Raw genomic sequence first — 97,526 nt, forward strand, 5'->3', positions numbered from 1 at the left:
CGGCTGCCGGACAGGCTGCGGATCACTGGCGCGCCGGCATTCGGCCCGAAGGCGCTGCTTTGCACGCCCGAGACCTGTTCCAGCATGTCGCCCAATGTCCTGTTCCGGGCCTGCTTGTTCTCTACAACCACGACGCTGTCGATGCCTGATGGCCGCTCGGCCTGGATATTGATGGTCTGCAGGATGGTCTCATCTGCGGCATAAGCGTATGGAAAAGTGGACAGGATGGCAGCTGCAAGGGCGTGATGGCGCATTGATTACTCTGAAAAGTGGGAGAGGAGGGAGACTTAAACGCAAGTAATTTGCATTTAAAAAGCAATGATAATCGACGTGCAATATTATTGCAAGGCAATTGCATTTGGCCGAATGGCTGCAGAGAGGGGAAAGGTGTGGCAAGCCGCGGACGCGGCCTGCCGAGTGGAGTTTTTTACCGCCTTACGCGGGTTTCAACAGCTTTTTGGCCTGCAGCCGGCGCGAGCGCCGCTTGCGTTCCCAGATAACGATGCCGGTGACCGACAGCATGGCCACCATCACGCCCATGAAGGACATCAGAATGCGTCCCGGCATGCCGAGGATGCGGCCCGAGTGCAGCGGGAATTGCAGCTGCACGAAAACGTCCGCGGCCGTGCCTTCCCAAGGCTTGTGCTGGCCGATAATGCTGCCGTTCATGCCGTCCACATACAAGTTGGACAAGCCCATGCCAGCGGCGCCGAATTCGTCGGCCGCATCAAAGAACGAGACGTTATAGAAGGAATAGTCGCCGCCATAATAAATGCCGCCGATCGGCGAGGTGATGCCGCGCCGGACCGCTTCCTTGCTGGCGATGGCGACCGCCTGCTCGAAGCCGATCACCGGTTTCACATAGGTGCCGAACGGCGCCGGCGTCTGGGTTTCATACGGGCCTGGCGTGGTTTTCGAGACCAGCGACATTACCGGATAAAACACTTCGCGGTACAGGTTCAGCGAGAACGAGGTAAACGCCACCACGATAATGATGGCCCACACCCACAGGCCGCCAGCGCGGTGCAGGTCGAAATTGAGCTTGTAGCCGCCGGCGGCCCAGCGCAGCAGCCACGATGGTTTCCAGCGCTGCCACCAGGTGGCGGGGCTGCGGTGCGGCGGCGCTTCGTCGGGCGCGCGGGCGCGCAGGCGGCGCGGCGTGGTCAGATAAAACGCCACCACGCTGTCGAGCAGCCAGACCAGCGCGACGGTGCCCATCAGCCAGTAGCCCCAGCGGTCCGTGCCCCAGAAGGCCGGCACGTGCAGGCTGTAGTGCAGGTGGCGCAAAAAGGGCATCAGGCTGCGGCGCGACAGCGAGATGGCCGTCGAGTCGCGCGTGCCGGTGATCTGCGCCGTGACCGGGTCCACGTAGACGGTGTTGTAGTCGAGCACATGGGGCTTGCCGGTGGCCGGATCGGTCAACGGCCGCACCAGGAACTGCGCTGCATGGCCTTCTTCCAGGCCCAGAGTAATGTAATTGACTTCCACGCGCGGATCGGCCGCAGCCACTTTTTGCGCCAGTACGAAGGGCTGCTGCAGCGGGCCGCGGCCTGGCGTTTCCATGATGTCGGCGTTCAGCCATTCGTCGAGTTCATGGTCCCAGGAAGTGATGGCGCCCGTCAGGCCTGCAACGATCAGAAAAAGGGCGACAGTGAGGCCGGCCCAGCGGTGTACAACGGTCCAGAAAGCGCGCATGCGGTAACAGTCTTTAGAAACACGGGCGCGTCGGTGGCAGTGCACGCAACGCAGGTGATTGGATTGATTGAAATTTAATTAATGGGAATCGTTCTCATTATCCGCTGCGGGGTCCGGTTTGGCAAGCAACCTGCCGTGCCCCATGTTAAGATGCCGCCGAGGGCCAGGGCCATTCTTTACAGTCAATATAAGGCGAGACCGGCATGCGTATCGAGCAGCGCAACAATATCCGCATCAACCAACCCACAACTCTGGCAGAAGGAGCGAACACTGCCACCATCGTCTTCGCGCATGGCTTTGGCTGCGACCAGACCATGTGGCGCTACCTTGAGCCGATGTTCCGCGACCGCTACCGCACGGTGTTGTTCGACCTGGTCGGCAGCGGCGGTTCCGATTTGACTGCCTATGATTTCGACAGTTATTCCAGCCTGCACGCGCATGCGGACGATTTGCTGCAGGTGGTCAAGGCGGTAAGCGACGGGCCGGTGATCTGCATCGGCCACTCGGTCAGTTCCATGACAGCCATGCTGGCCTCGATCGCCGAACCGCAATATTTTGCCGCACAGATCATGCTGGCGCCGTCGCCATGCTATATCGACGATCCCGACACTAATTACCATGGCGGCTTCTCGCGTGCCGATATCGACGACCTGCTGGGTGCCATGGACAGCAACTACCTGGGCTGGGCCAGCACCATGGCGCCGACCATCATGGGCACGCCCGAACAGCCCGCGCTGGGCCAGGAGCTGGCGCAAAGCTTTTGCCGCACCGACCCGGCCATCGCCCTGCATTTTGCGCGCGCCACGTTTTTGTCCGATCACCGCGCCGACCTGGCACAGAACACCACGCCGGCCCTGATCGTGCAGTGCGATGACGACTTTATCGCGCCCATGCCGGTCGGCGACTACCTGCGCGCCAACCTGCCGCACAGTACCTTGCAAGTGATCGAGAACATGGGTCATTGCCCGCACATGAGCGCGCCGCAAGCCTGCCATGCGCCGATCCGCGCCTTTCTCGACGGCCTGCGTCTCTGAAGCGACGCCGCAACGTGACGTTCCTGCCCGATGCCGAGACCCTGTTCCAGCACGCCGCCTGCGGCCTGCTGCTGTGCGCCCCCGACGGCACCATACTCAGGGCAAACGCCACTTTCTGCGGCTGGCTCGGTTATGCCGAGCACGAACTGGTCAGCGCAAAGAAACTGCAGGACCTGCTGAGCATCGGCGGGCGCGTGTTTCACCAGACCCACTGGCGCCCGCTGATGCAGGTGCAGGGCAGCGTGGCCGAAGTGCTGCTCGACGTGCGCCAGTGCCAGGGCGAGAAGCTGCCGATGCTGTTCAACGCGGTGCGGCGCAAGCATGGCGAGGTGCAGTATGACGAGATCGCCGTGTTCGTGGCCACCGACCGCCGCAAGTACGAGCAGCACCTGCAACTGGCGCGCAGCGACGCCAGCGCCCTGAACGCGCAGTTGGCGCAAGCCGACCGGCGCAAGGACGAATTTCTCGCCACCCTGGCGCACGAACTGCGCAATCCACTGGCACCGATCCGCAATGTGCTTGAAGTGCTGAACCTGGTGCAGCTCGACGACCCACAGCTGCGCTGGGCGCGCGAAGTGCTGGGGCGGCAGGTCAGCCACATGACGCATCTGGTCGACGATCTGATGGAGGTATCGCGCATCACCCAGGGGCGGCTGGAATTGCGCCGCCAGAGCGTGGAACTGGCGCCGGTGCTGGAGCTGGCGCTGCACAGCGTGGCGGCGATGGCGGACAAGGCCGGCCACACGCTGCAGGTGGAGCAGCCCGACGATGCCATCTGGCTCGATGCGGACGCCACGCGGCTGTCGCAGATGATCGCCAATTTGCTGACCAATGCCGTCAAGTACACGCCGGCCGGCGGGCGCATCTGGCTGAGCGTGGCGCGCAGCGGCGGCGAAGTCGTGATCACCGTGCGCGACTCGGGCATCGGCATCGCGCCCGAGCATCTGCTGACGGTCTTCGACATGTTCTCGCAGCTGGAGCCGGCCCTGTCGCGCGCCCAGGGTGGCCTGGGCATCGGCCTGTCGCTGGTGCGCGGCCTGGCGCAGCTGCATGGCGGCAGCGTCAGCGCGCGCAGTGCCGGCGTGGGGCAGGGCAGCGAATTCACCTTGCGCCTGCCGTTGCCGGCCGCGCCGCCAGTCGCCGCCGCGGCGCCGGCCAGCCACCAGCTGCAGGCCGGCCCGCGCGTTGGCAAGGTGCTGGTGATCGACGACAACGCCGACGCCGCCGACACCCTGGCGATGGCGCTCGAACTGCTGGGCTATGAAGTGGGCACGGTCTATGATGGCCCGTCCGGCATCACGATGGCCGCCGCGTTCGCGCCCGATGTGGTGCTGCTCGATATCGGCCTGCCGCACATGAACGGCTATGAAGTGGCGCGCCATCTGCGCGGCCAGCCTGGCGGATGCGGCACCATCCTGGTGGCCGTCACCGGCTGGGGGCAGGACAAGGACCGCAAGCTGGCTTCGGACGCCGGCTTTGACCTGCACCTGACCAAGCCGGTCGACTTTGTCGAGCTCGATGCGGTACTGCAAAAGATGCTGGCCGCCAGGCCGGCATGAATCACCTTTCAAGAATATGCCGATAGAAAAAACGCCTTTGCAGCAACGCTTGCCGCCGCGCAGCGCCATTCCCACGACCGCTGAAGAAATACTCGCCAAGAAACAATCGCGCGAACAGAAAGACGCACAAGTGCGTGGCGTGGCGTCCATCGACGCCATGCGCGTAGCCATCAAGCGCGTCGCGCGCAGCCTGCCGGTTATCACCGAAGTGCCCCGCGTGGGGCCGCTGGACGCGACCCGTTTCCGCGCGCTGGCCGCGCAAGGCTTGCCGTTCCTGATGGCGGGCGCGGTAAAGCGCTGGCCCTTGTGCCAGCTGACGCCGCTGGCCTTGCGCGAGCGCTACAGCCACCTGCCCGTGCGGGCGCGCGTGGGCGACTATATCAATACGGCGTTCGCGCCCGACCGGGCGATGCAGGACATGTCGATGCTGGACTACCTGGACCTGGTGGCGCAGGGCGTGCACGACTTGCCGCCGTACCTGGGCAACCTGGAACTGCGCGAACTGAACAGCCTGTGCCACTGGCCGGCGTATTTCGACAAGATCGGCCCGCCGCGCTACTGGCTGGGGCCGGCCGGCACGGTCACGCCGCTGCACTGCGACTACGACGACAATCTGTTCGCGCAGGTATGGGGCAGCAAGCGCATCATTTTGTCGCCGCCGCATCACGACGAATTCTTGTATCCGCGCGAAGCGAACGCGATCCTGTTCGGCTCGCCGTTCGACCCGGAAGCGCCCGACTACGAACGCTTTCCGCTGGCGCGCCAGGCCAGCATGATCGAGTGCCTGGTCGAACCGGGCGACATGCTGTATGTGCCGGCCGGCTGGTACCATCAGGTAAGGTCGCTGGCGTTTTCGCTGTCGTCGAACCGCTGGGCCAGGGCGGTGCCGTTTGCCCTGCGCGGCGACGCCGCATTCGACATCGGTTAGACTGGCAGCTCGCCATTTTCCGGGAGCACTCAACGATGACGCGTCGTCTTTCCATCCTGGCCAGCCTGCTGCTGGCCACCACCTTCTCGCCGGCCCATGCTGCCGCCACCTATGGCCCCGAGCTCGAGGGGTTCAGCTATCCGCATCCGGTCCGGCATTACAGGTTTACCTCGCAGGGCGAGCAGTTGCAGATGGCCTATATGGACGTGGCACCGACCGGAAAAGCCAATGGCAGGACAGCGGTGCTGATGCACGGCAAAAATTTCTGCGGCGCCACCTGGGACAGCCAGATCACCGCTCTGAGCAGCGCCGGCTACCGCGTGATCGCGCCGGACCAGATCGGCTTTTGCGCGTCGAGCAAGCCGGCGCACTATCAATACACCTTCCAGCAACTGGCCGCCAATACGGCCGGCCTGCTGAAACAGGCGGGCGTGGAGCGCGCCGTGCTGGTGGCCCATTCGACGGGCGGCATGCTGGCCACGCGCTACGCGCTGATGTACCCGCAAGCGGTGTCGCAGCTGGTAATGGTCAACCCGATCGGCCTGGAAGACTGGAAGGCGCTGGGCGTGCCATTTCGCACCGTCGATCAGTGGAACGAACGTGAACTGAAAATGACGGCCGACAGCGTGCGCGCCTATGAAAAAGCGACCTACTATGGCGGGCGCTGGAAACCCGAATACGAGCGTTGGGTCGACATGCTGGCCGGCATGAACCAGGGACCGGGCAAGAAAGTGGTGGCGTGGAATTCGGCGCTGATCTACGACATGATTTTTACCCAGCCAGTGATCTACGAGTTCCCCAAGCTGACGGTGCCAACCGTGCTGATGATCGGCGACGCCGACACCACGGCGATTGGCAGCGATATCGCGCCGCCCGAGGTGAAGGCAAAACTGGGCAACTATGCGGTGCTGGGCAAGCAGGCCGCCGCCCTGATTCCCGGTAGCCGCCTGATCGTGTTCCCGGGCATGGGCCATGCGCCGCAGATGGAGGAGCCGGCAGAGTTCAACCGGCAGCTGGTAGAGGCGATGGCCGCCGCCGCGCCCTGAATCGGCGGCGCGCAGGCAACAGTGCTTTCATGCCGGCTTTATCGCCAGGGCCGTTCGACCGGCAGCCTGGCTCTGGCCTCATCGAAGCGCTGTTGCTGAACCAGTGCGTGTATTTCGTGCGCCAATGGCGTCACGTCGCTGATGCCGCATATCCATTGATTGACATAGCGTGCAACGGCCTCCTTGCCGAGGCCGATCTGTATCGCGCGGTGCGCTTGCGGCTGCAGCAGCAAATCGCGTTCCCGATCCCACTGGATGCGCACCGGTGACGCTTCCTTCTTCGCTGCCCATGCTTCTTCTGGCGGATGGGAATTTCTGGATACTGTTCTTGCATGCTGATGACATACCCTTCGTGATTGCTGAAAAAGCCGGAAGCAGTGGGTCTGGCGGGCGCATCCAGGGATTGTTTCCTCACCAAACCATATGTGATTATATATACTGTTCATTCTGATAATAGCCGCGCAGCATGAAAAATGGGCCTGACATGAACGAATATTCTGTAGAAGAAATTCCCCTCAAACCCTCGATCTGGCAGGCAGCGGTGCTCGGCTGGCTGGTGCAACTGGTGCTGAAAACCGTGCTGCCCTTGGGCGTGCTGGCGACGGGTATCGGCAATGGCGGCCCTTCCGTCTGGTACGCGCAGCAGGCCGCGATTTTTCTTGGTTCGCTGCTTGCCGGAGCGATCGCCGCCAGGATCGCCAGGGGCAGGCCGCTGACGCTGGCCCTGGCACTGCTTGGCCTGAGCCTGGCAACTACTTTCTTCGAGCAATTTCCTGCCACGCTGACGCCATGGGTAGCACTGGTCTGGGCTGGTGGCCCATGCCTGGGATTGCTGCTGGGGATAGGCCTAGCACGGTGCTTCGCAGGCAAGGCCTGAATGACGCGCAAACTGCTGATTTTTGATCTTGACGAAACGCTGATGCATGCCAGCGCGGTGCAACTTGCGCAAGCTGCGGATTTTATATGCGGCCAGTATTTTGTCTACCAGCGCCCGTATCTGCAGGCATTATTGACGGCCACGCAGTCATTGTATGATTTCGGGGTGTGGTCGTCTTCTTCACGCGCGTATGTCGATGCGGTGGTGGCGCAGGTTTTCGGCAGCGAATTCGAATTGAAATTTGCCTGGGCCGTGGAACGCTGCGTGCAGCGCGTCGACGTGCGCTCGAATGGCTATGTGTACCTCAAGGACTTGCGCAACGTGCGGGGCCAGGGGTATGCGGTGGAAGACATCACGATACTGGACGACTCGCCCGAGAAAATCGCGCGCCAGCCGCGCAATCATTTCAGAGTGAAACCTTACTTGGGGCAACTTGACGATCGGGAGTTGCTGCTGATTGCGGTACAACTGCTGTACCGAGTTACCTGAGGCTACGGACAGGCGTGAGATTATGTGGATTTTCCCGATACGCAACATGTTATGCTGCGCACCGCTGGCCAGTATCTGATTTTGTCAGTGACTTTAATCATTGGTGCAGGGAGTTACACAAAGCATTCGTAGTTAAGTAACCCCCCCAATAAATTCCTGTGATTTTTTGACTTTCATAACCGGCGCTTTGCTGTGTTGCCAACTGCTAGCATTGCTTGCACTTCGTAGCATCCGGTTCTGTTCTTCATAACTTCACAATAATTTCATGACGATTACTTAGCAGAAAATTTTTCTGCCAGCGTCAATCCAATCACTAAAAATGGCAAACGGCTTTATAACCGCTACATTCAAATATTCATGAAGCCAAGAAAATCGATCTTTAAAGCAGGATTGGCATCTTTTGTCCTTGCCATGACCATGTCCTCTGCATTCGCTGATTTTGTGCCAGGACAAGCGTCACTGACCGCTGGAAATTATAAAAAAGCCATGAGCGAGTTTGGAAAAGGCGCGCGCGAAGGTGATTCTGAGTCTCAATATTCCTTGGCGACAATGTATGAAATTGGTTTAGGCATGCCTGCAAGTCTGGATGAGGCATATCGCTGGTATGCGGAAGCCGCCAACAATGGCCATCGCGATGCACAATATATTCTTGGCTGGATGTATGCAACAAGCTATTACGGCGAGACAGTGATAGTCAAACCTGACGAAAAAAAAGCGGACTTATGGGCAAACATGGCGGCTCGACAGGGACAAGTTGATGCTCAACGTTTCCTCGCACTTGCAAGGACGGTACCGGAATGGCTTGAGAGAGTGGCGGCAGCAGGAGACAGAAATGCTCAGTTCAAGCTTGGGTATGAATACGCGCGCGGAGTAAATTATGCAGAGGATAAAGCGCTTGCATCAAAGTGGATTGAAAAGGCTGCAAAAAATGGCCATTACGTCTCTCAACGAGATATGGCGCATGCCAATCAGTATGGAGATGGTGTAGAAAAAAACCGGGAAAAGGCTCTATACTGGCGGAAGAAATTAACCGATCACGGCAAGAGCGAAGATATGGTGGAGTTGATTAAGCTTGAAATCGGAGATTCCATCACCCTTGAAAGCCTGGCCGAAAATGGTAATGCACTCGCGCAATATGCATTAGCGTACGATTATCTTCGGCTTGAAAAAAATCAATTGGGAATCGATTGGTTAAAAAAGTCTGCTCAACAGGGGCTGGCATATGCGCAACAAGAATTGGCGCTTTCGTATTGCTCAGGGCGAAGAGTGGTCAAAGATGATGCACTGTGTTTTGATTTGTCAAACAAGGCAGCCAAGCAGGGCTTGCCGGAAGCGCAAGAAAAGCTGGGATTTTTATATGCCATCGGTCGTGGTACAAAAAAGAATGCATCCGAGGCACTTTACTGGTATCTCATTGCTGCTGAAAATGGCTCTGCGCATGGGCTAAATGAGGTAGACAAGATTCTTGAAGGCGGTCAGTTCCTAGTGCCTGCATTGATGAAAGGAGATGCAAATGCAAAGTACTTATTGGGCTTTGTATATGAGCATGGATTAAGCACTGCGCAACGCAGCAATCTTGCGGCATTCTGGTATGGTCAAGCAGCGAAGCAAGGGCATGCGCGTGCGAAGGACAGATTGGCAAAGTTGAGATCTTCAACGATCAACTAACGGTAGTTTGTTGTGAACCTGCCGGTCCAACGACCGGGAGGTCTGGAATCATGTGCGCTCGTATTTTATGCCCTCCGGCTCCGGGGCCATTGAAACGCATTTGGAGCAATGTGCTCCGCGAGTTGTGCCTGTTTCGCAATGGCCCCAACAGGCCGGAGCAGGCGATCTGCGCGACATCGGGGCTTTTCATCTGCCCCCATGCCTATGCTTGCTTGACCGAGCGACTCATTGGATTGAGTCTCCCCAAAACTATTGTCAATGCGCTGGTCTGATGATGTTCTGACACATCAGCAGACCCGCCTGAAATCATCAAGCCGGCTGCACGCCCGCCACGTTGCGGCTGCGGTTTTCCACCAGCACCGAGATGCCCAGCACGACGATACCGCTGCAGGCCAGCAGGGCGCCGACCCAGCCGGTCGATTGCAGGCCTGCGCCCATGGCAATCGCGATGCCGCCGGCCCAGGCGCCCAGGGCGTTGGCGATATTGAAGGCCGAGTGGTTGAGGGCGGCGGCCACGGTTTGCGCGTCGCCAGCCACGTCCATCAGACGCGTCTGTACGGCTGGCGCCACGGCGATGCCGGCGCCGATGGCAAACAGGTTGATCGCCGTCAGCCAGACATTGGTGGTGGTGTAGCTGAAGGCGATCAGGGCCAGCACGTTCCACACCAGCATGCCGAAAATGGTCCACAGGCGCGAGCGGTCGGCCAGCCAGCCGCCGATCATATTGCCGATCGTCATGCCGACGCCGATTACGGCCAGCAGGACCGAGATCATCAGTGGCGTCGCCTTGGTGATTTCCGTCAAGGTTGGGGTAATGAAAGTATAGACGGCGAACATGCCGCCAAAGCCGACCGCCACCATCAGCAAGGTCAGCCATACTTGCAGGCGTCGGAACACGCCCAGTTCACGGCGCGGGCTCGAGTCGCCAGCGGCGACTTTCGGCACGAAAATACGCATCATCAGCATGGTCAGCAGGCCCAGCGCAGCAACCAGCAAGAAGGCCGGGCGCCAGCCCATGGTCTGGCCGATATAGGTGGCCAGCGGCACGCCGAAGATATTGGCGACTGTCAGGCCCATCAGCACGCGGGCAACGGCCTGGCCGCGCCGGTCCGGTTCGGCCATGGCTGCGGCCACCAGCGCGGCCACGCCGAAAAAGGCGCCGTGCGGGATGCCGGCCACAAAACGGGCCACCACCAGCAAGCCGTAGTTGGGCGCGATCGCGCTCAGCAGGTTGCCGCCGGCGAACATCAGCATCAAACAGATCAGCATCAGCCGGCGCGGCATGCGCGCGAGAAAAATCGTGATCAGCGGGGCGCCGACCACCACCCCCAGTGCATAGGCGCTGATCATGTGACTCATTTCCGGCAGGGTCGTGCCCAGGTCGGCTGCCACCACGGGCAAAATGCTCATGGAGGCGAATTCGCCGGTGCCGATCGCCAGGCCGCCGATGGCCAGGGCCAGGTCGGCATAGCCAGCGCCAAAAGGCGCATTAACGCGCGGTATGAATGAGTCTGCAGAAGAGTGCATGTTCTAAGGTTCGGTAAGGGGTGGAGACGGGGTGGGGAAGCGCGCCCGGATACGGGTTGCCACAAGCGTTATTGTATTGGATACCGGCCAGCTCTGCAGGCGGCACGGTAAAAATGCTGCGCCGCACACCACAGCTGGCGGGTATCGATACGGCACCTGCCTGAAGCAGACAGGCGCCGTTTTGAGTTGGTTGACAAGTTTGTTGTCATAAAGTCTGCTGCGGTGCAAGCAGGCCGTTCGCTTTTGTCAGCCAGGCAGTGGCGCGTTAGTGGCCACCAGTTGTTCGGCGCGCATTTCCTGCCAGAAAGCGGCAGGAATCACGCTGTTCAGGGCGGCCATGTCTTCGGCCAGGCGGCCAGGACGGCTGGCGCCGGGGACCACGGCGGCCACGGCCGGGTTGGCCAGCGAGAACTGCAGGGCGGCGGCCTTGACGCTTACGCCATGGCGTGCGGCAATTGCCTTGATGCGCTCGACTTTGGCAATGATGGCGGGCGAGGCCTGCTGGTATTCGAAATGGCTGCCGCCGGCCAGGATGCCCGAGCTGTACGGGCCGCCGACGACGATATCGACATTTTGCTGCGCAGCTTCCGGCATCAGGCGCTGCAGCGCGCGCTCATGGTCGAGCAGGGTATAGCGGCCGGCCAGCAGGAAGCCGTCCGGCTGCGCCTCGGCCAGGCCCAGGGTCAGTTCCAGTGGCTCGACCTTGTTCACGCCGACGCCCCAGGCCTTGATCACGCCTTCTTCGCGCAAGCGGGTCAGTGCGCGGAAGGCGCCAGTACGGGCGATCTCGAATTGCGCCAGCCAGTTGTCGCCATGGAAGTCCTGCGCAATGTCATGCACCCAGACGATGTCGAGGCGGTCGGTGTCCAGGCGTTTCAAACTGTCTTCGATCGAGCGCAGGGTGGCGTCAAACGAGTAGTCGTCGACGATTTTGTTCGGGCGGCCGAACTCGAACAGCCCGCCTTTTTCACCGAGTTCCCGGCTGGCCGGGTCTTCCACTTCGTCAAGGATCAGGCGGCCGACCTTGGTGCTCAGCACGTAGTCGTCGCGGCGGTGTTTTTTCAGCGCCGCGCCCAGGCGCAACTCGGCCAAGCCGGCGCCATAGAAGGGGGCCGTATCGAAGTAGCGGATGCCGCTGTCCCAGGCCGCGTCAACCGTGGCCAGCGCTTCTTCTTCGGGGATATTGCGGAACATATTGCCCAGTGGCGCGGTGCCAAAGCCCAGTTTGCCGGTCAGCAGGTGTTTGATGCTCATGGTGTTTTCCTTGAAAGTGTTGGTGAGTGCAATCAGAATAGCTGGACAAGTTAAGCCTGTCCAAGACATAATTTGCGCAACTTAAGTCTTTGAAGGTCTGACGTGCTCGATATCCGCCAGTTGCAATACTTCGTCGCCGTGGCCGAAGAAGAACACGTGGGGCGCGCCGCCGAGCGTTTGCATATTTCGCAGTCTCCGCTGAGCCGGCAGATTGCACAACTCGAAGACAAACTGGGCTTGACCCTGTTCGAGCGCAATGCCCAGCGCATCCGCCTGACGCGCGACGGCCGCACGTTCCTGGCTGAAACGCAGGCGTTCCTGACGCACGGCAATCGGCTCGAAGCGCTGGCCAGGCGACTCGGCAGGGGCGACGAAGGCGGCCTGTGCATCGGCTATATCGAGAATGCCATGCACTCGGGCGTGCTGCCGGACGGCTTGCGGGCGCTGCGCCTGAGCCGGCCTGCCGTGCATGTTGCGCTCTACAATATGCACTCGGCCGAGCAGGTGGAGGGCTTGCGCCAGCGCAGCCTCGATATTGCGCTGCTGTGCGAGCCGCCGCTGCCGGGCGATCCTGATCTTGACTGCGTGCAAGTGCTGAGCGACCCGATGCTGCTGGCCATGCCGGAAACGCATGCGCTGGCCAGCAAGATCGAGTTGACGCCTGGCGACCTGGCCGGCCAGGAATGGATCGCCGTGCTGCACAAGGAAAGCGCGCTCAAGCATGATAATTTCGTCGCCGCCTGTGCCCGCGCCGGTTTTACGCCCGATATCCGCATGGAAGCGACCGAACCGCTGACGGCCCTGGGGCTGGTGGCGGCCGGGCTGGGCATGGCCATGATCCAGCACAGCCTGCGCCAGCATGCGCCCGCCGGCGTGGTGCTGCGCGCCTTGCCGTGGTTCGCTTACCGCACGCCGCTGTGGGCGGCCTGGCACAAGGTGAACCTGCGCCCGCTGGTGGGCATTTTCCGCGAGACCCTGCTGGCGCCAGCCGAGGTCAACGGTGCGACGGCAGAGCTTTGAATTGGCGTATAAATATGGCAAGCTTGTCTATGGAGGTATGCCATGTTCGAACTCGATGTGCCGTGGTGGGAATTGGTGTCGCGCGCCGCGCTGGTGTATATCGCGCTATTGCTGTTGATGCGCATGACGGGCAAGCGGACGGTGGGGCAGTTCACGCCGTTCGACCTGCTGGTGGTGATGCTGCTCAGCGAGGCGGTATCGAACTCGTTGTCGGGCGGCGACGATTCGATACCGGGCGGGCTGCTGCTGGCCTTGACCCTGCTGACTCTGAACATGCTGATTGCCTGGCTGACCTCGCGCAGCCGCAAGATTGCCGAGCTGATCGATGGCACGCCCGTGCTGCTGGGCCGCGATGGCAAGATTTTTGAAAAGGTCGTCAGGAAATGCCGGGTGGCGGCAGGCGACGTCGAACAGGCGTTGCGCGAAGCGGACTGCCCGCTGGCCGACATGAAATGCGCGTTCCTGGAGGCCGATGGCAAGATCACAATCTTGCAAAAGTAGCTTGCTTGCCTGGCGGCGTCATCGATTTTTTGAAATTACGCCCGTCATGTAGTCATTCAAATCGCGAAAATCCTTCACCTTCCAGGCGTATGGCGCGATCCTGACGCCATTCTCTTTCAGGATGCGTGGTATCAGGTCGCCATTGGGACGCAGTATCACCGATGAGACGATCACGCCCGGATAGTCCTTCAGCCGTTTCTTGAAGGCGGATGTCGTCAGGTCAGGGGTAGGCGGATTGCTTTTGTTCGCCAGGGGGCCCGTTCCCTTGATATCGGCGCCGTGGCACACGGCACATCGCTGTACATAAAGATTTTTCCCGTTGAGATTATCCGCGAACGATGATGATGTGTGAATCAGCGACAAGATTCCCAGGGTGGCGATGAAGACTGTTTTCATTGTTGTTAATTGATGAATAAATTCCGATGGCCGCCATCCTACTGCCGGGTGCCCTGGCTTGCAAGGGGTACTGGAGGCGCTTATTCTGCCTGCCCAAGAAATTGCGTCGGCGTCATCGCCGTGACCTGCCGGAAGGCGCTTGAAAACGCGGCCGTGCTGGAAAAGCCCAGCTGTGTGGCGACGCGGGCGATCGGCGTGTCCCTGCCCAGGCTGTCCATCGCCTGCACGATGCGCGCCCGCTGCCGCCAGGCCTTGAAGGTCAGCCCGGTTTCTTTCGGAAACAGCCGGCTGACGCTGCGCACCGAAGTCGCTGCGCGCGCAGTCAGTTCATGCAGACCCAGCAGCTGTTGCCGGTCCGCGAGCACAACTTCGGCCATGCGCCGCCCGACCGCGCTTGCCGGCAGCGGCAGGAAGGTCGGCGCATGGGTAGTTTCTGTGAGCTCGTGCAACATCAGCCTGACGATCAGTTCGGCCTTGGCCGCGCCGATACCGTCCGCCATCGCTGCCGTGAGCAGCGAGCGCAGCAGCGGCGTGACGCGCAGCGCGAACGGCCGGTCGACGGCGATCGGCGGCGCCCACGCGCCGACCATCGCCGGTTGCCATTGCACCATCCACAGGTGCGCATCGGACAGTACCTCCAGCCTGTGCGAGGTGCCGGCTGGTATCCAGACGGCCAGTTGCGAAGGCACCAGCCAGCGGCCTTGAGGCGTATGAATCTGCACCATGCCCGCTGCGGCATAGATCAGTTGCGCCTCGTCATGGCTGTGCATGGGCAGGCCCATGCCACGCTGCTTGCTGCCGCGATGAATGGTGAAAGCGGATTGCTGCATCGTGGCCTTTGTGCGATGTGGGCAGGCGTTACATCGTGTAGCGCCTGGTCTACCATTGTCTTGTATCCCGAACACAAGTCAAGGAAAAAACATGAAAGCAATCATCATCAACGAGTACGGCGACAACCACGTAGTGCAACTGGTGGACGCGGTCCGGCCCGAACCACGGGCAGGCGAGCTGCTGGTCAAGGTCCATGCGGCAGGCGTCAATCCGCTCGACTGGAAGATCCGCGATGGCGCAGGGCAGCGCATGGGCATGACCTTGCCGATCGGCCTGGGTAGCGAGATCGCCGGCACCGTCGAGCAACTGGGCGAGGGCGTCACTGGACTCAAGCTGGGTGACGCCGTGTTCGGCATTATCCGCGCGGGCGGTTTTGCCGACTACGCCATCGCCAGGGCCGGCGACATGGCGCTAAAGCCGGCCGGGCTGGACTTCATCGAGGCGGCGGCGGTGCCGCTCGGCGCCCTGACGACATGGCAGGCGCTGTTCGGACTGGCCGGTTTGAAGCCTGGCCAGCGCCTGTTCATCACCAACGGTTCGGGCGGCGTCGGCTCGCTGGCGGTGCAGATCGCCAAATCGATCGGCGCGCATGTCACCGCCATGGCGTCAAGTGCGAACGAAGCGTATGTGCGGGGACTGGGCGCGGACGAGTTCGTCAGTCACGACCGGCAGGTGTTTGAAAGCAGCGTGCGCGACATGGACGTGGTGTTCGATACGGTCGGTGGCGACATTTTCCAGCGCGCTTTTGCGACCATCAGGAAGGGCGGTTTCATGGTGACGGCGGTGGCGTTTCCCCAGGATGAAGCACGCCAGCATGGCGTCGGCGTGGCGCGCGTGCTGTGCAAGTCCGATGCGGCGCAGCTGGCGTCCATCCGCACCTTGGTGGCGACTGGCCAGCTCAAGGCCAAGGTCGCCACGTTGCTGCCGCTGGCGAACGTGCGCGAAGCGCTGGCGCTGGTCGAGGCGGGACGCACGCATGGCAAGATCGTGCTGCAGCTGGCAACATGAACGTCAGATGGTGGTGCGGTGCCGCAAATACATCGGCATCCACCACCACATCGCCATGATCAGCACGGCGATGATGGCGCAGGCGACGATGCCGGCCATATGGCCGAATACTTCCGAGATCACCAGGTTGGTGCCGAGGGTAAAGGCGAACGCCAGCGACAGGGCGCCCGCCATCATGATGCGGTCGGCCACGCGCTTGAAGCGTTCGCGGTCGTTCAAAGGGCGCATGATGCGGTGCTGGATGGCGGGCGCGCTCAACAGCACCAGGCTGGTCATCGACAGGAAGAAGGTAGCCAGGAAAACGATCTTTTCCGCCTGCACGATTTTCGCAAAGCCGCCGTTGAAGGGCAGGATGATCAGAAAGGCAGTCAGCATCTGCGCGCCGGGCAGCAGGATGCGCAGCTCGCTGAGCAGGTCGGACAGGTCGCCGCTGTCACTGGCATCCTGCTGTTCCTTCTGGTCCCGCTCGAGGTCGATATCATTTACCATGTTGCCATCATTTCGCTTTTGTAAAACGCCAGTCTAGCCGAGATCGGCGGCCTCGACTGTTTGCGGGCGCACCGTCAGAACCATTGTCGCCAGCGCTGCGGCGTGCGCAAGGCGTATTCGCGCAGGCGCTGCAAGGGCGTCGATACCATCGCTTGCGCGCTGCGCGTGGCGTCGTGGCCGCAATTGCCGCAGTAGTGGCGCAGGTGCGGTTCCAGCGCAAAGTCGCCCAGGTCCAGGTGCGGATGGCCGCAGCGGCTGCAGTCGCTGCAGCCCAGCGGCGCGTTTTGTTGCAGCGCCTGCACATAGGCATGCGCGGCCGGCGGCGTAATGTTGATCTGCACCACGGACGGGTGAAACAGGCCGGGCAAGGCGCGGCAATCGATCGCCAGCGCCATCGCGGTACGCACCAGCAGGGCGCCGCCATCGCCGGATCTGGCCTGCAAATGCAGCAGGCCGTCATCACCCAGGGTGAGGCTGCTGGCATGGTGGCTGGCCGGATCGAATACTTCCGGGTACAGCAGGTAGCCCATGGGGCTGTCATGCAGCTTGCAGCGCAAGAGTCCCGAGCTTGCCTGCGCGTCCAGGTCGGCATTGACGCCCCAGTAGCACTGGTGGGTGCGGCACCACTGGCGCGGCGCGCCGTTGCGAAATTTGCCGGCGTCGACCAGCTCGCATTGCACGATGGCGTCAAGGCCCGCTCCAGCCTTGAAGTGCCCGGTGATGTTCGGCCTGGTGATGGCGATATGGCCCACGGTTGCCTGCAGGGGCCAGCTGATGCCGGGCAGGGTTAGCGGAGGCATCGCCATCAGCGAACCTCCTTCGGCGGAAACCAGCCGTCCCAGGTTTCCTTGATGCTGGCCCTGACCATGGCAATGGAATCGGCGTCGCCCTTGAGCAGGGCCGAGAAAAAGGCGCCGGCCTGCTTGACGGTAATGTCCGGTGGCAACGGCGGCACGCTGGGGTCGGTTACCATTTCCAGCACGCAGGGACGATCCGACGCCAGCGCCTGCTCCCAGCCGCGCGCCACATCGTCGGGACTTTCCACATGGATGCCTTTCAGCCCGATCAGCTCGGCATAAGCGGCATACGAGAAATCGGGCAGGGCTTGCGAATCGACATAGCGCGGGTCGCCGCTCATGGCGCGCTGTTCCCACGTCACCTGGTTCAGGTCATTGTTTTTCAGCACCATGATGACCAGACCGGCGGGCATGCCTTCGGCGGTCCACTGCCGCCAGTATTTGGCGATCGTGATCAGTTCGTTGATGCCGTTCATCTGCATCGCGCCGTCGCCCACCAGCGCAATCACGGTGCGTTCGGGAAAGGCAAACTTGGCGGCAATGGCGTACGGCACGCCCGGGCCCATGCTGGCCAGGCCGCCCGACAGGCTGGCCTTCATGCCTCTGCGCAATTTGATATCGCGCGCATACCAGTTGGCGGCCGAACCCGAGTCGCAAGTGAGAATGGCGTTGTCGGGCAGGCGTGGCGACAGTTCCCAGAACACGCGTTGCGGATTGACGGGGCTGGCGTGGTTCATGGCACGCGCTTCCATCACGCGCCACCAGCGGGCCACGTTTTCTTCGATTTCTTCCTGCCAGCTGCGGTCCTGCTTGCGTTCCAGCAGGGGGATCAGCGCGCGCAGGGTGGCCCCGGCGTCGCCCACCAGACTGCACTCCATCGGATAACGCAAGCTGGTCATTTTCGCGTCGATATCGATCTGCACGCCGCGCGCCTGGCCTTCCTCGGGCAGGAATTCGGAATACGGAAAGCCCGAGCCGACCATCAGCAAGGTGTCGCAGCCGTTCATCATGTCGTGGCTGGGCTTGGTTCCCAACAGACCGATCGAGCCTGTGACAAACGGCAATTCATCGGGCACGGCGGCCTTGCCCAGCAGCGCTTTCGCCACGCCGGCACCCAATATGCCGGCGATCTCGATCAGCTCTTCGGTGGCTTGCAGCGCGCCGGCGCCGGCCAGGATGGCCACTTTCTTGCCCTGGTTCAAAATGTCGGCCGCCATGCGCAGGGTGGCCGCATCGGGCACCGTGCTGTGGCCCAGCGCGCCCATGCCCGAATGCACGGTGCCGTGTTCGCGTGGCGGCACCGGCACCGCCGGCAAGTCCTGCAGGTCGTTGGGGAAGATGATGCAGGTCACGCAGCGCTGCTCGCGCGCAATGCGCATGGCGCGGTCGATCAGGTGGCGCACCTGGGCCGGATCGGTGGCCATGTGCACGTATTCGTGGGCGACGTCCTTGAACAGCGACGCCAGGTCGACTTCCTGCTGGTAGTTGCCGCCCAAGGCCGCGCGGCGCTGCTGGCCGACGATGGCAACCACCGGTTGATGGTCGAGCTTGGCGTCATACAGGCCGTTGAGCAAATGGATTGCCCCCGGCCCGGAGGTAGCCAGGCAGACGCCCACCTCACCGGTAAACTTGGCGTGGCCGGAGGCCATGAAGGCCGACATTTCCTCGTGGCGCGACTGGATGAAGGCGATCTTGTCCTGCCGGCCAAATGCGCCGACGATGCCGTTGATGCCATCGCCGGGATAGCCAAAGACGCGTTCCACGCCCCATTCGTGCAGGCGCTGCAAGAGAAAGTCGGCGACGGTAGCGGCCATGGCGTGTCCTCCAATGAAGTCATGGTGAAAAAATCTATCATAGTATTTTCTCAAGTGGCATGGCGCACGCCGGACACAGTACAATCATGCGGGGGCAGGGGCGTTCCCTGCCGCACACATGGCTTATAGGGAGAAAATCATGGGACTGTTTGATCAACTGGCGGGACAGGCCATCGATATGCTGGGTAACAATAAAGAAGTAGCGGGCGCGGCGACTGGCCAGTCCGGCTTGCTGGCCAGCGTAATGGAGCTGATCAACCAGCATGGCGGCTTGCCGGGCCTGCTGCAGAAATTCCAGGAAAGCGGTTTGCAGGCCCAGGTGGCAAGCTGGATCGGCACCGGCGCGAACGCGTCGGTGTCGGGCGAACAGGTGCAGGGTGCCCTGGGCGCGGACACCATCAGCCAGATCGCCGCGAAACTGGGCCTGCAGCAGGATGCCGCCGCCGGTGGCCTGGCGGCGCTGCTGCCGCAACTGATCGATCATCTGACGCCGAACGGCCAGGTGCCGGAAGGTAACGATCTGATGGCGCAAGGTTTGAATTTGCTGAAGGGCAAGTTCTTCGGCTAAATGCTCAGGCCGCCGCCCGCAAGCCCAGGCGCTGGTCCGGATAGCCGTGCTCGCCGTTCAGGCCGGCCGTGCTGCCTTCGATCAGGCAGGAAACATATTGCCGGCGTTCGGCCGCAGCGGGCCGCCGTTCCATCAGTTGCACCAGCATGATGACTGCGTCGGCGGCCATTTTTTGCGTCGGCTGGCGCAAGGTCGTGACGTCATAGCTGAGCCAGCCCGACGCCTCCAGTGCATCGAAGCCCGCCACCGACATGTCCAACGGCACTTGTATGCCCAGCAAATGGCGCGCCGTATCGAGGCAGCCGATGGCCATGATGTCGTTGCCGCAGATTACGGCGTCCGGTACCCGTCCCAGCCGGTCGATAATCTTGCGCAGGCCCTGGCCGCCGCTGGCGTAGTCATAATTGCCGCTGACCACCACCGGCGTCGGCAAACCCAGTTCCAGCAAGCGCTCGACCATGCCGGACTTGCGTTCCTGGGCGGTGGCCGAGTCGCCGGGGCCGTCGATCATGGCGAACTGGCGGTGGCCGGCCTCGGCCAGGCGCGACACCAGCAGGCGCGCGGCTTCGGCCTGGTCGCACATCACGGCATGCACGGCATGGCCGCGCGGGCAGCGGTTGTACAGCACCAAAGGCACTTCGCGCCTGGAAAATTCCGCCATTTGCTCGTCGGACAGCCAGGCGGCCACGATGGCGCCATCGACCTGGTATTGCCATACATCGCACAAGACCTTGCCCACGTCCGCTTCGCGTTCCAGCGTAAACAGCAGCAAACGCTTGCCCTGGCGCGCGATCTGCTCGCTCAGGTCGGACAGTACTTGTGGGTAATACAGGTTGGCCATGCTGGAGACGATCACTGCCACCAGGTTGGAGCGGCGCGTCGACAGGCTGCGCGCGGCCGCGTTTGGAATATAGTCGAGCGCTCTGGCCGCTTGCATCACCTTGGCATGAGTGGCTGGCGAGACGCTGGCGCCCGGCTTGAAGCTGCGCGATACGGCCGATTGCGAGACGCCGGCCAGCAGGGCCACATCATACGAAGTAACGCGGCGCGCGGCGCCATCGATGGCGCGGCTGGCGGCAGGGCGTTCAACTACAGTCTTTTTTCGCATGGAATTCTGGCTCGCCACCGGTCTCGGGGTAGTCTTGCGGTCCTGGCGGCGCCAAACAGGGCGCAGCCAGGTCGGACGGTGAGCATAGCGCAGAAGATTGCTTCTTGGCAAGACTGTTTCTTTATCTCCCGTAAATATTACGTTGCTGGCAAGAGCATCTGCGCCATCGCCTATTGCGCACTGTCGCAAGCCTCCCTGCCGTACGGACTGGTCTGCCCAGGTGGCGGCACGCGGCGCACGCTGAAGTCGGTCGACAGGGTCGGCAAGGTCAGTTCGGTGGTCGACGCCGCCTCGGTGCCGGACACGCTGGCGCGCACGCTCAAGGCCAGCAGCACCCAGGAGCCGTAGTTGCGCGGATAGCTGATGGTGATGGTGGCCAGGCCCAGCGCATCGGTCTGGCCGCTGGCACTGACCGTCAAGGGGATGCCGGGGTCCAGCACGCCGTTGCCGTTGAGGTCATAGGCGGCGTCAAAGATGCCGTTGCGCAGCAAGTCTTCATTGGCGCAGCTGTAGCGCGGCAGCGCCAGGCGCCAGGCGCCCGTGTCGGGAAACTCCTGCTTGTCCGCTTCCCACACGTAATAGCCCTTGCCGTAGCGGCTGGGCCAGCCGGCCGCCGTAATGGCCACTCCAGGCACCGCATTGCCGGCGCTGTCGGAAACGAAGACGGCGATATCCTTTTGCAGCACGCTGGGCGAGTATTCGCGCACGTTGTTGCCGGTGCCAAACTTGATCGACAAGGCTTTTTTTGCCACCGTCAGGCGCACTTGCGCCGTGGCGGCGGCCTGGGCCGCACCATCGATGCGGGCCTGGATCAGAACGCCGTCGCGCCCGCTGTCGGCCGGGCCAGCCACATACACTGTGCTTGCCAGGCCGCTCGAGTCGGTCAAAACGCGGCCCGCCTGCCGCAGGTAGCCGCCGCTGGGGTCGCTCAGGATGGTAAATATGACCGGCGCATGCTTGACCAGGTTATTCGCGGCGCCGTCGCGCACCACGGCGCTGATGGTGGCGATATTATCGGTGGCGCCGGTGGCGTTGGCACCCAGCACGGCAGGGTCGGCCTGCACGCCGAGCTTGCTGGCCGCACTCAGCAGGGCGACAAATTCCAGCCGCGTTTGCGCCGTCGGTCCGCCGGCGACAAACGCCGTGATGGTGGCCACGCCGGCGTTGGCCGATTGCACATAGCTGCGCGGCAAGTTGCCATTGTTAAATGCCAGGCTGGACGGCAGGGTGGCGCTGCAGGCGCTGTCGGCATACAAGGCGCCGCGCGACGTCGACAGGCTGGCGCTGCCCGAGCGCGCCACGCCGCCCGATTCGTAGCGCACATCGATCGCCTGGCAGGCCATTGCCGGCACTTCCTGCAATCGTTCCGCGCCGCTGGCGTCCAGGCCCACGGCGGGCGTCAGGCGCAGCTCGCCGCCGGCCACCGTGTAGGCCTGCGACACGCTGGCGCCGAGGGCGCTGGCCGACACCGTATTATTGCCCAGGGCACCGGCGGTCAGGCGCAGCAGCAACTGGCCTTGCGCATTGCTGAGCGCCGCCGCGCCGTCCTTGACCGCCAGGCCGGTCGCGCCATTGCCGGCATAGCTGATGGCGGCGCCGCTGACGGGCTGGCGCGCCGAGTCGCGCACCGTCACCGTGTAGTCCGCCTGCTGGCCGGTGGTCAGCAAGCTGGGGCCTGCCAGCTCGACCGTGCTGCCGGTGACCGCCACCGTGCCGCCACCAGCCTGGCTGCCGACCGTGGCCGTGACCTTGATGCTGCGATTGTTCTTGTCACCGCCCGTGCCGAGCACGGCGCGCGCCTGGCCGTTCTTGTCGGTCACGGCGTCGACACTGCCGAGAATGCCCGAGTCGGCGGCAAACGCGATCTTGGCGCCAGGCAAGGCCAGGTTGGCGGCGTCCTTGACCAGCGCCGTGACGGCCACTTCGCTGCCGGCCAACCCGGCAGACGCCAGTTCGGTACTGGAAAACACCAGCCGCACGGAGCTGGCCAGGGTAGCCGGATTGGCCGGCGTGACCGGCGTGGTGACCGGTGGAATTGCCGGGTCGGGCACGGTGCCGCCGCAGCCGGCCGTGCTTTGCAACGTGCAGCCACTCGCCGGCTGGGCATCGGCGGAACCGCCGCCGCAAGCGGCCAGGCTGGCGGCCAGCAGTATCATCACGGACAGGGGCAAGGCGCTTCGGATCAATCGGCTAGTGGTCACGGCGGTCTCCAGGAACGGTCTAGTTGCTTGACATCAATTTCCTAAGAGTAGCTTTTACCGACGGGCATCCTTTGATGCAAAGCAAGCTTGCCCCGCAAGCGGGCAGCCGCGCTTATTTTTCTGGTGCAAGAGGCTGCTTTCTGGTAGCATGACGCCCCTTTATTCAGGGAAGGGTCGACATGGCCAATGCTTGCGGCGTCGATTTCGGTACGTCAAATTCCACGGTAGGCTGGGCGCGTCCCGGGCAGAGCACCATGCTCAGCCTGGAAGACGGCAAGCCTACGCTGCCGTCGGTGGTGTTCTTCAACGCGGAAGACGAAGAAGTGAGCTTTGGCCGCGCCGCCCTGGCCGGCTACCTGGCCGGCTACGAAGGCCGCCTGATGCGCTCGCTGAAAAGCCTGCTCGGCACCAGCCTGATCGATGGTCAGACGGAAGTGGGCGGCCGCGCGATTCCGTTCCGCCTGCTGCTGTCGCAATTTATCGGTGAAGTGAAAAAGCGCGCCGAGCAATCGGCTGGCCGCGAATTTACCTCGGCCGTGTTTGGCCGTCCCGTCTTCTTTATCGACGACAACGCCCAGGCCGACCAGCTGGCGCAAGATACCCTGGCCGAGGTGGCGCGTTCGGTCGGTTTCAAGGACGTGGCCTTCCAGTTCGAACCGATCGCCGCCGCGTTTGACTACGAGTCGCAAATCGACCGCGAAGAACTGGTGCTGATCGCCGACATCGGCGGTGGTACTTCCGACTTCTCGCTGGTGCGCCTGTCGCCCGAACGCGCCAAAAAGGCCGAGCGCCGCGACGACATCCTGGCTACCGGCGGCGTGCATATCGGCGGCACCGACTTCGACAAATACCTGAGCCTGTCGTCGGTAATGCCACTGCTGGGCTATGGCAGCCGCCTGAACAACAATAGCGAAGTGCCATCGAGCTATTATTTCAACCTGGCCACCTGGCATACCATCAACCTGGCCTACACCAAGAAGATCTGGGTGCAGCTGGCCGATGTGTGCCGTGATGCACGCGAGCAAGACAAGGTGAAACGCCTGCAAAAGCTGATCGACGAGCGCGCCGGCCACTGGCTGGCGATGAAGGTCGAGGAAGGCAAGATTGCGCTGTCCGACGCGCAGGAAGTGCAGCTGGAGCTGGATCGCCTGTCGCCGGCCCAAAGCCTGCTGCTCAAGCGTGCCCAGTTCGATGAAGCCATCGGCCACCTGTGCGGCAGCGTGGAAGACACCGTACTGCGTTTGCTGCGCGACGCCGGCGTGGCGCCGGAAGCGGTCGACACCGTGTTCTTTACGGGCGGATCGAGCGGCGTGCGCCTGCTGCGCGAAAAAATCGCGGCCCTGGTGCCGTCGGCGCGCAAGGTCGAAGGCGATCTGTTCGGCAGCATTGGCGCCGGTCTGGCGCTCGACGCGGTGCGCAAATTCGGTTAAAAATGCCCATGGCAGCGTTGCCGCGTCTTGCCTTACTATCGTACTGTCTGCGACGCGGCGCCTTGCCCTGAGCATTTTATTGATGTACCCACCGCCGCACCAGAGAAAGCCTGCCGCATGAACGTGTTCGAGCAACCGATCGTCATGATCGACTTTGAAACCACCGGTTTGTCGCCCGACATGGGCGACCGCATCACCGAAGTGGCGGCGCTGCGCATCGAAGGCGGGCAGATCACTGACCGCTTTGTGTCGCTGATCAACTGCAACGCGCGCATTCCGTCGTTCATCACGGGCTTGACCGGCATCACGCAGGCGATGGTGGACAAGGCGCCGCCGGTGGCCGAGGTGGTGCCGCAGTTGCTGGATTTTATCGGCAGCGATGCCTTGTCGGCCCATAACGCCAGCTTCGACGAAAAATTCCTGCGTGCCGAGAGCGCCCGGCTGGACCTGGCGCCTGCGCACCGCTCGCTGGTGTGCTCGTTGAAACTGTCGCGCCGCGTGTTTCCCGGCCTGTCCAGCTACAAGCTGGGCTTGCTGTCCGGCCAGTTGGGCATTGCCTTCAAGAGCGCCGCTCACAGGGCCGAGTCCGATGCGGAGGTCGCCGCGCAGGTGCTGATCCATATTGGCCGCCACTTGCGCAGCAATTATGGCATCGATGGCGTCGACGCCGACCTGCTGGTATCGCTCAACAAGCTGGCCGCCGCCAAGGTGCCGCAGTTCCTGCAAAAACATCCGCGCAAGCGCTGACTCAGGCGCTGACCCACGCAGCCCCCTTCAAAGCGGGCTCATCAAATCGATATAATTTTATTATTACGTTTGAGTTCGCTCAAACGTGCCGCTGCCCCCGAATTTTACAATTCACTGCATCTGCGATGGGGGCGCGCATGGACAAAAACCAACCTGCCAGGGACAGCCACCAGGCCTATATCTGGTTTCGCACGGCGGCCGAGCAAGGCAACGCCTATGCACAATTCAACCTGGGCTTGCTGTATAAAAAAGGCGAGGGCGTCCGGCAGGACGACTTGCGCGCCTTTATCTGGCTGCGCCTGGCCGCACTGCAGGGGCTGGCGTTTGCGCAAAATCACCTGGGCGCCATGTATTACCACGGCCGCGGCGTGGCGCAAAGCGACGAGGAAGCGGTGCAGTGGTTCCTGCGCGCGGCGGCCCAGGGCGACGCTTCGGCCCAGCAGAACCTGGGGCAGATGTACCGCAAGGGGCGCGGCGTGCTGCAAAGCGACGAACTGGCCCTGGCCTGGTTCTACCGTGCTTCCGAGCAGGGCGTGGCCAGTGCCCAGTCGATGCTGGGTGAAGCCTATGCCCGCGGCCTGGGGGCAAAACGCAACGACGCGCTGGCACTGGCCTGGTTCCGCAAGGCCGCGCTGCAGGGCGACGCCCAGGCCCAGCTGAACCTGGGGCTGGTCTACAAGCGCGGCCAGGGCGTGATGCAAAGCGATACCCAGGCGGTGGCCTGGTTCCGCCAGGCGGCCGCGCAAGGCCTGGCCGTGGCGCAGCGCCAGCTGGGCGTGGCCTATGCCGAAGGCGTGGGCGTGGCGCTGGACCAGTTGCGCGCCTACGCATGGCTGCTGCGCGCGGCCGAGCAGGACGATGCCGACGCCCAGTTCAACCTGGGCCTGATGCTGGCGCACGGCCAGGGCGTGGACCAGGACGAGGCACGCGCCGTGACCTGGTACCGCCGTGCCGCCCGGCAGGGCCACTGCACGGCGCAATACAATCTGGGCGGCATGCTGGCCGGCGGGCGCGGCGTGGCGCGCAACATGCGCGAGGCCGTGGCATGGTATGGCAAGGCGGCCGGCCAGGGCGCCGCGAACGCCCAGTTCAACCTGGGCGTGCTGTACGCCAATGGCCAGGGCGTACAGCAGGACCCGGCGCGCGCCGTGCGCTGGTACCGCAAGGCCGCCGACCAGGGCGACGCCAGCGCCCAGAACAATCTCGGCGTGATGTATGCGAACGGCCACGGCGTGCCGCAGGACGACGACATGGCCGTGCACTGGTATGCGCGCGCGGCCGAGCAGGGCCATGCGCTGGCCCAGTACAACCTGGGCGGCATGTACAACAGCGGGCGCGGCGTGCCGAAAGATCCGGTGCGCTCCTACATGTGGGTGGCGCTGGCGGCCGAGAGCGGCGACGCGACTGCCGGCGGCGCCGTCGCCGGCCATGCCCGCAAACTGTCGACCGACGACCTGGGCCGGGCCCGCGCGCTGACGCAGCAATGGAAGCGCAAGCGCGCACCGGCGCCCGACTGAGCGGCGTGTTTTACCTCGCCCATGCCATACTCTTTCCTGGCAAAAATATGGAAAGGGCTGCGCCATGGCAAGCGAGACCGGCGGCAACGCTGCACACACCTGTACTTTCGTCACCGACACCGCCACCATGTGCGTGTTCGACGTGGCCGGCATGCGCCACAGACTGGCCGACGACGCCGACTGGTGGAGCATCCCCAGCGCCGAACTGGCGGAAGTTAATGCGGGCCATGTGGTGTTCCTGAACCTGGGCAGCGATGGCGCGTATGCCGTCGAACTGACCGATGATCTTGCTGATCCTCAAGTGAGCGTTAACCTGAAGGTGGAGTCAGGCCGCGTGTTCATCGGCGCGGCAGAGGAAGTGACGGCCGACGGCCTGGAGCCGGAAGCAGTGTTCGGCGGCATGTTCGTGCAGCTGGCGCCTGGCAACTACCGCGTGCTGGCGCGCCGCAACGATGGCCGCATAGCGCTGGCATTCCTGCACGGTGATCGTGGCGACAACGGCTTTACCGGGCTGGTGCGGATTTAAGCAGCGTCCGGCCGTGGCGCCGGCGCCTGGCGCCGATCGAGGAACAGGCTGTTGCCGTGGATTTTCTTGGCTTGCCGCTTGGCTTCGGCCGCCTGCGTGGCAATCTGGTGGTGGGTGTAATACTGCTGCGCCGACACCTTGATCACGCCCAGCGACAGGCTGATCAACGAATAAAATACTTTTTTCCCCTGCCGGTCTTCGCTGATATAGCCGCCGCGTTCGCAGTCGTCCACGCTGTAGAAGGCCAGGATGGCGGCCGCGAAGTCGTCCAGCATGGCCTGGCAGCGCGTTTCCCAGTCTTCGCTCTGGAACAGGATCATGAAATCGTCGCCACCGATATGGCCGATGAAGTCGCGGTTCGGATCGCAATGGCTGCCGAGGATTTCGCCCGTCAGCTGTATCACGTCGTCGCCCTTGCGGTAGCCATAGACATCGTTGAAGGGCTTGAAATGGTCGAGGTCGCAATAGCAGACCCAGAAGCGCGTGGCGCTGTGCAGCAGGCGGTCGATATGCTCGTTGATCGGCACATTGCCGGGCAATTGCGTGAGCGGATTGGCGTAGCGGGCCGCATTGATCTGCATCTGCGTGATTTCGCGCATCAGGTCGTGGCCGGTGCCCATGCCCATGTAGCGACCGTGCTCGGTAATAATGAAACCGTTGTACAGATGGTGGGCGTCCGACTGCGCCATGATGTAGCTCAGTTCCTGCAAACTCGTTTCATGGTCGGCGATCAACGGCCTGGCGTCCATGAACACGCTGCACGATTTCTTGCCGTACAGTTCGCGCTGATACGGGCGGGCAAAATGGTCGATCATGTCGAAGCGGCTGATCAGGCCCAGCGGCACGCCGTCGTCCACCACCGGAATGATCATGAGCTTGGGTTCCTGCATGAAAATCTGGTAGACCTCGTTATTGTTTTTTGCGGTCGAGATCGATGACACCCGGTGCAGCAGCTTGCGGATGCTGGCGCCATTCTTTTCCAGGCTGCTGCGCTGCGGATACACGGCCACGCCGTTGCGTCCCAGCGCCTGCACCACTTCGGCCGGCAGCGCGCGCGCCGGCATGGCGTTGGGCCGGCCCAGGTGATAGCCCTGGCCGAACGCCACGCCCAGGTCGCGCAGGACCAGCAATTCAGTCTGCGCCTCGATGCCTTCGGCAATCACCAGGGTGCCCGACTTTTCGGCGATCTCCTGGATCGAGCGCACGAACTGCAGCTTCACCGGGTCATTATTGATGCCCTGGATAAAATGCATGTCGATCTTGACGTATTCCGGCCGCAGTTCCGACCATAAACGCAGGCTGGAAAAGCCTTCGCCCAGGTCATCGATGGCAATCTGGAAACCCATGTTACGGTAGTGCAGCACCGCTTCGCGCATCAGCTCGTAATCATAGGTGGGCTGGTTTTCCGTCAGCTCGATGATCACCCGTTCCGGATTGATGCCGATCTGCGCGATGTATTCCAGGGTTTCGCCGTGGCGCGCATTGCGCAGCAGCAGACATTCGGGGCTGACGTTGAGAAACAGCTTGCCCGGCAGATCCAGTTCCGCAAAGCGTTCCAGCACTACCTGCCGGCACAGATGCTCGACCTCCAGGGTCAGGCCACAGGCACGCGCCACCTTGAACAGATTCATCGGCGCATGCAGCGGACTGTCGGACGGGCCCCGTATCAATCCCTCGTAGCCGATGATATTGCCGCTGGCCATCTGGATAATCGGCTGGAACAGGGCGCTCAATTTGCGTCCGGCGAGGATCTCGTGCAGTACATCGGCGGATTCGACGGTCATGGGCAGCGGTGACGAAACCGGCGGTTTCAAATAGGCCACATTCGCTGGTAGCGCTGGGTCCGGGACGGACATGGCGGAAGAAAGGGCGAATGTGTGCATGGTGAAAGGTGGTGCTGGATTGTGGCACGGTCACCGAATGGACCATGATCATGTTGCCTATATTAAATATGTTTTATGACAGCTTGATGAAATGTCCAAATAAAAGACGGAGAAAGGCCGGCATAACTGTGCATTAAAAGCTGGGATAAGCGCTATGATTTATGTTGGCGATAGCCAACATGGGCAGCCGCAGGCCTGCTTTCTTCACATCCAACAATGAGACCATCCACCCATGCAATTACGTAGTGCAACCCTCGTATTCAGTCTGCTGGCCGCTTTCGGTGGCAATGCCCTGGCGCAAACCGCTGTACAGCAAGCCTGTGCAGCCGGCGACAGCCCGGCGGTGACCTATCCGGTGACCAAGAAAGTGGACCAGCAAGACAGCTATTTCGGCACCACCATTGCCGACCCATACCGCTGGCTGGAAGACGCCAACAGCGCCGAGACGCATGACTGGGTGGTCGAGCAGAACAAGCTGACGCAATCGTACCTGGGCACCATCCCCGAGCGCGAAGCGATCAAGCAGCGCCTGACGAAACTGTGGAACTACGAGCGTTTCACCACGCCGACCAAGCAGGGCGGCCGCTATTTCTACACGCGCAACGACGGCCTGCAGAACCAGGCCGTGCTCTATACGGTCAAGAAACTGACGGACGAGCCGCGTTTGCTGCTGGACCCGAATACCCTGTCGGCGGACGGCACGGTGGCGCTGGCCGGCACCTCGATCAGCCCGAACGGCAAGTTCCTGGCCTATGCGACGGCCGCTTCCGGTTCCGACTGGAACGAGTGGAAAGTGCGCGATATCGACACCGGCAAGGACTTGAGCGACGAGATCAAATGGGCCAAGTTCTCGGGCGCATCGTGGACCCGCGATAATACCGGTTTCTTCTACAGCCGCTACGACGCGCCGAAGGAAGCGACCAAGCTGGCCGATATCAATTACTTCCAGAAACTGTACTTCCACAAGCTGGGCACGCCGCAAAGCGCCGACGTGCTGGTGTTCGACCGTCCCGACCAGAAGGAATGGGCGTTTGGCGGCAGCAAGGTCAGCGATGACGGCAATTACCTGATCATCACGGCCACCCAGGGCACCGAGCGCAAGAACCGCATTTTCTACAAGGACTTGCGCCAGAAGAACGCCAAGGTCGTGGGCCTGCTGGAAGAATTCGACGCCTCGTATTCGTTTATCGACAATGTCGGCCAGGTGTTCTACTTTGCCACCGACAACAATGCGCCGAAGTCGCGCGTGATTGCCATCGACACGCGCAAACCGCTGCCGGCCGACTGGAAGGAAATCGTGCCGCAAAGCGAGCAGACCCTGGTGTCGGCCAATATCCTGAACAACCAGCTGGTGCTCGACTACCTGAAGGATGCGCAGACGCGGATCACCATCACCGACCTGAACGGCAAACTGGTGCGCGAAGTGGAATTGCCCGGCATCGGTTCGGCCGGCGGCTTCAGTGGCAAGCGCATGGATACGGAAACGTTTTACTCGTACACCAGCTTCACCACGCCCGCCACCATCTACCGCTACGACATGAAGACCGGCAAGAGCACCGTGTACCGCCAGCCGAAAGTCGATTTCGACCCGAACGCGTTTGACGTGCGCCAGCAGTTCTTCACCAGCCGCGACGGCACCAGGGTGCCAATGTTCATCGTCTCGAAAAAAGGCATGAAGCTCGATGGCAGCAATCCGACCTATCTGTACGGCTACGGCGGCTTCAATATTTCGCTCACGCCAGCGTTCTCGGTAGCCAACCTGGCCTGGGTCGAAATGGGCGGCGTCTACGTGATGGCCAACCTGCGCGGCGGCGGCGAATACGGTGAAGCCTGGCACCAGGCCGGTACCAAGCTGAACAAGCAAAACGTGTTCGACGACTTTATCGGCGCGGCCGAATGGCTGGTGGCCAACAAGGTCACTTCGCCGGCGAAACTGTCGATCGGCGGCGGCAGCAATGGCGGCCTGCTGGTTGGTGCCGCCATGACGCAGCGCCCGGACCTGTTCGCCGCGGCGATCCCGCAAGTGGGCGTGCTCGACATGCTGCGCTTCCACAAGTTCACCGTGGGCTGGGGCTGGGTGCCTGACTATGGCTCATCGGACGATGCCGAACAGTTCAAGGCGCTGGTGAAATATTCGCCGCTGCACAACCTGAAAACGGGCGGCTGCTACCCGGCCACCATGATCACCACCGCCGACCATGACGACCGCGTGGTGCCGGCCCACAGCTTCAAGTTCGCCGCCGCCGCCCAGGCCGCGCAAGGCGGCGCGGCACCGGTGCTGATCCGCATCGACAGCAAGGCCGGCCACGGCGCCGGCAAGCCGACCGCCAAGCAGATCGAGGAAGTGGCGGACCGCTGGGGCTTTTTGAGCAAGGCGTTGAAGATGACGCCAGCAGTGATGGCTGAGCCGGCGAAGGTGGCAGCGCAGTAAGCTTCGCTTTGAGAAGCGCGGGGGTCTTTTCTCCGCGCTTCTTTGGCTTTTAAAGACTGATCATGGCGGGCCGGAAACGCGGACCCGAGAAAATGCCGATGGCGGCGTTGCAGCTCCTCGCCGTACTAGCGTACTGTCTGCGTCGCCGCGCCTTGCCCTCGACATTTTTCAGACCCGCTTGGCCCGGGAGCCTGGGCCGGCGACTTGGGTGGTGACGTATTTCCCTAGTGCGCTGATGAAGCAAGGAAACTTCGTGGCTCGTCGCTGAACGGCAGCTACCGCCCCATAACGGTCATCTGTTAAAGTAATGGGGGAAATCCAGACTGGATTCTTAACTCTCGCATAAATCTGCGGCCTCGACTGTTAACAGGATGCACCTATGAACGACCAAACCTCTACCGTATTGCGCACCGAGCACACTGGGCTGACTGTCGCGTCGATCAATGGCGTACTTGATTTCTGGACTGAGGTCCTCGGCTTTCAACTCGTGTACCGCAAAGAGCTTGGCGGTGGGCACGCGATGGAACAAGTGGTCGGGGTGTCGGGGGCTTATTTAAGAAACGCTCTTCTAGAGGGTCCCGATGGATATAGAGTTGAGCTGATTGAGTACGATTCGCCGGAAGACCGCGTGGTTTTGAAACAACGTCCATGCGACGTCGGTTCGGCTCATTTGACGTTTGCCGTGACCGATCTTCGCGCAATGCTAAATCGCATGGCCCCTTATGGATGGACGGCAACCGGCGAACCGCAAACTGCGCCTAGCGGAACAATCATGGTCTACACCCGAGGACCTGACGGCCACACCATAGAACTTATGCAACATCCGGAGTGAACTGCCTGTCAGTGAATACTTTATCTTGGTTGCTATCTGGTAGACGTAAGACGGAGAATAACTTCGGCATCAGCTGGGCGGTGCATCATCGGTGCGATTAACAGCTCGTTTGGGCGAAAGCAGCGGCTGTACACGAACGGCGGCTTCTGGCCGGTTGCCGTCGTTGGCAGTTTCCGTCCCGTTGCAGACATTGAGCCCTATCGTCAAAAGTCGGCAAATTTTGCCCACATCATGCCTAAATACCCAAGCACAGCACCAATAAGGATTGCGAGCGCAACGCCTTCAAGCGGCCAGTGCCACAAAGCGGACAATATTAACGAGGCTATGACTCCGAATGACATCCGACCGATTGCACTGGACTTGATCTTCAAGTCGGAATCCGGATCGAAGGCGTATATCCCCCCGAGTAAGAATCCGAGACAACCGAAGGAACCTGTCCCAAGCAACGCGTGCCGCCACGATATGTCCGTCCACGGTGCTGCATATGACAACGCTGCGCAAGCGCTTATCATCGAAAAAAAGACTGCCAGGATAATTGCTTTACGCAATGTGGTCATGATCGGACTGTGCGAAAAACTGATTTGTGGAGCTGGTCAATGTACGGAGTTGGCCGCCTGCGGCCTCTGAGCATAACGAATTACCAAGCGAGAAAAGTCACGCATTGTCACATCAACGTGAACGTCCGCTTCTGGCAGCACTCGGCGGCAGACCTTGCACCTGATTATCAACCGGCGCCCAGGCGCCCAGGCGCGCCAGTACGCCGTCGCCAAACAGCTGCTGAAACGGCAAATCCTTGCGCTGCGCATAGCCGATATAGCAGTCGCACTTGAAGCGCGGGCAGCTGCGTTCCTGCAGCATGTCGGCCAGCTCATCCTGGTACAGATTTCCCAGGCGCTCGGGCACGAAGTGGCAGCGCGTCAGCTCGCCGTTGCCGTCGACCGACAGCGCCGTCTCGCCGGCGTAACAGCCCTTGCCGCGTGAAGGCACGGGGCGGCGGTTCTGCAAAAACCACGGGTCGATTTTATCGAGCCAGGCCAGGTCTTCGGTGCTGTAATAGCCGGGGCCGCGCCGGTCGTAGGCGTTCAGCCACAGGTAGACGTGCGGCGGCAGCGCCGCGCGCAGCGCTTGAATCGCGTCGTAATGTTCATGCAGCGCCACCACGCCGACCGAATAGCGCACGCCCATGGCGTCCAGGCGCATGCAGCGCTCTAAAAAGCGCGCCAGCGTAACCTGGCCCGGGTGATACGTGCACCACAGGCCGATCTTTTCCAGCCCGTCCATGCCGACCAGCCAGTTCAGGGGGCCGGACAGATTCGTTTGCAGCGCCACCTGTTTCACGTGGGGCAGGGCCGCCAGGGTGTGCATGGCGCTGCGGTAGTGGCGCCGCACCAGCGCTTCGCCCCACGGCGTAAACAGCACGCTGATGGCGCGCTTCTGGTGAGAGACCCAGTCGGTGAAGCGGGCCACTTCACGCGCATCGCGCGCCAGCACGGCGCGACTGTCGCGCTTCTTGGCAAACGGGCAGTAGGCGCAGGCGTAATTGCAGCTCGATAGCGTGCCCCGGTACAGGAAGGACAAGCTCCCGGCTTGCGCTGTCAGCATGCCTGGCCGCTTTCGGCCATCAGCGCGCGCACCGTGTTCGATGCCAGCCAGGGACCGATGGTGTCGGCGTAGGCATAGCCCCGGTCATTGAGGCGCAGCAGCGGCCCTTCCTGCGTCACCAGTTCCAGTGCAAACAGTTCGGCCAGTTGCGGCAGGTCCGCCAGGTAGTCAGTGCCGAAACGGGTCAAGTACGCACCGCAGTCCAGGCCTGGCTCCGTCAGCAGCGACTGGATCACGTAGCGGCGCTGCTGGTCTTCCTGGCCCAGCAGATAGCCATGTTCGGCCTGTGCAAAGCGCGCCTCGTCCAGCGCCAGGTAGTTGTCGATAATGCCTATCGTCTCCGTGCGGGCCACCGCGTATTCGCTCGAATAGTGCAGCTGCGAGGTGTACGAACGCGCACCCGCGCCCAGGCCCACCATGCCATCGTTCTGGCAGCAGTAGGACGGGCCGGCGTCACTCGGCGCATGCGGCGCACGGAACATGCGCATCGACACCTGTACATAGCCTTGCGCGCGCAGATGGTCGCGCGCGGCCGCGTACAGCATCAGGCGGCTGTCGCCATCGCGCGCCAGCATGATGGGGTTCAGTGTCTCGGCGCCCTGGCGGCGCGCTATCTTGCCCAGGCCCGTTTGCTCGCGCACGTACAGCGGGTACAGATAGATTTCTTCCGGCTGGAACGCCAGTGCACTGTCGATCGAGGCCAGCAGGCTGGCCACCGTCTGCCCCGCAATACCGTAGATCAGGTCCAGATTCAAAGTCGGAAAGCCGGCCTCGCGGATCAGCGCAATCGCCTGGCGCACGGTGGAATTTTGCTGCGGCCGCGCCAGCGCGCGCATTTCGGCGGCGGCAAAGCTCTGGATGCCCAGGCTGACCCGGTCGATGCCGTGCGCGCGGCACACCGCCAGCCGCTCGGCCGTGATGGTCTCTGGCGAGGCTTCGATGCCGGCCGGAGTCTGCTGCAAATCGATGCCGAGGATGTCGCGCGCGCCGCACAGCAAGGTATCGAGCTGCGCCGCCGACAGATAGGTCGGCGTGCCGCCACCGAGCGCGAAGCGTGCAAAGCGCCGCTCGCCCAGGGCGCCGTCCATCGCGCGCATCTGCACCAGCACCTGCTGCACATAGCGCTCCACCATGTCGGCGCCGGGGCGCGCCATGGCGAACAGATTGCAAAAGCCGCAGCGCATTTCGCAGAACGGAATATGGATATACGCGAACAGGGCGGAGCGGTCCTGCTGCGCCCAGATCGGTGCCAGCGGCGTGGCTGGCAAGCTGCGGTAGGCCGCCTTGTGCGGATAGGAATACGAATACGCCTGGTAGGGCGTGTGGCGCATGCGCTGCGCCAGGGTACCCGGCTGTTCGGATGGATTCACGGTGCGGCTCCCTGGGAATGCGGTGGTGAAGATTCAATGAAAAAATGCGCGTACGGCACGTTCCAGACGCTGTCGTGCGCCACGCGGTGGCCACGGTAGCCGTCTTCGCCATAGGCGCTGCCGTGGTCCGAGCAGACGATGGCAAAGGTCGGCGCGCGCGCGGCGCAGGCGTCGAACAGCGGTGCCAGCGCGCCATCCACATAGCGCAGCGCGGCCGCGTGGCTGTCGAGATTATCAAGCCGGCAGCCGGGCAGGTAGGCACGGTTCGGCGTGTGCAACGCGGCCACGTTGATGAACAAAAAGGTACGTTGGGCGTTTTTCGCCAGCAGTTTGATGGCCAGCGCCACCTGCTTTTCGGTCGAATGGCGGCCCGCCACGCCCATGCCCGGGCTCCAGTGGCTTTCCTGGAACAGCGCCGGCAGCACCTTGCCCAGCGCGGTTTGTTTGTTGAAAAAACCCACGCCGCCGATGCAGACGGTGCGGTAGCCGCGCGCGGCCAGGGCTGCGGGGATGCTGGCTTCCTCGAACGCGAAGGTGCGTGGCGCGGTGGTCTCGCTGCCGGCAAACGCGCTGGCAAACAGGCGCGGGTGGCGGCCGGGCGCGGCTGGCGTTGGCAAAAAGCCGGCAAAGAAGGCCTGGTGCGCGGCGTAGGTAAAGGTGGCCGGCGAGTGGCGCCGTTCCCAGCCCGCAGCAGGCAGGAAGCGGCCCAGCACCGGCAATTCGCCGGCCTCGAACAGGGCCTGCGCCACATCGTGGCGCAGGGTATCGAGCGTAATGAAGACAATATCGTGGCTGCCCACGATGGCGTTCATGTCGGGCATGGCGGTGTCAGTCATGCTGGCTCAACATGTGCAGCTGCGCTGCATAGGTATGCATAGGTATCGCGCCCCTGCCACAACAGGCCAGGCAGCAGGTCGCCAAAGGCGTTCGCCTCGAGCACGTGGGCCTGGCCGCGGCGCACCACCAGGTCGTAGCCGGCCACGCCGCTGGCGGGAAAGGCCTGCGCCGCCTGCAGCACTGCCGCTTCCAGCGCCGCCATGTCCGCCTGGTTCAACAGGCTGGCGGCGTCGGCGCGCTGGTTGTCCAGGTGCAGATTGGTCATCATTTGCTTGCCCAGGCGCGCCACCCGGTGCGCGGGCTGGCCGGCAATCGCCACCACGCGCAGGTCGTAATGGCTGTCGCCGCAGCGTGGCTTGTCCAGCCAGGCTTCCGCATACAGTTCCTGCGCGGCCAGCGCGTCGACCAGGGCGGCGATATCGGCGGCTTTTTCATGGCGCGCGATGCGCTTGACATTGAACAGTCGCGTTTCGCCACCCACGCGCACCAGGCTGGCCGAGGTGGTGGCCTGCTGGCGGCCGGTTTTGTTCCTGCGATACGCCACCACGCCCGAGGCGGACGAGCCATAGCGCGGCTTCAGATAAACCCGATCGAGATCGTGTTCGCGCAGCAGCGACTGCAGATGATCGTAGCCATCGATACGTCCGAGCAGCGCGGGGATCGCCACGCCATGCTCGGCCAGGTGGCGCTGGCAAGTCAGTTTGTCGGTCATCAGGGTAATCTCGCCCGGCGTATTGACAACCTGTGCGCCGGGCAGGGCGTCCAGCTGGCGCGCCAAACGCACCATGGCGCTGGAAAAACCTGCAAACCAGGCATCCATCGCCAGCAGTTCGCCATGTTCGGGCGCACGCACGGGCGCGCGGCCAAGCAGGCGGCAGCCTTCGTGCAGCAGCTGCACATGCGCCGCCGGATCGTCGCCAGGCGGCTCGATCTTGAACAGGGTAGGCTGGTCGAGGGCGGCGTCGAGCAAGGATGGTTCGGCCAGCCAGTCGCGCCATTCAAGCACGTTTGCCGGCGGCAGGCCGAGTTGCGCGCGCGCCGCCTGCATCAGCCGCACGCGCTTGCTGCCTTTTGTCGCCAGCAAAATCATCGAGGACAAGACTACCCTCTTTACTCGCCGACGGCCACGTAGCGATACACTTCGCCATCGTCCTCGTCGTCTTCCTGCGGATCATCCAGCACGACCTCGAACGGCAAGGCCCCGAGTTTTTCCTGGTTCGCTTCCGAGATATAGTGGTGCGACAGGTCCAGGCGCGTCAGATTGCCCAGTTGCGTGCCGTGCAGCAGCGCTTCGGCGCCCACGTCGCCAAGCGTGCCGAGCGACAGGTCGAGGGTGGTGATGGTGGCCAGCAGCGGCTCGCCAGCCAGCCAGACGGCCAGTTCGTCGGCGATCTGCGCATCGCGCAGGCCAAGATAGCGCAGGGTGGGCGTGGCCAGTTGCGCCAGCACTTTGCGGTACAGCGCCACGTCGCCTGAAAAGCCGTAGTCGTCCGTGCCAAGCCACAGCTCCAGGTGTTCCAGCTTCGGCATGCTCGATTCGCTCAATGCCTGCGCGATCTTTTCATCCAGGCCACCGGATTCGATGGTGAAATTGCGCAGGTTCTGGTGCGCGAACGGTTCCAGCGTCAATTCATTGCCGCCGCGGATGCGCAGTTCTTCCAGCAGCGGGAAGGCGTCCAGCAGTGGCTTGTAGCTGCCTTGCACGATCCATGAAATTTCGCATTCCTCGTACGTCATGTCGCCGATAAACAGCGCGCGCAGCTTTGGCAGCTGCGGCGCATGGCTTGCCAGCGCGGCGATCACCTCGTCGGCGCCCGCTTCGTACGGGTCGCCCCACATGCCGATGATCAGGGCTTCGAGCGTCGCCTTGTCGGCCTTTTCCAAAAAGGCGGCGATCAGGTCCGGCATCTTGCGCTCGTCGTCGTATTCGAGCGACAAGCGGTACACCACCTCGGGGGACGGATCGAAGGCGATATCTGCGTCGTACTGCACGACTTTCTTGCCGTGGAAGGTGGTGGTGCTGTCGGAAATGGTCATTGCGCAGGCTCCATGAAAGGCATTGGAAATATTATCTATTCCAAAATCTTAGCATGGGCGCAAGGGCTTCTTGCACACCGCTGGACAGAATCTAGCGGTGGATCACCACCAGCAAAGCCTTGCCTTCGGTCTTGCCCAGGTTGCGTATGGTGTGCGGCTGGTCGGCCGGATAGCGCGCGGTGCCGCCGTTCTTGACCTTTTTTTTCGCCGCTCCCACTTCCAGTTCCAGGTTGCCGTGGATGACGGTCAAGTGTTCGGTGGTGCCCGGGTCATGCGGCTGCGACGCCAGTTCGCCACCCGGCGCCAGGGTCACTTCATACCATTCATATTTGCCGGCCAGTTCCATCGGCCCCAGGATGCGCAGCACGTAGCCGGCATGGTCGCCGGGCAGGGTGGGGGTCTCGTGGGCGTCGGTGACGCGAATGGTTTCCACGGCTTTTTCGGCGCTGGACAGCAATTCGCCGATCTGCACGCCCAGCGCGTTGGCCAGGCGCCAGGTAATGGCGATGGTGGGGTTGGCTTTTTCGCGCTCGATCTGCGACAGCATGGACTTCGAGACGCCCGCAATACGCGACAAATCCTCCAGTGTCAGGCCGCGCGCCAGGCGCAACCGTTGCAAGGTGGCGCCCACTTCGGGCGGAGAATTGGTCGAAACACTGGTTTTCATCGGCGGCTGGCTTGCAAAGTTCAATAGGCTTGGGTAATATCCATTATATTGAATTTTAGTTCGACATAGTGGATTTCAAGGGTGGTTCAGGAAAAACGTGTAAACTCCGAACCACGGCCCAAGGTACAGCATGCGGCGTACACCGGTCAAGCAGCGGCTTTTCCCCTATGGCGGCAACCCAACACGGACACAAGGATCATCATGAGCGAGCAAGCGAAGAACACCTTTTTCAGCGGTCTGCAACAGAACCTCGATCAACTGCGCCAGCAGGGCTTGTACAAGCCCGAGCGCGTGATCGCCTCGCGCCAGGGCGCTGAAGTGGTGTGCGACGATGGCCGCACCCTGATCAATATGTGCGCCAACAACTACCTGGGCCTGTCGGGCGACCTGCAAACGCAGGCAGCGTCGATTGCAGCCACAGAAAAATACGGCTATGGCCTGTCGTCGGTGCGCTTTATCTGCGGCACGCAAACCGTGCACAAGGAACTGGAACAGGCGATTTCAAGTTTTCTCGGCACCGAAGACACGATCTTGTACGCCGCCGCGTTCGACGCCAACGGCGGCGTGTTCGAGCCGCTGTTTGACGAGAACGACGCCATCATCTCGGATGCGCTGAACCACGCATCGATTATCGACGGCATCCGCCTGTGCAAGGCCGGCCGCTACCGCTATGCGCACAACGACATGGCCGACCTGGAAGTGCAGCTGCAGGCCGCGATTGCCGCCGGCAAGCGCCATAAAGTCATCGTTACCGACGGCGTGTTCTCGATGGACGGCACGATCGCCCAGCTCGACAAGATCTGCGACCTGGCCGACAAATACGATGCGCTGGTGATGATCGACGAATGCCACGCTTCGGGCTTTATGGGCGCCACCGGCCGCGGCACGCACGAACACCATAATGTAATGGGCCGCATCGACATCATCACGGGCACGCTGGGCAAGGCCCTGGGCGGCGCCATGGGCGGCTTTACCTCGGCGCGCAAGGAAGTGATCGACACCCTGCGCCAGAAGTCGCGCCCTTATCTGTTCTCGAACACCCTGGCGCCATCGATTGCCGGCGCTTCGCTGTCGGTACTGGAGCGCCTGGCCAAGTCGACCGAACTGCGCGACCGCCTGCACGAGAACACGGCATTTTTCCGCAGCGAGATCGAGCGCATCGGCTTTACCATCAAGCCGGGCACCCATCCGGTGGTGCCGGTGATGCTGTTCGACGCACCGGTGGCGCAGAAATTTGCCGCCCGCCTGTATGAGCTGGGCGTGCTGGTGACGGGCTTTTTCTATCCGGTGGTGCCGATGGGCCAGGCGCGCGTGCGGGTGCAGCTGTCCGCTGCCCATACCCGCGAGCAGCTGGTGACGGTGCTGGCAGCTTTCGAGCAGGCTGGCCAGGAACTCGGTCTGATCAAGACCGCTACAAACTAATAACAGAGTCTAGGAAAACAGCATGGAACGCATTTTAGTCATCGGCGCAAACGGCCAGATCGGCAGTGAACTGGTCGGCGCGCTGGCGCAGCAGCACGGCGCGGACAACGTCATCGCCAGCGATATCGGCGCCAAGAACGTCTACGAAGCCAAGCGCTATGCGCAGCTGAACGTGCTTGACAAGGACGGCCTGGCGCAGATCATCGCCACCGAAAACATCACCCAGGTGTACCAGCTGGCGGCGATGCTGTCGGCCACCGGCGAAGCGGCGCCACTGAAGGCCTGGAGCCTGAACATGGATGGCCTGCTCAACATCCTGGAGCTGGCGCGCGAACGCGGCGAGGCGGGCAAACCGCTGCGCATCTTCTGGCCGTCGTCGATTGCTGCCTTCGGCCCGAACACGCCGCAGGTGAATACGCCACAGATGACGGTAATGGACCCGACCTCGATGTACGGCATCAGCAAACTCGCTGGCGAACGCCTGTGCGAGTACTACCACGCCAAGTACGGCGTCGACGTGCGCAGCATCCGCTACCCGGGCATCATCAGCTACAAGTCGCCTCCGGGCGGCGGCACCACCGACTACGCCATCGCGATTTTCCATGCGGCGCTGCGCGGCGAGCGTTATGACTGCTTCCTGAATGCGGCCACCACCTTGCCGATGATCTACATGCCCGACGCCATCCGCGCCACCATCGAGCTGATGGATGCGCCGGCGGAATCGATCAAGATCCGCTCCTCGTACAACGTGGCCGGCGTGTCGTTCAACCCGGAGCAACTGGCGCAAGCCATCACCGCCAAAGTCGCCGATTTCAAGATCGGCTACACGCCGGACAGCCGCCAGGCGATTGCCGACAGCTGGCCGCAAAGCCTGGACGACAGCACGGCCCATGCGGATTGGGGCTGGACGGCCAGCATCGGCGTCGAGCAGATGGTGGCCGACATGCTGGCCAATGTCGATGTCGGGCAGTCGGAAAAAGCTGCCTGAACACAGAGTCAGCGGCACTATAAAACACGATAAAAGTAAAGAGACAAGCAATGGATATGAGCGTATTTGACCTGTTCAAGATCGGCATCGGGCCGTCGAGTTCCCATACGGTGGGGCCGATGGTGGCGGCGCGGCGCTTCCTGGTCGAATACGGCCCCCTGGATAACGTCATCGGCGTGGAAGCCGCGCTGTATGGCTCGCTGGCGCTGACCGGCGTCGGTCACGCCACCGACAAGGCCGTGATCCTGGGCCTGATGGGCGAAACGCCGCAGGACGTGGCGCCCGACCAGGTCGACAGCAAGCTGGCCGCCATCGAAGCGGCTGGCGAGATTGCGCTGTTGGGCACGCACGTGGTGCCGTTTACGGCGGCGACCGGCCTGCTGTGGCACAAGAGCGAGTCCTTGCCCGAGCATCCGAACGGCATGCGCTTTACCCTGAAGCTGCTTGATGGCACGCGCGTCGACAAGGTGTATTACTCGATCGGCGGCGGCTTTATCCGCGAGGCGGGCGAAGTGCCGGTGCCGGCGGCGCCTGGCGCGCAACCGGTGTTCCCGTTTGACACCATGGATCAGTTGCTGGCCCATGGCGTGGCCAGTGGCCTGTCGATTCCGGACATGCTGCGCGCGAACGAGGGCGTGCGCCGCAGCGAGGCCGAATTGAACGAAGGCCTGGACCGCATCTGGCACGTGATGCGCGAGTGTATCGCGCATGGCCTGGACACCACCGGCAATCTGCCCGGTGGCCTGAATGTGAAGCGCCGCGCGGCCAAGCTGTGGCGCCAGGCGCAGGACGCAAAAGCGTCCGACAACCGCGCCAACGACCTGCCGCACGATGCCGTGCACCTGGTCAGCCTGTATGCGATGGCCGTCAACGAGGAAAACGCGGCCGGCGGCAGAGTGGTGACGGCGCCGACCAACGGCGCGGCCGGCATTATCCCCGCCGTGCTGCGCTACTACGCCGAGGATTGCCGTCCTAGCGATCCGGTTGGCGGCGTGCGCCGCTTCATGCTGACGGCCGCCGCGATCGGCATGCTGTGCAAGCGCAATGCGTCGATCTCGGGCGCCGAAGTGGGCTGCCAGGGCGAAGTGGGCGTGGCCTGCGCAATGGCGGCGGCCGGCCTGGTGGCGGCGCTGGGCGGCAGCAATGAACAGATCGAAAACGCGGCCGAAATCGGCATCGAGCACCACCTGGGCATGACCTGCGACCCGATCGGCGGCCTGGTGCAGATCCCCTGCATCGAACGCAACGGCATGGGCGCCGTGAAAGCCATCACCGCCGCCTCGCTGGCCCTGAACGGCGACGGCACGCATTTCGTCAGCCTCGACGAAGTGATCGAAACGATGCGCCAGACGGGCGCGGACATGCAGGACAAGTACAAGGAAACGTCATTGGGGGGGCTGGCCGTGCACGTCATTACCGTCAACCACGCGGCTTGTTGAGGCGCTGGTGGTTGTCGGATTACGGCCTGCGGCCTAATCCGACCTACGGTATGACGCACTCAGCGGGTCGGCGTAGGTCGGCTTAGCGCTACGCGCGTAAGCCGACATCACCACGAACCATCACTCCTCCTCAAACAACTGATCCAGCCTCCGCGGATAATTGTTCAAAAAATCGCGCGTCACCGCATAATGCTCGGTGTCTTCATACGCCACCTCGTGGATGCCGCCGCCTGTAAACATGAAAATCTTCGCATGCGGGTAGGCCAGCAGAATCGGCGAGTGGGTGGCGATGATCAGTTGCGAGTCGTCTTTCACCAGCTGGTGGATTACCGACAGCGCCGCCAGCTGGCGGCTCGGCGACAACGCCGCCTCGGGTTCGTCCAGCAGATACAGTCCTTTTCCGCGCAGCTTGTTGAGCATGGTGGCCATGAAGGCTTCGCCGTGCGACTGCGCGTGCAGCGACTTGCCGCCGTAGCTGGCCAGGTATTCCGGCATTTCGTCCATATAGCTGGCGACATTGAAAAAGCTCTCGGCGCGCAGAAAGTAGCTGTCGTCCGGCTTCTTGTAGCTTTTGCTCAGGCGCAGATGTTCATGCAGGCCCGAGACTTGGTCCGATACGGCCGTGATGCGCACGCTGCGTGTGCCGCCATCCTTGCCGAAACCCAGCGCCACGGCCAGCGCTTCGAGCATGGTCGACTTGCCGCTGCCGTTCTCGCCGACGAAAAACGTCACATCGCGATGGAAATCCATCTGCACGAAGTCGCGAATGGCCGGGATGGTAAACGGGTAGCGTTCCAGATCGACCACGGCGTCCGGCCGCAGCGCGGCGCTTTGCAGATAGGGCTTTTTACTGATGGTCATGGCGTCTCCCGGGCAAGCCTCGAATCGGTTATGCAAGCGAGTGTGGCGCAAATTGCACGCGTGCGCCAGCATGGGGGCCCGGTTTCTTGACCTGCGAACCGCGTGCGATGGCGCGAGCAGGGCGGCTGGCACTATAATATCGGCTCGTTTGCCATTATTTTCACCGCTATCAGCTCAACTGGACTCTACTCTCATGCACTATGTGTCTACCCGCGCTGACAAAGCGCCATCGCAATCGCAACAGTCGCAACAATTTTCCGACATCCTGCTGGGCGGCCTGGCCCCCGATGGCGGACTGTATCTCCCTGAACACTATCCGCAAGTCAGCGGTGCCGAGCTCAATGCCTGGCGCACATTGTCGTATGCCGACCTGGCATTCGAAATCCTGAAGAAGTTCGCCACCGATATCCCGGAAGCGGACCTGAAGGCGCTGACCGCGAAGACCTATACCAAGGCGGTTTACCGCAATGCCCGCGCTGGCGAAAACGCCGCCGACATCACGCCGCTGCGCGTGCTCGAAGAAAACCTCGTCAAGGGCGGCTCGACCACCCTGATCCTGCAAGCGCTGTCGAACGGCCCGACCCTGGCGTTCAAGGACATGGCCATGCAATTGCTGGGCAACCTGTTCGAATACACGCTGGCCAAGACCGGCGCCGAACTCAATATCTTTGGCGCCACTTCCGGCGACACCGGCAGCGCCGCCGAATATGCGATGCGCGGCAAGAAAGGCATCCGCGTCTTCATGCTGTCGCCGCACAAGAAGATGAGCGCCTTCCAGAGTGCGCAAATGTTCAGCCTGCAAGACCCGAACATCCACAATATCGCCATCGAAGGCGTGTTCGACGACTGCCAGGACATGGTGAAAGCCGTGTCGAACGACCTGCCGTACAAGGCGAAACAGAAGATCGGCACCGTCAATTCGATCAACTGGGCGCGCGTGGTGGCGCAGGTGGTGTACTACTTCCGCGGCTACTTGGCGGCGACCACCAGCAATGATCAAAAGGTGTCGTTCACGGTACCTTCGGGTAACTTCGGTAATATCTGCGCCGGCCATATCGCGCGCATGATGGGCCTGCCGATCTCGAAACTGGTGGCTGCCACCAATGAGAACGACGTGCTTGACGAATTCTTCCGCACCGGCGTCTACCGTGTGCGCAAGTCGTCCGAAACCTACCACACCAGCAGCCCGTCGATGGATATTTCCAAGGCCTCGAACTTCGAGCGCTTCGTCTACGACCTGGTCGGCCGCGACAGCGCGCGCGTGAAAGCCCTGTTTGCCAAGGTCGATACGCATGGCGGTTTTGATTTGTCCGGCAAACCGGGCAGCGACGGCGACGAATTCAAGCAAGTCGCCAAGTATGGCTTCAAGTCGGGCAAGTCGACCCACAAGGACCGCCTCGACACCATCCGCGACGTGGCCGACGACTACGGCATCACCATCGATACCCACACGGCCGACGGCATCAAGGTCGCGCGCGAGCACCTGGAGGTGAATGTGCCGATGATCGTGCTGGAAACGGCGCTGGCGGCCAAGTTCAACGAAACCATTCTTGATGCCTTGGGCGTGGACGCGGAACGCCCGGCAGGCTTCGAGAACATCGAAGACCTGCCGCAAAAATTCGTCGTGATGGACACCGACGTGGCCAAGATGCAGGCGTATATCGCCAAGCATACGGGACTGTGATGGCGGACGTTACCGAACGCAAGCCGATGCTGTCGGTGGCCGAGGCGCTGGCCTTGATGGCCGCCTCCGCCAGGCCGGTGATCGATGTCGAGCTGGTCGACACCATGCACGCCAACGGCCGCGTGCTGGCGGCCGCGCAAACCTCAACCCTGAACGTGCCCGAGCGCGACAACACGCAGATGGACGGCTATGCCGTGCGCGCGCTTGACTGCGCCAGTGGCGCGGCCAGCTTGCCGGTGTCGCAGCGCATCGCAGCCGGCCATGTGGGCCAGCCCTTGCAGCCGGGGACGGCGGCGCGTATCTTTACCGGCGCCTTGATACCGGAAGGCGCCGATTGCGTGGTGATGCAGGAGCAGTGCACCTTGAGCGACGGCGTGGTCACCATCGACCATCTACCGCAGGCGGGCGAATGGGTGCGCCGCCAGGGCGAAGATATCCGCGCCGGCAGCGTGATCCTGGAAGCGGGCCGGCGCCTGCGCAGCCAGGAAATGGGCCTGGCCGCGTCGGTGGGACTGGCACGGCTGCCGGTGCTTCGCAAACTGCGCGTGGCGCTGTTTTCCACCGGCGACGAGCTGGCCATGCCGGGCCAGCCTTTGCCACCCGGCGCCGTCTACAACTCGAACCGCTTTACCTTGCGCGGCTTGCTGGAAAGCCTCGGCTGCGAGATCGACGACCTGGGCATTGTGCCCGACACCCTGGACGCCACGCGCGCCGTGCTGTTGCGGGCGGCGCAGGGCAGCGATTTGATCATCACCTCGGGGGGCGTATCGGTCGGCGAGGAAGACCATATCAAGCCGGCGGTGGAAGCGGAAGGGCGTTTGAGCATGTGGCAGATCGCCGTCAAGCCGGGCAAGCCGCTGGCGTTCGGCGAAGTCGAGCAGGCCTTTTTTGTCGGCCTGCCCGGCAATCCGGTGTCGAGTTTTGTCACTTTCCTGCTGTTCGTGCGGCCGTTTATCCTGCGCTTGCAGGGTGTGACCGGCAGCGTGGCACCGCGCAGCTACCAGCTGGCGGCCGCCTTCGAGCGCACCAAAGCCGACCGGCGCAACGAGTTCCTGCGCGCGAAAATCAACGACGAGGGCGAGTTGGAACTGTTCGCCAACCAGAGTTCGGGCGTGCTGACCTCCACCGTGTGGGGCGACGGCCTGATCGACTGCCCGCCGGGTCTGTCAATCGCGCGCGGCGACCTGCTGCGGTTTATCCCGTTTAACGAATTGTTGTATTGAAGGAGCAGGTTTTGAAGATACAGTTGCGTTTTTTTGCCAGCGTGCGCGAGTTGGTGGGCACAGGCCAGGAAATGCTGGAGCTGCCGCAAGCGACCACCACCGTGGGCGAGCTGCGCGCCGTGCTGGTGGCGCGCGGCGGCAACTGGGCCGACGCCCTGGGCGAAGGCAGGCTGCTGCGCACGGCGCACAACCAGCTGATGTGCAAGGCTGATACGCCAGTCGCCGATGGTGATGAAGTGGCGTTTTTCCCGCCCGTGACGGGCGGGTGACAGGCGCTTAGCGCCGCTTGACCGGATTGGTCGCATCGCTGCAAGTGGCGCATGCGATCGCCTTGCGGAAGCGCCAGTATTTGGAGCCGATAAAGATCGCCGAGGCCACCAGCGACCAGGCCAGCGCGCTTAAAATGTCGGCCTGGCTGGTGCTGCCCTTGCTGTACTCGACCACGGTCAAGATGATGAATAAAATGCCGCTGGCCAGCAAATAGCGGGAAATCCAGAAACCTGCACCCATGTCACTCTCCTGTATTTTATCGTCGTAAAAGCGGTTGTATGGCCGTTTCTCGCTTCAGTATGCACTAATTTGCGGCCTGGTTGCCATCTGGCGGCCATATCTCGACTAAAATGCCGGGGTTTTCATCGCCGCCTTGCTTGCCCATGCCTCCTGTTCCTTCCCCTGTTTTTCGTGTCGCCGTGATCGGTGGCGGCCCCGCCGGGCTGATGGCCGCGCAGGCCGCAGCTGGCAGCGGCGCGCAGGTCGAGCTGTTCGACGCCATGCCGTCCGTCGGCCGCAAATTCCTGCTCGCTGGTCGTGGCGGCATGAATATCACGCACGCGGAAGGCTACCAGAGCTTTGTCACGCGCTATGGGCGCCAGTCGCACCGGCTGCGCCCCGCGCTTGACCAGTTCGGCCCGCAGCAGGTGCGCGACTGGGTGCATGGACTTGGCGTGGATACTTTTGTCGGTTCGTCGAACCGCGTCTTCCCGACCGACATGAAGGCCGCGCCGCTGCTGCGCGCCTGGCTGCACCGGCTGCGCGAAAGCGGCGTGCAATTTCACATGCGCCACCGCTGGACCGGCTGGCAGGACGGCCAACTGGCTTTCGACACCCCCGACGGCGCGCGCCTGCTGGCGTTTGACGCCGTGATCCTCGCGCTCGGTGGCGGCAGCTGGGCCAGGCTGGGCTCGGACGGCGCCTGGGTGCCGCTGTTGCAAGGGCAGGGCGTGACGGTGGCGCCGTTGGTGCCGGCCAATTGCGGTTTCGATGTCGACTGGAGCGAACATTTTGCAAGTCGGCATGCGGGCGAGCCTTTGACGACGGTGGCGATTACCGCGATGGATATCGATGGCTTGATGGTCAAGCGGCAAGGCCAGTTCGTGATCACGGCCGGCGGCGTCGAGGGCAGCCTGATTTATGCGCTGTCGGCGGCGCTGCGCGAGCAGATCGCGCGTGACGGCAGTACCACCATCTGGCTCGACCTGGCACCCGACCACAGCCACGAGCGGGTGTTCGATGAAGTCACGCGCCCGCGCGGCGCGCGTTCGATGTCCAGCCATCTGCAAAGCCGGCTTGGCATCAGGGGCGTGAAGTCAGGCCTGCTGCGCGAATGCGTCAGTGCGGCCGACTTTGCCGACCCGGAAAAACTGGCGCGCGCCATCAAGCTGCTGCCGGTAACGCTCAGGCGCCCGCGCCCGATCGACGAGGCCATCAGCAGCGCCGGCGGCGTGTCTTTCGATGGCATCGACGGCAGCATGCTGCGCGCCATGCCGGGCGTTTTTGTCGCCGGTGAAATGCTGGACTGGGAAGCGCCGACGGGCGGCTATCTGCTGACGGCCTGCCTGGCCGGCGGCAAGGCGGCGGGGGAACAGGCGGTGGCGTGGCTGCAAGGCCACCGCCAGTAACACATCAATGCCAGGTAATCTCCCCCGATCCCGTGCGCTGTGCGTCGCGCTGGCGCGGGTTGCCGTGCACGTGGATATCGCCGCTGCCGCGCAGGGTCAGCTTGGCGTTCTCGCGCACGAAGACGGTGCTTTCGCCCGAGCCTTGCAGGCTGACATTGGCGGTGTCCGAGGCCAGGTGTTCGGCGTCGATATCGCCTGAGCCGCTCAGCTCGGCATTGAGCACCTTGCTGTTGCCGCTGGCGCTGATGCGGCCCGAACCGATCATTTCCAGGGTCACTTTGTCGCTGTTGCCGCCGTTGATGTCGAGGTTGCCGCTGCCGTTGACACTGGCTTCGACCTGCTTGTAGCGCCCGGTAAAGCTGATATCGCCCGAGCCGGCCAGTTCCAGCGTGAACTTGTCGCCGCTGAAACCGGTGATACGGCTGTTGCCGGAACCGTGCACTTCGACGCCTGTCAGCGCCGGCAGCACCAGCTCGACCTGCAGCGGCTGGCGGTGGTGGAACAGCATGCCTTTCGGGCCGATATGGATGGTGGAGCCGTCGACGGTGGTATCCACATTGGCCAGCAGGCGCTGTTCGCCGCTGACTTTCAGGGACGCGGTGGCGCCGCGGCGCAGGGTCAGGTCGATCGGGCCGTTCAGGTCGATATGCGTGACCGCAGCGGAAATCGGGCGGGTGTCGGCGCGCACGGCGCGGCCGGCAGAACTGCTGGGGTTGCTGATACCCTTGGCGCGCAAGGCCGTGTAGGACAGGGCGATCAGTACCAGGGCCAGCAGGAACATGGACAGGCCGACTTTGAACAGGCGTTTCATGGCGTGTCTCCTTAATGACCTTTGAGCAGGGAAATATTCATCGCGATATAGCGCCGGATGCCGATCAGGGTGTAGCGGCTGACAACCAGGCTGAGCAAAAACAGCGCAATGCCAGCGAGCACCATGCCCATGCCGAACAGGGTTTGCGTGGTGCGTGCATCCTGGTCCAGGTCGGTATAGATATGGATGCCGCTGCCGGCCAGCGCCTCGGCCCGCTCGATCACGCGCGACGATGGGGATGGCGGGCTGTCCGGGGCCGTGCCGACCGGGCCGGGCAGATGGTCGATCTCGATGCCGGCATCGCCTATGGTGATGCGGGTCTGGCGCTGGTCGTCGCCTTCGCCGCCATCGTCATCATGGATCAGCATGTAGCGCAGCGGGCCGTCCAGCACCAGTTCATTGGCGCCCGACAGGCCACTGGCCGTGATGGCAATGCCGGCCAGGTAAAAGCTCAGGCCCAGCGCATACAAGGTTGCCAGCAGCGCCGCATAGACCGCGGCCGGTATCACCATGAACAGATTGAAGATGGCCAGGCCAGCCAGCGAGACCAGCAAGCGCAGCAGGTTGACGGGATTTTTTTTCTGTTCGAATGCCCGGCGCTGCATGCTGGCGCGCAGGGTGAGGGCGATTTTTTTCGGATCGCCCAGGTCCTGTGCGATTTCATCAACGCTGCGCCCGGCCGCCCGGCCTTCGTTGAAGCTCTGCTCATAATAGCTCATGGTCTTGGCGACCAAGTCTGGCGGCAGGCCTGCCAGCGCGCGCCGCAGCGCGTCGAGATAGTCTTGTTGATGCATGATGTTTCCTGTGCGTTTCGTTTCCACTGGCAGCCAGCTTAGCCCAGCGCCGGCAGCAACATGCTTGCCTGGCTCAGCATCAATGGCGCGTGCTGCGCCGGGTGGCCTTGCTGGGTGCCGGCCACGATTGCCAGCGCCAGCGCCACGAAGCCCAGCAGCAGCACGGTTTTGCAAGCGGTTTTGAATGGCGTGGTGTTCATGGTGTTCCCCTGATAGTTTGCGTGTGTGGCTTGTAGCCGATGATGTGACTGTATCCAAACCAGCTGGTGCGCACCAGCGCAGTGCGACAGGCTGCACAAATCAAGGGGTCAGCGACGCCAGAGGGCGATATGTGGTCATGCTTTCTGGTCAGGCATGTTGATCTGGCGCACCAGGCCGGCCGCTTGTACGCCGCTGCGCACTGCCGCTTCGATGGTGGCCGGATAGTCGCTGGCCGTGTAGTCGCCGGCCAGCACCAGGCCCGGCAAACCGCTGGCATTGGCAGGACGCGGCAAGTCCGGCGTGCAGGCAAAGGTGGCGCGCTTTTCGGTAATTACCTGCGTCCACGCGGGTTGCGCCAGTTGCGGCATGCGCAATACCTGCGCCAGTTGCGCGGCCACTGCCTGCGTCAGGGCGCCATGGCCTTGCGCGGCGGCCTGGCCCGAGGCGCTGATCACCACCGCCAGCAAGCCCGCTTGCTGCGCATCGAGCTGGCCGCGGTCGAACACGAACTGGCCCCAGTGCGCCTGTTGCGGGGCATCGACCAGCGCGTAAAAGGGCAGCTCCAGCCGTACGTCGGCGCTGTACTGCAGGTAGCAGGTGCTGATCGCTTCATGGGCAAATGCCTGCAATTGCGCGACCAGCGCGTCAACGGCGGGGGCGCCCACGCCGGCCAGCAGGCTGGCGGCCTGGCTGCTGGAGGTGGCCAGCACCACGCTGTCATAGGTGTCTGCACCATTGAGCTGCCAGCGTCCGCCAGGCAGCGCTTGCAGCGCTTCGACCTTGGCGCCCGGCCTGACTTGGCCGCCAAGATTTTCCACGTAGCGGGCGGCGGCTTCGGGAAACAGGGCGCTCAGATTGGTTTTCGGAATCAGCATGTCCGAGGCACGGCGGCGGCGCGCGCCCAGGCTGTCGCGCAGCACGTTGACGAAGACCTTGGCCGAAGCGCGTTCCGGCGGTGTGTTTAGCGCCGCCAGGCACAGCGGGCGCCACATCAACTGGATCAGGCGGTCGGTCTGGTCGAAGCGATCGAGCAGTTCGCTGACCGTGCAATCGTTGTAGAGCTGCCAGCCCATCCAGCGCATGGCGCTGGAAAAACGCAGCAGCGAGACCTTGTCGGCACGCGCCAGACCCCTGGCGCGCAGCAAGGCCCACGCCAGGTGCAGCGGCGCCGGCCAGCGCGGCGCGACAAAATCCATGCCGCCACTGCCGTCCGGGTAACGCATCTGCAAGGGCAGGTCGAGGATCAGCGCTTGCGGGTCCTGGCCGGCCAGCTTGAGCAGGCGCAAGGTTTCGCTGTAGGCGCCGAGCAGAATATGCTGGCCGTTGTCCAGCACAGTACCGTCGCGTTCGACCTTGCGCGCGCGGCCACCGAGGGTGCGCGCCGCCTCATGCAAGGTGACGGCATGGCCGGCGCGCGCCAGTTCCATGGCGGCGGCGCAGCCGGCCCAGCCAGCGCCGATAACGGCAACCGACAGCGCGCCTGCGACTGCCTTAGCCACGTATCCAGGTCTTCCAGGCCAGCCACAATTTGCGGATCGGCGTGAGCGAGATGCGCTGCTTGAGCACATGGTAGCCGTCGCGCTCGACTTCATTGAGCAAGGTGCGGTAGATGGCGGCCATGATCAGCCCCGGGCGCTGGGCGCGGCGGTCTTCCGCCGGCAGCAGCGCGAACGCTTCGTCATAGGTCTTTTGCGCGCGCGCCACCTGGAAACGCATCAGGTTTTCAAAGTTTTCGGTATGGCGCGCGTTCAGCAGGTCGGCTGCCGTGACATTAAATTGCTGCAATTCGCTGATCGGCAGGTAGATGCGCCCCTTGCGCGCATCTTCGCCCACGTCGCGGATGATATTGGTCAGCTGGAAGGCATGGCCCAGTTTCTCGGCATAAAGCAACGTTTCCGGGCGGGTCGCACCAAAAATGCTGGCCGACAAGATGCCCACCACGCTGGCAACATGCCAGCAATAGCGGCTCATGGCCTGGTAATCGAGGTAGCGGGTCTGGTTCAGGTCCATTTCCATGCCGTCGATAATCGCCTGCAAGTGCTTTTCTTCCAGCTTGTAGACCGCCAGGTGCGGTTGCAACGCGCGCATCACGGGATGGGTAGGGTTCCCCTCGTACATGGACTTGACTTCCTTGCGCCACCAGACCAGCTTGGTACGTGCCACGTTTTCGTCCGTGCAGTCGTCCACCGTATCGTCGACCTCGCGGCAGAACGCATACAGGGCCGTGATCGCCTTGCGGCGCTCGACGGGCAGGAACAGGAAACTGTAGTAAAAGCTGGAGCCGCTCTGGGCGGCCTTTTGTTGGCAATATTCGTCGGGAGACATAGTCAAAAGTGCAAGGGTTACAGATCGAAGCCGCTATTCTATCGTCTTAGCGGCTGGGGGACGGTGGAAATAGCGGGTTTTCTTGAGCCGCCGCCGCCACGCTTTTGCGCGACATGCGCAGCGCGCGCCAGAAAATCAGCAGCCAGTCGCGCCTGGACAGTTTCGGGCGGCGCCGGAACACATCATAGTTGACGTCCTCGATCATTTCCAGGATGCGCAAGCCGCCTTGCACCACCAGCCGCAGTTCCCAGCCGATGCGCCCGCGCAGGCGCAGGGCCAGCGGCGCGCCCGACAGCATCAGCGCGCGCGTGCGCGCCACTTCAAAACGCATCAGTGCGCTCCATTTGCCGTGCGCTTCGGGCCGCTCGAAGGCGGCAGGCGAGACGGCGAAGCGGGCCAGCTCGTCCATCGGCAGGTAGATGCGCTCTTTTTGCCGGTCGATCGCGACATCTTGCAGAAAATTAATTAGTTGCAAAGCAGAACATATGGCATTGGAATCGCGTACATTCTCTTCATCGGCCGCTTTGTACAGGCAGAGCATCAGCAGGCCGACCGGATTGGCCGAGCGTGCGCAATAGTCGAGTACGTCGGCATGGCTGGCATAGCGGGTGGTCACCACATCCTGCTTGAAGGCGGACAGCAGGTCGTAAAACGGCTGCATCGGCAGGTCGAATTTGGCAATGGTAGCGGCCAGGCGCACGAACATGGGGTTGCTTTCCGGCTCGTGGCGTTCGATGCGGGCCAGCGCCGCCTCGTAAGCAAGCAGGGCCGAGAGGCGTTCGGCGGGCAGGGCGTCGCCCTCATCGGCCAGATCGTCCGCGCTGCGGGCAAAGGCATAGATGGCTTCGACGGCGGGTACCAGGCGGCGCGGCAATAAAACAGATGCTACGGGAAAATTTTCGTAATGATCTACAGGCATGAAACACTTCTCTCGTCATGCACGGCCACGAACGGCCGGTGCAAAGGTGACACGGTAAATAGTTATCGACGCAACAAAATAAACATTAATGACGCAAAAGTCACTAAAAAAATATCGCCACGATTATAATTACTAACCAGAAAGTCAGTAAGGGATACCGCTTCCTCAAGGACTTGCCTGATATTGTCACAAATTTAAGGATATTGCGTGAGAAAAAGTTTGGCGCTACCCACTCGGCAGGCAAAAAGTTTCCTCATATAAAAATCTAACAGCCCGCATAGTAAAGGAAAATACCTTGTTTGCCCTGAAAACCCTGCGCCGCGAGACCGGCGCCACAGCTCTTCCCGCCCTGCGCCTGCTGGCGGCCGCCGCCCTGGCCACTGTCCTTGCAACAACCTTGGCCGCGTGTTCCAAGCCAGCGCCCAAGGCCGAAGACGTGCGCCCGGTGCGCGCCATCGTGCTGGCCAGCAGCAATGTCGATGTGAATGCCGAGTTCTCCGGCGAAGTGGTGGCGAGGGTCACCTCGCAGCTGGGTTTTCGCGTGGGCGGAAAGATCGTCGAACGCAAGGTCGATGTCGGCGCTGTCGTGAAGCGTGGCCAGGTGCTGATGCAGCTTGATCCGCAGGACTTGCAGTTGTCGCAGGCGCAGGCGAAGGCCAGCCTGAACAGCGCAGAGACCAGCCGCGACCTGGCGCGCGCCGAACTCAAGCGTTACCAGGATTTGCGCGAAAAGAATTTCGTCAGCCAGGCCGTGCTCGATGGCAAGGATGCCACCTGGAAGTCGGCCCAGGCACAGGTCGAAGCGGCGCAGGCCGTCTATCGCGGCCAGAGCAACCAGTCCGGCTATGCCAGTTTGCTGGCGGACGGCGATGGCGTGATCACGCGCCTCGACGCGGAAGTGGGGCAGGTGGTGTCGCCCGGCACGCCGGTGGCCGTGCTGGCCAGGAATGGCGACAAGGAAGTGGTGATCGGCATTCCGGAGGACAAGGTCGAGACCATGCGCGGCGTGAAAAACGTGGTGGTGCGCCTGTGGGCCGACCCGAAACAGGCGCTGCCGGGCAAGATCCGAGAAGTGTCACCGGTGGCCGACCCGGCCACGCGCACTTATCTGGCCAAGGTGACCATCCCGAACGCGCCCGAGGCGCGGCTGGGCATGACGGCCGTGGTGCAGTTCGCCTCCACCACCGCCACGCCGCAAATCAAGGTGCCGCTGACAGCGCTGTTCAATGAGAAATCGCAAAGTTCGGTGTGGGTGGTGGAAAATGGCGCCGTGAAACTGGTGAATGTCACCATCGGTGGCGTCGCCGGCAACGATTTATTGCTCAGTTCGGGCGTGAAAGAAGGCCAGACGGTGGTCACGGCTGGCGTCAATCTGTTGAAGCCAGGCCAGAAAGTAACCATCCTGGGTGCCGAGATGGCCGTGCCTGCCAAAGCCGCGCCCCTGACAACGGCAGGGGCCGCCAAATGAAGGGCGGCTTCAATCTGTCGCGCTGGGCGCTTGAGCATATACCGCTGACGCGCTATCTGATGGCCGTGCTGCTGATCGGCGGCATGCTCAGCTATGCCAACCTGGGGCAGGACGAAGATCCGCCGTTCACCTTCCGCGCCATGGTGCTGCAAGCGTACTGGCCCGGAGCCACCGCCCTGCAGATGGCGGAGCAGGTAACCGACAAGCTCGAGCGCAAGCTGCAGGAAACCCCGTATATCGACGAGATCACCAGCTATTCCAAGCCGGGCGAGACCTTGATCCTGCTCGAATTGCGCGAATCGACGCCGCCCAAGGAAACCTCGGCCGCCTGGTACCAGGTGCGCAAAAAAATCGGCGATATCAAGAACACCTTGCCGGCCGGCGTGGTCGGGCCGTTCTTCAACGACGAGTTCGGCGACACCTATGGCTCCATCTTTGCCCTGTCCGGCGATGGTTTTACCTATGCCGAAATGAAAGATTACGCGGACGATGTGCGCCAGCAGTTGCTGGGCGTGTCGCAGGTGGCCAAAGTGGAATTGTTTGGGGTGCAGGATGAAAAGGTCAATATCGTCTTTTCGCACAAGAAATTCGCCCAGCTGGGCATTCCGTTCGAAGCCATCGTCAATCAGTTGTCGGAGCAGAACAGCATCAACGCCACCGGCGTGATCGTCACGCCGACGGACAATCTGCAGGTGCGGGTCACCGGCGCCATGGTCAAGGTGAAAGACCTGGAAAACCTGGAGCTGCGCGCCAATGGCACCACCTTCCGCCTTGGCGACTTTGCCACCGTGAAACGCGAATTCATCGATCCGCCCAAGGACAAGATGCGTTTCAACGGCAAGGAAGTGATCGGCCTGGGTGTCTCGATGGAAAAGGGCGGCAATATCATCGAGATGGGCAAGGACTTGCAGGCAACCGTGTCGCGCATGGAAAAAGCGCTGCCGGTGGGCATACAGTTGCAGCGCGTATCGAACCAGCCCGAATCTGTCTCGGCCTCGGTCGGCGAATTCGTCCATACCCTGATCGAAGCGATTTTGATCGTGCTGGCCGTCAGCTTTGTGGCACTGGGCTTGCACACAAAGCCGCTGCGCATCGACGTGCGTCCGGGCCTGGTGGTGGCGCTGACCATCCCGCTGGTGCTGGCCGTCACGTTTCTGTTCATGCGCATGCTCGACATCGACCTGCACAAGATTTCGCTGGGCGCCCTGATCATTGCGCTCGGCCTGCTGGTGGACGACGCCATCATTGCCGTGGAGATGATGGTGCGCAAGATGGAGGAGGGCATGTCGCGCTTTGACGCCGCCACGTTTGCCTATACCTCGACCGCCATGCCGATGCTGACGGGTACCCTGATCACGGTGGCGGGCTTTTTGCCGATCGGCCTGGCCAAATCGACCGCCGGCGAATACACGTTTTCGCTGTTTTCCGTCAATGCGCTGGCGCTGATCATCTCGTGGGTGGTGGCGGTGGTATTTACACCCTATATCGGCTACTTGCTGCTGAAGGTCAAGCCGCATGCGAATAACGACCATGAGCTGTTCGATACGCCGAACTTCCGCCGTTTCCGCCGCGCCGTCACCTGGTGCGTCGAGTGGCGCAAGACCACGATTGCCGCCACCCTGGCGGTGTTCGCGCTGGGCATCTACGGTTTCAATTTTATCGAGAAGCAATTCTTCCCCGATTCCAGCCGTCCGGAACTGATGGTGGAAATGTGGTCGCCCGAGGGCACGACGTTTGCGGCAAACGAACAGCAGGTGAAGAAATTCGAGGCCTTTGTCAGCAAACTCGACGGCGTGGACAGCGTGACCAGCTATGTCGGCACTGGCAGCCCGCGTTTCTACCTGCCGCTCGACCAGATATTCCCGCAGACCAACGTCTCGCAGATCGTGGTCTTGCCGAAGAGCCTGGCCGACCGTGAATTGCTGCGTCAAAAGATCGTCGATGTCTTCAAGCGCGATTTCCCGGAAGTGCGCGGCAGGGTGAAACTGTTGCCGAATGGCCCGCCGGTACCGTATCCGGTGCAGTTCCGCGTCACCGGTACGGAGGTGGCCACGGTGCGCAATATCGCCGACCAGGTCAAGGACATCATGCGCGCCAATCCGAATACGGTGGGTGTCAACGACAACTGGAATGAGTCGGTCAAGGTAATGCGCCTGGACCTGGACCAGGACAAACTGCGCGCGCTGGGCATTACCTCGAAGACGGTGATGCAGGCGGCCAATACCATCCTGTCGGGCACGGTCATCGGTCAGTTCCGCGAAGACAACAAGCTGATCGATATCCAGGTGCGCCAGCCAATCGAAGAGCGCAACACGATCTCGGTTCTGAATGACACGAACATCCCTACCGCGAATGGCAAGTCGGTAACGATTTCGCAGATCGCCCGCGTTCATTTCGTGTGGGAACCGGGCGTGGTCTGGCGCGACAAGCGTGAATGGGCGATTACCGTGCAGTCCGACGTGGGCGACAATATCCAGGGCGCCACTGTCTCGACCCAGCTGGCGCCGCAACTGGACGCCCTGCGGGCGAAATTGCCGGCAGGTTATCGCATCACGCTGAAGGGCGTGGCGGCCAATAGCGGCAAGGCCGAAGCGTCGATCGCGGCCAATTTGCCGCTGGCGATCTTTTTGATCTTTACCTTGCTGATGCTTCAGTTGCACAGCTTCTCGCGCGCGCTGCTGGTGTTCCTGACGGGGCCGCTGGGCGTGGCCGGCGCCGCGTTTGCCCTGCTGGCCTTGCACCGGCCGCTTGGTTTCGTCGCCAACCTGGGCGTGATCGCGCTGTTCGGCATGATCATCCGCAACTCGGTGATCCTGGTCGACCAGATCGAGCAGGATATCCGTGACGGTTCCGCGCCGTGGGACGCCATTATCGACTCGGCCGTGCGCCGCTGCCGGCCGATCGTGCTGACGGCCGCCGCCGCCGCGCTGGCCATGATACCGCTGTCGCGCTCGGTGTTCTGGGGGCCGATGGCGGTCGCCATCATGGGCGGCCTGATCCTGGCAACCGCCTTGACCCTGCTGTTCCTGCCGGCCCTGTATGCGGCCTGGTTCCGCGTCAAGAAGCCGGTGGCGCTGGACAAGTAGTGCGCCAGGGAAGCGCGCCGTAAAAAAGGCGGCATTGCGCTGGGAAATCCAGTAGAATGCCGCCTTTGCTCTGGCAGCCGGCTTTGATGGCAGGCAAAAGCAGCCATGCAAGAGCGAGGTAGCCAGAATGCTCCCGAGTTGTTAGAATCGGGAGTGCCTGGACTAGGCAGCAGAAGTAAGTGACATGCGGTATGCGGATGTGGTGGAATTGGTAGACACGCTGGTCTTAGAAGCCAGTGCTTCGGCTTGGGAGTTCGAGTCTCCCCATCCGCACCAATTCAGGCGATTCCAGCCTGGACGTGCAGTCCTGTTTTTCTTCCGGCCAGCTGGTTTCTTGCCAGCCAACGCGCCAATCTCTTCAAATGATCACCCGATTCACCCATGGTAGTGCCATTTCGGCCGTTTTTCGTCAATCAGGCGCAAAACAGGCGGTTTTTGCATGGAAACTTGCCGCTTTCGGCATTTCTTTGTTTGGGGCGCGGCGGCAGATGACATATACTAATGGACGAAGCAGGCTGGAAAGCCTTGTTTCAGGCGGAATCAAGGGTACTGATAAGGGAAGTAACGACAGGGATTGCCCGGTTGTGGCGAATGATCGCCAGCGCCGCGCATGCCCTGTGGCCGCGCCGCAAAGCGGGCCACTTTTTTAAAGTCCTTTGTTATAATGCCACGCTTTACCGAATGAAGCCCGGCCCTGCGATTTCTCTACGAAGCGGGCCGGACAGTCGGAGCCCTGCTGCAGCATGGAAGACAGCGGATTGTCTGGTGCCTGGTCAATATTGCCGGGCAGACCGGGTCCATCACCCTGTCGTCCGGCTGCGCAGATGAATATGCGAGCGAGTGAAGCTGGACCCATGTCTTGCCGCCAGTAATGGCGCAAGGGGTCGGGTCTTCTTTTCTTGCACCAACAGTGTTTATTTTTTGGACGATTTTTTACATGGCAACTGCAGTCGAAACCTTGGGCAAACTCGAACGTCGTATCACCATCTCCTTCCCGCTGACAGATGTCCGCACGGAAGTCGAGAAGCGCCTGAAAGTGCAAGCCCGTACGGCCAAGGCACCGGGCTTCCGTCCGGGTAAAGTGCCGTTGAAAATGGTCGCAGCACAATACGGTTATCAAATCGAATCCGAAGTGCTGAATGACAAAGTCGGCCGCGCGTTCAACGACGCCGCCAACGAAAACAATCTGCGCGTGGCCGGCTTCCCGAACATCGTGCCGAAAGAAGAAGCAGCCGAAGGCCAGCTGGCATTCGACGCTACGTTTGAAGTGTATCCGGAAGTCACCATCGGCGACCTGGCCGCAGTTGAAATCGAAACCGTGCAAGCCGAAGTATCGGAAGCGGAAATCGACAAGACCATCGACATCCTGCGCAAGCAGCGCGTGCACTTCCACACCAAGGGCGAAGCGGGCGAACACGGCGACGGCGGCGAGCCAGTCGCAGCTGACGGCGACCGCGTGACGGTTGACTTCGTCGGTTCGATCGACGACGTGGAATTCCCTGGCGGCAAAGCTGATGGCTACGCTTTCGTGCTGGGCGAAGGCCGCATGCTGCCAGAATTCGAAGCAGCGACCCTGGGCCTGAAAGTGGGCGAGTCGAAGACTTTCCCATTGTCCTTCCCTGAGGACTACCATGGCAAGGACGTGGCCGGCAAGACCGCCTCGTTCACCATCACGCTGCAAAAGCTGGAATGGGCGCACCTGCCGGAAGTCGATGCCGAATTCGCCAAGTCGCTGGGCGTTGCCGATGGCGACCTGGCCAAAATGCGCGAAGACATCAAAGTCAACCTGCAGCGCGAAGTCGCTGGCCGCGTCAAGGCACGCAACAAGGAAGCCGTCATGGATGCGCTGGTCAAGGTTGCCGAGCTGGACGTGCCAAAAACGCTGATCTCGCAAGACTCCGACCGCCTGGCTGAAATGACCCGCCAGGACATGGCGCAGCGCGGCATGAACGTCAAGGACGTGCCTTTCCCAGCAGAACTGTTCGCAGAAAAAGCCGAGCGTCGCGTACGCCTGGGCCTGATCCTGTCGCAACTGGTTGGCGACAACAAGCTGCAGGCAACGCCTGAGCAAGTCAAGGCGCAAATCGAAGATTTCGCCCAAAGCTACGAAGACCCACGCGAAGTGCTGAAGTACTACTACAGCGACCGTAGTCGTTTGGGTGAGATCGAAGCCCTTGTATTGGAAGAAAACGTCGTCACTTACGTGTTGGGCCTGTCGAAAGTGACCTCGAAAGCAGTTGCTTTCGATGAACTGATGGGAAGCAACGCACAAGCGTAAACCAGTTGGCATCCGGATGCCGCCATCGGCCGCAAGGCCGGGGCGGTGCCCTCTAACTGCTTCACAAGGAAATGAAATGACAGGTATGAACCGTAATCCAGCGCTGGACACACAGATGCTCGGCCTGGTGCCGATGGTGGTGGAACAAAGCGGCCGCGGCGAGCGCTCGTATGATATTTACTCGCGCCTGCTGAAGGAACGCTTGATTTTCATGGTCGGCCCGGTCAATGACCAGATGGCCAACCTGGTGGTGGCCCAGCTGCTGTTCCTGGAAAGCGAAAATCCGGAAAAGGAAATTTCGCTCTACATCAACTCGCCAGGTGGTTCGGTTTCGGCCGGCATGGCCATCTACGACACGATGCAGTTCATCAAGCCGGACGTATCGACCCTGTGTACCGGCATGGCCGCCTCGATGGGCGCCTTTTTGCTGGCCGCAGGCGCCAAGGGCAAGCGTTTCTCGCTGCCGAACTCGCGTATCATGATTCACCAGCCGTCCGGTGGTTCGCAGGGCATGGCGTCCGATATCGAGATCCAGGCCAAGGAAATCCTTTACCTGCGTACACGTTTGAACGGCATCATGGCCGAGCGCACGGGCCAGTCGATCGAGCAGATCGCCAAGGACACCGACCGCGACCGTTTCATGTCCGCCGACGAGGCTGTCGAGTATGGCCTGATCGACAAAGTGTTGACCAGTCGCGCTTGATGTGCCCCTACCGGTATTGCTAAGTATTTAAGTAAACGCCCGGGCGCTCAAACGTTCGGGCGTTTCGCTTTTATTTCGGGTAGCATGGTGCTTGTGCATGCTGATCCGACTTGCGCCACGGGTGCCAGCCTTACCGGCCCGGCATCGCTTTACCGGCCAGCGATTTTGCAATATTGTTAATGCAGTTCCAACCAAAATGCCTTATGTCAGACAAAAAATCCTCTAGCGGCGAAAAATTACTGTATTGCTCGTTCTGCGGCAAAAGCCAGCACGAGGTGAAGAAACTCATCGCCGGCCCGTCCGTATTCATTTGTGACGAGTGCATCGACTTGTGCAACGACATCATCCGCGATGAAACGTCGAGCATCGAGACGGTGACCGGCACCAAGTCGGACCTGCCGACCCCGCAAGAAATTGCCGCCATGCTCGATCAGTACGTGATCGGCCAGCAGACTGCCAAGCGCATCCTGTCGGTGGCGGTGTACAACCATTACAAGCGCCTCAAGCACCTGGGCAAGAAAGACGACATCGAACTGGCCAAGAGCAACATCTTGCTGGTCGGTCCTACCGGCTCGGGCAAGACCCTGCTGGCCCAGACGCTGGCGCGCATGCTCAATGTGCCGTTCGTGATTGCCGATGCGACGACCCTGACCGAAGCCGGTTATGTGGGCGAAGACGTGGAAAACATCATCCAGAAGCTGCTGCAAAGCTGCAACTATGATGTCGAGAAAGCCCAGCGCGGCATCGTCTACATCGATGAGATCGACAAAATCTCGCGCAAGTCCGACAACCCGTCCATCACGCGCGACGTGTCGGGCGAGGGCGTGCAGCAAGCCTTGCTGAAACTGATCGAAGGCACCATGGCCTCGGTGCCTCCACAAGGCGGACGCAAGCATCCGAACCAGGACTTCGTGCAGATCGACACGACCAACATCATGTTCATCTGCGGCGGCGCGTTTGACGGCCTGTCGAAGGTCATCTCGAACCGTTCCGACAAGAGCGGCATCGGTTTCTCGGCCAGCGTGAAGAGCAAGTCGCAACGTTCGGCCAGCGATCTGCTGCTGGAAGCGGAGCCGGAAGACCTGGTGAAATTCGGCCTGATCCCGGAACTGGTGGGCCGTCTGCCCGTCATCGCCACCCTGGCGGAACTGACCGAAGAGGCGCTGATCCAGATCCTGGTCGAGCCGAAGAATGCGCTGATCAAGCAATACTCGAAGCTGCTCGACATGGAAGGCGCGGAACTGGAAATTCGTCCGGCCGCCCTGCATGCGATCGCCAAGAAGGCGCTGGCGCGCAAGACCGGCGCGCGTGGCCTGCGTTCGATCCTCGAGCACGCCTTGCTGGACGTGATGTACGAACTGCCGAGCCAGCAAAACGTGGTAAAAGTCGTCATCGACGAAAACACCATTACCAGCGGCGCCAAACCTTTGTTGATTTACCAAGAGACTGCCAAGGCCTCCGGCGAAAATTGAACACTGCCGTGACATTTGCATGAAAAAGGGTTTTGATTCCTTAATGCATGGCAGTACAATTTAAATCAATAATATTGCAGGCTTCAATCGGAAAGCCACTCGCGGCAGACCTGCTGCGCGTGGCTTTTTTACTATGAATGCTGCATTTATTAGAGTCATGCGGGTGTGTTTTGCGAAATAAACAAAAGAAAGTTTGTTTCTCAGAATTATTTATTCTCGCCGGTCTTGTGTTTTGGCAGCGAGCGCCAACATCGTAAACACGCTTTCTATAAGGTACGCCATGACTACTTCCAAATTAACTGAGCAAACTCAACTGCCGTTATTGCCGTTGCGGGATGTCGTCGTTTTCCCGCATATGGTGATACCGCTGTTCGTTGGCCGTCCAAAGTCGATCAAGGCGCTGGAAGCTGCGATGGAGCAGGGCAAGAGCATCATGCTTGCCGCTCAAAAAGCAGCAGCGAAGGACGAGCCATCGCCTTCGGACATCTATGAAATTGGCTGCGTGGCCAATATCCTGCAAATGCTCAAGCTGCCCGATGGCACCGTCAAGGTGCTGGTCGAAGGCGCACAGCGTGCCCGTATCAATCACATCAGCGATGCGCCCACGCACTTCATCGCCGACCTGACGCCGCTCGAATCCGAGCCGGGCGACGAGTCGGAAGTCGAAGCGATGCGCCGCGCGATCGTGCAGCAGTTCGACCAGTACGTCAAACTGAACAAAAAGATTCCACCAGAAATCCTCGCTTCCTTGTCGGGCATCGACGATGCCGGCCGCCTGGCCGATACCGTCGCCGCCCACCTGCCGCTCAAACTTGAGCAAAAGCAGGTCATCCTGGAAATTTTCAGTGTGGCCAAGCGCCTCGAACACCTGCTGGGCCAGCTCGAAGGCGAGCTCGACATTCTGCAGGTGGAAAAACGCATCCGTGGCCGCGTCAAGCGCCAGATGGAAAAATCGCAGCGCGAGTACTACCTGAACGAACAGGTCAAGGCGATCCAGAAAGAACTGGGCGAAGGCGAAGATGGCGCCGACCTCGACGAGCTGGAGAAAAAAGTCGCGTCGGCCAAGATGCCGAAGGAAGCGCTCGACAAGGCCACCAACGAGCTGAAAAAGCTCAAGCTGATGTCGCCGATGTCAGCCGAAGCGACCGTCGTGCGCAACTATATCGACACCCTGGTCAACTTGCCGTGGAAGAAAAAATCCAAGGTCAACAATGACCTGTCGAACGCCGAGAAGGTGCTCGAGGGCGATCACTATGGCCTGGACAAGGTCAAGGAACGCATCCTGGAATACCTCGCGGTGCAACAGCGCGTCGACAAGCTCAAAGCGCCTATCCTGTGCTTCGTCGGTCCGCCGGGTGTCGGCAAGACCTCGCTGGGCCAGTCCATCGCCCGCGCCACGAACCGCAAGTTCGTGCGCATGGCGCTGGGCGGCGTGCGCGACGAAGCCGAGATCCGTGGCCACCGCCGCACCTACATCGGCTCGATGCCGGGCAAGATCTTGCAATCGCTGTCGAAAGTCGGCGTGCGCAATCCCTTGTTCCTGCTCGATGAAGTCGACAAGATGGGCGCCGATTTCCGTGGCGATCCGTCGTCGGCCCTGTTGGAGGTGCTCGATCCGGAACAGAACCACACGTTCTCGGACCATTACATCGAAGTCGATTTCGACTTGTCGGACGTGATGTTCGTGGCGACCTCGAACTCGTACAATATTCCGCCGGCCTTGCTTGACCGCATGGAAGTGATCCGTTTGTCCGGTTACACCGAAGACGAGAAGACCAGCATCGCCCAGCGTTATCTGCTGCCGAAACAGATCAAGAACAACGGTCTGAAAGAGGAGGAAATTTCGGTGGCCGAGTCGGCCCTGCGCGACATCATCCGCTATTACACGCGTGAAGCCGGCGTGCGCTCGCTGGAACGCGAAGTGTCGAAGATCTGCCGCAAGGTGGTCAAGATGCTGCTGCTGAAAAAGTCGGACAAGAAGGTCATCGTCAACTCGAAGAACCTGGACAAATTCCTCGGTGTGCGCCGCTATGATTTTGGCGTGGCCGAGAAAGAAAACCAGGTCGGTCAGGTGGTTGGCCTGGCATGGACCGAAGTGGGCGGTGACTTGCTGACCATCGAAGCCGTGTCGATGCCGGGCAAGGGCGCGATCATTCGTACCGGTACTTTGGGCGACGTGATGAAGGAGTCGATCGAAGCGGCCCGCACCGTCGTGCGCAGCCGTTCCGCGCGCCTCGGCATCAAGCCGGAAGCGTTCGAGAAGAGCGATATCCATATCCACGTGCCGGAAGGCGCCACGCCGAAGGACGGTCCATCCGCCGGTGCCGCCATGACGGTGGCGATGGTGTCGGTCTTCACCGGTATTCCGGTGCGCGCCGATGTGGCGATGACGGGCGAGATCACCTTGCGCGGCGAAGTATTGCCGATCGGCGGCTTGAAAGAGAAGCTGCTGGCGGCCCATCGCGGCGGCATCAAGACGGTCTTGATCCCCGAGCAGAACGTGAAAGACCTTGCCGATATTCCGGACAACGTCAAGAACAAGCTCGAGATCGTGCCCGTGCGCTGGATCGATAAAGTGCTGGAAATCGCCCTCGAACGCATGCCCGAAGCGTTGGCCGAAGTGCCTGCGGTGGAGCCAGTCGCCGCCGCAGCAGCCAAGCCTGACGCCGCCGGCGAGGTGGTAAAACACTAACGTTTTACCGCAGTTTTACCCAAACAAGCGCTTTTAAAGCGCTTGTTTCATATTCAAACGTGAATTGCAGCCCCAAAGCGCTTGACACATATACAGTGCGGCTTGTTTAATACGGCTGCACATTTTTTTCGCCGCACCGCTGTAGTGCCAGAAGCGCTGCAACAGCGCGGTAAACGTTTTATACCTTTGTAATTGGGGATGCTAGTGAACAAGACTGAATTGATCGACCACATTGCTGAAACAGCTGACATTTCCAAAGCCGCCGCTGCGCGCGCACTCGACGCTGTTATCGGCGGCGTGACGGAAACCCTGAAAAACAACGACAGCGTGACACTCGTTGGTTTCGGCACTTTCTCGGTAAGCGAGCGCGCAGAACGCACTGGCCGCAATCCACGTACCAAGGAAGCGATCACCATCGAAGCGGCAAAAGTTCCAAAATTTAAAGCTGGTAAAGCTTTGAAGGATGCTGTAAACTAACGGACTTCGGTGAGGTGACAATCGCCGGAAACATCTGGCGGCGCTTTCGGGTGCCGCGATTTTCAGAATGGGAAACCGGCTGAAAACAGATGCAGGCAGTAATGTGTATTTTTCGGAGTGGTAGTTCAGTTGGTTAGAATGCCGGCCTGTCACGTCGGAGGTCGCGGGTTCGAGTCCCGTCCGCTCCGCCAAAAAAATACGCTCTTTAGGAGTGGTAGTTCAGTTGGTTAGAATACCGGCCTGTCACGTCGGGGGTCGCGGGTTCGAGTCCCGTCCGCTCCGCCAGAATATGAGAACCCGCGCTGCATGTATATGCAGCGCGGGTTTTTTGTTTATCCGCCCGATTATCTTTGCAGCAGGCGATCTAATTGCCGCGTCACATTTTGATTATCAAATCCACCTTGTTTTAAATCACGCTTAAGCTTCGGCAGGTTTAATGCCGGAGTTCCATGGCCGCTGGCCGGCCCGGCGCCACCCTGATTTACCCTTGCTATAGCGCTATGGGCATTGTAGAATCAGGAGGTAAAGGGGAAGTGGGCAACAGTCCCGTCCATTCCGCCGAAGAAATCAAGGCGAACGCATGTTCGCCTTTTTTTATAGTGATCCACTCATCCCGAATTGGCTGACCATGTTTGAATTTATTCGTACCCATCGACGTTTGATGCAGTTTCTCCTGATGCTCATCATCGTCCCGTCTTTTGCACTGGTCGGTATCAGTGGCTATCAAAGCTTCGGCGACGGCGCGAACACCATCGCCAAGGTCGGCGACCAGGTCGTGACGCAGCAGCAATATGAAGAAGCGCAACGCCAGCAGATCGACCGCTACCGCCAGATGATGGGCGAGCAGTTCGACCAGAAAATGTTCGATACGCCCGAAGCGCGCCAGAGCATCCTCGACAACCTGATCGCCGAGCGCGCCGTGGCCGCCGAAGTGGGCCGCAGCAAACTGGTCATCAGCGACGCCGTGCTGCAAAAGGAAGTGCTGGACATTCCTGGCCTGACCATGGCTGATGGCAAATTCGATCTGGAAAAATACAAGGCCATGCTGGCCGCCCAAGGCATGACGCCGCAGATGTACGATGCGCGCCGCCGCAGCGACCTGGCCCTGCAGCAGTTGGCTGGCGCCGTGCAGAACACCGCGTTTGCGCCAAACACCGTGTCGAAGCGTTTGTCGGACATTACCTCGGAAGAGCGCGAAGTGCAGGAATTGCTGCTGCCAGTGGCCCAGTTCGTGCCTGAAGTCAAGGTAACCGACGCCATGGTCAAGGATTTCTACGACAAGAACGGCAAGTTCTTTGAAATCCCAGAGCAGGCAAAAATCGAATACGTGGTGCTCGACGGCGCCGCCGTGGGCGACCAGGTTGACGTCAGCGACGCCGACGTGAAAAGCTACTACGACAAGAACCAGAAAGCCTACACCACGCCCGAAGCGCGCAATGCCAGCCATATCCTGGTGACGGTGAAGAAAGACGCCTCCGCCACCGACAAGGCTGCCGCCAAGGCCAAGGCCGAAGCGATCCTGGCTGAAGTGCGCAAGGCGCCGGCAACGTTCGCCGCCGTGGCCAAGGCCAAGTCGGAAGATCCTGCCTCGGCCGAGCTGGGCGGCGACCTGGGCCCGGTCGTCAAGGATGCCTTGCCAAAACCGCTGGAAGAAGCCGCGCTGAAAATGAAGCAGGGCGACATCAGCGATGTCATCACTTCCGACTACGGCTACCACGTGCTGACGGTCACCAGCATCAAGCCACAGCACGTCAAGACGCTGGACGAAGTGAAGGGCGAGATCACGGCTGACTTGCGCAAGCAATTCGCGGCGAAGAAATATTCGCAAATGGCTACCGACTTTGCCGAAACCGTCTATGACCAGTCCGATAGCCTGAAGCCGGTGGCCGACAAGCTGAAGCTGAAAGTGGAAACCGTCGCCAACCTGTCGCGCACGCCGTCGCCAGCCCTGGGTACGGCGCCGTTCAACAACGCCAAGTTCCTCTCCGCCATCTTCTCGAACGATTCGCTGAAAGACAAGCGCAACACGGAAGCCGTTTCCGTCGGCGCGAACACGATGATTGCCGGCCGCGTGGTGGAATTCAAGCCTGCGACGAAGCGTCCGCTGGCCGAAGTCGACGCCATGATCCGCCAGCGCGTGACCCTGGAAGAGGCGGCGAAACTGGCGAAGAAGGCCGGCGAAACCAAACTGGCTGCCCTGAAAACCTCGGGTGAAGCGACTGGCTTCGGCGCCGCGCAGTGGGTCTCGCGCAGCAAGCTTGACGGCGTTAACCGCGCGGCGATTGCGCAAGTGATGAAGGCCGACACCAGCAAGCTGCCAGCCTATGTGGGCGTGGAGCTGCCGGCGCTGGGCTACGGCATCTACCGCGTCGGCAAGGTACAGCAGCCAGCTGAAGTGGACGCGGCGCGCCGCCAGCAGGAAAAAGACCAGATCGGCGGCATCCTGGCGCAACAGGAAATGTTCGATTACGTCGAATACCTGAAACACAAGGCCAAGGTGAAGATCGTCAAACCGGTCACCGCCGCCGCCCCGGTAGCCGAAGCGCCGTAAGCTTCTTCTGCCGCAAAAAAATAGCCGCTTTCGAGCGGCTATTTTTTATTAAAACGTCGTTAGCGTTACTGGTTACGCAGACATAAAACTGGGGTCAGACCCGTCGGGTCTGACCCCGGATTTCCGCTGCGTACCACGGACACGCCAACAGCGAGATTACTTCGCCCCCAATAAAGGCGACAGCTGCGGCCAGATATTTTTCAAAATCGTCGGATGCGCTTCGGCATTCGGATGCAGGCGGTCGGCCTGGAACCATTGCGGCTTGTCCATGATGCCTTCGAACATGAAGGGCACCAGCGGCGCTTTCCATTCTTTTGCCAATCTGCCATACACGCCATAGAACTTGTCGGCGTAGTCGCGGCCGTAGTTGGGCGGCATGCGCATGCCCACCAGCACCACCTTTGCGCCGCTTTTCCGGGCCGCGTCGCCCATCGCGCGCAGGTTCGCTTCGGCGGCCGTCACCGGCAGGCCGCGCAGGCCGTCGTTGGCGCCCAGTTCGATCAGCACCACGTCGGGGTTGTGTTTTGCCAGCAAGGCAGGCAGGCGCGCGCGCCCGCCGCTGGTGGTCTCGCCGCTGATGCTGGCGTTGACGATGCGCGTGTCGTTCTTTTGCGCTTGCAGGCGCTGTTCCAGCAGCGCCACCCAGCCCGTGCCGCGCGCCAGTCCATACTCGGCCGACAGGCTGTCGCCCAGCACCAGCAGCGTTTTTGGTGCAGAATAGGCGTTCGTCATGCTGGACACCAGCAGCAGGGCTGCCGCCGGAAGCAAGGACAGGGAGCGCCGCCGCGACTGGCTCGTATTTCCGGTACTTATTTGTTCACGAAATTTTTTAAGATAGATCAGCATGCCCGAATTCCCTAAAGCGACTTCCACCAATTTCATTCCCCAGGCAGCGTCCGGCCATCAGCCGGCGCCATCCACAGCGAACCAGAACGGCCAGCAGGCCATCGAAGTGGTGGGGCTGGCCAAGCGTGTACCCGATGCCGATGGTGAGCTCACCATCCTGCATCAACTTGATTTTACCGTGCAAACGGCCGAGACGCTGGCCATCGTCGGCGCTTCCGGTTCCGGCAAGTCGACCTTGCTCGGTTTGCTGGCAGGCCTGGATACCCCCAGCGCCGGCAAGGTGATCCTCGACGGCACCGATATCTTCGCCCTGGACGAAGACGGCCGCGCCGGCTTTCGCAAGGAAAAACTCGGCTTCGTGTTCCAGTCGTTCCAGCTGCTGGCGCACCTGACGGCGCTGGAAAACGTCATGCTGCCGCTGGAGTTGCGCGGCGACCCTGACGCAAAAGAGAAAGCGCAGGCCATGCTGGGCCGGGTCAACCTGGGCAGCCGCTTGAAGCATTACCCGAAGTACCTGTCCGGCGGCGAGCAGCAGCGCGTGGCGCTGGCGCGCGCGTTCGTGACCGAACCGCCGCTGCTGTTTGCCGATGAGCCGACTGGCAGCCTGGACGCGGCTACCGGCGAAGCGGTAATACAGCTGATGTTCGAACTCAATCGCGAACGCGGCTCGACCTTGGTGCTGGTCACCCACGATACGTCGATTGCGGCGCGCTGCGGACGCACCATCACGATTGCGGCGGGGCGCCTGGTTTGAATTCAGGCTGACAGGGCGTTGATCAACTTCCTGATCGCCGGGATCAATTCGCCGGCCGTCAGGCCGATCGGCCCGGCGCCCGAGGCCACCAGTGCGTCGGCTGCCGCGCCATGCAGCCAGACGGCGGCAAGCGCCGCTTCCCATTCCGGCCAGCCTTGCGCCAGCAGGGCGCCGCACAGGCCTGCCAGCACGTCGCCGGTGCCGGCCGTGGCCAGGGCAGGGCCGCCGGTGGTATTGATCACCACGCTGCCATCCTGGGCCGCGATGACTGTGCCCGATCCTTTCAATACCACGATCACGCCCAGCTGCGTTGCCAGCTGGCGCGCCGCTGCCAGGCGGTCGGCCTGCACTTCGGCCACCGTCATGTCGAGCAGGCGCGCCGCTTCCAGCGGATGCGGTGTCAGGATGGTGGCGCCGGCGCCGGTGCGCGTGGCCAGCGCCGATTGCAGTTCCGGTTCGGCCGCCATCAGGTTCAATGCATCGGCGTCAAACAGCAGCGGGCTGTCGCTGTCGATGGCGCGCTGCAGCAGTTCCACACTGCCGGTATCGCTACCCAGGCCCGGGCCGGCCACCAGTGCGCCGAACGCCAGGCCGGCGAAATCCATGTCCTGCGCGCGTTTGCACATCAGCTCGGGCTGGCCGCCATCGTACGCCAGCGGCGTGCCGGCAAAGCCGATATGCACGCGCCCGGCGCCCGCATGCAGCGCGGTGCGCGCGGCCAGAATCGGTGCGCCCGCCATGCCGGTAGCGCCGCCCAGCACGGCCACGCTGCCGTAGCTGCCCTTGTGGCTGTTTTGCCGGCGCGGCTGCAGGTGGCGCGCGAACAGGTGCAGGCCATTGAGTTGCGCGCCGGCTTGCGGCAGCAGCGCCGGTGCGATCGCCAGCGCCGCCACTTCCACCTCGCCCGCATGGTCGCGGCCATCGGCCGTGTGCAGGCCCGGCTTGTCACCGATAAAGGTGATGGTGTGGCTGGCGCGTATCGCGACGCCGTCCACCAGGCCCGTATCGGCATGCAGGCCGCTCGGCACGTCGAGCGCCAGCACCGGGCAGCTTTGCTGGTTGACCAGCTGCGCCATCTCGCGGCACACGCCCGCCAGAGGGCGCGTGGAACCGATGCCGAACAGGCCGTCGATGACCAGGTTCCACGGCGCGGCGTTGATGGCGGCGCTGGCCATGGTGGTGGCGCCGTCGATAAAGCGGGCGGCACTGTTGCGTGCGCGCGAGGCGGCCTGTTCGCGTTCGGGCGAGGTGGACTGCGCTTCGGGCGCCAGCCACGCCAGCACTTCGATGCCCGTGCCGGCCAGGTGCGCCGCCGCTTCCAGCGCGTCGCCGCCATTGTTGCCGGGCCCGGCCAGCACCAGCACGCGCATGTGGGCCGCATCGCCGTCTTCCAGGTGGTTCAGTATTTTCAGGGCAGCGCTGGCGGCGGCCTGGCCGGCGCGGGCCATCAGGGTGCCTTGCGGCAGGGAGGCTGCGGCGGCAGCTTCGATCGCGCGGATCTCGGCGATGCTGTAGAGCGGGGTGGCGGTGGCAAGCAGGGTCATGGGCGTTTCCTCGGTAAGATCATGTCAACATAAGGCCGATGGAGGTGCAATGCAAGGCGCACGAATGAAAACGCCGTTCTTGCGAGCCGCTACAATAGCCATCTCACACAGCGGAGGCTCTGCATGGACTGGCAATTCTGGATCGACCGTGGCGGCACCTTTACCGATATCGTGGCGCGCCGCCCCGATGGCAGCCTGGCCACGCACAAGCTGCTGTCCGAGCATCCTGGCCAGTACCGCGACGCCGCCCTTGCCGGCATGCGCCACCTGATGGCCGTGGCGCCCGATGCGCCGCTGCCGGTGGCGCATATCGGCGCGATCAAGATGGGCACCACGGTGGCCACCAATGCGCTGTTGGAGCGCAAGGGCGAACCGACCGTGCTGGCCATCACGCGCGGCTTTCGCGACGCGCTGCGCATCGCCTACCAGAACCGTCCCAAATTGTTTGCGCGCCAGATCGTGCTGCCCGAACTGCTGTACCGCGAAGTGATCGAGATCGATGAACGCATCGGCGCGCATGGCGAGGTGATCATGGAACTTGATGAGGCCGCTGCGCGCGCGGCGCTGCAGCAGGCCCATGACCGTGGCCTGCGCTCGGTTGCCATCGTGCTGATGCATGGCTACCGCCATCATGCGCATGAAGCGGCGCTGGCGCAGATCGCCCGCGAGGCAGGCTACACCCAGGTGTCGGTATCGCACGAGGTCAGCCCGATGATGAAGCTGGTGGCGCGCGGCGACACCACCGTGGTCGACGCCTATCTGTCGCCGATCCTGCGCCGCTATGTGGACCAGCTGGCCGAAGAGCTGCCCGGCGTGCACCTGCAGTTCATGCAGTCGAACGGCGGCCTGACGGACGCGCGCGCCTTCCAGGGCAAGGACAGCATTTTGTCGGGGCCGGCCGGCGGCATCGTCGGCATGGTGCGCGCCAGCGCGCTGGCCGGTTTCGATAAAGTCATCGGCTTCGACATGGGCGGCACCTCGACCGATGTGTCGCATTACGCCGGGGAATTCGAGCGCGTGTTCGAGACGCAGGTGGCGGGCGTGCGCATGCGCGCGCCGATGATGAGCATCCATACGGTGGCCGCCGGCGGCGGCTCGATCCTGCACTTCGACGGCGCGCGCTACCGCGTGGGGCCAGACAGCGCGGGCGCCGATCCCGGCCCGGCCAGCTACCGGCGCGGCGGGCCGCTGGCGGTAACCGACTGTAACGTCATGCTGGGCAAGCTGCAGGCCGCGCATTTTCCGCAGTTGTTCGGCCCCGATGCCGACCAGGCGCTTGACGTAGCCGGCGTGCGGGCCCAGTTCGAAGCGCTGGCGCGCACCGTGGGAAGTACCGCCGAAGAGGTGGCGCAAGGCTGTATCGCGATTGCGGTTGGCAATATGGCCAACGCCATCAAGCAGATCTCGGTGCAGCGCGGCCACGACGTCACCGGCTATACGCTCACCAGCTTTGGCGGCGCCGGCGGCCAGCACGCCTGCCTGGTGGCCGATGCGCTGGGCATGAAAACGGTCTTTGTCCACCGCCTGGCCGGCGTGATGTCCGCCTATGGCATGGGCCTGGCCGACCAGAGCGCGATGCGCGAACGGGCCATTGAAGAAAAACTTGGGGTGGGCCTGCAGGCGCCGCTGGCGGAACTGGGCGCGCAGGCGCAGGGCGAGCTGCTGCGCCAGGGCGTGCAGCCGGCACGCATCACCTTGCTGCGGCGCGTGCACCTGCGCTACGAAGGCACGGATTCGGCGCTGCTGGTGCTGTTCGATACCGAGCAGGGCATGCAGGCGCAGTTTGAAGCGGCCTACCAGAAACGCTTTTCCTTCCTGATGCCGACGCGCGCGCTGATCGTCGAAGCGATCTCGGTCGAAGCCATCGGCGCCTCGGATGCGCCGGCCGAGACGGCGCCGGCGTGGCAGCAACGCCCTGGGCCCTTGGTGCCGCTGGCAACCGTCGCCATGTACTGCGATGGACTATGGCGCACAAGCGGCCTGTATGCGTTTGACGCGCTGCGCCCCGGTGACGCCATTGCCGGCCCGGCCATCATCACCGATGCCAACGCCACCACCGTGATCGAACCGGGCTGGCGCGCCGACGTGACCAGCCAGGGCCATCTGGTGCTGCGGCGCGTGTCGGCACTGCCGGCGCGCCAGGCCATCGGCACGCAGGCTGACCCGGTGATGCTGGAAATCTTCAATAACCTGTTCATGTCGATCGCCGAGCAGATGGGGCTGCGGCTGCAGAACACCGCGCACTCGGTCAATATCAAGGAGCGGCTCGATTTCAGCTGCGCCATTTTCGACGCCGCCGGCAACCTGATCGCCAACGCGCCGCATATGCCTGTGCACCTCGGTTCAATGGGCGAGAGCATCCGCACCGTCATGACCTGCAATGCGGGCACGATGCGCCCTGGCGACGTGTATATGCTCAACGACCCGTATCACGGCGGCACGCACTTGCCCGACGTGACGGTGATTTCGCCCATATTCGACCTGGCCGGCAAGACCATCCTGTTCTATGTCGGCTCGCGTGGCCACCATGCCGATATCGGCGGCACCACGCCGGGATCGATGCCGCCGGACTCGACCCGCATCGAAGAAGAGGGCGTGCTGATCGATAATTTCAAGCTGGTCGACGGCGCCACGGGCTTGCTGCGCGAAGCCGAAACGCTGGCCCTGCTCGCGGGCGGCGCCTGGCCCGCGCGCAACCCGCAGCAGAACCTGGCCGACCTGCGCGCCCAGGTGGCGGCCAACCAGAAAGGCTTTGAAGAGCTGCACAAGATGGTGGCGCATTTCGGCCTGGAGGTAGTGCAGGCGTATATGGGCCATGTGCAGGACAATGCCGAGGAAGCCGTGCGGCGCGTAATCGGGCAGCTCAACGACGGCGAGTATGTGCTGGAGCTCGATAACGGCGCGCGCATCCAGGTGGCGATCCGCGTCGAGGCCGCTACCCGCAGCGCCACCATCGACTTTACCGGGACCTCAAGCCAGCTGCCGAACAACTTCAACGCGCCGTCGGCCGTCTGCATGGCGGCGGTACTGTATGTGTTCCGCACGCTGGTCGACGACGAGATACCGCTGAACGCCGGCTGCCTGAAACCCCTGAAGGTGATCATACCGGCCGGCTCCATGCTCAATCCGCAGTATCCCGCCTCGGTCGTGTCGGGCAATGTGGAAACCTCGACCTGCATCACCAATGCGCTGTATGGCGCGCTGGGGGCGATGGCGGCCTCGCAGGGCACGATGAACAATTTCACGTTCGGTAACGAGCGATACCAGTATTACGAGACCATCTCGGGCGGCTCGGGCGCCGGTCCCGGTTTTGATGGCACCAGCGTGGTGCAGACGAACATGACCAATTCGCGCCTGACCGACCCCGAGATTCTCGAATGGCGTTTTCCGGTGCGGCTCGACAGCTATGGCATACGCCAGGACTCGGGCGGGGCGGGGCGCTGGCAGGGCGGCAATGGCGGTGTGCGGCGCGTGCGCTTTCTCGAAGCGATGACGGCGGCGATATTGTCAAACAACCGCGTGCATCCGCCGTTCGGCATGGCCGGCGGCGCGCCGGGCGCGCTGGGGCGCAACCATGTGGAACGGGCCGACGGCAGCGTCGAGCATTTGCCGCATATCGGCAAGGCCGCGATGCAGCCGGGCGATGTGTTCGTGATCGAGACGCCGGGAGGTGGCGGCTACGGCATGCCGGAATAAGCCGGCTGCGCGCCCGTGAGCTGCGCCCGCAGCTGCCCCACGTCGCGCATCGGCGCGCGCCCGAACTGGCGGCTGTATTCGCGGCTGAACTGCGATTCGCTGGCGTAGCCGACCCGGTAGCCTGCCGTGCCGGCATCGATTTTTTCCACCAGCAGCAGCCGGCGCGCTTCCTGCAGGCGCAGCGTTTTCTGGTATTGCATCGGCGTCATGGCGGTAATTGCCTTGAAATGGTGGTGCAGCGACGACACGCTTATGTTGGCCACACCGGCCAGCTGCTCGATGCGCAGCGGTTCGCAGTAATTGTGCTGTATCCATTTGATGGCCTGCCCGACCTGGTGCGACTGGCTGCTGGCCAGGGCCATATGGCGCAGCCGCGCGCCGACCGGTCCCTTTAGCAGGCGGTAGGTCAGCTCGCGCTGGATCAGCGGCGCCAGTGCGGCGATATCGGCCGGCTGGTCGAGCAGGCGCATCAGGCGCAGCATGGCGTCGAGCAGGTCGTTCGGCACTTCGCTGACGGAAATGCCGCGCGTGACCGGAATCTGGCGCGAGAAGGCCGTGTCGTCGCTGGCCGTCAGCGCGGCCACGTCGGCGATATCGATGCCCAGCACTACGCACAGATGCGGCGATTCTTCGCTTGCCTCCACCACCCGCGCCTGCACCGGCAGGTCGACCGAGGTCAGCAGATACTGCATGCGGCTGTAATGAAATACCTCGCTGCCCAGTGTGACTTCTTTCGCGCCCTGGGCGATGATTGCCACGCTGGGGCGCGCCGCATGGCACAGCGAATCGGTGGGCGTATTGCGGCGGTGGAAGGAAAGGCTCTCGATGGCCGTACCGTAGTCGCCATTGCCGGGAGCATGGCGGCCGATCAGGGCGGCGATTTCATCTTGCGGGGACAGGAAAGGTTTCATGGTGGCGCCAGTGTAGCAGGGCGGCGATGGCAAGGCGCGTGATGCTGGCCATATTCGGACTATCGTGCAAAGTTCTTGCAGGATCGCGGTAACGCGCGCTGCTGCGCTGGTGCACACTGAGGCCAGTCGCATGCAAGCCATGCGTGATCCCCGCAACCAGACCAAAGGAATTCTCATGACCACCACCGCCAAAGGCTACGCCGCACTGGGCCCGACCAGCAAACTGCAACCGTTCACGTTTGAACGCCGCGCCCCGCGCGAAGACGACGTCGCCATCTCGATCAAATACTGCGGCGTATGCCACTCCGATATCCACCAGGCCCGCGACGAATGGGGCGGCGCTGCTTTCCCGATGGTGCCCGGCCATGAAATCGCCGGCGTCGTCACTGCCGTTGGCGCCAATGTCAGCAAGTTCAAGGTGGGCGACCATGTGGGCGTTGGCTGCTTCGTCGATTCCTGCACTACCTGCAAGACGCGCAACGTCGACCTGGAACAATACATGCCAGGCCTGGTGCAGACCTATAACGGCGTCGAAGCGGACGGCAAGACCGCTACCCAGGGTGGCTACTCGGACAGCATCGTTGTCAAGGAAGGCTATGTATTGTCGATTCCCGACAACCTGCCGCTCGACGCCGCAGCGCCCTTGCTGTGCGCCGGCATCACCCTGTATTCGCCGTTGAACCATTGGAAAGCCGGCCCTGGCAAGCAGGTGGCGATCCTGGGCATGGGCGGCCTGGGCCACATGGGCGTGAAGATCGCGCACGCCATGGGCGCCGAAGTAACGGTGCTGAGCCAGACCCTGTCCAAGCGCGAAGACGGCCTGCGCCTGGGCGCCTCGCACTACCATGCCACCAACGACCCTGAAACCTTCAGCAAGCTGGCCGGCACCTTCGACCTCTTGATCTGCACCGTCGGCGCCTCGATTGACTGGAACCAGTACATCAACCTGCTGAAGGTCGACGGCAGCATGGTCATCGTCGGCATTCCGGACGGCGCTGTGCCGCCGGTTAGCGCCTTTGGCCTGGTCGGCGCGCGCCGCAGCCTGTCCGGTTCGATGATCGGCTCGATCAAGGAAACCCAGGAAATGCTGGACTTCTGCGGCAAGCACAATATCGTCTCCGATATCGAAGTGATCCGCATCCAGGACATCAATGAAGCGTTCGAGCGCGTGGTGAAAAGCGATGTGCGCTACCGTTTCGTGATCGACATGGCGTCGCTGGCCGAGTAAGCAGCTTACGTGGCGATACCGTATTTGTGTTGCGTCGCCACGTATTGCTGTCTGAGCGATTCGAGCTTCGGATGCCTGGGATCGATCTTGCGGATCACCTGCAGTTGCTCCTGCAGCTGTTCCGCCAGCAGCGGCTCCCAGCCCAGCATATTGAGCTGGCGCAGGATCGCTTCGACCGAGGCGAACAGCACCGGCATATTTCCAGGCGTGCGGCGCAGGGCCTGGCGCAGCATGAAGACGGCGCCCTTGAATTCGCCGCTTTCGGTTTTGCCGGCGGCGTCTTCCAGCAGTTCCTGCACCTGGTTCCTGATCTGCTGGCCCAGGCCCTTGGCCAGGTCGTGGCGGCCGGCCTTTTCAAACACGTCCACCGCCTGTTCCATGCTCACATCGCTATCGGGCTCGTTGACCATCTTCATCATGACTTCCGAAGCGGCGTCGTCGAGGTTGTTTTTCAGGCAGCTTTGCACCAGGCTGACTTTCAACTGGGTCGACAGGCCGCTGGCCATATTGGCGGCGCTGGCGGCCTGCTGCAGTTCGCTGGCTGCGGCCAGGTCGTTGCCGGCCAGTTCATGCAGCATGGCGGCCGAGATGGCGCGGCACGTTTCCACATTGGCGCCGCCGCGCAAGGAGCGCTCCATGTCGCGCAGCACGCCGCTGGCCTGCGGGCCATCGCCTTTTTTCACCAGCGTCTTGACCAGGTTGAGATGGTCTTCCGGGTCGCGAAATTCCGAATATTTTGCCTTGGTCACCACCTGCTTGTAGGCCTTTTCGGCCGCGCCGATATCGCCCGACTCGAACGCCATGCCGCCCAGGCGGCGCAGGCGCCGCACCACGTGCGGGGAGATGGTGACCGCGTCTTCGAGGATTTTCTTGGCCAGCAGCGGCTGGCCCATCGCCTCGTGGTTCTGCGCCAGCAGGTCGTAGGCGGCCATGAAGCGGGGATTCTGTTCGACCAGCACGCCCAATGCCTGTTCCACCTCCTCGTGGCGCTGCTGTGCGAAAAGGGTGCGCGCCATGCCCAGGTGCACCCAGGCCATCGGCCGCGTGGCCAGCATCTCGGCATAGATCTGCTCCGCTTCCTTCCATTCGCCCAGCGACAGCTGGAGCTCGGCGCGCAGGCGGACAAAATCGGCAGCCAGCCGCGGATGCTTCGCTTCAGCCGCCAGGCAGGCCTTCACGGCGCCATGCAGGTCGCCCTTGTCGATCAGCTGGTACGCCGGCAGGAAGATGGCGCGCCGTTCGATCGCGCGCGCGATGCGTCCGCTCAGCACTTCGACCGTAAATGGCTTCAATATATAGTCGGACGGCGTCAGCTCTGCCGCACTGACCACCTTGCTGTGGATCGCTTCGGAGGTCAGCATGATGAAGATGGTCCAGGGCTTGACCAGCTGGTGATGGCGCAAGTCTTCCAGCAATTGCTGCCCGTCCTGGCCGTCCGAGCCACTACCAAGATCGTATTCACACAGGATGATATCGAACGATTTCTTGTTCAGCAGGCGGATCGCGGTGCCGGAATTGACCGCGTATTCGACCTTGCTGATGGCCGCCTGGTTCAGCATATTGTGCAAATTGCCGCGCATGCTGGGATTGGGGTCGACAATGAGGACAGATAAGTTGCTATTTTCTGGCATCGTTCAGCTCTCGTTGATCTGTGCGGCCGGCGGCGGCAACCGGTGCCTGCTTGCGCCCATGGCCAGATTGTTTTTACCAGCATACTGCAAAGCCGTGCCGCGCTGCCAGCAATTGCGCGCAATCGTTTTTGCCTCATGTTGCCGCATGTTGCACAAGTGCATCGCTTGCAAGGCCGCCATGCGCGCACGCGACGCAAACGCCAAATTTGCGCCGCGTGCTACATTAAGAACATCATAGTCAGCCATTATCCGGTACCTGTTCAGTATCGCGCTTCCCATGCATATGCCGTCCTGGTCCACATTGCGCAGCGTTGCCGCACCGCTCGCCTTCGGCGGCAGCAGGGAGCAGCGACACGCCTATTTTGCCGAGCTGCACCGGGTCGGCTTGCTCACGCAGATCCTCGGCATCGGCGCGTTCGGCCTGGCCTGGCTGCTCGTGCCCATCGGTTACCAGCCCGAACTGCGGCCTGCCGCGCTGGCGATGGCCGGCATGCTGGCCAGCCTGGTGGTGCGCGCCCGCTGCACCACCTTGTTCATGCTGACCGCCAGCAGCGCCGTCGCCGTGCTGTCGCTGACCTTCGGCCTGCGCACCCTGACCGACGGCATCGGCCATTCCGCGTTCTGGGTGCTGCCCGTGGGGGTGTTCATGACGCTGGCGATTGCGCCCATCTTCAACGGCGCCCTGGTGTACCTGGCGGCAGTGGCCGGCATCTGGTGGATCGTCGGACACGACCTGTTTCCCCTCAACGCGGGCCAGGCCGATGAAACCTGGGCCGCCCTGATGATAGTCGTCAGCCTGGTATTCGGGCTGGCGCTGAACCTCAGTTTCAGCCTGCTGCGCCTGCGCAGCTACCGCTCGCGCCAGGAACTGATGCGCCTGGCCTACCAGGACGCGCTGACGGGCCTGAACAACCGCCGCAAATTCACCGACGCCGCGCAGCAGCTGCACGCGCGCCCGGGCCGTGGCCCATTGTTCTTCATGATGATCGATATCGACAACTTCAAGTCCATCAACGACAGGCTTGGGCACGATGTGGGCGACGCCGTGCTGGTGCGCACCGCCGCCGTGCTGGCGGCTCGTGCCACCGAGAACGGCGAGCACTTGTGCGGGCGCCTGGGCGGCGAAGAGTTTGCGGTGGTGTACGCCGGCGAGCGCGATGCGGCCTGCGTGTTTGCCGGCGAACTGGTCGACACCGTCTACCAGGCGTTCCAGCCCGCGCACCTGGTCTCGGTCAGCATCGGCATTGCCGCCATGGAACCAGGCACCGACCTCACGCACAGCTACCGGCTGGCCGACGAGGCACTGTACCTGGCCAAGAACCAGGGCAAGAACCGTTATGTGATCGTCTGAAGCGTGGCCTGGAAAGTGTGCGGCTGGCCCGGGAGTGCGCAACTTGGCAAGAATAAGAGGGGGCAAAACGGGTATAATGCGCGCAAAGGAAATTTGCCACACCATGATCTTGTCTTGTCATACCTACCTTTAACCCGCAGCCACGCTGCATCAACCACCTTCCAACCATGTTGATACTGCCGGGTTCCAATGCCCTGTCCGCCTTCCGTAGCACTCGTTTGCTGACCCAACTGCAAGCCGTTTCGCCTGCCATCGTTGCGGTGCAAGCACGCTACGTCCATTTCATCGATGCCAGCTCGCCCTTGTCCGCCGACGACAGCACGCGCCTGGGCGCCTTGCTGACCTACGGCGAGCCGGCGCAGCCTGACAATACCGATGGCGGTTTCGAAGAATTCTTCGTCATTCCCCGTTTCGGCACGATCTCGCCGTGGGCATCGAAAGCCACCGACATCGCCCACAACTGCGGCATGGCGCACATCAAGCGCGTCGAGCGCGGCGTCGCCTTCCGCATCAACCTGAAATCGGGCATCCTGGGCAGCGCGATAGGCGCCGGCAAGCTGGCTGCAGAGCAGGTCCAGGCGGTGGCCGACCTGCTGCATGACCGCATGACCGAATCGGTGCTGCGCAGCGCCGACCAGGCGCAGGACCTGTTCCGCACGCTGGAAGCACGCCCGCTCGAATCGATCGATTTGCTGGGGCAGGGCAAGGCCGCGCTGGAAACGGCGAACGTGGAGCTGGGCCTGGCGATGTCGGAAGACGAGATCGACTACCTGGACGCGGCGTTTACAAAAGCCGGCCGCAATCCGACCGACGTCGAACTGATGATGTTCGCGCAGGCGAACAGCGAGCATTGCCGCCACAAGATCTTCAACGCCGACTGGACCATCGACGGCGTGGCGCAGCCCAAGTCGCTGTTCGGCATGATCAAGAACACCCACGAACTGCAGCCGAAAGGCACCGTGGTCGCCTACAGCGACAATTCGTCGATCATGGAAGGCGCGACTGTCTCGCGCTTCTACCCGCGCGGCGAAGGCCACGAATATGCAGCCTCGGAAGAGCTGACACACACCCTGATGAAGGTGGAAACGCATAACCACCCGACCGCGATTTCGCCATTTCCCGGCGCATCGACCGGCGCGGGCGGCGAGATCCGCGACGAAGGCGCGACCGGCCGCGGCGCTAAGCCGAAGGCCGGCCTGACCGGTTTCACGGTCTCGAACCTGTCGCTGCCAGGCGCCGTGCGCAGCTGGGAAACGGCAGCTTCCGTGACCGCGCCGCTGGCTGGCCGCGAAGAAGCTGCGCAGTACGGCAAGCCTGAACGCATCGCGTCGCCGCTGCAGATCATGATCGAAGGCCCATTGGGCGGCGCCGCGTTTTCGAACGAATTCGGCCGTCCGGTCCTGGGTGGCTACTTCCGTACCTATGAGCAGAATGTCGGTAGCGATAAAGACGCGGTGTTCGGCTACCACAAGCCGATCATGATCGCCGGCGGCATCGGCAATATCTCGGCGCAGCACACGCATAAAAACGATATCCCGGTCGGCAGCCTGCTGGTGCAGCTGGGTGGCCCGGGCATGCGCATCGGCATGGGCGGCAGCGCCGCCTCGTCGATGACCACCGGCAGCAACACGGCCGACCTGGACTTCGACTCGGTCCAGCGCGGCAATCCGGAAATGGAACGCCGCGCCCAGGAAGTGATCAACGCCTGCTGGCAGATGGGCCCGGACAATCCGATCATCTCGATCCACGACGTGGGCGCGGGCGGCTTGTCGAACGCTTTCCCGGAAATCACCAATGACGCCAAGCGCGGCGCGATTTTCGACCTGCGCAAAGTGCCGCTGGAAGAATCGGGCATGGCGCCGAAAGAAATCTGGAGCAATGAATCGCAAGAGCGCTATGTGCTGGCGATTGCGCCGGAAAGCCTGCCGCTGTTCAAGGCCATGTGCGAACGCGAACGCTGCCTGTTTGCCGCCGTCGGCGTGGCCACCGAAGAACGCCAGCTCAAACTGATCGACCCTGAACTGGGCAACGAGCCGGTCGACATGCCGATGGATGTCCTGCTGGGCAAGCCGCCGAAGATGCAGCGCGACGTGGTCCACGTGGCCAGCGACTTCCCGGCAATCGACTTGACCGGCATGGACCTGGTGGACGTGGCGCAAAAAGTGCTGCTGCTGCCGACCGTGGCCGACAAATCGTTCCTGATCACCATCGGCGACCGCAGCGTGGGCGGCATGACCGTGCGCGACCAGATGGTGGGCCCGTGGCAGGTGCCGGTGGCCGACTGCGCCGTCACCACCATGAGCTTCGAAGGCTACCTGGGCGAAGCGATGGCGATGGGCGAACGCACGCCGCTGGCCGTGATCGACGCCGCAGCATCGGGCCGCATGGCGGTCGGCGAAGCCGTCACCAATATCGCCGCCGCTGCGATCAGCGACATCTCCGACATCAAATTGTCGGCCAACTGGATGGCCGCCTGCGGCCAGCCCGGCCAGGACGCGGCCCTGTACGACACCGTGAAAGCGGTCGGCATGGAACTGTGCCCGGCGCTGGGCATCAGCATCCCGGTCGGCAAGGATTCGCTGTCGATGCGCACCACCTGGAAAGACGAAGACAATGGCGCGGCGAAATCCGTCACCTCGCCGGTGTCCCTGATCGTCTCGTCGTTCGCACCAGTCACGGACGTGCGCAAGTCGCTCACGCCACAGCTGAAAACCAATCTGGGTGACACCTCGCTGATTTTGATCGACCTGGGCCGCGGCAAGAACCGCCTCGGTGCCTCGGCACTGGCGCAAGTCATGGGCCAGCTGGGCAACGCCACGCCGGACGTCGACAGCGCCGAAGACCTGAAGGCCTTCTTCACCGCGATCCAGCAACTCAATAGCGATGGCAAGCTGCTGGCCTACCATGACCGTTCGGACGGCGGCCTGTACGCCACCCTGACGGAAATGGCGTTTGCCGGCCACACCGGCATGTCGGTCAACCTCGACATGCTGACCATGGAAAGCGAACACGCCAGCGACTGGGGCGACGCCAAGAACTGGACCGGCCAGGTGGCCGAGCGCCGCAACGAACTGACCCTGCGCGCCTTGTTCAGCGAAGAGCTGGGCGCCGTGATCCAGGTACGCGCCGAAGAAAAATCGATCGTCATGGATGTGCTGCGCACCTTCAACCTGGGCGCCTGCAGCCATATCATCGGTAAACTGAACGACCGCGACGTGGTCGAATTCACGCGCGACGCCAAGCTGATCTACACCCAGCCGCGCGCGGAACTGCACCGCCTGTGGAGCGAAACCAGCTGGCGCATCGCCCGCCTGCGCGACAATCCGGCCTGCGCCGACGCCGAATACGACCGCCTGCTGGACCTGCAAGACCCGGGCATGACGCCTGTCGTCACGTTCGACCAGAACGAGAACATCGCCGCACCGTTCATCGCCACCGGCGTGCGCCCGCGCGTGGCCATCCTGCGCGAGCAGGGCGTCAACTCGCATATCGAAACGGCGTTCGTGATGCACCAGGCCGGCTTTACCGCCATCGACGTGCACATGAGCGACCTGATCGCCGGCCGCGTGAAACTGGACGACTTCCAGGGCGTGATTGCCGTCGGCGGCTTCTCGTACGGCGACGTGCTGGGCGCCGGCGAAGGCTGGGCAAAAACCATTCTGTTCAACGCCAGTCTGGTCGAGCAGTTTGCGCGCTTCTTTGCGCGTACCGACAGCTTCGGCCTCGGTATCTGCAACGGCTGCCAGATGATGAGCAATTTGAAATCGATCATCCCCGGCGCCCACGCCTGGCCGAAGTTCACGCGCAACAAGTCGGAAAAATTCGAAGGCCGCTTTGCCATGGTCGAAGTGATGGATTCCCCATCGATCTTCTTCAACGGCATGACCGGCACCCAGGCCGGCATCGCGATCGCCCACGGTGAAGGCTACGCCGACTTCTCGCAAACCGGCGACATCACCCAGGTCCACAAAGCCATGCGCTTTGTCGACAACAAGGGCGCCGCCACGGAAGCGTATCCGTACAACCCGAACGGCTCGCCGGAAGGCATCACCTCGGTGACCACGCCGGACGGCCGCTTTACAGTGTTAATGCCGCATGCGGAGCGGGTGTTCCGGTCAGTGCAGCAGTCGTATCATCCTGAGGCTTGGGGTGAGGATTCGCCCTGGATGAGGATGTTCAGGAATGCGCGGAAGTTTGTGGGGTAAGTTAGCTGTTGGATAGAAATAAAAAGCCGCTGTCATGAGATAGCGGCTTTTTTCGTCTTATCTGCAGAGAAAACCGAATGCTATAGAAATTTAGCTACTTCAACAATAATGATGGCGGACGGCACCAGCAAAAATTGCGCAATCACCGTTCCCGCCAATCTGCTCCCCACCAGCCACACCACCGCCCGTCTGAATTGCGATTCCTCGATCTTTCCTTCAATAACGTCATCCGTCATGCCTGACATATGCGGATCGATAAACACCGCCATCATGACGGTGGCGCCACCGTTGATAATCGACGACAGGGGGCTGGAGGTAACGCGCACGCTCGGGTCGAGTGCGCCAGCGTACAGGGCGGCGAATACGCCGACTGTCCATAGCGCCGTGGCAATGACGTTCATGGCGGTCATGGAGATCGATACGCCCGAGTCTTTGCGCAAACCTGTTACGTTGGCGGGGTTGGGAATCCGGCGGAGTTTGAGCTGCAGTAAGCAGATTTTGACGCGCTTATTGCCTCATGCCTGTTGCTTCAGTGAGGGACAAACGCCACACGCTGGCCATTATCTGTTGCTTGCCTGCGCAGTCATAAGCGCCGTTGCGACCAGTGCCAGGGCTGCTATTGGCCAACTGATGGCTTTGCTGATCTCGTGTTGCTTTGTTGATTTCATTGCCGATAGCGACAATATGCCGCCTATGGTTACTTGTCTTGCCAGACTGATGGCCATGATAGCCGGTATGGCGAGCAGTGTCAGGCAAGTGCTTGCGCCTATGATCAGTAGCGCAAGCTGCCTGTCCATGCCAATGGACTGTTGATTGGCGTAAATGCGTGCTACGAACATGATTGGCCAGAATATTTGTATTAAAGTGGAGAGCAGAAAAAACATGGCTGGCCACATTGCATTGGTTAAATTGCCTGACCATCCTTTGGTGGACGGTTGCAGTAACATTGCCGACGTAAGCAGGAAAAGCACGTAAATGGTCGCAGCGTTGGCAATATTGAACTGCTGTTTCGCCATGGCGGACAAGAAAAAGATGGAAAGTGTAGAGCTGATGGCAATACCAATCACTTCTTCAGGAGTGCGCCGCAGCTTGTCCGTTTCCGATTCTGCCGGGCTCCAACGGTGCTTGCCGATGACCGCGTAAGCATGTCGGCAAAAGCTGAGCAGGGAAAAGTAAAACGCCGTGTGGCAAATGGCCATCACGTAACGGTCCAGCGGGTACAGGCCAAAAAAGCCGTGTATGTCTGCTATCGCTCGTAGAATTTCGTTAATTGCCAGAAGAGTCGATGAGATACATAAGACCAGAAATGATCGGTGCATGTTGCTGGCTCCTGCAGGTTGGCATGATGGTTGAACACCCAGCGTAAATTGGACCATGTCTGCGGCAGTTGCTCTGTGCTGAAGTTCAAGGCTGGGGTTGATGCAGCGCACGGGAGCAGTAACTTAAGTCTGAAGCCTGCGACATTGGTGATTTTTCATTTTAGGGGCCGGCATTTGTACACGATCTCAACCGTAAAATGTTCACCCGGGCGGCGCCAGCCAGGCGCTTCCAGACGCGCTGCGGCTGTGCGTTCAATGCGACGACACATAGATATTGCCTTCCTGCGGCGGCGGTAGCGCGAAGCTGTTTTGCATGCGCCGCACTTCTTCCATAGGCGGCAGGCCGAACTGGCGCTTGAATTCGCGGCCAAACTGGGATGGGCTTTCATAGCCGACGGCCGCACTGGCGCCCGCTGCCTGCAAGCCGCTGCGGGCCATCAGCAGGCGCGCCTGGTGCAGGCGCAGGGATTTCAGATACTGCATCGGCGACATGCTTGTCACTTGCCTGAAGTGCAAATGGAAGGTGGCAGCGCTCATGCTGGCCGTGTTGGCGAGGCTGGCCACGTCCAGCGGCTGGGCGTAGTCGCTGTGGATCAGACGTATCGCGCGCGCGATGCGGCCGAAATTGCCTTGCAGCGCCAGCGCGGCGCCTTGCTCGCCGCACAGCACGCGGTAGTAAATCTCGCGGATCAATGCCGGCCCCAGCATGGCGCAGTCGAGTGGCGCGGCCAGGGTCTCGAGCAGGCGCAGCACGCTGCCGGCCAGTGGCCGGTCCATGCGGGTCGAGACTATGCTGGCTGGCGCTGTCGGCACGGGAGGCTGCAGCGCATCGAGTTCCAGCATGACGGCGGCCAGCAAGGTGAAGTCCAGATGCAGGTAGATGGCCAGCAGCGGCTCTTCGGCGCTGGCGTCCGTTTCCATGCTGAATGGCACGGGCACGCAGACGGCCAGGTAATGCTGCGCGTCGTACAGATATTCCACTGTGCCCAGGTAGCCGCGCTTGCGGCCCTGGCAGACGATGACGATGCCCGGATCGTACAGCACGGGCGTGCGCGCCAGCGGCCGGTCCGAGCGCAGCAGGCGCACGCCGGCCAGCGGCGTCAGATTATAGCCTTCCTGCGGCGCCAGGCGCGCCAGCAGGGCGACGGTACGCTGTCGTGGGTCTGAGGATCTGGCTAGTGTCATGGTGGCCGATTATGGTGGAAAGATCGCTTACTATGCCATAGGGCCAGACTCGTGTACTGCGAAGCGCAATACGTTCAGAGGATCAGGCTAGCGCAGCAGAGCAAACGGCATTCACGCGCGGGCCGGCGCGCGGCATTATGACCGTCTTCCCACCACACCGGAGTTTTACCATGACCTTGACCAATACGACTTCCAAGACGCTTTTCATCACAGGCGTCAGCAGCGGCTTCGGCCTGGCGCTGGCGCAGCAAGCCTTGCTGGCTGGCCACCGCGTCATCGGCACTGTGCGCAATGAAGAGGCGCGGCTGGCGTTCGAGACGCTGCAGCCGGGGCGGGCGTTCGGGCGCATCCTCGACGTCAGCGATGCTGGCGCCATCGGCGCAGTGGCGATGGAAGTAGAGCGCACCTTGGGCGTCATTGACGTGCTGGTCAATAACGCCGGCTATGGCCATGAAGGCGTGCTCGAAGAGTCGCCACTGGATGAGCTTCGGCGCCAGTTCGACGTGAACGTGTTTGGCGCCGTCGCCATGATCAAGGCCTTTTTGCCGGCCATGCGCGCGCGCCGCAGCGGGCACATCATCAACATCACTTCGATGGGCGGCCACGTGGGCATGCCCGGCGTGGCGTATTACTGCGGCAGCAAGTTTGCGCTGGAAGACATTTCGGAGGCACTGGGCAAGGAGCTGGCGCCGTTCGGCATCCACGTGACTGCCGTGGCGCCCGGATCCTTCCGCACCGACTGGGCCGGCCGCTCGATGCAGCGCAGTCCACGCAGCATCGCCGACTACGACGAGGTTTTTGGCCCCATCCGCCAGGCGCGCGAGGAAAAGAGCGGCAAGCAGCTGGGCGACCCGGCGAAATGCGCGCGCGCCATCCTGACCATGCTGGACAGCGCCGCGCCGCCCGCACACCTGCTGCTGGGCAGCGATGGGCTGGCCATTGTGCGGGCAAAACTGGCGGCCTTGTCTGACCAGATCGACGCATGGGAAACACTGAGCTTGTCGACCGATCATTGAGGCGGGCCGGTCAGTGTTGCGGCAGCATCAGCGCTTGCATTCCAACCACGCGCCCCCACCTAGCATCCAGTGGTAGTGTTCATCGCTGCTCAAGCCCAACCAACCCGGAGATCCCCCCATGAGTTTTGATTCCTTTCTGTCCAAACTGAAGACCAAGGCAAGCGAACTGAAGACCGAAGCGCTGAAGTACAAGAACAAGGATTTCCTGAACGCGGCGATGGCCGGTTCGGCCCTGATTGCGATGGCGGACGGCAGTGTCAGCTCGGAAGAGAAGCAGAAGATGGTCAAGTTCATCGAGAGCAATGAGGCGCTGTCGGTGTTTACCACCACCGACGTGATCAAGGCTTTCCAGGATTTCGTCAGCCAGCTGGAGTTCGACAAGGATATCGGCGAGGCCAAGGCTTACCAGGCGCTGGGCAAGATGAAGTCGAACGTGGAAGCGTCGCGCCTGCTGGTGCGGATGATTATTGCGGTCGCTTCGTCGGATGGCAATTTTGATGCGAATGAGCAGCGGGTGGCCAGCAAGATCGCCAAGGAACTGAATCTGAATCCGGCGGAATTCGAGCTGCAGTAAATCTTTTTTCAGTGCAGCGCTTGCATGCTGCCGGGCTTGTTTTTACCCAAAAGTAAAATCTGGGGTCGTACCCGGCGGGTACGACCCCGGCCTTTTGCTGTCATGGCAAATCGCCAGGCAACGCATGCTACCTGCCCGGAAACTGCAGCGCCGCCACTTCTTCGCCGCTGATGCTGCCGTTCGGTAGCACTCGTGCCGGCATCACCATCACCAATTCTCCCTGCACGCTGCCGTCGCGGCGGTGTTCGATGCGCAGCTTGAGTTTGCGGTTGACAGCGACGAAGACGTTCTTGCCGGCGCCGACGATGCGATGCTCTTCCTGCTTGCCGATTTTGGCGTACATGGAGCCACCGCTGTCGCGGCGCAGGCGCAGGGTCTGGCCGTCGGCCAGCGCGTACTCGCCGGCGTACGATTTGAATTCCTCGGCGCTGATGTAGCGTGGCTTGTCGGGCGCGGTGATGCGCAGCGACAGGGCCGGCACGGACACGCTGCGATCTGGCGGCAGCACCTGCGCCGTGGCGAGGGTGGAGGAAGCGATGACGATAGCGTAAATCAAACCATTTTTCATGTTGGATCCTTGATGTCGAATGTCATGCGGACGCCGCTGCCGCTTGCCGGGCATGGGTGCATGGGGCAAGCGGCGCGACCCGTGCCGGTTTCTATTTGCCGGGGAAGTTGATTGCAGCGATGCGCTCCTGCGTCACGCTGCCGTCGGCCAGTTGCTGTGACGGCACCACCATCACCAGTTCGCCCCCCACCGTGCCGTCGTCTTTATGGTCGATGCGCACTTTCAGCTGGCGGTCGAGCGCGACGAAGGAATTGCGGCCGGTAGCAACGATCTGGTGTTCCTGCTGCTTGCCGATGCGCGCATACATGGTGGCACCGGCGCGCCGCAGTTCCAGCGTGTCGCCGTTCGACAGGTCGTAGCCGCCGGCAAATTGCTTGAAGTCGTCGCTCATCATGTAATGCCGCCGGGCCGGCAGGTCGATGCTGAGCGGGTTGCCGGGCACTACCACGCGCTGGCTGTCGGGCAGCGTTTGCGCGGTGGCGGCGGTGCAGGTGGCGAGGGCAAGGATAGCGCTTGATAACAGGGTTTTCATGATGTGTACTCTCCAGTGGTTGTATGCCGTAGCGGGATGTGACTTGAACGAACGGCCTCCGATGCGTTGTCTTGTAAAAAAGACAGGACAGGGAGGTGGATGAAGTCTAGGCAAGCCACGGTGGCGCCGCATCATCCGTTCGAAGGAGATGCCGGGAAAAGTCAGCGCGCTGGCGGCGGTGCCGAACCCATGCCGCCGGCGCATTGATGCAGCAGGGCGATCAGCTCGCCCTGGCGCGTGGCGCCGGTTTTGCCGTAGATGTGGTGCAGATGGGTCTTGACGGTATTGACCGATACGCCGCTGGCAGCGGCGATGGCGTCGATGGCGGCGCCTTGCGCCAGCGCCTGGCCTACCAGCGCTTCGGCTGGCGTCAGCGCGAACAGTTGCTGCAGCGCTTGTGCGCAGATGCCGGGCGCGTGCGCTTCGCGCGCCAGCACGATGGCGCAGCGCTGGTCGGCGCAAGTGCCTTGCGGCGGGTGGAACGGCGCCACGTTCAGGTACAGGTCGGGACTGCCGGAGCGCGGCAGGTGCAGCGCCTGCGCCACCGGCTGCACGGCGCTGCGGCCAGCTGCGGCACTGGCGCCGATGGCCTGGCGCACGGCGCACGCGAGTGGCGGCGGCATGCGCCAGTGCGTGCCGGCGGCCAGGAGCTGCAGGCTGCGCGGCGGGTCGGGGCCGAATATGTCCAGCGCCCTGGCGTTCGCATACAGCACGTCGAGGCGCGAATCGAGCAGCAGTACGGCGATGTCGAGTGCGTCGAGCGCGGCGCGGCTGTAGCGCTCGGCCAGGCTGCTGTGCGCCAGGCGCGAGCGTATCTGCAAGGCGCGCTGCAGGTGCGGCAGCAGTTCCTGCAACTGGGTTTGCAGCAGCGCGCCTTGCGAGAAGTGCCCCTGGGCGTGCTGCCGGTGCACACCGAGCAAGGCCACTTCGCCGGGCGCGACCGGCACGATGGCGCCGATCACGTGGAACAGGTCACGCGGGCGGCAGAAGTCGGCATAGAATTCGGTGCGCACCAGGTCCTGGTCGCGCACATGCTCGGCGCTGCTGTGCACTCTTGATACGCCCAGCCGGCGCGCCCAGGCGGCCCAGATGTCGTGCTGCCAGTAGTAGGCCTCATAGGCGCGCACGGCATCTTCGTCGAAGTTGCGCGTGGAACTGAACAGGTGCGCGCCATCGGCGTTTTCAAGTATCACGATAGCGTCGCTGGCGCCGCCAAACAGGTCGGCCAGGTCTGCGCACAGGGCGCGCCACAGCGTGTCGTCCAGCGCGCAATCGTAGAGCCGGCCGATCAGGGTTTGCTGTGCTGCCGTCAAAAAACTCGCCATGGCGCCTCCCTCGTGTGACTCTGGCAGACGATCACCATAGACCAAATATTCGCGTCAAGCAACGTCATCCACGGTGTTCAGGGGACCGGGAAGGCTGGTCGGAGGCTGGAGTTCGACAAGGATATTGGGGAGGACAAGGCTTGCCAGGCGCTGGGCAAGATGAAGGTGGAAGCGTCGCGCCTGCTGGTGCGAATGATTATTGCGGTCGCTTCGTCGGATGGCAATTTCGATGCGAATGAGCAGCGGGTGGCCAGCAAGATCGCCAAGGAGCTGAATCTGAATCCGGCGGAGTTCGAGTTGCAGTAAGTTCTGCTGCTCGCAGGTTGTGAGCTTCAGTTTTAACCCAGATGCAAGATCTGGGGTCAGACCCCGGTTCTACGCTGCGGGCCAGAGCATTCTTTATCACCGCTTCATTTCCTTTCTCCACACCAAATTCGCGCGAGCAAAATGTGTCCTTAGGGTAAGCTTCGTCTGTAAGCTATTTCGCAACTCTATCAAAAATACATGACGCCAATAATGATTCCCGATGTCGCCCTGGTCGACAATACCGAACAACGCACGCCGCTGGTGCTGGTGCTGGACTGCTCCGGCAGCATGGCCGGCGAACCGATCGACTTCCTGAACCAGGGCTTGGCGCTGCTGGAACAGGAGCTGAAATCAGACGTGATCGCGGCCAAGCGCGTGCGCATCCTGGTGATTCAGTATGGCGAGCACGATGAGGCGATGGTGGCGCGCAACTGGTGCGACGCGATGGATTTCACGGCGCCGCGGCTGGACGCCAACGGCACCACACCGACCGGTGCGGCGGTGGAACTGGCGCTGGCCGAGATCGAGCAGGAAAAGCTGCGTTTCCGCCAGGCCGGCGTGGCCTATACGCGCCCGTGGCTGTTTTTGATGTCGGACGGCGAGCCGACCGACCGCTGGCAGCGGGGCGCGGAGCAGGCGCGCGCGGCCGAGCAGGCCAACAAGGTGGCGATCTTTCCTATTGCCGTTGGCGAAGGCGCCAATCTCGATATGCTGGGGCAATTTTCCAGCCGTGGCGAACGGGGCGTCAAGCAGTTGAAGGGCTTGCAGTTCCGCGAGCTGTTCCTGTGGCTCAGTGCCAGCATGCAGGTGGTGTCGCAGTCGCGCCCGGGCGCGCAGGCGCAGCTGGCGTCGACGGATGGTTGGTCGGTGGTGCCTACCTGAGATGGCGGCATTCGATCAATTGGAAAACCGCTGGCGCGTGTTTGGCGCGTCGGTGGCGGGCAAATCGCACCTGGACAAGGGCATCCCTTGCCAGGACGCGCATGCGCACGTGAAGGTGGGCGCGTCGCTGGTGGCGGTGGTGTGCGATGGCGCCGGTTCCGCGCGGCACAGCGAACTGGGCGCGCAATTCGTCGCCACCACCCTGGCGCAGGCGCTGGCCGATGCGCTGCGGCAGGGCGCCAGCATGCAGGACCTGCATGACGGCGCGCTGGCGCTCGCCATGGCGCAGGTGCGCGGTGCGCTTGAAGAAATGGCCGACAACCATGGCGCCGTGCTGGGCGACTACGCCACCACGGTGGTGGGCGCGGTGATGGGGCCGTCGGTGGGCCTGTTCTTTCACCTGGGCGACGGCGTGGGGGTGGCGCAGCTGGACGATGGCGGCGAAATCATTTCGCTGCCGGCCAATGGCGAATACGCCAATGAAACCTGGTTTCTCAGCGGCGAGCGCTGGCGCGACCAGTTGCGCCTGTTGCCGATACCGCGTTCGGTGTGCGGGCTGGTATTGATGAGCGACGGCTGCATGCCGTTTGCCATGAGCAGGCACAATGCCTCGCTGTATGCGCCGTTCATGAGCGCGGTGCAAAATTATCTGAGCTGCATGGATGACATCACGCTCGGCGAACAGGCGCTGGCGCACACCTTGCTGGACCCGCGCACGCACCAGATCACGGGCGACGACAAGACGCTGCTGATCGCGATGCGCGCATGAGTGTGGGCAAGACGGCAGGACCAGGCGACAGCGTCTGGCTGGACGGCAAGCGCAGCCTGGTACTCGGCAAGCTGATCAAGAGCGGCGGCGCCGGCAGCGTGTATCTGCTGCCCGGCGCACCCGCGCAGGTGGCCAAGCTGTACCATCCGCACCTGGATCGCAACGCCAACCGGCGCAAACTGGGCGCCATGCTGGAGCTGACGCCCGAGTTGCCGGACAAGCTCGAAAACGGCAAGCGCTATGTGCAGATCGCCTGGCCGCAGGCGACCGTGCAAGACAAACAGGGCGGTTTTCTCGGCTTTGTGATGCCCTTGCTGGACATGGCGCACACGGCCGAGCTGGAGCAGGTGCTGCAGGAGCGCCAGGCGCGCGCGGCCGGCCTGCCGGTGGGACTGGGGCCGAAAGTCACTTTGGCGGCCAACCTGGCCGGCGTGCTGGCGGCGCTGCACCAGCAGCAGCATTATGTGGTCGATCTGAAACCGGTCAACCTGCGCTTTTACCGCGATTCGCTGACTATCGCCATGCTTGACTGCGACGGCTTTTCAATCCAGGGCAAGGACGAGCGCTATCGGGCCGAGCAATTCACGACCGACTACCTGGCGCCGGAGTGCCAAAGAAAGGGCATGCCGGCCGGCGCGGAGGCTGCCCAGGACCGCTTTGCGCTGGCAGTGGTGATCTTCCAGCTGCTCAATTTCGGCATTCATCCGTATAGCGGCAAGCCCGCGAATGCGCAGGTGCCGACCGATATTCCGGGGCGCATCCGCGACGGCTATTATGCCTATGGCGTCAAGCGCCACAAGGCCATCGCGCCGAACGTGACCAGCGGCCACGCGCTGATGCCGGCGGAACTGCGCGCACTGTTCGACCGCGCCTTTGCCGGCGCGGCCACCAAGCGGCCTTCGGCGAGCGACTGGGCGCAGCTGCTGCGTGGGTTGGCGCTGCGTGGCGTTGACCCGGGCGCGAATCGCATCGTGGTATGCCAGCGCAATGCCGAGCACCAGCATTTTGCGGGCCTGGCGTGCGCCGCCTGTGCGCGCGAACAGGCGATCACGGCGGCGGCGACGGCCTCGCAGGCGGCCCAAAGCCAGTTGCAACATCAGCTCCAGACACCGCGCGCTCAAACCAAACGCCGTACGACTCCAGCGCCCACAACACCCCAACCGGCGAGTCCTGCGGCTGTTGTCTCGGGCAAAAGCTGGGGCGTGATCGTGGTTCTGATCGTACTGTTCCTGATCGGCTTTTCCGCCTATACCTCGGCGCCATCGACGCAGGCGCAAAAGCGGGCCGATGCGGTGCTGGCGCAGCAGAATGCTTCAACGCACGTGCTTCAATGGCAGCAGCGCAGCCGGGCCACGGTCGAACCATCCCAGGTGCGCGTCAGCATCCGCGCGCTCGATCAGGCACTGGCGCAGCAGCGCGACACCGATGTGCAGCAGGGCTTGCAAGCCCTGTACAACCTGCCGCGGGAGGCAGACCGCAGCGACCCCACGCTGTTGCGCCTGCGCCGCTCGCTGATGGAAGCATCTGGTTGGGGCCCCGGCATGGACGAGCGGCAGGCCGATCAGTACCGCGACCAGCTGATCGCCCGGCCGCACGACTATATGGCGGCGTCGGCGCTGGGGCGCATGCATCTGGCGGCCAGGGAAACGCTGGCGGCGCGCCAGTATTTCGAGCAGGCCGTGTGGGCGGCGCCCGGCGATGGCGTGGCCTGGCTGGGCCTGGCGGCCACGGCGCTGCGCAGCGGCGATGCACAGCAAGCCGGACGCATGGCGGCGCTCGGTTTCTTGACCTCGCTGCAGCATCCTGAAGCGTCCGGGCAGCACGATATCGGTCTGCGCATGACCCGCGCCACCGCCATGCTGGGACTGACCATGCCGCTGGAAGCGCGCAAGCAATGGACGGCGGTGATCGAGGAGGGCAAGCGGCAGGCGCTGCGCCTGGCCGCCTTGCCGCTGCTGGCCGACCGGCCAGCCACCGTCGAGCGCGACACGTTGCCGCCTGTTGTCTATCAGGATGATGAAGCGCTGAAGCTGGCTGGCGAGAGCACGCTGTCCATTACCGTTGACGCGGCCGGCATGCCGCAGAAAATTATCGCCAGCCAAGCCGCGCATGACAAGCTGAACCAGGCGTGGCTGGCACAGGCCAAGCAATGGCGCTATCTGCCGGCCATCAGCAAGGGCCGGCTGCAAGCATCGACCGTGGAAGTGCTGGTGCGCTACCGCGACGGCAAGAGCAGTTTCAGCCCGGTGCCTGTCGCGGCAGTATCTACCGATAGCAAGGAATAAGATGATGAAACTGCCTTTTATGGCGGGCCTGGGCCTGCTGCTGTGCTGGCCTGCCACGGCGCGGCTGGAAATACTGCAGCGGCAAGTGGTGACGGCCATTTCGAGCGAACCCGACAGCGAAGGCGCCGATGTGCTGACGATTGCGGCGACTACCGGCTGTGGCGGCAAGAAGTTGCGCATGGATGCCGGTTCGCTGTCCATGGACGACGCTGGCTATGCCGCGATGAAGGCGGACTTGGCAAAGCGCATCCGCAGCAAGACGGCGATGCTGGTCAGCCTGGACGAATGTCCACCGCCGGGTAGCGCAGGCGACGCCGCCGTACCCGTGATCCGCAAGCTGGTCGGCTGCGAACCGTCCGCGTGTGCGGATGGCAAGGCGCGCATGTATCTTGATGAAAACCTGTTTCCTCAGGAGCGCCGCAGTGCGCCCTATGTGCTGGTGCTGCCGCTGCCGCCGGGCAAGCAAAAAAATACCTGGAAGGTCGAGGTCTATTCCGCGCAGAAGGACAAAAGCTTGCGTCTGGCGACCCACCTCGATGCGCCCGATTATGTCGAGGGCAACCGCGTCGGCGGCTACACTTTATATTATGCTAACGGCCAGATCGAAAAGCAGGTGCCGCAAAACGCTCAGGGCCGCGAGGAAGGCGAGTCCCTCAGCTACTACAAGGATGGCACCGTCAAGTCACGCAGCCACTGGCGCAATGGCCTGCCGGAAGGCAAGCACAGCGACTACCACCGGACGGGCAAGCTGCGCGAGGAAGCCGTGTACCGTAATGGCGCGCGGGTCGATGGCCCAGCTGAAACCTTCGATGAAGACGGCAGGCTGCGCACGCGCATGAACTACGTCAACGGAAAGCTCGAAGGCGAGATGCTCATCTATTATCCCGACGGCATTGTGTCCAACCGTAGTGTGATGAAAAATGGCAAGTTCAACGGCCTCAGTACGTATTACTATCGCGACGGCAAGGTGCGCAGCACCGTGAGCCATGTCAACGATGCGCCGGACGGCGAAGAGCGCGAGTATTACCAGGACGGCAAGCTGTCCAGCCTGCGCGTCTACAGCGACAATGGCGTGATGCGCAGCGAGCAGCAATACGATGAGCAAGGCCAGTTGCGCGTACAGCGCCAGTGGGACCGGCGCCAGCGCGAACAGGGCAGCTTCCGGGTCTGGCATGGCAACGGCAAGCCGCAGCAGCTGGTCGAGTATGTCGATGGCCGGCGCGAAGGATGGAGCCGTACCTGGCGCGAGGATGGCAGCGTGGAAAAAGAGTGCAGGTTTGTGAAAGATGAAGGCCAGGGCTGTACCAAGTAGCCTAACGTGAAGGATGCAAGCAATGACCATCAAACTATCGCCTGCGGCCGTCCTGGCCGCCTTGTTGCTGCTGCCTGCCATCGCCAGCGCGGACATCGTGCAGCGGCAAGTGATTACGGCCATAGCGGCGCAACAGGATAGCGACGGCGCCGATGTGCTCAGCATGGCAAACACCACCGGTTGCGGCGGCAAGCAGCTGCGCATGGATGCGCCGTCGCTGGGCATGTTGCGCGCCGACTATGCCGCCATGAAGCAGGAACTGGCCAAACAGATCAGCCATAAAACGCCGATGCTGGTGATACTGGAAGCGTGTCCGGCGCCAGGCAGCGCTGGCGACGCCGCCGTGCCCGTGATACGCCGGCTGGCCGCCTGCGATCCTGCTGCCTGTGCGGATGACCAGGCCCGTCTGTATCTCAGTGAAGAGCTGATGCCTCAGGACCATCGCGCGGCACCCTATGTGCTGGTGGTGCCGCTGCCGCCAGGCCAGCAAAAAAATACCTGGCAGGTCGATGTCTATTCTGCAAAGCAAGCCAAGACCCTGCGGCTGTCAGCCCACATCGATGCACCCGACTTTGTTGAAGGCAAGCGCGTCGGCGACTATACGTTTTATTTTCCGAACGGCAAGGTCGCACTGCGAGTGGCACAAAATGCGCAGGGCCAGCAGGACGGAGAAGCTGTCCAATACAATGAAGATGGCAGCGTGCAGGCGCGGGGCCATTGGCGTAATGGCGTGCGCGAAGGCAAGCATAGCGAGTACCACGAGTCGGGCAAGCTGAGCGAAGAGATCACTTACCGCAATGGCGAGCGGGTCGATGGCCTGGCGGAGACCTTCCATGAAAATGGCCAGCTCAGCTCACGCACCAATTACGTCGACGGCGAGATGAATGGCGAGCTGCTGACGTATTATCCGGACGGCACGATGGAGAGCCGCAGCACGCGGCGCAAGGGAAAGCTCAACGGCACCAGCACGTTTTATTATCCCGATGGCAAGGTGAAAAGTGTGCTGGACTATGTGAATGACGCGGCCGATGGCTGGTCCCGGAGCTGGCGCCAGGATGGCAAGCTGGAGAAAGAGTGCCGGTTCGTGAAGGGGGAAGGGCAGGGGTGCGACAATTAAATTAAATGGTCAAGACAGGTGCTGACCTTAGTTAAGTTAAGCCGGCCGAGGCATTTTGTGCTTACCCCGAACTGCGAAAATGCTGGGGTCGGACTGAGCTAGCCCGGATTTGATGGAGGGTCACTAATTTGAGAAAATAGTGACATCCAGAGGAATCCATCATGACCAAGAAGCCATCGCTTGCCGTAT

Annotated in this window: 83 protein-coding genes and 3 tRNA genes (1 of these 86 cut by a window edge); 48 read left to right on the forward strand and 38 right to left on the reverse strand. The window is 62.3% G+C overall.

Going from position 1 to position 97,526, the window contains the following annotated elements; genetic code table 11:
• Nucleotides 1–254, reverse strand: partial view of a TonB-dependent receptor gene (locus AC0Z42_RS17135; RefSeq protein WP_485469405.1) — the 5' end (the start) only. 2,077 nt of this gene lie to the left of the window's left edge; the window shows 254 of its 2,331 coding nt (coding positions 1–254); it begins with the start codon at nt 252–254; the stop codon falls past the left edge of the window.
• 181 nt (nt 255–435) lie between these two features.
• Nucleotides 436–1,695 carry a PepSY-associated TM helix domain-containing protein gene (locus tag AC0Z42_RS17140; RefSeq protein ID WP_485469406.1) on the reverse strand — a complete coding sequence of 420 codons (1,260 nt, stop codon included), beginning with the start codon at nt 1,693–1,695 and terminating at the stop codon, nt 436–438.
• A 203-nt stretch (nt 1,696–1,898) separates the two neighbouring features.
• Here AC0Z42_RS17140 and AC0Z42_RS17145 point away from each other — a divergent pair, with 203 nt between their 5' ends.
• Genes AC0Z42_RS17145 through AC0Z42_RS17160 form a run of 4 tightly spaced genes read left to right on the forward strand, consistent with a single transcriptional unit; the run spans nt 1,899 to nt 6,262 of the window.
• Nucleotides 1,899–2,729 (forward strand): alpha/beta fold hydrolase, encoded by an 831-nt coding sequence (locus tag AC0Z42_RS17145; protein WP_485469407.1) that lies wholly within the window; start codon nt 1,899–1,901, stop codon nt 2,727–2,729.
• A 14-nt stretch (nt 2,730–2,743) separates the two neighbouring features.
• Nucleotides 2,744–4,288 carry a hybrid sensor histidine kinase/response regulator gene (locus AC0Z42_RS17150; RefSeq protein ID WP_485469408.1) on the forward strand — a complete coding sequence of 515 codons (1,545 nt, stop codon included), beginning with the start codon at nt 2,744–2,746 and terminating at the stop codon, nt 4,286–4,288.
• A gap of 16 nt (nt 4,289–4,304) precedes the next feature.
• Nucleotides 4,305–5,216 (forward strand): cupin-like domain-containing protein, encoded by a 912-nt coding sequence (locus AC0Z42_RS17155; protein WP_485469409.1) that lies wholly within the window; start codon nt 4,305–4,307, stop codon nt 5,214–5,216.
• 35 nt (nt 5,217–5,251) lie between these two features.
• Nucleotides 5,252–6,262, forward strand: a complete 1,011-nt coding sequence (locus AC0Z42_RS17160; RefSeq protein WP_485469410.1) for an alpha/beta fold hydrolase — start codon at nt 5,252–5,254, stop codon at nt 6,260–6,262.
• 38 nt (nt 6,263–6,300) lie between these two features.
• Here the strand turns inward: AC0Z42_RS17160 and AC0Z42_RS17165 are convergent, their stop codons facing one another.
• Nucleotides 6,301–6,708: a DUF4291 family protein gene (locus tag AC0Z42_RS17165; RefSeq protein WP_485469411.1), complete on the reverse strand. Its 408-nt coding sequence runs from the start codon at nt 6,706–6,708 to the stop codon at nt 6,301–6,303.
• Between the two features lie 38 nt (nt 6,709–6,746).
• Between AC0Z42_RS17165 and AC0Z42_RS17170 the strand changes: the two genes are divergently transcribed.
• From AC0Z42_RS17170 to AC0Z42_RS17180, 3 genes are all read left to right on the forward strand, one after another.
• A complete protein-coding gene (locus AC0Z42_RS17170; RefSeq protein ID WP_485469412.1) occupies nt 6,747–7,139 on the forward strand; it encodes a hypothetical protein in 393 nt (130 codons plus the stop codon).
• Nucleotides 7,140–7,628 carry an HAD family hydrolase gene (locus AC0Z42_RS17175; RefSeq protein WP_485469413.1) on the forward strand — a complete coding sequence of 163 codons (489 nt, stop codon included), beginning with the start codon at nt 7,140–7,142 and terminating at the stop codon, nt 7,626–7,628. It begins immediately after the preceding gene.
• 357 nt (nt 7,629–7,985) lie between these two features.
• A complete protein-coding gene (locus AC0Z42_RS17180) occupies nt 7,986–9,296 on the forward strand; it encodes an SEL1-like repeat protein (RefSeq protein ID WP_485469414.1) in 1,311 nt (436 codons plus the stop codon).
• A 309-nt stretch (nt 9,297–9,605) separates the two neighbouring features.
• On the opposite strand, the gene AC0Z42_RS17185 is transcribed toward AC0Z42_RS17180, so the two are convergent.
• Together AC0Z42_RS17185 and AC0Z42_RS17190 are read right to left on the reverse strand one after the other, a co-directional pair.
• Nucleotides 9,606–10,823, reverse strand: a complete 1,218-nt coding sequence (locus AC0Z42_RS17185) for an MFS transporter (protein ID WP_485469415.1) — start codon at nt 10,821–10,823, stop codon at nt 9,606–9,608.
• Nucleotides 10,824–11,069: 246 nt separating this feature from the next.
• Nucleotides 11,070–12,077 carry an aldo/keto reductase gene (locus AC0Z42_RS17190; RefSeq protein ID WP_485469416.1) on the reverse strand — a complete coding sequence of 336 codons (1,008 nt, stop codon included), beginning with the start codon at nt 12,075–12,077 and terminating at the stop codon, nt 11,070–11,072.
• A 102-nt stretch (nt 12,078–12,179) separates the two neighbouring features.
• Here AC0Z42_RS17190 and AC0Z42_RS17195 point away from each other — a divergent pair, with 102 nt between their 5' ends.
• Nucleotides 12,180–13,097: a LysR substrate-binding domain-containing protein gene (locus tag AC0Z42_RS17195; RefSeq protein WP_485469417.1), complete on the forward strand. Its 918-nt coding sequence runs from the start codon at nt 12,180–12,182 to the stop codon at nt 13,095–13,097.
• A gap of 42 nt (nt 13,098–13,139) precedes the next feature.
• Nucleotides 13,140–13,598, forward strand: a complete 459-nt coding sequence (locus AC0Z42_RS17200; RefSeq protein WP_485469418.1) for a DUF421 domain-containing protein — start codon at nt 13,140–13,142, stop codon at nt 13,596–13,598.
• Nucleotides 13,599–13,616: 18 nt separating this feature from the next.
• On the opposite strand, the gene AC0Z42_RS17205 is transcribed toward AC0Z42_RS17200, so the two are convergent.
• Both AC0Z42_RS17205 and AC0Z42_RS17210 read right to left on the reverse strand, forming a co-directional pair.
• A complete protein-coding gene (locus AC0Z42_RS17205) occupies nt 13,617–13,994 on the reverse strand; it encodes a c-type cytochrome (protein ID WP_485469419.1) in 378 nt (125 codons plus the stop codon).
• 80 nt (nt 13,995–14,074) lie between these two features.
• Nucleotides 14,075–14,824: an AraC family transcriptional regulator gene (locus AC0Z42_RS17210; protein WP_485469420.1), complete on the reverse strand. Its 750-nt coding sequence runs from the start codon at nt 14,822–14,824 to the stop codon at nt 14,075–14,077.
• 91 nt (nt 14,825–14,915) lie between these two features.
• Here AC0Z42_RS17210 and AC0Z42_RS17215 point away from each other — a divergent pair, with 91 nt between their 5' ends.
• The gene (locus AC0Z42_RS17215) at nt 14,916–15,833 is read left to right on the forward strand and encodes an NADP-dependent oxidoreductase (protein ID WP_485469421.1); all 918 of its coding nucleotides are present in this window, start codon (nt 14,916–14,918) and stop codon (nt 15,831–15,833) included.
• A 3-nt stretch (nt 15,834–15,836) separates the two neighbouring features.
• On the opposite strand, the gene AC0Z42_RS17220 is transcribed toward AC0Z42_RS17215, so the two are convergent.
• From AC0Z42_RS17220 to AC0Z42_RS17230, 3 genes are all read right to left on the reverse strand, one after another.
• The gene (locus AC0Z42_RS17220) at nt 15,837–16,322 is read right to left on the reverse strand and encodes a DUF6328 family protein (protein WP_485469422.1); all 486 of its coding nucleotides are present in this window, start codon (nt 16,320–16,322) and stop codon (nt 15,837–15,839) included.
• Nucleotides 16,323–16,396: 74 nt separating this feature from the next.
• Nucleotides 16,397–17,128, reverse strand: a complete 732-nt coding sequence (locus AC0Z42_RS17225) for a hypothetical protein (protein ID WP_485469423.1) — start codon at nt 17,126–17,128, stop codon at nt 16,397–16,399.
• On the reverse strand, nt 17,128–18,933 hold the full coding sequence (locus AC0Z42_RS17230) for a thiamine pyrophosphate-requiring protein (protein WP_485469424.1): 1,806 nt from the start codon (nt 18,931–18,933) through the stop codon (nt 17,128–17,130). The genes AC0Z42_RS17225 and AC0Z42_RS17230 overlap by 1 nt, the downstream gene beginning before the upstream one ends.
• Nucleotides 18,934–19,072: 139 nt before the next feature.
• On the opposite strand from AC0Z42_RS17230, the gene AC0Z42_RS17235 reads away from it, so the two are divergent.
• Nucleotides 19,073–19,501 carry a YidB family protein gene (locus AC0Z42_RS17235; RefSeq protein ID WP_485469425.1) on the forward strand — a complete coding sequence of 143 codons (429 nt, stop codon included), beginning with the start codon at nt 19,073–19,075 and terminating at the stop codon, nt 19,499–19,501.
• Nucleotides 19,502–19,505: 4 nt separating this feature from the next.
• Here AC0Z42_RS17235 and AC0Z42_RS17240 read toward each other — a convergent pair whose 3' ends face one another.
• Together AC0Z42_RS17240 and AC0Z42_RS17245 are read right to left on the reverse strand one after the other, a co-directional pair.
• Nucleotides 19,506–20,609: a LacI family DNA-binding transcriptional regulator gene (locus AC0Z42_RS17240; RefSeq protein WP_485469426.1), complete on the reverse strand. Its 1,104-nt coding sequence runs from the start codon at nt 20,607–20,609 to the stop codon at nt 19,506–19,508.
• A 170-nt stretch (nt 20,610–20,779) separates the two neighbouring features.
• Complete coding sequence (locus AC0Z42_RS17245) at nt 20,780–22,810, reverse strand: Ig-like domain-containing protein (RefSeq protein WP_485469427.1); 2,031 nt, start codon at nt 22,808–22,810, stop codon at nt 20,780–20,782.
• A 179-nt stretch (nt 22,811–22,989) separates the two neighbouring features.
• Between AC0Z42_RS17245 and AC0Z42_RS17250 the strand changes: the two genes are divergently transcribed.
• The 4 genes from AC0Z42_RS17250 (at nt 22,990) to AC0Z42_RS17265 (ending at nt 27,030) form a co-directional block, all read left to right on the forward strand.
• Nucleotides 22,990–24,240, forward strand: a complete 1,251-nt coding sequence (locus AC0Z42_RS17250; RefSeq protein WP_485469428.1) for an Hsp70 family protein — start codon at nt 22,990–22,992, stop codon at nt 24,238–24,240.
• Between the two features lie 117 nt (nt 24,241–24,357).
• Nucleotides 24,358–24,987, forward strand: a complete 630-nt coding sequence (locus tag AC0Z42_RS17255) for a 3'-5' exonuclease (protein WP_485469429.1) — start codon at nt 24,358–24,360, stop codon at nt 24,985–24,987.
• Between the two features lie 137 nt (nt 24,988–25,124).
• A complete protein-coding gene (locus tag AC0Z42_RS17260) occupies nt 25,125–26,504 on the forward strand; it encodes a tetratricopeptide repeat protein (RefSeq protein ID WP_485469430.1) in 1,380 nt (459 codons plus the stop codon).
• Nucleotides 26,505–26,568: 64 nt separating this feature from the next.
• Nucleotides 26,569–27,030 carry a DUF6386 family protein gene (locus tag AC0Z42_RS17265; protein WP_485469431.1) on the forward strand — a complete coding sequence of 154 codons (462 nt, stop codon included), beginning with the start codon at nt 26,569–26,571 and terminating at the stop codon, nt 27,028–27,030.
• Here the strand turns inward: AC0Z42_RS17265 and AC0Z42_RS17270 are convergent.
• Nucleotides 27,027–28,814, reverse strand: a complete 1,788-nt coding sequence (locus tag AC0Z42_RS17270; RefSeq protein ID WP_485469432.1) for a GGDEF domain-containing protein — start codon at nt 28,812–28,814, stop codon at nt 27,027–27,029. The two genes, AC0Z42_RS17265 and AC0Z42_RS17270, sit on opposite strands and share 4 nt — an antisense overlap.
• A gap of 331 nt (nt 28,815–29,145) precedes the next feature.
• Here AC0Z42_RS17270 and AC0Z42_RS17275 point away from each other — a divergent pair, with 331 nt between their 5' ends.
• Both AC0Z42_RS17275 and AC0Z42_RS17280 read left to right on the forward strand, forming a co-directional pair.
• The gene (locus tag AC0Z42_RS17275; RefSeq protein WP_485469433.1) at nt 29,146–31,344 is read left to right on the forward strand and encodes a prolyl oligopeptidase family serine peptidase; all 2,199 of its coding nucleotides are present in this window, start codon (nt 29,146–29,148) and stop codon (nt 31,342–31,344) included.
• A 379-nt stretch (nt 31,345–31,723) separates the two neighbouring features.
• Nucleotides 31,724–32,176 (forward strand): VOC family protein, encoded by a 453-nt coding sequence (locus tag AC0Z42_RS17280; RefSeq protein WP_070246640.1) that lies wholly within the window; start codon nt 31,724–31,726, stop codon nt 32,174–32,176.
• A gap of 669 nt (nt 32,177–32,845) precedes the next feature.
• Here AC0Z42_RS17280 and AC0Z42_RS17285 read toward each other — a convergent pair.
• From AC0Z42_RS17285 to AC0Z42_RS17310, 6 genes are all read right to left on the reverse strand, one after another.
• On the reverse strand, nt 32,846–33,778 hold the full coding sequence (locus AC0Z42_RS17285) for an STM4011 family radical SAM protein (protein ID WP_485469434.1): 933 nt from the start codon (nt 33,776–33,778) through the stop codon (nt 32,846–32,848).
• Entirely contained in the window at nt 33,772–35,148 is a 1,377-nt protein-coding gene (locus tag AC0Z42_RS17290) for an STM4012 family radical SAM protein (protein WP_485469435.1), read from the reverse strand. The genes AC0Z42_RS17285 and AC0Z42_RS17290 overlap by 7 nt, the downstream gene beginning before the upstream one ends.
• A complete protein-coding gene (locus tag AC0Z42_RS17295; RefSeq protein WP_485469436.1) occupies nt 35,145–35,984 on the reverse strand; it encodes an STM4013/SEN3800 family hydrolase in 840 nt (279 codons plus the stop codon). The genes AC0Z42_RS17290 and AC0Z42_RS17295 overlap by 4 nt, the downstream gene beginning before the upstream one ends.
• Nucleotides 35,981–37,075, reverse strand: coding sequence for an STM4014 family protein (locus AC0Z42_RS17300; protein WP_485469485.1), 1,095 nt, complete (start codon nt 37,073–37,075; stop codon nt 35,981–35,983). The genes AC0Z42_RS17295 and AC0Z42_RS17300 overlap by 4 nt, the downstream gene beginning before the upstream one ends.
• Nucleotides 37,076–37,095: 20 nt before the next feature.
• Nucleotides 37,096–38,022, reverse strand: a complete 927-nt coding sequence (locus AC0Z42_RS17305) for an STM4015 family protein (protein ID WP_485469437.1) — start codon at nt 38,020–38,022, stop codon at nt 37,096–37,098.
• A gap of 91 nt (nt 38,023–38,113) precedes the next feature.
• Complete coding sequence (locus AC0Z42_RS17310) at nt 38,114–38,689, reverse strand: helix-turn-helix domain-containing protein (protein ID WP_092797454.1); 576 nt, start codon at nt 38,687–38,689, stop codon at nt 38,114–38,116.
• 201 nt (nt 38,690–38,890) lie between these two features.
• Between AC0Z42_RS17310 and kbl the strand changes: the two genes are divergently transcribed.
• From kbl to AC0Z42_RS17325, 3 genes are read left to right on the forward strand one after another with little or no spacing between them, the layout of a single operon-like run.
• Nucleotides 38,891–40,111 (forward strand): glycine C-acetyltransferase, encoded by a 1,221-nt coding sequence (gene kbl, locus AC0Z42_RS17315; protein WP_485469438.1) that lies wholly within the window; start codon nt 38,891–38,893, stop codon nt 40,109–40,111.
• Between the two features lie 22 nt (nt 40,112–40,133).
• Nucleotides 40,134–41,099 (forward strand): NAD-dependent epimerase/dehydratase family protein, encoded by a 966-nt coding sequence (locus AC0Z42_RS17320; protein ID WP_485469439.1) that lies wholly within the window; start codon nt 40,134–40,136, stop codon nt 41,097–41,099.
• Nucleotides 41,100–41,149: 50 nt separating this feature from the next.
• A complete protein-coding gene (locus tag AC0Z42_RS17325; protein ID WP_485469440.1) occupies nt 41,150–42,538 on the forward strand; it encodes an L-serine ammonia-lyase in 1,389 nt (462 codons plus the stop codon).
• Between the two features lie 120 nt (nt 42,539–42,658).
• Here the strand turns inward: AC0Z42_RS17325 and AC0Z42_RS17330 are convergent, their stop codons facing one another.
• Nucleotides 42,659–43,399: an AAA family ATPase gene (locus tag AC0Z42_RS17330; RefSeq protein ID WP_485469441.1), complete on the reverse strand. Its 741-nt coding sequence runs from the start codon at nt 43,397–43,399 to the stop codon at nt 42,659–42,661.
• Nucleotides 43,400–43,592: 193 nt separating this feature from the next.
• On the opposite strand from AC0Z42_RS17330, the gene thrC reads away from it, so the two are divergent.
• Genes thrC through moaD form a run of 3 tightly spaced genes read left to right on the forward strand, consistent with a single transcriptional unit; the run spans nt 43,593 to nt 46,575 of the window.
• A complete protein-coding gene (thrC, locus tag AC0Z42_RS17335; RefSeq protein ID WP_485469442.1) occupies nt 43,593–45,083 on the forward strand; it encodes a threonine synthase in 1,491 nt (496 codons plus the stop codon).
• Nucleotides 45,083–46,306: a molybdopterin molybdotransferase MoeA gene (locus AC0Z42_RS17340; RefSeq protein WP_485469443.1), complete on the forward strand. Its 1,224-nt coding sequence runs from the start codon at nt 45,083–45,085 to the stop codon at nt 46,304–46,306. Before thrC ends, AC0Z42_RS17340 begins: the two co-directional genes overlap by 1 nt.
• A gap of 11 nt (nt 46,307–46,317) precedes the next feature.
• The gene (gene moaD, locus AC0Z42_RS17345) at nt 46,318–46,575 is read left to right on the forward strand and encodes a molybdopterin converting factor subunit 1 (RefSeq protein ID WP_485469444.1); all 258 of its coding nucleotides are present in this window, start codon (nt 46,318–46,320) and stop codon (nt 46,573–46,575) included.
• Nucleotides 46,576–46,582: 7 nt separating this feature from the next.
• On the opposite strand, the gene AC0Z42_RS17350 is transcribed toward moaD, so the two are convergent.
• A complete protein-coding gene (locus AC0Z42_RS17350) occupies nt 46,583–46,816 on the reverse strand; it encodes a hypothetical protein (RefSeq protein WP_485469445.1) in 234 nt (77 codons plus the stop codon).
• Nucleotides 46,817–46,959: 143 nt separating this feature from the next.
• Here AC0Z42_RS17350 and AC0Z42_RS17355 point away from each other — a divergent pair, with 143 nt between their 5' ends.
• Complete coding sequence (locus AC0Z42_RS17355) at nt 46,960–48,204, forward strand: TIGR03862 family flavoprotein (protein WP_485469446.1); 1,245 nt, start codon at nt 46,960–46,962, stop codon at nt 48,202–48,204.
• A 4-nt stretch (nt 48,205–48,208) separates the two neighbouring features.
• Here the strand turns inward: AC0Z42_RS17355 and AC0Z42_RS17360 are convergent, their stop codons facing one another.
• From AC0Z42_RS17360 to hpnC, 6 genes are all read right to left on the reverse strand, one after another.
• Nucleotides 48,209–49,015, reverse strand: a complete 807-nt coding sequence (locus AC0Z42_RS17360) for a head GIN domain-containing protein (RefSeq protein ID WP_485469447.1) — start codon at nt 49,013–49,015, stop codon at nt 48,209–48,211.
• Between the two features lie 11 nt (nt 49,016–49,026).
• Entirely contained in the window at nt 49,027–49,809 is a 783-nt protein-coding gene (locus AC0Z42_RS17365) for a DUF1700 domain-containing protein (protein ID WP_485469448.1), read from the reverse strand.
• A 38-nt stretch (nt 49,810–49,847) separates the two neighbouring features.
• Nucleotides 49,848–50,009, reverse strand: a complete 162-nt coding sequence (locus AC0Z42_RS17370) for a hypothetical protein (protein ID WP_485469449.1) — start codon at nt 50,007–50,009, stop codon at nt 49,848–49,850.
• A 135-nt stretch (nt 50,010–50,144) separates the two neighbouring features.
• Complete coding sequence (hpnE, locus tag AC0Z42_RS17375; RefSeq protein ID WP_485469450.1) at nt 50,145–51,509, reverse strand: hydroxysqualene dehydroxylase HpnE; 1,365 nt, start codon at nt 51,507–51,509, stop codon at nt 50,145–50,147.
• A complete protein-coding gene (gene hpnD / locus AC0Z42_RS17380; protein ID WP_485469451.1) occupies nt 51,502–52,335 on the reverse strand; it encodes a presqualene diphosphate synthase HpnD in 834 nt (277 codons plus the stop codon). The genes hpnE and hpnD overlap by 8 nt, the downstream gene beginning before the upstream one ends.
• Before the next feature lie 46 nt (nt 52,336–52,381).
• Nucleotides 52,382–53,254, reverse strand: coding sequence for a squalene synthase HpnC (gene hpnC / locus AC0Z42_RS17385; protein ID WP_485469452.1), 873 nt, complete (start codon nt 53,252–53,254; stop codon nt 52,382–52,384).
• Between the two features lie 295 nt (nt 53,255–53,549).
• Between hpnC and AC0Z42_RS17390 the strand changes: the two genes are divergently transcribed.
• From AC0Z42_RS17390 to AC0Z42_RS17440, 11 genes are all read left to right on the forward strand, one after another.
• Nucleotides 53,550–54,722, forward strand: a complete 1,173-nt coding sequence (locus tag AC0Z42_RS17390; RefSeq protein WP_485469453.1) for an efflux RND transporter periplasmic adaptor subunit — start codon at nt 53,550–53,552, stop codon at nt 54,720–54,722.
• Nucleotides 54,719–57,808, forward strand: coding sequence for an efflux RND transporter permease subunit (locus tag AC0Z42_RS17395; RefSeq protein ID WP_485469454.1), 3,090 nt, complete (start codon nt 54,719–54,721; stop codon nt 57,806–57,808). Before AC0Z42_RS17390 ends, AC0Z42_RS17395 begins: the two co-directional genes overlap by 4 nt.
• 193 nt (nt 57,809–58,001) lie before the next feature.
• Nucleotides 58,002–58,084: transfer RNA gene (locus tag AC0Z42_RS17400), tRNA-Leu, on the forward strand.
• Nucleotides 58,085–58,745: 661 nt separating this feature from the next.
• Nucleotides 58,746–60,086, forward strand: a complete 1,341-nt coding sequence (gene tig, locus AC0Z42_RS17405) for a trigger factor (RefSeq protein ID WP_485469455.1) — start codon at nt 58,746–58,748, stop codon at nt 60,084–60,086.
• A gap of 85 nt (nt 60,087–60,171) precedes the next feature.
• Entirely contained in the window at nt 60,172–60,789 is a 618-nt protein-coding gene (clpP, locus tag AC0Z42_RS17410; RefSeq protein ID WP_374106380.1) for an ATP-dependent Clp endopeptidase proteolytic subunit ClpP, read from the forward strand.
• 203 nt (nt 60,790–60,992) lie between these two features.
• Complete coding sequence (clpX, locus tag AC0Z42_RS17415) at nt 60,993–62,261, forward strand: ATP-dependent Clp protease ATP-binding subunit ClpX (RefSeq protein WP_436544768.1); 1,269 nt, start codon at nt 60,993–60,995, stop codon at nt 62,259–62,261.
• 280 nt (nt 62,262–62,541) lie between these two features.
• On the forward strand, nt 62,542–64,953 hold the full coding sequence (lon, locus tag AC0Z42_RS17420; protein WP_485469456.1) for an endopeptidase La: 2,412 nt from the start codon (nt 62,542–62,544) through the stop codon (nt 64,951–64,953).
• A gap of 204 nt (nt 64,954–65,157) precedes the next feature.
• The gene (locus tag AC0Z42_RS17425; RefSeq protein WP_065309571.1) at nt 65,158–65,430 is read left to right on the forward strand and encodes an HU family DNA-binding protein; all 273 of its coding nucleotides are present in this window, start codon (nt 65,158–65,160) and stop codon (nt 65,428–65,430) included.
• Nucleotides 65,431–65,544: 114 nt separating this feature from the next.
• A tRNA-Asp gene (locus tag AC0Z42_RS17430) sits at nt 65,545–65,621 on the forward strand.
• Between the two features lie 17 nt (nt 65,622–65,638).
• Nucleotides 65,639–65,715: transfer RNA gene (locus AC0Z42_RS17435), tRNA-Asp, on the forward strand.
• Nucleotides 65,716–66,058: 343 nt separating this feature from the next.
• Nucleotides 66,059–67,981, forward strand: coding sequence for a SurA N-terminal domain-containing protein (locus tag AC0Z42_RS17440; RefSeq protein WP_485469457.1), 1,923 nt, complete (start codon nt 66,059–66,061; stop codon nt 67,979–67,981).
• Between the two features lie 156 nt (nt 67,982–68,137).
• Here AC0Z42_RS17440 and AC0Z42_RS17445 read toward each other — a convergent pair whose 3' ends face one another.
• On the reverse strand, nt 68,138–68,713 hold the full coding sequence (locus AC0Z42_RS17445) for an arylesterase (RefSeq protein WP_485469458.1): 576 nt from the start codon (nt 68,711–68,713) through the stop codon (nt 68,138–68,140).
• Nucleotides 68,714–68,933: 220 nt separating this feature from the next.
• On the opposite strand from AC0Z42_RS17445, the gene AC0Z42_RS17450 reads away from it, so the two are divergent.
• Nucleotides 68,934–69,581 carry an ABC transporter ATP-binding protein gene (locus AC0Z42_RS17450; protein ID WP_171899005.1) on the forward strand — a complete coding sequence of 216 codons (648 nt, stop codon included), beginning with the start codon at nt 68,934–68,936 and terminating at the stop codon, nt 69,579–69,581.
• Nucleotides 69,582–69,583: 2 nt separating this feature from the next.
• On the opposite strand, the gene AC0Z42_RS17455 is transcribed toward AC0Z42_RS17450, so the two are convergent.
• A complete protein-coding gene (locus AC0Z42_RS17455; protein ID WP_485469459.1) occupies nt 69,584–71,125 on the reverse strand; it encodes an NAD(P)H-hydrate dehydratase in 1,542 nt (513 codons plus the stop codon).
• Between the two features lie 123 nt (nt 71,126–71,248).
• On the opposite strand from AC0Z42_RS17455, the gene AC0Z42_RS17460 reads away from it, so the two are divergent.
• Nucleotides 71,249–74,821, forward strand: coding sequence for a hydantoinase B/oxoprolinase family protein (locus tag AC0Z42_RS17460; RefSeq protein ID WP_485469460.1), 3,573 nt, complete (start codon nt 71,249–71,251; stop codon nt 74,819–74,821).
• Here the strand turns inward: AC0Z42_RS17460 and AC0Z42_RS17465 are convergent.
• The gene (locus AC0Z42_RS17465; protein ID WP_485469461.1) at nt 74,803–75,732 is read right to left on the reverse strand and encodes an AraC family transcriptional regulator; all 930 of its coding nucleotides are present in this window, start codon (nt 75,730–75,732) and stop codon (nt 74,803–74,805) included. The two genes, AC0Z42_RS17460 and AC0Z42_RS17465, sit on opposite strands and share 19 nt — an antisense overlap.
• A gap of 175 nt (nt 75,733–75,907) precedes the next feature.
• Between AC0Z42_RS17465 and AC0Z42_RS17470 the strand changes: the two genes are divergently transcribed.
• Entirely contained in the window at nt 75,908–76,960 is a 1,053-nt protein-coding gene (locus AC0Z42_RS17470; RefSeq protein ID WP_485469462.1) for an NAD(P)-dependent alcohol dehydrogenase, read from the forward strand.
• A gap of 5 nt (nt 76,961–76,965) precedes the next feature.
• On the opposite strand, the gene AC0Z42_RS17475 is transcribed toward AC0Z42_RS17470, so the two are convergent.
• Together AC0Z42_RS17475 and AC0Z42_RS17480 are read right to left on the reverse strand one after the other, a co-directional pair.
• The gene (locus tag AC0Z42_RS17475) at nt 76,966–78,591 is read right to left on the reverse strand and encodes a response regulator (RefSeq protein WP_485469463.1); all 1,626 of its coding nucleotides are present in this window, start codon (nt 78,589–78,591) and stop codon (nt 76,966–76,968) included.
• A 3-nt stretch (nt 78,592–78,594) separates the two neighbouring features.
• A complete protein-coding gene (locus AC0Z42_RS17480) occupies nt 78,595–78,837 on the reverse strand; it encodes a hypothetical protein (RefSeq protein ID WP_485469464.1) in 243 nt (80 codons plus the stop codon).
• 31 nt (nt 78,838–78,868) lie between these two features.
• Here AC0Z42_RS17480 and AC0Z42_RS17485 point away from each other — a divergent pair, with 31 nt between their 5' ends.
• Nucleotides 78,869–79,942: a GGDEF domain-containing protein gene (locus AC0Z42_RS17485; protein ID WP_485469465.1), complete on the forward strand. Its 1,074-nt coding sequence runs from the start codon at nt 78,869–78,871 to the stop codon at nt 79,940–79,942.
• Nucleotides 79,943–80,109: 167 nt separating this feature from the next.
• On the forward strand, nt 80,110–84,147 hold the full coding sequence (gene purL, locus AC0Z42_RS17490) for a phosphoribosylformylglycinamidine synthase (protein ID WP_485469466.1): 4,038 nt from the start codon (nt 80,110–80,112) through the stop codon (nt 84,145–84,147).
• A gap of 80 nt (nt 84,148–84,227) precedes the next feature.
• On the opposite strand, the gene AC0Z42_RS17495 is transcribed toward purL, so the two are convergent.
• From AC0Z42_RS17495 to AC0Z42_RS17505, 3 genes are all read right to left on the reverse strand, one after another.
• Nucleotides 84,228–84,644 (reverse strand): lipid II flippase family protein, encoded by a 417-nt coding sequence (locus AC0Z42_RS17495; RefSeq protein WP_485469486.1) that lies wholly within the window; start codon nt 84,642–84,644, stop codon nt 84,228–84,230.
• A 63-nt stretch (nt 84,645–84,707) separates the two neighbouring features.
• Nucleotides 84,708–85,466, reverse strand: coding sequence for a hypothetical protein (locus AC0Z42_RS17500; RefSeq protein WP_485469467.1), 759 nt, complete (start codon nt 85,464–85,466; stop codon nt 84,708–84,710).
• A 252-nt stretch (nt 85,467–85,718) separates the two neighbouring features.
• Nucleotides 85,719–86,651, reverse strand: a complete 933-nt coding sequence (locus AC0Z42_RS17505; protein WP_485469468.1) for an AraC family transcriptional regulator — start codon at nt 86,649–86,651, stop codon at nt 85,719–85,721.
• Nucleotides 86,652–86,821: 170 nt separating this feature from the next.
• On the opposite strand from AC0Z42_RS17505, the gene AC0Z42_RS17510 reads away from it, so the two are divergent.
• Together AC0Z42_RS17510 and AC0Z42_RS17515 are read left to right on the forward strand one after the other, a co-directional pair.
• Nucleotides 86,822–87,667: an oxidoreductase gene (locus AC0Z42_RS17510; RefSeq protein ID WP_485469469.1), complete on the forward strand. Its 846-nt coding sequence runs from the start codon at nt 86,822–86,824 to the stop codon at nt 87,665–87,667.
• 118 nt (nt 87,668–87,785) lie between these two features.
• Entirely contained in the window at nt 87,786–88,241 is a 456-nt protein-coding gene (locus AC0Z42_RS17515; RefSeq protein ID WP_485469470.1) for a tellurite resistance TerB family protein, read from the forward strand.
• A 127-nt stretch (nt 88,242–88,368) separates the two neighbouring features.
• Here AC0Z42_RS17515 and AC0Z42_RS17520 read toward each other — a convergent pair whose 3' ends face one another.
• The 3 genes from AC0Z42_RS17520 to AC0Z42_RS17530 form a co-directional block, all read right to left on the reverse strand.
• A complete protein-coding gene (locus AC0Z42_RS17520) occupies nt 88,369–88,809 on the reverse strand; it encodes a hypothetical protein (protein WP_485469471.1) in 441 nt (146 codons plus the stop codon).
• Between the two features lie 91 nt (nt 88,810–88,900).
• Nucleotides 88,901–89,341: a hypothetical protein gene (locus AC0Z42_RS17525; protein ID WP_485469472.1), complete on the reverse strand. Its 441-nt coding sequence runs from the start codon at nt 89,339–89,341 to the stop codon at nt 88,901–88,903.
• Between the two features lie 161 nt (nt 89,342–89,502).
• Nucleotides 89,503–90,666, reverse strand: a complete 1,164-nt coding sequence (locus tag AC0Z42_RS17530; RefSeq protein WP_485469473.1) for a helix-turn-helix transcriptional regulator — start codon at nt 90,664–90,666, stop codon at nt 89,503–89,505.
• A gap of 123 nt (nt 90,667–90,789) precedes the next feature.
• Here AC0Z42_RS17530 and AC0Z42_RS17535 point away from each other — a divergent pair, with 123 nt between their 5' ends.
• The 6 genes from AC0Z42_RS17535 (at nt 90,790) to AC0Z42_RS17560 (ending at nt 97,337) form a co-directional block, all read left to right on the forward strand.
• A complete protein-coding gene (locus AC0Z42_RS17535) occupies nt 90,790–90,972 on the forward strand; it encodes a TerB family tellurite resistance protein (RefSeq protein ID WP_485469487.1) in 183 nt (60 codons plus the stop codon).
• A gap of 198 nt (nt 90,973–91,170) precedes the next feature.
• Nucleotides 91,171–91,854 carry a vWA domain-containing protein gene (locus tag AC0Z42_RS17540; protein ID WP_485469474.1) on the forward strand — a complete coding sequence of 228 codons (684 nt, stop codon included), beginning with the start codon at nt 91,171–91,173 and terminating at the stop codon, nt 91,852–91,854.
• Nucleotide 91,855: 1 nt separating this feature from the next.
• Entirely contained in the window at nt 91,856–92,623 is a 768-nt protein-coding gene (locus AC0Z42_RS17545) for a PP2C family serine/threonine-protein phosphatase (protein WP_485469475.1), read from the forward strand.
• Complete coding sequence (locus AC0Z42_RS17550; RefSeq protein WP_485469476.1) at nt 92,620–94,908, forward strand: hypothetical protein; 2,289 nt, start codon at nt 92,620–92,622, stop codon at nt 94,906–94,908. Before AC0Z42_RS17545 ends, AC0Z42_RS17550 begins: the two co-directional genes overlap by 4 nt.
• Before the next feature lies 1 nt (nt 94,909).
• The gene (locus tag AC0Z42_RS17555; RefSeq protein ID WP_485469477.1) at nt 94,910–96,220 is read left to right on the forward strand and encodes a toxin-antitoxin system YwqK family antitoxin; all 1,311 of its coding nucleotides are present in this window, start codon (nt 94,910–94,912) and stop codon (nt 96,218–96,220) included.
• Between the two features lie 22 nt (nt 96,221–96,242).
• On the forward strand, nt 96,243–97,337 hold the full coding sequence (locus tag AC0Z42_RS17560; protein ID WP_485469478.1) for a toxin-antitoxin system YwqK family antitoxin: 1,095 nt from the start codon (nt 96,243–96,245) through the stop codon (nt 97,335–97,337).
• Nucleotides 97,338–97,526: the final 189 nt, after the last annotated feature.

The organism is Janthinobacterium sp. 1L-D-8-B-C4 (assembly GCF_057291295.1).

Coding starts and splice junctions, on each gene's coding strand:
- AC0Z42_RS17500 (WP_485469467.1), bottom strand. CDS start 85,466: ATGCACCGATCATTTCTGGTCTTATGTATCTCATCGACTCTTCTGGCA.
- AC0Z42_RS17320 (WP_485469439.1), top strand. CDS start 40,134: ATGGAACGCATTTTAGTCATCGGCGCAAACGGCCAGATCGGCAGTGAA.
- AC0Z42_RS17155 (WP_485469409.1), top strand. CDS start 4,305: ATGCCGATAGAAAAAACGCCTTTGCAGCAACGCTTGCCGCCGCGCAGC.
- hpnC (WP_485469452.1), bottom strand. CDS start 53,254: ATGCCTGTAGATCATTACGAAAATTTTCCCGTAGCATCTGTTTTATTG.
- AC0Z42_RS17250 (WP_485469428.1), top strand. CDS start 22,990: ATGGCCAATGCTTGCGGCGTCGATTTCGGTACGTCAAATTCCACGGTA.
- lon (WP_485469456.1), top strand. CDS start 62,542: ATGACTACTTCCAAATTAACTGAGCAAACTCAACTGCCGTTATTGCCG.
- AC0Z42_RS17200 (WP_485469418.1), top strand. CDS start 13,140: ATGTTCGAACTCGATGTGCCGTGGTGGGAATTGGTGTCGCGCGCCGCG.
- AC0Z42_RS17280 (WP_070246640.1), top strand. CDS start 31,724: ATGAACGACCAAACCTCTACCGTATTGCGCACCGAGCACACTGGGCTG.
- AC0Z42_RS17520 (WP_485469471.1), bottom strand. CDS start 88,809: ATGAAAAATGGTTTGATTTACGCTATCGTCATCGCTTCCTCCACCCTC.
- AC0Z42_RS17185 (WP_485469415.1), bottom strand. CDS start 10,823: ATGCACTCTTCTGCAGACTCATTCATACCGCGCGTTAATGCGCCTTTT.
- AC0Z42_RS17455 (WP_485469459.1), bottom strand. CDS start 71,125: ATGACCCTGCTTGCCACCGCCACCCCGCTCTACAGCATCGCCGAGATC.
- AC0Z42_RS17205 (WP_485469419.1), bottom strand. CDS start 13,994: ATGAAAACAGTCTTCATCGCCACCCTGGGAATCTTGTCGCTGATTCAC.
- thrC (WP_485469442.1), top strand. CDS start 43,593: ATGCACTATGTGTCTACCCGCGCTGACAAAGCGCCATCGCAATCGCAA.
- AC0Z42_RS17325 (WP_485469440.1), top strand. CDS start 41,150: ATGGATATGAGCGTATTTGACCTGTTCAAGATCGGCATCGGGCCGTCG.
- AC0Z42_RS17545 (WP_485469475.1), top strand. CDS start 91,856: ATGGCGGCATTCGATCAATTGGAAAACCGCTGGCGCGTGTTTGGCGCG.
- AC0Z42_RS17225 (WP_485469423.1), bottom strand. CDS start 17,128: ATGGCGATGCCTCCGCTAACCCTGCCCGGCATCAGCTGGCCCCTGCAG.
- AC0Z42_RS17355 (WP_485469446.1), top strand. CDS start 46,960: ATGCCTCCTGTTCCTTCCCCTGTTTTTCGTGTCGCCGTGATCGGTGGC.
- AC0Z42_RS17360 (WP_485469447.1), bottom strand. CDS start 49,015: ATGAAACGCCTGTTCAAAGTCGGCCTGTCCATGTTCCTGCTGGCCCTG.
- clpX (WP_436544768.1), top strand. CDS start 60,993: ATGTCAGACAAAAAATCCTCTAGCGGCGAAAAATTACTGTATTGCTCG.
- AC0Z42_RS17395 (WP_485469454.1), top strand. CDS start 54,719: ATGAAGGGCGGCTTCAATCTGTCGCGCTGGGCGCTTGAGCATATACCG.
- kbl (WP_485469438.1), top strand. CDS start 38,891: ATGAGCGAGCAAGCGAAGAACACCTTTTTCAGCGGTCTGCAACAGAAC.
- AC0Z42_RS17525 (WP_485469472.1), bottom strand. CDS start 89,341: ATGAAAACCCTGTTATCAAGCGCTATCCTTGCCCTCGCCACCTGCACC.
- AC0Z42_RS17300 (WP_485469485.1), bottom strand. CDS start 37,075: ATGATTTTGCTGGCGACAAAAGGCAGCAAGCGCGTGCGGCTGATGCAG.
- AC0Z42_RS17255 (WP_485469429.1), top strand. CDS start 24,358: ATGAACGTGTTCGAGCAACCGATCGTCATGATCGACTTTGAAACCACC.
- AC0Z42_RS17510 (WP_485469469.1), top strand. CDS start 86,822: ATGACCTTGACCAATACGACTTCCAAGACGCTTTTCATCACAGGCGTC.
- AC0Z42_RS17190 (WP_485469416.1), bottom strand. CDS start 12,077: ATGAGCATCAAACACCTGCTGACCGGCAAACTGGGCTTTGGCACCGCG.
- AC0Z42_RS17215 (WP_485469421.1), top strand. CDS start 14,916: ATGAAAGCAATCATCATCAACGAGTACGGCGACAACCACGTAGTGCAA.
- AC0Z42_RS17540 (WP_485469474.1), top strand. CDS start 91,171: ATGACGCCAATAATGATTCCCGATGTCGCCCTGGTCGACAATACCGAA.
- AC0Z42_RS17145 (WP_485469407.1), top strand. CDS start 1,899: ATGCGTATCGAGCAGCGCAACAATATCCGCATCAACCAACCCACAACT.
- AC0Z42_RS17310 (WP_092797454.1), bottom strand. CDS start 38,689: ATGAAAACCAGTGTTTCGACCAATTCTCCGCCCGAAGTGGGCGCCACC.
- AC0Z42_RS17260 (WP_485469430.1), top strand. CDS start 25,125: ATGGACAAAAACCAACCTGCCAGGGACAGCCACCAGGCCTATATCTGG.
- AC0Z42_RS17555 (WP_485469477.1), top strand. CDS start 94,910: ATGATGAAACTGCCTTTTATGGCGGGCCTGGGCCTGCTGCTGTGCTGG.
- AC0Z42_RS17530 (WP_485469473.1), bottom strand. CDS start 90,666: ATGGCGAGTTTTTTGACGGCAGCACAGCAAACCCTGATCGGCCGGCTC.
- hpnD (WP_485469451.1), bottom strand. CDS start 52,335: ATGTCTCCCGACGAATATTGCCAACAAAAGGCCGCCCAGAGCGGCTCC.
- AC0Z42_RS17160 (WP_485469410.1), top strand. CDS start 5,252: ATGACGCGTCGTCTTTCCATCCTGGCCAGCCTGCTGCTGGCCACCACC.
- purL (WP_485469466.1), top strand. CDS start 80,110: ATGTTGATACTGCCGGGTTCCAATGCCCTGTCCGCCTTCCGTAGCACT.
- AC0Z42_RS17330 (WP_485469441.1), bottom strand. CDS start 43,399: ATGACCATCAGTAAAAAGCCCTATCTGCAAAGCGCCGCGCTGCGGCCG.
- AC0Z42_RS17470 (WP_485469462.1), top strand. CDS start 75,908: ATGACCACCACCGCCAAAGGCTACGCCGCACTGGGCCCGACCAGCAAA.
- AC0Z42_RS17275 (WP_485469433.1), top strand. CDS start 29,146: ATGCAATTACGTAGTGCAACCCTCGTATTCAGTCTGCTGGCCGCTTTC.
- AC0Z42_RS17365 (WP_485469448.1), bottom strand. CDS start 49,809: ATGCATCAACAAGACTATCTCGACGCGCTGCGGCGCGCGCTGGCAGGC.
- AC0Z42_RS17485 (WP_485469465.1), top strand. CDS start 78,869: ATGCATATGCCGTCCTGGTCCACATTGCGCAGCGTTGCCGCACCGCTC.
- AC0Z42_RS17170 (WP_485469412.1), top strand. CDS start 6,747: ATGAACGAATATTCTGTAGAAGAAATTCCCCTCAAACCCTCGATCTGG.
- AC0Z42_RS17270 (WP_485469432.1), bottom strand. CDS start 28,814: ATGACCGTCGAATCCGCCGATGTACTGCACGAGATCCTCGCCGGACGC.
- AC0Z42_RS17515 (WP_485469470.1), top strand. CDS start 87,786: ATGAGTTTTGATTCCTTTCTGTCCAAACTGAAGACCAAGGCAAGCGAA.
- AC0Z42_RS17140 (WP_485469406.1), bottom strand. CDS start 1,695: ATGCGCGCTTTCTGGACCGTTGTACACCGCTGGGCCGGCCTCACTGTC.
- AC0Z42_RS17165 (WP_485469411.1), bottom strand. CDS start 6,708: ATGAACAGTATATATAATCACATATGGTTTGGTGAGGAAACAATCCCT.
- AC0Z42_RS17220 (WP_485469422.1), bottom strand. CDS start 16,322: ATGGTAAATGATATCGACCTCGAGCGGGACCAGAAGGAACAGCAGGAT.
- AC0Z42_RS17550 (WP_485469476.1), top strand. CDS start 92,620: ATGAGTGTGGGCAAGACGGCAGGACCAGGCGACAGCGTCTGGCTGGAC.
- AC0Z42_RS17295 (WP_485469436.1), bottom strand. CDS start 35,984: ATGACTGACACCGCCATGCCCGACATGAACGCCATCGTGGGCAGCCAC.
- tig (WP_485469455.1), top strand. CDS start 58,746: ATGGCAACTGCAGTCGAAACCTTGGGCAAACTCGAACGTCGTATCACC.
- clpP (WP_374106380.1), top strand. CDS start 60,172: ATGAACCGTAATCCAGCGCTGGACACACAGATGCTCGGCCTGGTGCCG.
- AC0Z42_RS17445 (WP_485469458.1), bottom strand. CDS start 68,713: ATGACGAACGCCTATTCTGCACCAAAAACGCTGCTGGTGCTGGGCGAC.
- AC0Z42_RS17230 (WP_485469424.1), bottom strand. CDS start 18,933: ATGGCCGCTACCGTCGCCGACTTTCTCTTGCAGCGCCTGCACGAATGG.
- AC0Z42_RS17210 (WP_485469420.1), bottom strand. CDS start 14,824: ATGCAGCAATCCGCTTTCACCATTCATCGCGGCAGCAAGCAGCGTGGC.
- AC0Z42_RS17460 (WP_485469460.1), top strand. CDS start 71,249: ATGGACTGGCAATTCTGGATCGACCGTGGCGGCACCTTTACCGATATC.
- AC0Z42_RS17180 (WP_485469414.1), top strand. CDS start 7,986: ATGAAGCCAAGAAAATCGATCTTTAAAGCAGGATTGGCATCTTTTGTC.
- AC0Z42_RS17475 (WP_485469463.1), bottom strand. CDS start 78,591: ATGCCAGAAAATAGCAACTTATCTGTCCTCATTGTCGACCCCAATCCC.
- AC0Z42_RS17465 (WP_485469461.1), bottom strand. CDS start 75,732: ATGAAACCTTTCCTGTCCCCGCAAGATGAAATCGCCGCCCTGATCGGC.
- AC0Z42_RS17240 (WP_485469426.1), bottom strand. CDS start 20,609: ATGCGAAAAAAGACTGTAGTTGAACGCCCTGCCGCCAGCCGCGCCATC.
- AC0Z42_RS17370 (WP_485469449.1), bottom strand. CDS start 50,009: ATGAACACCACGCCATTCAAAACCGCTTGCAAAACCGTGCTGCTGCTG.
- AC0Z42_RS17265 (WP_485469431.1), top strand. CDS start 26,569: ATGGCAAGCGAGACCGGCGGCAACGCTGCACACACCTGTACTTTCGTC.
- AC0Z42_RS17340 (WP_485469443.1), top strand. CDS start 45,083: ATGGCGGACGTTACCGAACGCAAGCCGATGCTGTCGGTGGCCGAGGCG.
- AC0Z42_RS17560 (WP_485469478.1), top strand. CDS start 96,243: ATGACCATCAAACTATCGCCTGCGGCCGTCCTGGCCGCCTTGTTGCTG.
- AC0Z42_RS17480 (WP_485469464.1), bottom strand. CDS start 78,837: ATGGCTGACTATGATGTTCTTAATGTAGCACGCGGCGCAAATTTGGCG.
- AC0Z42_RS17305 (WP_485469437.1), bottom strand. CDS start 38,022: ATGACCATTTCCGACAGCACCACCACCTTCCACGGCAAGAAAGTCGTG.
- AC0Z42_RS17350 (WP_485469445.1), bottom strand. CDS start 46,816: ATGGGTGCAGGTTTCTGGATTTCCCGCTATTTGCTGGCCAGCGGCATT.
- AC0Z42_RS17505 (WP_485469468.1), bottom strand. CDS start 86,651: ATGACACTAGCCAGATCCTCAGACCCACGACAGCGTACCGTCGCCCTG.
- AC0Z42_RS17440 (WP_485469457.1), top strand. CDS start 66,059: ATGTTTGAATTTATTCGTACCCATCGACGTTTGATGCAGTTTCTCCTG.
- AC0Z42_RS17285 (WP_485469434.1), bottom strand. CDS start 33,778: ATGCTGACAGCGCAAGCCGGGAGCTTGTCCTTCCTGTACCGGGGCACG.
- AC0Z42_RS17175 (WP_485469413.1), top strand. CDS start 7,140: ATGACGCGCAAACTGCTGATTTTTGATCTTGACGAAACGCTGATGCAT.
- AC0Z42_RS17235 (WP_485469425.1), top strand. CDS start 19,073: ATGGGACTGTTTGATCAACTGGCGGGACAGGCCATCGATATGCTGGGT.